The sequence below is a fragment of the Salmonella sp. 32120201201600049SM genome (genome assembly GCF_017572835.1).
Taxonomy (GTDB): Bacteria; Pseudomonadota; Gammaproteobacteria; order Enterobacterales; family Enterobacteriaceae; genus Salmonella; species Salmonella enterica.
Genome location: NZ_JAGESA010000001.1, coordinates 173,015 through 285,382, shown reverse-complemented (window position 1 = coordinate 285,382; position 112,368 = coordinate 173,015). Strand labels below are relative to the sequence as shown.

At 50.1% G+C, this 112,368-nt stretch carries 120 protein-coding genes, 2 tRNA genes, 1 pseudogene and 1 other annotated feature (2 of these 124 only partly in view); of the genes and pseudogenes, 51 read left to right on the top strand and 72 right to left on the bottom strand.

The window, feature by feature from the left end; genetic code table 11:
* The 16 genes from selO to J4650_RS01380 all read right to left on the bottom strand — a co-directional run.
* On the bottom strand, nt 1-316 hold the beginning of the coding sequence (gene selO / locus J4650_RS01455) for a protein adenylyltransferase SelO (RefSeq protein WP_000175682.1). It extends 1,127 nt beyond the left edge of the window; only the first 316 of its 1,443 coding nucleotides appear in the window; its start codon is at nt 314-316; its stop codon lies beyond the left edge, outside the window.
* A 61-nt stretch (nt 317-377) separates the two neighbouring features.
* Nucleotides 378-1,091 carry an anti-FlhDC factor YdiV gene (gene ydiV, locus J4650_RS01450; RefSeq protein ID WP_000562003.1) on the bottom strand — a complete coding sequence of 238 codons (714 nt, stop codon included), beginning with the start codon at nt 1,089-1,091 and terminating at the stop codon, nt 378-380.
* Nucleotides 1,092-1,404: 313 nt separating this feature from the next.
* Nucleotides 1,405-1,869 (bottom strand): NlpC/P60 family protein, encoded by a 465-nt coding sequence (locus J4650_RS01445; protein ID WP_001213256.1) that lies wholly within the window; start codon nt 1,867-1,869, stop codon nt 1,405-1,407.
* 76 nt (nt 1,870-1,945) lie between these two features.
* Nucleotides 1,946-2,695 (bottom strand): vitamin B12 ABC transporter ATP-binding protein BtuD, encoded by a 750-nt coding sequence (btuD, locus tag J4650_RS01440; RefSeq protein ID WP_023220522.1) that lies wholly within the window; start codon nt 2,693-2,695, stop codon nt 1,946-1,948.
* Nucleotides 2,695-3,246, bottom strand: a complete 552-nt coding sequence (locus J4650_RS01435) for a glutathione peroxidase (protein WP_001181565.1) — start codon at nt 3,244-3,246, stop codon at nt 2,695-2,697. The genes btuD and J4650_RS01435 overlap by 1 nt, the downstream gene beginning before the upstream one ends.
* Nucleotides 3,247-3,337: 91 nt before the next feature.
* Nucleotides 3,338-4,318, bottom strand: a complete 981-nt coding sequence (gene btuC / locus J4650_RS01430) for a vitamin B12 ABC transporter permease BtuC (protein WP_000954982.1) — start codon at nt 4,316-4,318, stop codon at nt 3,338-3,340.
* Between the two features lie 202 nt (nt 4,319-4,520).
* The gene (ihfA, locus tag J4650_RS01425; RefSeq protein WP_001229266.1) at nt 4,521-4,820 is read right to left on the bottom strand and encodes an integration host factor subunit alpha; all 300 of its coding nucleotides are present in this window, start codon (nt 4,818-4,820) and stop codon (nt 4,521-4,523) included.
* A gap of 4 nt (nt 4,821-4,824) precedes the next feature.
* Entirely contained in the window at nt 4,825-7,212 is a 2,388-nt protein-coding gene (gene pheT, locus J4650_RS01420; RefSeq protein WP_023993753.1) for a phenylalanine--tRNA ligase subunit beta, read from the bottom strand.
* Nucleotides 7,213-7,227: 15 nt separating this feature from the next.
* Entirely contained in the window at nt 7,228-8,211 is a 984-nt protein-coding gene (gene pheS, locus J4650_RS01415) for a phenylalanine--tRNA ligase subunit alpha (RefSeq protein WP_000018570.1), read from the bottom strand.
* Nucleotides 8,212-8,273: 62 nt separating this feature from the next.
* Nucleotides 8,274-8,397: a sequence feature (Phe leader region), on the bottom strand.
* Nucleotides 8,348-8,392, bottom strand: a complete 45-nt coding sequence (gene pheM / locus J4650_RS01410; RefSeq protein WP_001386830.1) for a pheST operon leader peptide PheM — start codon at nt 8,390-8,392, stop codon at nt 8,348-8,350. (Overlaps the previous feature by 45 nt.)
* A gap of 115 nt (nt 8,398-8,512) precedes the next feature.
* On the bottom strand, nt 8,513-8,869 hold the full coding sequence (rplT, locus tag J4650_RS01405; protein WP_000124850.1) for a 50S ribosomal protein L20: 357 nt from the start codon (nt 8,867-8,869) through the stop codon (nt 8,513-8,515).
* 50 nt (nt 8,870-8,919) lie between these two features.
* Nucleotides 8,920-9,117: a 50S ribosomal protein L35 gene (rpmI, locus tag J4650_RS01400; RefSeq protein ID WP_001124225.1), complete on the bottom strand. Its 198-nt coding sequence runs from the start codon at nt 9,115-9,117 to the stop codon at nt 8,920-8,922.
* A gap of 95 nt (nt 9,118-9,212) precedes the next feature.
* Nucleotides 9,213-9,755, bottom strand: a complete 543-nt coding sequence (infC, locus tag J4650_RS01395; RefSeq protein ID WP_001574431.1) for a translation initiation factor IF-3 — start codon at nt 9,753-9,755, stop codon at nt 9,213-9,215.
* Nucleotides 9,756-9,758: 3 nt separating this feature from the next.
* Nucleotides 9,759-11,687, bottom strand: a complete 1,929-nt coding sequence (gene thrS, locus J4650_RS01390) for a threonine--tRNA ligase (RefSeq protein ID WP_001144226.1) — start codon at nt 11,685-11,687, stop codon at nt 9,759-9,761.
* A gap of 259 nt (nt 11,688-11,946) precedes the next feature.
* The gene (locus tag J4650_RS01385; RefSeq protein ID WP_001044093.1) at nt 11,947-12,801 is read right to left on the bottom strand and encodes a DNA/RNA non-specific endonuclease; all 855 of its coding nucleotides are present in this window, start codon (nt 12,799-12,801) and stop codon (nt 11,947-11,949) included.
* Nucleotides 12,798-13,112: a hypothetical protein gene (locus J4650_RS01380; protein WP_000916617.1), complete on the bottom strand. Its 315-nt coding sequence runs from the start codon at nt 13,110-13,112 to the stop codon at nt 12,798-12,800. Before J4650_RS01380 ends, J4650_RS01385 begins: the two co-directional genes overlap by 4 nt.
* A 142-nt stretch (nt 13,113-13,254) precedes the next feature.
* On the opposite strand from J4650_RS01380, the gene J4650_RS01375 reads away from it, so the two are divergent.
* Entirely contained in the window at nt 13,255-14,214 is a 960-nt protein-coding gene (locus tag J4650_RS01375) for a lipid A deacylase LpxR family protein (protein WP_001046438.1), read from the top strand.
* A gap of 48 nt (nt 14,215-14,262) precedes the next feature.
* On the opposite strand, the gene J4650_RS01370 is transcribed toward J4650_RS01375, so the two are convergent.
* The gene (locus tag J4650_RS01370) at nt 14,263-15,021 is read right to left on the bottom strand and encodes a YdiY family protein (RefSeq protein WP_000770981.1); all 759 of its coding nucleotides are present in this window, start codon (nt 15,019-15,021) and stop codon (nt 14,263-14,265) included.
* Nucleotides 15,022-15,309: 288 nt separating this feature from the next.
* On the opposite strand from J4650_RS01370, the gene pfkB reads away from it, so the two are divergent.
* From pfkB to J4650_RS01355, 3 genes are all read left to right on the top strand, one after another.
* Nucleotides 15,310-16,242: a 6-phosphofructokinase II gene (gene pfkB / locus J4650_RS01365; protein ID WP_000251707.1), complete on the top strand. Its 933-nt coding sequence runs from the start codon at nt 15,310-15,312 to the stop codon at nt 16,240-16,242.
* A 96-nt stretch (nt 16,243-16,338) separates the two neighbouring features.
* The gene (gene ghoS / locus J4650_RS01360) at nt 16,339-16,629 is read left to right on the top strand and encodes a type V toxin-antitoxin system endoribonuclease antitoxin GhoS (RefSeq protein WP_000146133.1); all 291 of its coding nucleotides are present in this window, start codon (nt 16,339-16,341) and stop codon (nt 16,627-16,629) included.
* Between the two features lie 106 nt (nt 16,630-16,735).
* Nucleotides 16,736-17,596 carry a fructosamine kinase family protein gene (locus tag J4650_RS01355; RefSeq protein WP_000267686.1) on the top strand — a complete coding sequence of 287 codons (861 nt, stop codon included), beginning with the start codon at nt 16,736-16,738 and terminating at the stop codon, nt 17,594-17,596.
* Between the two features lie 42 nt (nt 17,597-17,638).
* Here J4650_RS01355 and J4650_RS01350 read toward each other — a convergent pair whose 3' ends face one another.
* Nucleotides 17,639-18,175, bottom strand: coding sequence for a YniB family protein (locus J4650_RS01350; RefSeq protein ID WP_023993752.1), 537 nt, complete (start codon nt 18,173-18,175; stop codon nt 17,639-17,641).
* A 148-nt stretch (nt 18,176-18,323) separates the two neighbouring features.
* On the opposite strand from J4650_RS01350, the gene hxpB reads away from it, so the two are divergent.
* The 3 genes from hxpB (at nt 18,324) to tcyP (ending at nt 21,257) form a co-directional block, all read left to right on the top strand.
* Entirely contained in the window at nt 18,324-18,992 is a 669-nt protein-coding gene (gene hxpB, locus J4650_RS01345; RefSeq protein WP_000106854.1) for a hexitol phosphatase HxpB, read from the top strand.
* A gap of 137 nt (nt 18,993-19,129) precedes the next feature.
* Nucleotides 19,130-19,729, top strand: coding sequence for a metal-dependent hydrolase (locus J4650_RS01340; protein ID WP_000505804.1), 600 nt, complete (start codon nt 19,130-19,132; stop codon nt 19,727-19,729).
* Between the two features lie 136 nt (nt 19,730-19,865).
* Entirely contained in the window at nt 19,866-21,257 is a 1,392-nt protein-coding gene (tcyP, locus tag J4650_RS01335) for a cystine/sulfocysteine:cation symporter (RefSeq protein ID WP_001010662.1), read from the top strand.
* Between the two features lie 102 nt (nt 21,258-21,359).
* On the opposite strand, the gene cedA is transcribed toward tcyP, so the two are convergent.
* The gene (gene cedA / locus J4650_RS01330) at nt 21,360-21,602 is read right to left on the bottom strand and encodes a cell division activator CedA (RefSeq protein ID WP_000977510.1); all 243 of its coding nucleotides are present in this window, start codon (nt 21,600-21,602) and stop codon (nt 21,360-21,362) included.
* 216 nt (nt 21,603-21,818) lie between these two features.
* Between cedA and katE the strand changes: the two genes are divergently transcribed.
* The gene (katE, locus tag J4650_RS01325) at nt 21,819-24,071 is read left to right on the top strand and encodes a catalase HPII (protein ID WP_000019105.1); all 2,253 of its coding nucleotides are present in this window, start codon (nt 21,819-21,821) and stop codon (nt 24,069-24,071) included.
* Nucleotides 24,072-24,114: 43 nt separating this feature from the next.
* Here the strand turns inward: katE and chbG are convergent, their stop codons facing one another.
* The 7 genes from chbG to osmE form a co-directional block, all read right to left on the bottom strand.
* Nucleotides 24,115-24,873 (bottom strand): chitin disaccharide deacetylase, encoded by a 759-nt coding sequence (gene chbG / locus J4650_RS01320; RefSeq protein ID WP_000442730.1) that lies wholly within the window; start codon nt 24,871-24,873, stop codon nt 24,115-24,117.
* 12 nt (nt 24,874-24,885) lie between these two features.
* Nucleotides 24,886-26,241: a 6-phospho-beta-glucosidase gene (locus J4650_RS01315; protein WP_208231558.1), complete on the bottom strand. Its 1,356-nt coding sequence runs from the start codon at nt 26,239-26,241 to the stop codon at nt 24,886-24,888.
* 124 nt (nt 26,242-26,365) lie between these two features.
* Entirely contained in the window at nt 26,366-27,208 is an 843-nt protein-coding gene (gene chbR / locus J4650_RS01310; RefSeq protein ID WP_000983393.1) for a transcriptional regulator ChbR, read from the bottom strand.
* 10 nt (nt 27,209-27,218) lie between these two features.
* The gene (chbA, locus tag J4650_RS01305) at nt 27,219-27,566 is read right to left on the bottom strand and encodes a PTS N,N'-diacetylchitobiose transporter subunit IIA (protein ID WP_001580338.1); all 348 of its coding nucleotides are present in this window, start codon (nt 27,564-27,566) and stop codon (nt 27,219-27,221) included.
* Between the two features lie 50 nt (nt 27,567-27,616).
* A complete protein-coding gene (chbC, locus tag J4650_RS01300; protein ID WP_000073063.1) occupies nt 27,617-28,975 on the bottom strand; it encodes a PTS N,N'-diacetylchitobiose transporter subunit IIC in 1,359 nt (452 codons plus the stop codon).
* Nucleotides 28,976-29,057: 82 nt separating this feature from the next.
* A complete protein-coding gene (gene chbB, locus J4650_RS01295) occupies nt 29,058-29,378 on the bottom strand; it encodes a PTS N,N'-diacetylchitobiose transporter subunit IIB (RefSeq protein ID WP_000412161.1) in 321 nt (106 codons plus the stop codon).
* Nucleotides 29,379-29,678: 300 nt separating this feature from the next.
* Nucleotides 29,679-30,020 (bottom strand): osmotically-inducible lipoprotein OsmE, encoded by a 342-nt coding sequence (gene osmE, locus J4650_RS01290; RefSeq protein ID WP_023993751.1) that lies wholly within the window; start codon nt 30,018-30,020, stop codon nt 29,679-29,681.
* Between the two features lie 218 nt (nt 30,021-30,238).
* Between osmE and nadE the strand changes: the two genes are divergently transcribed.
* Complete coding sequence (gene nadE / locus J4650_RS01285; protein WP_000174983.1) at nt 30,239-31,066, top strand: ammonia-dependent NAD(+) synthetase; 828 nt, start codon at nt 30,239-30,241, stop codon at nt 31,064-31,066.
* A gap of 120 nt (nt 31,067-31,186) precedes the next feature.
* Nucleotides 31,187-32,068, top strand: coding sequence for an excinuclease Cho (gene cho, locus J4650_RS01280; protein WP_001747715.1), 882 nt, complete (start codon nt 31,187-31,189; stop codon nt 32,066-32,068).
* A gap of 74 nt (nt 32,069-32,142) precedes the next feature.
* Here the strand turns inward: cho and spy are convergent, their stop codons facing one another.
* The 6 genes from spy to J4650_RS01250 all read right to left on the bottom strand — a co-directional run bounded on the left by spy (nt 32,143) and on the right by J4650_RS01250 (nt 38,991).
* Nucleotides 32,143-32,628 carry an ATP-independent periplasmic protein-refolding chaperone Spy gene (spy, locus tag J4650_RS01275; protein WP_001229001.1) on the bottom strand — a complete coding sequence of 162 codons (486 nt, stop codon included), beginning with the start codon at nt 32,626-32,628 and terminating at the stop codon, nt 32,143-32,145.
* 335 nt (nt 32,629-32,963) lie between these two features.
* On the bottom strand, nt 32,964-33,932 hold the full coding sequence (gene astE, locus J4650_RS01270; protein ID WP_023993750.1) for a succinylglutamate desuccinylase: 969 nt from the start codon (nt 33,930-33,932) through the stop codon (nt 32,964-32,966).
* Nucleotides 33,925-35,268 carry an N-succinylarginine dihydrolase gene (gene astB / locus J4650_RS01265; protein ID WP_208231557.1) on the bottom strand — a complete coding sequence of 448 codons (1,344 nt, stop codon included), beginning with the start codon at nt 35,266-35,268 and terminating at the stop codon, nt 33,925-33,927. The genes astE and astB overlap by 8 nt, the downstream gene beginning before the upstream one ends.
* On the bottom strand, nt 35,265-36,743 hold the full coding sequence (gene astD / locus J4650_RS01260) for a succinylglutamate-semialdehyde dehydrogenase (RefSeq protein ID WP_023993748.1): 1,479 nt from the start codon (nt 36,741-36,743) through the stop codon (nt 35,265-35,267). The genes astB and astD overlap by 4 nt, the downstream gene beginning before the upstream one ends.
* Nucleotides 36,740-37,774, bottom strand: a complete 1,035-nt coding sequence (astA, locus tag J4650_RS01255; protein ID WP_023993747.1) for an arginine N-succinyltransferase — start codon at nt 37,772-37,774, stop codon at nt 36,740-36,742. Before astA ends, astD begins: the two co-directional genes overlap by 4 nt.
* Nucleotides 37,765-38,991 carry an aspartate aminotransferase family protein gene (locus J4650_RS01250; protein WP_001534648.1) on the bottom strand — a complete coding sequence of 409 codons (1,227 nt, stop codon included), beginning with the start codon at nt 38,989-38,991 and terminating at the stop codon, nt 37,765-37,767. Before J4650_RS01250 ends, astA begins: the two co-directional genes overlap by 10 nt.
* Before the next feature lie 445 nt (nt 38,992-39,436).
* On the opposite strand from J4650_RS01250, the gene xthA reads away from it, so the two are divergent.
* Together xthA and J4650_RS01240 are read left to right on the top strand one after the other, a co-directional pair.
* Complete coding sequence (gene xthA, locus J4650_RS01245; RefSeq protein WP_000673951.1) at nt 39,437-40,243, top strand: exodeoxyribonuclease III; 807 nt, start codon at nt 39,437-39,439, stop codon at nt 40,241-40,243.
* Nucleotides 40,244-40,315: 72 nt separating this feature from the next.
* Nucleotides 40,316-40,732, top strand: coding sequence for a pyrimidine (deoxy)nucleoside triphosphate diphosphatase (locus J4650_RS01240; RefSeq protein WP_000592146.1), 417 nt, complete (start codon nt 40,316-40,318; stop codon nt 40,730-40,732).
* Here J4650_RS01240 and J4650_RS01235 read toward each other — a convergent pair.
* Entirely contained in the window at nt 40,692-40,967 is a 276-nt protein-coding gene (locus J4650_RS01235) for a YnjH family protein (protein ID WP_001254683.1), read from the bottom strand. The genes J4650_RS01240 and J4650_RS01235 overlap by 41 nt on opposite strands.
* Before the next feature lie 238 nt (nt 40,968-41,205).
* On the opposite strand from J4650_RS01235, the gene gdhA reads away from it, so the two are divergent.
* Complete coding sequence (gene gdhA / locus J4650_RS01230; protein ID WP_000372865.1) at nt 41,206-42,549, top strand: NADP-specific glutamate dehydrogenase; 1,344 nt, start codon at nt 41,206-41,208, stop codon at nt 42,547-42,549.
* Between the two features lie 29 nt (nt 42,550-42,578).
* On the opposite strand, the gene topB is transcribed toward gdhA, so the two are convergent.
* The 3 genes from topB to J4650_RS01215 form a co-directional block, all read right to left on the bottom strand.
* Nucleotides 42,579-44,528, bottom strand: a complete 1,950-nt coding sequence (gene topB, locus J4650_RS01225) for a DNA topoisomerase III (RefSeq protein ID WP_124234954.1) — start codon at nt 44,526-44,528, stop codon at nt 42,579-42,581.
* A gap of 4 nt (nt 44,529-44,532) precedes the next feature.
* Nucleotides 44,533-45,576, bottom strand: a complete 1,044-nt coding sequence (selD, locus tag J4650_RS01220) for a selenide, water dikinase SelD (RefSeq protein WP_001294900.1) — start codon at nt 45,574-45,576, stop codon at nt 44,533-44,535.
* Nucleotides 45,577-45,693: 117 nt separating this feature from the next.
* A complete protein-coding gene (locus J4650_RS01215) occupies nt 45,694-46,245 on the bottom strand; it encodes an NAD(P)H nitroreductase (protein WP_023202065.1) in 552 nt (183 codons plus the stop codon).
* A gap of 173 nt (nt 46,246-46,418) precedes the next feature.
* Between J4650_RS01215 and sppA the strand changes: the two genes are divergently transcribed.
* From sppA to pncA, 3 genes are all read left to right on the top strand, one after another.
* Nucleotides 46,419-48,275: a signal peptide peptidase SppA gene (sppA, locus tag J4650_RS01210; RefSeq protein WP_023993746.1), complete on the top strand. Its 1,857-nt coding sequence runs from the start codon at nt 46,419-46,421 to the stop codon at nt 48,273-48,275.
* 95 nt (nt 48,276-48,370) lie between these two features.
* Nucleotides 48,371-49,387, top strand: coding sequence for an asparaginase (ansA, locus tag J4650_RS01205; RefSeq protein ID WP_001170134.1), 1,017 nt, complete (start codon nt 48,371-48,373; stop codon nt 49,385-49,387).
* Between the two features lie 26 nt (nt 49,388-49,413).
* On the top strand, nt 49,414-50,070 hold the full coding sequence (pncA, locus tag J4650_RS01200) for a bifunctional nicotinamidase/pyrazinamidase (protein ID WP_023993745.1): 657 nt from the start codon (nt 49,414-49,416) through the stop codon (nt 50,068-50,070).
* Between the two features lie 351 nt (nt 50,071-50,421).
* Here the strand turns inward: pncA and J4650_RS01195 are convergent, their stop codons facing one another.
* Together J4650_RS01195 and msrB are read right to left on the bottom strand one after the other, a co-directional pair.
* Nucleotides 50,422-50,700, bottom strand: coding sequence for a YeaC family protein (locus J4650_RS01195; protein WP_001046864.1), 279 nt, complete (start codon nt 50,698-50,700; stop codon nt 50,422-50,424).
* Between the two features lie 41 nt (nt 50,701-50,741).
* Nucleotides 50,742-51,155: a peptide-methionine (R)-S-oxide reductase MsrB gene (gene msrB / locus J4650_RS01190; RefSeq protein WP_001519539.1), complete on the bottom strand. Its 414-nt coding sequence runs from the start codon at nt 51,153-51,155 to the stop codon at nt 50,742-50,744.
* A 341-nt stretch (nt 51,156-51,496) separates the two neighbouring features.
* On the opposite strand from msrB, the gene gapA reads away from it, so the two are divergent.
* Both gapA and J4650_RS01180 read left to right on the top strand, forming a co-directional pair.
* Nucleotides 51,497-52,492, top strand: coding sequence for a glyceraldehyde-3-phosphate dehydrogenase (gapA, locus tag J4650_RS01185; RefSeq protein WP_000153505.1), 996 nt, complete (start codon nt 51,497-51,499; stop codon nt 52,490-52,492).
* A 333-nt stretch (nt 52,493-52,825) separates the two neighbouring features.
* Nucleotides 52,826-53,710 (top strand): D-hexose-6-phosphate mutarotase, encoded by an 885-nt coding sequence (locus J4650_RS01180; RefSeq protein ID WP_000608660.1) that lies wholly within the window; start codon nt 52,826-52,828, stop codon nt 53,708-53,710.
* 98 nt (nt 53,711-53,808) lie between these two features.
* Here the strand turns inward: J4650_RS01180 and J4650_RS01175 are convergent, their stop codons facing one another.
* The 3 genes from J4650_RS01175 to J4650_RS01165 form a co-directional block, all read right to left on the bottom strand.
* A complete protein-coding gene (locus tag J4650_RS01175) occupies nt 53,809-54,666 on the bottom strand; it encodes an aldo/keto reductase (protein ID WP_000843751.1) in 858 nt (285 codons plus the stop codon).
* Nucleotides 54,667-54,762: 96 nt separating this feature from the next.
* Nucleotides 54,763-55,959 (bottom strand): anaerobic sulfatase maturase, encoded by a 1,197-nt coding sequence (locus tag J4650_RS01170; RefSeq protein ID WP_000029247.1) that lies wholly within the window; start codon nt 55,957-55,959, stop codon nt 54,763-54,765.
* 289 nt (nt 55,960-56,248) lie between these two features.
* Entirely contained in the window at nt 56,249-56,995 is a 747-nt protein-coding gene (locus J4650_RS01165; protein WP_000163762.1) for a MipA/OmpV family protein, read from the bottom strand.
* A 426-nt stretch (nt 56,996-57,421) separates the two neighbouring features.
* On the opposite strand from J4650_RS01165, the gene yeaG reads away from it, so the two are divergent.
* Together yeaG and J4650_RS01155 are read left to right on the top strand one after the other, a co-directional pair.
* Entirely contained in the window at nt 57,422-59,356 is a 1,935-nt protein-coding gene (gene yeaG / locus J4650_RS01160; protein ID WP_001518010.1) for a protein kinase YeaG, read from the top strand.
* A 122-nt stretch (nt 59,357-59,478) separates the two neighbouring features.
* On the top strand, nt 59,479-60,765 hold the full coding sequence (locus J4650_RS01155) for a YeaH/YhbH family protein (RefSeq protein ID WP_000219717.1): 1,287 nt from the start codon (nt 59,479-59,481) through the stop codon (nt 60,763-60,765).
* A 149-nt stretch (nt 60,766-60,914) separates the two neighbouring features.
* On the opposite strand, the gene J4650_RS01150 is transcribed toward J4650_RS01155, so the two are convergent.
* On the bottom strand, nt 60,915-61,112 hold the full coding sequence (locus tag J4650_RS01150; RefSeq protein WP_001805136.1) for a hypothetical protein: 198 nt from the start codon (nt 61,110-61,112) through the stop codon (nt 60,915-60,917).
* 293 nt (nt 61,113-61,405) lie between these two features.
* On the opposite strand from J4650_RS01150, the gene dgcJ reads away from it, so the two are divergent.
* Nucleotides 61,406-62,899: a diguanylate cyclase DgcJ gene (gene dgcJ, locus J4650_RS01145; RefSeq protein ID WP_001048658.1), complete on the top strand. Its 1,494-nt coding sequence runs from the start codon at nt 61,406-61,408 to the stop codon at nt 62,897-62,899.
* Nucleotides 62,900-62,948: 49 nt separating this feature from the next.
* The gene (locus J4650_RS01140) at nt 62,949-63,467 is read left to right on the top strand and encodes a YbaK/prolyl-tRNA synthetase associated domain-containing protein (RefSeq protein ID WP_010989016.1); all 519 of its coding nucleotides are present in this window, start codon (nt 62,949-62,951) and stop codon (nt 63,465-63,467) included.
* On the opposite strand, the gene yoaI is transcribed toward J4650_RS01140, so the two are convergent.
* Nucleotides 63,464-63,571 carry a small membrane protein YoaI gene (gene yoaI / locus J4650_RS01135; RefSeq protein WP_000272241.1) on the bottom strand — a complete coding sequence of 36 codons (108 nt, stop codon included), beginning with the start codon at nt 63,569-63,571 and terminating at the stop codon, nt 63,464-63,466. The two genes, J4650_RS01140 and yoaI, sit on opposite strands and share 4 nt — an antisense overlap.
* Before the next feature lie 205 nt (nt 63,572-63,776).
* Between yoaI and J4650_RS01130 the strand changes: the two genes are divergently transcribed.
* The gene (locus J4650_RS01130) at nt 63,777-64,223 is read left to right on the top strand and encodes a DUF441 domain-containing protein (RefSeq protein ID WP_000460698.1); all 447 of its coding nucleotides are present in this window, start codon (nt 63,777-63,779) and stop codon (nt 64,221-64,223) included.
* On the opposite strand, the gene J4650_RS01125 is transcribed toward J4650_RS01130, so the two are convergent.
* The gene (locus J4650_RS01125) at nt 64,203-64,997 is read right to left on the bottom strand and encodes a helix-turn-helix transcriptional regulator (RefSeq protein WP_000579793.1); all 795 of its coding nucleotides are present in this window, start codon (nt 64,995-64,997) and stop codon (nt 64,203-64,205) included. The genes J4650_RS01130 and J4650_RS01125 overlap by 21 nt on opposite strands.
* Nucleotides 64,998-65,097: 100 nt before the next feature.
* Here J4650_RS01125 and J4650_RS01120 point away from each other — a divergent pair, with 100 nt between their 5' ends.
* A complete protein-coding gene (locus J4650_RS01120) occupies nt 65,098-66,282 on the top strand; it encodes a CynX/NimT family MFS transporter (protein ID WP_000205341.1) in 1,185 nt (394 codons plus the stop codon).
* A gap of 118 nt (nt 66,283-66,400) precedes the next feature.
* The gene (locus J4650_RS01115) at nt 66,401-66,748 is read left to right on the top strand and encodes a DUF488 domain-containing protein (RefSeq protein WP_001222527.1); all 348 of its coding nucleotides are present in this window, start codon (nt 66,401-66,403) and stop codon (nt 66,746-66,748) included.
* Here the strand turns inward: J4650_RS01115 and J4650_RS01110 are convergent.
* Entirely contained in the window at nt 66,734-67,045 is a 312-nt protein-coding gene (locus J4650_RS01110) for a hypothetical protein (protein ID WP_000487126.1), read from the bottom strand. The genes J4650_RS01115 and J4650_RS01110 overlap by 15 nt on opposite strands.
* Before the next feature lie 68 nt (nt 67,046-67,113).
* Complete coding sequence (locus tag J4650_RS01105) at nt 67,114-67,365, bottom strand: DUF333 domain-containing protein (RefSeq protein WP_000673492.1); 252 nt, start codon at nt 67,363-67,365, stop codon at nt 67,114-67,116.
* Nucleotides 67,366-67,560: 195 nt separating this feature from the next.
* On the opposite strand from J4650_RS01105, the gene J4650_RS01100 reads away from it, so the two are divergent.
* On the top strand, nt 67,561-67,659 hold the full coding sequence (locus tag J4650_RS01100) for a YoaK family small membrane protein (protein ID WP_001589065.1): 99 nt from the start codon (nt 67,561-67,563) through the stop codon (nt 67,657-67,659).
* A gap of 138 nt (nt 67,660-67,797) precedes the next feature.
* Here the strand turns inward: J4650_RS01100 and J4650_RS01095 are convergent, their stop codons facing one another.
* The 6 genes from J4650_RS01095 to J4650_RS01070 form a co-directional block, all read right to left on the bottom strand.
* The gene (locus J4650_RS01095; protein WP_000512149.1) at nt 67,798-68,046 is read right to left on the bottom strand and encodes a GlsB/YeaQ/YmgE family stress response membrane protein; all 249 of its coding nucleotides are present in this window, start codon (nt 68,044-68,046) and stop codon (nt 67,798-67,800) included.
* A 313-nt stretch (nt 68,047-68,359) separates the two neighbouring features.
* On the bottom strand, nt 68,360-69,001 hold the full coding sequence (locus J4650_RS01090; RefSeq protein ID WP_001532438.1) for a hypothetical protein: 642 nt from the start codon (nt 68,999-69,001) through the stop codon (nt 68,360-68,362).
* A 229-nt stretch (nt 69,002-69,230) separates the two neighbouring features.
* Entirely contained in the window at nt 69,231-69,413 is a 183-nt protein-coding gene (locus tag J4650_RS01085) for a DUF1869 domain-containing protein (RefSeq protein WP_000513733.1), read from the bottom strand.
* 2 nt (nt 69,414-69,415) lie between these two features.
* A complete protein-coding gene (yeaR, locus tag J4650_RS01080; RefSeq protein ID WP_001248993.1) occupies nt 69,416-69,778 on the bottom strand; it encodes a DUF1971 domain-containing protein YeaR in 363 nt (120 codons plus the stop codon).
* Nucleotides 69,779-69,950: 172 nt separating this feature from the next.
* The gene (gene leuE, locus J4650_RS01075; RefSeq protein ID WP_000457190.1) at nt 69,951-70,589 is read right to left on the bottom strand and encodes a leucine efflux protein LeuE; all 639 of its coding nucleotides are present in this window, start codon (nt 70,587-70,589) and stop codon (nt 69,951-69,953) included.
* Between the two features lie 197 nt (nt 70,590-70,786).
* Entirely contained in the window at nt 70,787-71,332 is a 546-nt protein-coding gene (locus tag J4650_RS01070; RefSeq protein WP_000617985.1) for a chorismate mutase, read from the bottom strand.
* 82 nt (nt 71,333-71,414) lie between these two features.
* On the opposite strand from J4650_RS01070, the pseudogene J4650_RS22705 reads away from it, so the two are divergent.
* Nucleotides 71,415-71,569: pseudogene (locus J4650_RS22705) on the top strand (hypothetical protein).
* A gap of 78 nt (nt 71,570-71,647) precedes the next feature.
* Nucleotides 71,648-71,896 carry a biofilm/acid-resistance regulator YmgB/AriR gene (locus J4650_RS01065; protein WP_000208086.1) on the top strand — a complete coding sequence of 83 codons (249 nt, stop codon included), beginning with the start codon at nt 71,648-71,650 and terminating at the stop codon, nt 71,894-71,896.
* A 254-nt stretch (nt 71,897-72,150) separates the two neighbouring features.
* On the opposite strand, the gene J4650_RS01060 is transcribed toward J4650_RS01065, so the two are convergent.
* The 6 genes from J4650_RS01060 to J4650_RS01035 form a co-directional block, all read right to left on the bottom strand.
* Nucleotides 72,151-72,999, bottom strand: coding sequence for a MerR family transcriptional regulator (locus tag J4650_RS01060; RefSeq protein WP_000190263.1), 849 nt, complete (start codon nt 72,997-72,999; stop codon nt 72,151-72,153).
* A gap of 68 nt (nt 73,000-73,067) precedes the next feature.
* The gene (locus J4650_RS01055; RefSeq protein WP_001682351.1) at nt 73,068-73,661 is read right to left on the bottom strand and encodes a helix-turn-helix transcriptional regulator; all 594 of its coding nucleotides are present in this window, start codon (nt 73,659-73,661) and stop codon (nt 73,068-73,070) included.
* Nucleotides 73,662-73,805: 144 nt separating this feature from the next.
* Entirely contained in the window at nt 73,806-74,594 is a 789-nt protein-coding gene (gene aadA / locus J4650_RS01050) for a cryptic aminoglycoside nucleotidyltransferase ANT(3'')/ANT(9) (RefSeq protein ID WP_023993480.1), read from the bottom strand.
* Between the two features lie 107 nt (nt 74,595-74,701).
* On the bottom strand, nt 74,702-75,349 hold the full coding sequence (gene zinT, locus J4650_RS01045; protein WP_001537483.1) for a metal-binding protein ZinT: 648 nt from the start codon (nt 75,347-75,349) through the stop codon (nt 74,702-74,704).
* A gap of 111 nt (nt 75,350-75,460) precedes the next feature.
* Nucleotides 75,461-75,537: transfer RNA gene (locus J4650_RS01040), tRNA-Arg, on the bottom strand.
* An 8-nt stretch (nt 75,538-75,545) separates the two neighbouring features.
* Nucleotides 75,546-75,872, bottom strand: coding sequence for a four-helix bundle copper-binding protein (locus J4650_RS01035; RefSeq protein WP_001183699.1), 327 nt, complete (start codon nt 75,870-75,872; stop codon nt 75,546-75,548).
* Nucleotides 75,873-76,065: 193 nt separating this feature from the next.
* Here J4650_RS01035 and J4650_RS01030 point away from each other — a divergent pair, with 193 nt between their 5' ends.
* The gene (locus J4650_RS01030) at nt 76,066-77,199 is read left to right on the top strand and encodes a mechanosensitive ion channel family protein (RefSeq protein WP_000456073.1); all 1,134 of its coding nucleotides are present in this window, start codon (nt 76,066-76,068) and stop codon (nt 77,197-77,199) included.
* An 81-nt stretch (nt 77,200-77,280) separates the two neighbouring features.
* Here the strand turns inward: J4650_RS01030 and J4650_RS01025 are convergent, their stop codons facing one another.
* Genes J4650_RS01025 through J4650_RS01005 form a run of 5 tightly spaced genes read right to left on the bottom strand, consistent with a single transcriptional unit; the run spans nt 77,281 to nt 82,066 of the window.
* Complete coding sequence (locus J4650_RS01025; RefSeq protein WP_000947460.1) at nt 77,281-77,871, bottom strand: ATP-binding cassette domain-containing protein; 591 nt, start codon at nt 77,869-77,871, stop codon at nt 77,281-77,283.
* Nucleotides 77,865-78,662, bottom strand: a complete 798-nt coding sequence (locus J4650_RS01020; protein ID WP_000950207.1) for an ATP-binding cassette domain-containing protein — start codon at nt 78,660-78,662, stop codon at nt 77,865-77,867. Before J4650_RS01020 ends, J4650_RS01025 begins: the two co-directional genes overlap by 7 nt.
* Nucleotides 78,656-79,468, bottom strand: a complete 813-nt coding sequence (locus tag J4650_RS01015; RefSeq protein WP_017440981.1) for an ABC transporter permease — start codon at nt 79,466-79,468, stop codon at nt 78,656-78,658. The genes J4650_RS01020 and J4650_RS01015 overlap by 7 nt, the downstream gene beginning before the upstream one ends.
* On the bottom strand, nt 79,458-80,432 hold the full coding sequence (locus tag J4650_RS01010; protein WP_001726984.1) for an ABC transporter permease: 975 nt from the start codon (nt 80,430-80,432) through the stop codon (nt 79,458-79,460). The genes J4650_RS01015 and J4650_RS01010 overlap by 11 nt, the downstream gene beginning before the upstream one ends.
* Entirely contained in the window at nt 80,432-82,066 is a 1,635-nt protein-coding gene (locus tag J4650_RS01005; protein ID WP_000946098.1) for an ABC transporter substrate-binding protein, read from the bottom strand. Before J4650_RS01005 ends, J4650_RS01010 begins: the two co-directional genes overlap by 1 nt.
* Nucleotides 82,067-82,747: 681 nt before the next feature.
* Between J4650_RS01005 and J4650_RS01000 the strand changes: the two genes are divergently transcribed.
* Together J4650_RS01000 and J4650_RS00995 are read left to right on the top strand one after the other, a co-directional pair.
* Nucleotides 82,748-83,062, top strand: a complete 315-nt coding sequence (locus J4650_RS01000) for a TRL-like family protein (protein ID WP_000182479.1) — start codon at nt 82,748-82,750, stop codon at nt 83,060-83,062.
* Nucleotides 83,063-83,210: 148 nt separating this feature from the next.
* Nucleotides 83,211-83,741 carry a cytochrome b gene (locus J4650_RS00995; RefSeq protein ID WP_000929974.1) on the top strand — a complete coding sequence of 177 codons (531 nt, stop codon included), beginning with the start codon at nt 83,211-83,213 and terminating at the stop codon, nt 83,739-83,741.
* An 82-nt stretch (nt 83,742-83,823) separates the two neighbouring features.
* Here J4650_RS00995 and J4650_RS00990 read toward each other — a convergent pair whose 3' ends face one another.
* The 3 genes from J4650_RS00990 to J4650_RS00980 all read right to left on the bottom strand — a co-directional run bounded on the left by J4650_RS00990 (nt 83,824) and on the right by J4650_RS00980 (nt 86,098).
* Nucleotides 83,824-84,867, bottom strand: coding sequence for an exo-alpha-sialidase (locus tag J4650_RS00990; protein ID WP_023993481.1), 1,044 nt, complete (start codon nt 84,865-84,867; stop codon nt 83,824-83,826).
* 338 nt (nt 84,868-85,205) lie between these two features.
* On the bottom strand, nt 85,206-85,673 hold the full coding sequence (locus J4650_RS00985) for an Hsp20 family protein (protein WP_001218118.1): 468 nt from the start codon (nt 85,671-85,673) through the stop codon (nt 85,206-85,208).
* 200 nt (nt 85,674-85,873) lie between these two features.
* Nucleotides 85,874-86,098 (bottom strand): hypothetical protein, encoded by a 225-nt coding sequence (locus J4650_RS00980; protein WP_077677844.1) that lies wholly within the window; start codon nt 86,096-86,098, stop codon nt 85,874-85,876.
* A gap of 702 nt (nt 86,099-86,800) precedes the next feature.
* Here J4650_RS00980 and J4650_RS00975 point away from each other — a divergent pair.
* Nucleotides 86,801-87,145: a c-type lysozyme inhibitor gene (locus J4650_RS00975; protein WP_000977728.1), complete on the top strand. Its 345-nt coding sequence runs from the start codon at nt 86,801-86,803 to the stop codon at nt 87,143-87,145.
* 755 nt (nt 87,146-87,900) lie between these two features.
* Here the strand turns inward: J4650_RS00975 and J4650_RS00970 are convergent.
* Both J4650_RS00970 and pagC read right to left on the bottom strand, forming a co-directional pair.
* A tRNA-Arg gene (locus tag J4650_RS00970) sits at nt 87,901-87,977 on the bottom strand.
* Between the two features lie 390 nt (nt 87,978-88,367).
* A complete protein-coding gene (gene pagC, locus J4650_RS00965; protein ID WP_000789471.1) occupies nt 88,368-88,925 on the bottom strand; it encodes a virulence membrane protein PagC in 558 nt (185 codons plus the stop codon).
* An 810-nt stretch (nt 88,926-89,735) separates the two neighbouring features.
* On the opposite strand from pagC, the gene pagD reads away from it, so the two are divergent.
* The 6 genes from pagD (at nt 89,736) to J4650_RS22955 (ending at nt 93,515) form a co-directional block, all read left to right on the top strand.
* A complete protein-coding gene (gene pagD / locus J4650_RS00960; protein ID WP_012664625.1) occupies nt 89,736-89,999 on the top strand; it encodes a virulence protein PagD in 264 nt (87 codons plus the stop codon).
* Nucleotides 90,000-90,130: 131 nt separating this feature from the next.
* A complete protein-coding gene (gene cspF, locus J4650_RS00955) occupies nt 90,131-90,343 on the top strand; it encodes a cold shock-like protein CspF (protein WP_001537306.1) in 213 nt (70 codons plus the stop codon).
* A 414-nt stretch (nt 90,344-90,757) separates the two neighbouring features.
* Nucleotides 90,758-91,279, top strand: coding sequence for an RICIN domain-containing protein (locus J4650_RS00950; RefSeq protein WP_001532066.1), 522 nt, complete (start codon nt 90,758-90,760; stop codon nt 91,277-91,279).
* A 190-nt stretch (nt 91,280-91,469) separates the two neighbouring features.
* Entirely contained in the window at nt 91,470-91,709 is a 240-nt protein-coding gene (gene msgA / locus J4650_RS00945) for a virulence protein MsgA (RefSeq protein WP_000289207.1), read from the top strand.
* A 489-nt stretch (nt 91,710-92,198) separates the two neighbouring features.
* Nucleotides 92,199-92,987, top strand: a complete 789-nt coding sequence (locus J4650_RS00940; RefSeq protein ID WP_001033398.1) for a hypothetical protein — start codon at nt 92,199-92,201, stop codon at nt 92,985-92,987.
* A gap of 321 nt (nt 92,988-93,308) precedes the next feature.
* A complete protein-coding gene (locus tag J4650_RS22955) occupies nt 93,309-93,515 on the top strand; it encodes a hypothetical protein (protein WP_000787625.1) in 207 nt (68 codons plus the stop codon).
* A 456-nt stretch (nt 93,516-93,971) separates the two neighbouring features.
* Here the strand turns inward: J4650_RS22955 and sopF are convergent, their stop codons facing one another.
* Nucleotides 93,972-95,096 carry a type III secretion system effector SopF gene (gene sopF, locus J4650_RS00935; RefSeq protein ID WP_023261434.1) on the bottom strand — a complete coding sequence of 375 codons (1,125 nt, stop codon included), beginning with the start codon at nt 95,094-95,096 and terminating at the stop codon, nt 93,972-93,974.
* 447 nt (nt 95,097-95,543) lie between these two features.
* Nucleotides 95,544-96,794, bottom strand: a complete 1,251-nt coding sequence (gene icd, locus J4650_RS00930; protein ID WP_000444506.1) for an NADP-dependent isocitrate dehydrogenase — start codon at nt 96,792-96,794, stop codon at nt 95,544-95,546.
* 171 nt (nt 96,795-96,965) lie between these two features.
* Here icd and rluE point away from each other — a divergent pair, with 171 nt between their 5' ends.
* The 9 genes from rluE to J4650_RS00885 all read left to right on the top strand — a co-directional run bounded on the left by rluE (nt 96,966) and on the right by J4650_RS00885 (nt 105,155).
* Nucleotides 96,966-97,631: a 23S rRNA pseudouridine(2457) synthase RluE gene (gene rluE / locus J4650_RS00925; RefSeq protein ID WP_001249412.1), complete on the top strand. Its 666-nt coding sequence runs from the start codon at nt 96,966-96,968 to the stop codon at nt 97,629-97,631.
* Entirely contained in the window at nt 97,628-97,957 is a 330-nt protein-coding gene (locus tag J4650_RS00920) for a lysozyme inhibitor LprI family protein (RefSeq protein ID WP_001748347.1), read from the top strand. The genes rluE and J4650_RS00920 overlap by 4 nt, the downstream gene beginning before the upstream one ends.
* Before the next feature lie 11 nt (nt 97,958-97,968).
* Entirely contained in the window at nt 97,969-98,430 is a 462-nt protein-coding gene (locus tag J4650_RS00915; protein ID WP_000476069.1) for an NUDIX hydrolase, read from the top strand.
* Nucleotides 98,431-98,483: 53 nt separating this feature from the next.
* On the top strand, nt 98,484-99,590 hold the full coding sequence (gene mnmA / locus J4650_RS00910) for a tRNA 2-thiouridine(34) synthase MnmA (protein ID WP_000004540.1): 1,107 nt from the start codon (nt 98,484-98,486) through the stop codon (nt 99,588-99,590).
* A gap of 86 nt (nt 99,591-99,676) precedes the next feature.
* Nucleotides 99,677-100,318, top strand: coding sequence for a high frequency lysogenization protein HflD (gene hflD / locus J4650_RS00905; protein ID WP_001519653.1), 642 nt, complete (start codon nt 99,677-99,679; stop codon nt 100,316-100,318).
* A gap of 3 nt (nt 100,319-100,321) precedes the next feature.
* Entirely contained in the window at nt 100,322-101,692 is a 1,371-nt protein-coding gene (gene purB / locus J4650_RS00900; RefSeq protein ID WP_023993482.1) for an adenylosuccinate lyase, read from the top strand.
* A 126-nt stretch (nt 101,693-101,818) separates the two neighbouring features.
* Nucleotides 101,819-102,490 carry a two-component system response regulator PhoP gene (gene phoP / locus J4650_RS00895; protein WP_001537766.1) on the top strand — a complete coding sequence of 224 codons (672 nt, stop codon included), beginning with the start codon at nt 101,819-101,821 and terminating at the stop codon, nt 102,488-102,490.
* Nucleotides 102,490-103,953, top strand: a complete 1,464-nt coding sequence (gene phoQ, locus J4650_RS00890) for a two-component system sensor histidine kinase PhoQ (protein WP_001031687.1) — start codon at nt 102,490-102,492, stop codon at nt 103,951-103,953. The genes phoP and phoQ overlap by 1 nt, the downstream gene beginning before the upstream one ends.
* Before the next feature lie 80 nt (nt 103,954-104,033).
* Nucleotides 104,034-105,155 (top strand): cupin domain-containing protein, encoded by a 1,122-nt coding sequence (locus tag J4650_RS00885; RefSeq protein WP_000456509.1) that lies wholly within the window; start codon nt 104,034-104,036, stop codon nt 105,153-105,155.
* Nucleotides 105,156-105,194: 39 nt separating this feature from the next.
* Here J4650_RS00885 and J4650_RS00880 read toward each other — a convergent pair whose 3' ends face one another.
* Both J4650_RS00880 and pepT read right to left on the bottom strand, forming a co-directional pair.
* Nucleotides 105,195-106,529 (bottom strand): hypothetical protein, encoded by a 1,335-nt coding sequence (locus tag J4650_RS00880; RefSeq protein ID WP_023993483.1) that lies wholly within the window; start codon nt 106,527-106,529, stop codon nt 105,195-105,197.
* Between the two features lie 3 nt (nt 106,530-106,532).
* Entirely contained in the window at nt 106,533-107,762 is a 1,230-nt protein-coding gene (gene pepT / locus J4650_RS00875; RefSeq protein WP_000359412.1) for a peptidase T, read from the bottom strand.
* A 250-nt stretch (nt 107,763-108,012) separates the two neighbouring features.
* Here pepT and potA point away from each other — a divergent pair, with 250 nt between their 5' ends.
* The 4 genes from potA to potC all read left to right on the top strand — a co-directional run.
* Nucleotides 108,013-109,149 carry a spermidine/putrescine ABC transporter ATP-binding protein PotA gene (gene potA / locus J4650_RS00870; RefSeq protein WP_000531607.1) on the top strand — a complete coding sequence of 379 codons (1,137 nt, stop codon included), beginning with the start codon at nt 108,013-108,015 and terminating at the stop codon, nt 109,147-109,149.
* Complete coding sequence (potB, locus tag J4650_RS00865; protein WP_000799391.1) at nt 109,133-109,996, top strand: spermidine/putrescine ABC transporter permease PotB; 864 nt, start codon at nt 109,133-109,135, stop codon at nt 109,994-109,996. Before potA ends, potB begins: the two co-directional genes overlap by 17 nt.
* A gap of 328 nt (nt 109,997-110,324) precedes the next feature.
* A complete protein-coding gene (gene sifA, locus J4650_RS00860) occupies nt 110,325-111,335 on the top strand; it encodes an SPI-2 type III secretion system effector SifA (RefSeq protein WP_023993484.1) in 1,011 nt (336 codons plus the stop codon).
* A 315-nt stretch (nt 111,336-111,650) separates the two neighbouring features.
* Nucleotides 111,651-112,368, top strand: partial view of a spermidine/putrescine ABC transporter permease PotC gene (gene potC, locus J4650_RS00855; RefSeq protein ID WP_000580299.1) — the 5' portion only. The gene runs 62 nt beyond the window's last position; only the first 718 of its 780 coding nucleotides appear in the window; its start codon is at nt 111,651-111,653; its stop codon lies beyond the right edge, outside the window.

Genomic DNA, 112,368 nt, shown 5'->3' with positions numbered 1-112,368 from the left:
AGTCGAGGGTCGAGCCATCCGCCAGGAGCTGTTCGCCCAGCAAAATACCGCGTCCGTCGCCGAGTTGTCCCGCCCAGACGCCGAACTGATGCCCGCTATATACCTGCGCGACAGGCGACATACCGGGTAATAAGGTTTCGCCGCCCCAAACGCCAGCGCCATTGGTAGCGTCAAATAACGACGCGGGAATTGCTAACTGCTGCGCCAGTTTGTCGTTATACCAAATCAGTCGCGCATTTTTTAACGGTGTGGGTAAAAGCGCGGTATACGTTGCTGGCAGTTCATCGCGCCAACGGGCAGTAAAAGACAGGGTCATAGGGCCTCCTGTCTTCAGTGTAGACGGTTAATCACCGGTTAAACACCGGCAAACAGAAAGGTTATCGCTGAACGAGTTTAATGAGCTGGCTTACCGGCACCGGAGGCCATAGTCCGCCCTGGAATGCGCTAAATCCCAATGGCGCTGCGCGCGAAAACATCGCCTCATTATCAATACCGGCAATCATCAGCGACTCGCAGCTGGAGGAGATCTGGGCAACAATAGCGTGCATGAATGGTTCGAATGAGATCATTTCAGCTCGCTGCTGAATAAAATTTTTATCCAACATGACTCGTTTGAAAAGCCCATCGAAAATAGCTTTAGTCGACGCCTCGCCTGCCCCAAAATTTGCCAGCATTAATGGGAAATGCATTGCCAGATTAGCTAACGTTTCATTGTTTTTGCCCTGGTTTAACCCAGGATAATTCTCATTTATAGCTAATTCAAGAAACGGAAAGCGCGCTGCCCGGGAAAAAAGTTCGCTATCTAATAATAATAAGTCACTAATTGCAGGCGGTAAATTAAGCCATGCAATAAGTTTATGCTGAATAAAAAAGTGCTGACAGGTTTCTAACAACGCCAGTTTTTCAACAAACAGACAGTATTGTTCCTCCACCGAAAGACGAGGCGCTACCAACTCAGTCGGCATCCGCACGGCGCCGTCTTCAGCGGCAAACGTTGCAATAATCTCTAAACCAACAAGCCGAGCATTTTCATCCATGACGGGAAGGAAAAAGAGTTCGGAATGGTAAAGCTCATCAAGTGAAGCAATCATTACGCCAGTCCCATGGTTAGGGCGCTATTCGCCATCCAGTCACTACGGACGGAAACAGACGTAACTTCAGATACTAATTGAAGCGTCATCATTTTTCTTGTTTACCGGTGAACCGGTTCCTTTTTTTAACTTACTCTGATTATAAACCAATATCCAATGTTGTACTTTTCACAGGGCGTGAACACGCCCGTTTTTAATAAAAGTACGTTTGTAAATGCTACGGTTATATCATTATATATGATGACAACAGATGTCATAAGTTCAACCGGCGATATGTTAAAAATAGACTATAAAATTTATATCGTCTGCGAGGTTAAATTCGCCGTGCCTGCCAGAAGTTTTTTCGCCAGTACACATTATCCAGCGATGAACGCATCACGCCACGACTGGTAGAGGCATGAATAAACTCATTATTTGTATCGTAAATACCAACATGTAAACCACTTTCGCCCGAACCGGTTTTAAAGAAAACCAAATCTCCGGGCAGCAATTCATCTTTATCGATTCTGGTGCCGATTTTTGATTGTTCACGCGTATCACGAGGCAACTGCAAATCAAACTTGTCGCGCATAGTGACCACCACAAAGCCGGAACAGTCCACGCCTCTGCGACTCATGCCGCCGTAACGGTATGGCGTACCGCGCCAGGACTGCAACTGATCGTTCAGACCCGCAATGACGGTAATGGAGTCTGATAATCTGGCATTTGGCGCCGGTGCCCGATGAGTACTGCATCCTGCCAGGAACAATGCTGTGATAACAAGAAGCCAAAAACGCATGCCGCAACAATCCTCTGTTTTTATTTTGGTATTAATTTAGCGTCGAAATTACCTGCTTTTCAAGAAACGATTTTACTTAAGTGGCCGAAATGAGCATTGGATGCCCCTCAACGTCGAGTCGTCGAAAGCGCAGACCGTAGGCTTGCGCCAGATAAGAGGGGGTGAGCACCTCTTCCCGGCGGCCGCAGGCGATGAGTTTACCGCGCTTTAGTAACCAGGCTTTATGCGCATGCCGCAGCGTGTGGTTCAGATCGTGACTACTCATCACAATCGCAATTCCTGCCTGACACAAATGATGTAATACCCGATCCAGAGCGTTTTGTTGCGCAACATCGAGACTGTTCATCGGCTCATCAAGCAGCAATAATTGACCGACCGGATTAGCGTCGGGATGAATTTGTAGTACAACGGCAGCAAGGCGAACGCGCTGCCACTCGCCACCGGAAAGCTGATTCACGCTTCGCCCCAGTTTGTCGCCCAATCCAAGCATATCGGCCACCTCGTTAAGCTGCCCGGTTCGCGTTTTATCCGGTTGATGCAATGTCAGGTAATGCCAGACCGGCATGGCGAACGGCGGATTTTGCTGTTGCGCAAGATAAGCGCGGTGTTGGGCAAGCGTTGCCGTCGCCCATTCCTCCAGCGGCGCTCCGCCAAACCTGATGCTCCCCTCGCCTGAGGTTAACCCCGCCATACGCGCCAGCAGCGTGCTTTTTCCGGCGCCGTTCGGCCCGACAAGGTGAAGGATCTCTCCTGCGCTTACTTCGCCGGAAAGCGGCCCCAGGCGGGTGCTCTCGGCGACGTCCTTTAATTGCATCAATTGAGACATTATTTTGCCAACGCGATTTTTATGCTTTCCATCACAATAGGATCTTCAGGCGTCATATCCGGCGAAAAACGCTGTACCACCTGACCATCCCGGCCTACCAAAAATTTTTCAAAATTCCACAGAATATCATCCGGATAGAGTGGCGTACGCCCTTTGCTTACCATCCGTTCGTAAAAGCCGCTCTTCTCCGGCGCGACTGCCGTTGGCGCAGCGGCTATCAGTTTTTGATACAGCGGATGGCGCGCGTCGCCATTCACATCAATTTTACTGAACATCGGGAACGTGACGCCCCAGGTGCTGGCACAATAGGTTTTAATCTCCTCTTCGCTGCCTGGCTCCTGCCCCATAAACTGGTTGCAGGGAAAACCCAACACGACAAACCCCTGATCTGCCCACGCCTTCTGGATATTTTCCAACTGTTCATATTGCGGCGTCAGGCCACATCTGGAGGCGACGTTTACAATGAGCAGCACTTTTCCGGCGTATTTTTCAAGTGTAGTGACCTCTCCATCAATCGTCGTAACGTGAGTATTAAGAAGCGAGTTTTGCATGGTGTCTCCCTGATGTCGGTAGAATAGCGGGTTTCATCGTTAGCCTTTAATCATAGACTGCGAATGATGAAAGCAGTTGTTTACCGATGCGCTAACGCGCGGATTTGAGTAGCAGCCAGATAAACACTGGTGCCCCCAATGTGGCGGTGACCACCCCGATAGGCAGTTCAGCCGACGCCAGCGCCAGTCGGGCGACCACATCAGCCAATAGCAGGGCGATAGCCCCGGCCAGCGCGCAGCCGGGAAGTAAAACCCGGTGATCGGTTAAACCACATAAGCGCAGGATGTGCGGAATAACCAGACCGATAAAACCAATCGCCCCCGCCATCGCCACGCTGACGCCCACCATCCAGCCGGTGGCGATGACCAACAAATTGCGCCAGAACCACAGCGGCAGGCCAAGCTGCCGCGCCGAGGTTTCCCCTAGCGCCAGCATATTCAGCGGTTGCGACTGGCAACATATCCAGATCAGTACCGGGATGAGCGCAATCATTAGCCAGCTCTGCTGCCAGTCAACGCCGCCAAATCCTCCCATCATCCAGTACATTAATTGCCGCAGATCGAAAGAGGTGGAAAAATAGATAGCCCACGTCATCAGCGCGCTACAGATAATGCCCAGCGCGACGCCCGCCAACAACAAGCGGCTGGTAGAGAGATGGCGACGCGCAAAACGCAGCAGGATTAACGTAATAATGAGCGCGCCGGCTATAGCGCACAGCCCCAGCGCCCATCCTGGCAGTTGCCCCTGCCCCAGTAAGACGGCGGCAATAAGCCCAACACCGGCCCCATTCGAAACGCCGAGCAGACCCGGTTCAGCAAGTGGGTTTTCAAACAGCGCCTGCATCACAGCGCCCGACAGCGCCAGCGCAGCGCCAACCAGCAATACCGCAAGCGTGCGGGGAAGGCGAATTTGCCAGACAAACAGTTCCCCCCGGGCGCTTAACCAGTCACCGGGGGCAATCCACTGTTCGCCTGCGCATAAGCTCAGAAGTGTAGCCAGTAGCACCAGCAGTGACAGGCTCAGAAGCCAGCGAACGTTTCGTCGCTGTTGTTGGCGGGCAAAAGTCAGCATGTTATCCATTCAGCTGAAAAGAGGTAGCGTGATTTTACGGTGGGTATCCTTTACTTGAAAGAAAAAAGGCCGCAATGCGGCCTTTTTAGTTATACGGGTCATCTTTCAGGCTGACAAATACGCTGTCATCCCGCTGATCTACTTTCGGGATGGCAGCGTATCTGCCGCAATACACCCTGATGGATGTTATGCCTGGATCTGATTACTCTTCTTTGGGCGAAGCGTTTTCGACCCGGCTCTTTAACTTCTGCCCGGGTCTGAAGGTCACCACGCGCCGTGCTGTAATAGGAATATCTTCACCCGTTTTCGGGTTACGCCCCGGACGTTGATTTTTATCACGCAGATCGAAGTTACCAAAACCAGAGAGTTTCACCTGCTCACCGTTTTCCAGAGCACGACGGATCTCTTCGAAAAACAGTTCAACCAGTTCTTTGGCATCCCGCTTGCTAAGCCCAAGCTTATCAAACAGATATTCTGACATTTCAGCTTTTGTAAGCGCCATAGGTTCAATCCCTCAATGATGCCTGGAATCGCTCTTTTAATGCCTCTACACATTTGGCGACGGTAGCGGCAATCTCCTCTTCTTCGAGTGTACGGTTGGTATCCTGAAGGATCAGGCTGATAGCGAGGCTCTTATAACCCTCCGCAACACCCTTACCGCGGTACACGTCAAATAAGTTTACGCCAACTACCTGATTTACGCCAACTTTCTTACATTCGGATAAAATATCCGCTGCGGGAACGTTTTCTACAACAACAACCGCAATATCGCGACGGTTGGCCGGGAAGCGTGAAATCTCCCGCGCCTGCGGCACGATACGGTCTGCGAGCTTATTCCATTCCAGTTCAAACACCAGCGTACGACCATTCAGATCCAGTTTACGTTCCAGTTCAGGGTGAACAACCCCAATAAAACCAATACGTTCATCTTTCAGATAAATCGCCGCAGACTGTCCCGGATGCAGAGCCGGATTCATCTCCGCCTTAAACTGGATATCACCCAGTTTGCCGGTTAAATCCAATACTGCTTCCAGATCGCCTTTCAAATCATAGAAATCAACGGTCTCTTTTGCCAGGTTCCAGTGCTCATCATAGCGGTTGCCGCAAATCACGCCAGCCAGCATCAGATCCTGTCGAATACCCAGATTGGCTTGTGTATCCGGAACGAAACGTAAACCGGTTTCAAAAATACGCACGCGATTCTGCTGACGGTTTTGGTTATAGACCACCGTCGCCAACAATCCGCTCCACAGCGACAGACGCATCGCCGACATCTCAACGGAGATAGGGTTTGGCAGCAGCAGCGCTTCTGCGCCTGGATGGATGAGCTGTTGTACTTTAGGATCGACAAAGCTATAGGTAATCACTTCCTGATAGCCTTTGTCGTTCAGCATGGTTTTAACCCGCTTCAACGACAGATCGGCTTCACGGTGCGTCCCCATGATTAAACCGGCCTGGATTGGCTCGTCCGGAATATTGTTATAGCCGTAAACGCGGGCCACCTCTTCCACCAGATCTTCTTCAATCTCCATATCGAAACGCCAGGTCGGCGCCACGGCTTTCCACTCGTCCTGCCCTTCGGTCACTTCACAGCCCAGACGACGCAGAATATCACTGACCTGCTCATCCGCAATATGATGCCCGATCAGGCGATCCAGTTTACTGCGACGCAGAGTAATGGTGGCGCGTTTCGGCAACGTTGCTTCGTTGCTCACATCAATTATCGGACCCGCATCACCGCCACAGATATCAAGAAGCAGACGAGTAGCGCGCTCTATCGCTTTATATTGCAGCGCCGGGTCCACCCCGCGCTCGTAGCGGTGAGACGCATCGGTATGCAGACCGTGGCGGCGAGCGCGACCGGTGATAGACAGCGGATTAAAGTACGCACACTCCAGCAGCACATTTTGCGTTTCGCCGTTCACGCCGGAATGTTCGCCGCCAAAAATACCGGCTATCCCCAGCGCCTTATGGTGATCGGCGATCACCAGCGTGTCCGCATTTAACGTCGCTTCGCTACCGTCCAGCAGGACGACGGTTTCACCCTCTTTTGCCATCCGCACGACAATACCGCCATCAATGCGATCTTTATCGAAAGCATGCATTGGCTGACCCAGTTCGAGCAGCACATAGTTCGTGACGTCAACCACCGCATCGATGGAGCGAATACCGCAGCGACGCAGTTTCTCTTTCATCCACAGCGGCGTCGGCGCGTTAACATTGATGCCTTTTACCACCCGACCAAGATAGCGAGGACACGCATCAGCGGCCTCTACCGTAATCGGCAGCGTATCGCTGATGGTTGCCGTAACCGGCACCATTTCAGGCTCCTGGAGCGGCGCTTTGTTCAGTACCGCCACATCACGCGCAACGCCGATGATACCTAAGCAATCCGCACGGTTCGGCGTGACGCTAATTTCGATGGTATTGTCGTCAAGCTTCAGGTATTCACGGATATCGGTACCCAGCGGCGCATCCGCCGGCAGTTCGATAATGCCGCTGTGATCGTCGGAAATCCCCAGTTCGGAGAAGGAGCACAGCATCCCTTCAGACGGTTCGCCGCGCAGTTTCGCCGCTTTAATTTTGAAATCGCCCGGCAGGATGGCGCCAATGGTGGCCACCGCTACTTTCAGCCCCTGACGACAGTTTGGCGCGCCGCAGACGATATCCAACAGGCGTTCTCCGCCAACGTTGACTTTCGTTACACGCAATTTGTCAGCGTTCGGATGCTGGACGCACTCAACCACTTCCCCAACCACAACGCCATTGAAGCTTCCCGCGACCGGCTCAACGCCGTCTACTTCCAGGCCAGCCATCGTAATCTGGTTAGCCAACGCATCGCTATCAATTGCCGGGTTAACCCACTCGCGTAACCACAGTTCGCTGAATTTCATTGTTTTATCCTGCCTTTATTTAAACTGTTTAAGGAAACGCAGATCGTTTTCGAAGAATGAACGCAGGTCGGTGACGCCGTAACGCAACATGGTCAGACGTTCCATCCCCATACCAAAAGCGAAGCCAGAATAGATTTCCGGATCGATACCGACATTACGCAGCACATTCGGATGCACCATCCCGCAGCCCAGCACCTCCAGCCATTTACCGTTTTTACCCATCACATCCACTTCCGCAGAAGGTTCGGTAAACGGAAAATAAGAAGGACGGAAGCGAATCTGCAGATCCTCCTCAAAGAAATTACGCAGGAAGTCGTGCAGCGTACCTTTGAGGTTGGTGAAGCTGATGTTGGTATCAACAATCAGACCTTCCATCTGATGGAACATCGGAGTATGCGTCTGGTCGTAGTCATTACGGTATACACGGCCCGGCGCAATAATACGGATCGGCGGTTGCTGCGCTTTCATCGTCCGGATCTGGACGCCAGACGTCTGGGTCCGCAGCAGACGGGTCGCGTCAAACCAGAAGGTATCATGATCGGCGCGGGCCGGGTGATGACCCGGAATGTTTAACGCGTCGAAGTTATGGTAGTCATCTTCGATTTCCGGGCCAGTCGCCACGGTAAAACCAAGCTCACCGAAGAAACTTTCAATACGGTCAATGGTACGCGTGACCGGATGCAGACCGCCGTTCTCAATACGGCGCCCCGGCAGGGAGATATCGATGGTTTCAGCGGCCAGACGGGCGTTAAGCGCTGCGCTTTCCAGCTCGGCTTTACGCGCGTTAAGCGCCTGTTGTACCTGCTCTTTCGCGGCGTTAATGACTGCCCCGGCTGCCGGACGCTCTTCCGGCGGCAGATCGCGTAGGGTCGTCATCTGAAGGGTTAAATGCCCTTTCTTGCCCAAATATTCGACGCGTACATTGTCTAACGCGGCAACATCTGACGCCTGGTTAATGGCGGCCGCTGCATTGGCAACCAGCTCTGCGAGATGTGACATGGTTTTCCTCATTGTGTCGGTGAAGACACCGGTTCATTGGACGTAATCTCTCGATTTCAGATACAAAAAAAGCCTCCATCAGGAGGCTTTTTTGCGCTGTTTTTCGTTTCGTTTTTCACGCGCTAGCCTCCTGGGATCAGGTGCTAAAGTAAAAAAAGAAACGGAAAATAGCAGCGTTCATGCTTGCGTTACCTTATGTGGTAAAACCAAATATCCTTTATTGAAAAGGGTTACAGGTCAATTGTCAACTCACTGAACAGTAAATAAAAGAGAGGGAGCCAGGCTCCCTCTTTTCACTGGCTTATGCCAGAGCTGCTTTCGCTTTTTCAACCAGCGCGGTGAACGCGACTTTGTCGAATACGGCGATATCAGCCAGGATCTTACGGTCGATTTCAACAGAGGCTTTTTTCAGGCCGTTGATGAATTTGCTGTAAGAAATACCGTTCTGACGTGCTGCTGCGTTGATACGCGCAATCCACAGTTGACGGAACTGACGCTTACGTTGACGACGGTCACGGTAAGCATACTGACCAGCTTTGATAACTGCCTGGAAGGCAACGCGGTATACGCGAGAACGCGCACCGTAGTAGCCTTTGGCTTGTTTCAAAATTTTCTTGTGACGTGCGCGTGCAATTACACCACGTTTTACGCGAGCCATATGTGCTCTCCTGTATCTATTCTAATTAAAAAGTTAAAAACGTTAACGGCTTATGCGTACGGCAGGCACGCGATAACCAGGCCCAGATCGCCTTTAGAAACCATGGCTTTCGGACGCAGGTGACGTTTACGTTTAGTCGCTTTTTTGGTCAGAATGTGACGCAGGTTAGCGTGCTTGTGCTTAAAACCACCTTTACCGGTTTTTTTGAAGCGCTTAGCAGCACCGCGTACGGTCTTAATTTTTGGCATTTTAATAACTTCCACTTCGCATTGTTAATAAACGAAACATAGGCGAACAAAACCTGTGAAGCCCGAAGGCTTCACAGAATTGTTACTTGAAGGCCTTACTGTTTCTTCTTAGGAGCAAGCACCATGATCATCTGACGGCCTTCGATCTTCGTTGGGAAGGATTCGACCACTGCCAGTTCTTGCAAATCGTCTTTCACGCGATTAAGCACTTCCATACCGATTTGCTGGTGGGCCATTTCACGACCGCGGAAACGCAGCGTGATTTTGGCCTTATCGCCCTCTTCGAGAAAGCGAATCAGGCTGCGGAGTTTTACCTGATAGTCGCCTTCATCTGTCCCAGGACGGAATTTAATTTCCTTCACCTGGATAACTTTTTGCTTTTTCTTCTGTTCCTTAGAAGACTTACTCTTTTCATAGAGGAATTTGCCGTAATCCATTATACGACAAACCGGCGGCTCGGCGTTAGGGCTGATTTCGACTAAGTCTACTCCGGCTTCTTCAGCTTTTTCCAGAGCTTCTCTCAGACTCACAATACCAAGCTGCTCGCCTTCCAGACCTGTTAAGCGAACTTCTTGCGCGCGAATTTCGCTATTAATACGATTCGGACGCGCCGTTTGAACTCGTTTTCCGCCTTTAATACTTTATTCCTCCAGTTGTTGAAGACTGCGGCTGCGAATCTCTTGTTGCAGCTTCTCAATCACGTCATTTACGTCCAGGCTGCCCAGGTCTTTACCGCGGCGGGTGCGAACGGCAACTTTGCCTGCTTCCACCTCTTTATCACCACAGACCAACATATAAGGGACACGACGTAAAGTGTGCTCGCGGATTTTAAAGCCAATCTTCTCATTTCTCAAGTCTGCTTTTACACGAATGCCCGCATTTTGTAGTTTCTGCGTCAATTCGTTAACGTATTCAGACTGCGAATCGGTAATATTCATCACGACTACCTGAACAGGCGCGAGCCATGTCGGGAAGAAACCAGCGAACTCTTCGGTCAGGATACCGATGAAGCGCTCCATCGACCCAAGAATCGCACGGTGAATCATTACCGGCACCTTACGCTCGTTGTCTTCGCCTACATAGGAGGCGCTCAGACGAGACGGTAAGGAGAAGTCCAGCTGTACTGTACCGCACTGCCATGCACGATCGAGGCAGTCATATAAGGTAAATTCAATTTTCGGACCGTAGAATGCGCCTTCACCCAGTTGATACTCAAACGGGATATTATTTTCTTCCAGCGCAACCGCCAGATCCGCCTCAGCACGATCCCACATCTCATCGCTGCCGATACGCTTGTCAGGACGAGTGGAAAGCTTGACGACGATCTTCTCGAAGCCAAAGGTGCTGTACATATCGTAGACCATACGAATACAAGCGTTAACTTCATCGCGGATCTGCTCTTCGGTGCAGAAGATATGCGCATCATCCTGCGTAAAGCCGCGTACGCGCATCAGACCATGCAGCGCGCCTGATGGCTCGTTACGGTGGCAGCTACCGAATTCCGCCATACGCAGCGGCAAATCACGATAGGATTTCAGACCCTGGTTAAAGATCTGAACGTGGCCCGGGCAGTTCATCGGCTTGATGCAATATTCGCGGTTTTCTGAAGATGTGGTGAACATCGCATCTTTATAGTTGTCCCAGTGCCCGGTTTTTTCCCACAGCACACGGTCCATCATGAACGGGCCTTTAACTTCTTGATACTGGTACTCTTTGAGTTTAGAACGAACAAAGACCTCCAGCTCGCGGAAGATAGTCCAGCCGTCGTTATGCCAGAACACCATGCCCGGCGCTTCTTCCTGCATATGATACAGGTCGAGCTGCTTACCAATTTTACGGTGGTCGCGTTTTGCGGCCTCTTCCAGGCGCTGCAGATAAGCGTTCAGGGCTTTTTTATCTGCCCATGCCGTACCGTAAATACGCTGCAACATCTTATTATTGCTGTCACCGCGCCAGTATGCGCCGGCAGTTTTCATCAGTTTAAAGTGATGGCAGAAACGCATATTCGGCACGTGCGGACCACGACACATGTCGACATATTCTTCATGATGGTACAAGCCTGGCTTGTCATCATGAGCGATATTTTCATCAAGAATGGAAACTTTGTAGCTTTCACCACGCTTCACGAAGGTTTCACGCGCTTCGTGCCAGCTGACTTTCTTCTTGATAACGTCGTAATTTTTCTCGGCGAGCTCATGCATCCGCTTTTCGAGCGCTTCGACATCTTCCTGAGTTAGCGTGCGGTCAAGATCAACGTCATAGTAAAAACCGTTGTCGACAACCGGGCCGATCGCCATTTTCGTGTGCGGCCAAAGTTGCTTGATTGCGTGACCTAACAGATGCGCGCAAGAGTGACGAATGATCTCCAGACCCTCTTCATCTTTTGCGGTGATGATGGAAAGCGTCGCATCATTTTCAATCAGATCGGAAGCATCAACCAGCTCGCCATTCACACGGCCCGCAATGGTGGCTTTCGCCAGGCCAGGACCAATGTCCAGAGCAACATCCATCGGGCTTACAGGGTGGTCATAATGGCGTTGGCTGCCATCAGGAAGAGTAATAACAGGCATGTTATATCCTTATTTGCAGTGGTGACCCATACGCAAGATCACATACAAAGAGAAAATGAATTTATTGACAGTGAGTTGTGTATCCATCTAGCCAACCATTGCTAAATTGGCGCACAACCTTCGACACAGACGAAAATCGCTATTTTCGTCCGGCATGACGATGGTAACACTAAAAAAAGGGAGATTGCATCACTCTGTAGCAAATCAAGGCTCTTGACAGAGTTTCTCCGTTATCTTTCTACGCGCCGTATAGCGCTTCTCATCGACAACCTAACTTCTGCGCCAGACTCCCCTTTGTCGTTTTCACCTCGCTGGCTACCGCTTCAGGCAAGGCAGACCACAGCGTCAGCACTGGCTTCGTTTTATGTTCGATAGCCTCCACGGTAACCTGATAGTCGCAAAAATTCGCCGAACGGGGTGTATTCTGATCCATAATAAACGCAGCGTAATTTCCTTCACTTTTTGACGGCGCCGTTCCGGTGAATAAAACCTTCCAGTACCCGCTGGGAATTTCTACCGTCGCATCTTCTGGCAATGTGGCGATATGCCGCTCAAAAAGGGGGCCGGTCACTACGTGCACTACAGATACATCAGCCTGTTTGGCAAGTTCGCGCACCCGGTTTTCCAGTGCAGCCCATGCTCCCTGATTCAGGGCGGATTTCTGCGGAGTAATATTTGATAAATAATTTAACGACGGCCAGTCCGATACGCCGCCCAATCCTGCCAACGGGGCCTGGTGTCCCCTGTCGACTTTTAATAGCGTATGGGCATTTTTATAGGCCGAAGGGGCCAACGTATCCGAGGGCGGTAAATCGGGGTCCTGCGCCCAGTTCCGCGGGCGACCGCTTGCCTGGCTGGTCTTTGTCACGCTATAGGCAACCCAGTTGGCAAATTTCGTGGCGCTATTATTATTGAGCGTATAGACATGGCGATAGATTGTTTGTTGACTTCCTCCTTGAGGACAGCCAACGCTACAGTTATCAGGTTGCTGAACGAGTACGTTACGATGGGGTAACTCGGGTGCCGATGTTGTATCCTGGGGAGGATACGATGTAGTACATGCGCTTAATAATACTACGGGCAGTAATTTTAGCAGATTAATGGTTTTATTCATTTTTTCTTTCTTAATAATAACTGCCCTAATAATTCAGGTAGCAATAATTTGGTTATATTACCCTGCCAGCCGTTAGATGCGCTCATCATTAAAGACAACACTATCACGGTAAAAATTAATAACAGATAAACATCGAAGCCATCATAGAAAATGAGCTCAAAAGAATACAACGTGATATTCATATTGATACCAAAAAACATCGTATTATATGCATAATCGTGAAGCCAATAATTTCTCGCACTCAGATAGCGAATGAAAAATGGATATTCAATAATATCTGGCGCATGTTTTTTAACACCATTTTTCAACATTAAGGCAACGTATCCTCTCAATGACTCGCTGCTGGCAGGAGTTTAGTTATATTTAAAGGTTTAATAGGCACTGCGCATCATGCTGCTGTGCTTATTACTTTGTAAAAATAAGAGTATTCACTTTCATATTCAGGGGTAAAAAGTGAACAAATACAGCTATTGCGCAACGATGATTGCCGCCATACTCAGTACGACCACAATGGCCAATGCCAGTAGCCTTGCTATTTCAGTGGCGAATGATGATGCAGGTATATTTCAACCATCCTTAAATGCCCTTTATGGGCACCCGGCTGCAGACCGGGGTGATTATACTGCCGGGCTCTTTTTAGGCTACAGCCACGATCTCACTGACGCCAGTCAACTCTCTTTTCATATCGCGCAAGATATTTATTCTCCATCAGGTGCCAATAAGAGAAAGCCTGAAGCCGTCAAAGGCGACCGCGCGTTCAGCGCCTTTCTTCATACCGGACTGGAGTGGAATTCATTAGCCACCAATTGGTTACGTTATCGTTTAGGTACCGATATCGGCGTTATTGGTCCTGACGCAGGCGGTCAGGAGGTTCAGAATCGGGCGCATCGAATAATAGGCGCAGAAAAATACCCTGCCTGGCAGGATCAAATTGAAAACCGTTATGGTTATACGGCAAAAGGAATGGTCTCCCTTACGCCAGCTATTGATATTCTGGGTGTCAATGTGGGCTTCTATCCAGAAGTCTCTGCTGTCGGCGGCAATCTCTTCCAGTATTTAGGGTACGGCGCAACCGTTGCGCTGGGAAATGATAAGACCTTTAACTCTGATAATGGGTTTGGGTTACTGTCCCGCCGAGGATTAATACACACTCAAAAAGAGGGATTGATCTATAAGGTATTTGCTGGCGTTGAGCGCAGGGAAGTTGATAAAAACTACACGTTACAGGGGAAAACGCTGCAAACAAAAATGGAAACGGTGGATATTAATAAAACCGTGGATGAATATCGCGTCGGTGCTACCATCGGCTATTCTCCCGTCGCATTCTCTCTTTCTTTAAACAAAGTCACGTCGGAATTTCGCACCGGAGACGACTATTCTTATATCAACGGCGACATCACCTTCTTCTTCTGAGGCGTCACCACAGAATAACCGGGTTACGTAACGTAACCCGGCGCAATATTACATCTTATAGCCCAGCGTTACCGTAGTGCGACGATCGGTATGTTCCGGCGCTGATTCAGGCGGCTGCGAGTTCCACGTTAAATTATACCCCACCTTTAGACCAAAATGTTCGTTAATGGCGACATTGAGGGCTGTTTCCGAATTTAGTGTGGTGTCTTCTGCGCCAAATACTGACACCCCCTGTGTAAACTTAGCATTGTCAGTTAACTGCCAGGCATAGCTGCCGGAAGCATAACCCAACGGCTGCGTTTCAGTGGTATCGTCCGTATGTTCGTCATAGCGAACCCCTGGACCGAATTCAAAACGGAAGCTGTGCACTGGACCATTAAGGAACTGCCGCCCGTAACCGGCGGTCAGTACGTCGCGCTGACGATAACCGTTGAAACGGTCTGTCAGCCAACTGGCCTGGCCAAAGGTATAATCATAATCCGTCATATTAAAACGGTTACGCGCGCCTACCGCATATTTTTCTGAAGAGCGTTCATCATTAGAGGAGGTATTGCTGGCATTGCCCCATAATGACCAGGCGGTACGTTGTCCATACCAGGTCATCGCCGTGTCAGCCGTTAAGGAAGAACTTTTAGTATTGCCTGACTGAGCAAGGTAGCCCGCATTCAGATTACCTTCAAAAGGTTTTTTCGCGGTGGAGGGATCATCCATGACAGTAAAAACGGAATCATCGGCGGCGGCATACAGAGACGCGAACACGCCACCCGCCAGCATAACTACAGCGGGTACTGCCTTCAAAAGCTTCATTTATATAGAGTCCGTACAACTAAAAAAGAGACCACGACGGTCCCGGAAACTTTCATAGGGATCAATGACAAACGCCCCTGGAAAGGTAGCGAATTATAAGAAGCCCCGAATAACATAGCAATCAATTACTATTTCATTTTTTGAATAAGAACCCTCCCGAAGCATTCATTTATTTATATAACTTTACATCGCACTTCTTTAAATAAAGATCCGGAAAATCATATTGTTAATTCCTTCACTTTCCGGGGATTAAGTGCCAGACTGAAATCAGCCTAACAGGAGGTAACGATGGTACGTATCTATACGTTGACGCTTGCGCCCTCTCTCGATAGCGCAACAATCACGCCGCAAATTTATCCCGAAGGTAAACTGCGGTGCTCCGCGCCGGTATTCGAACCCGGCGGCGGGGGTATTAATGTCGCTCGCGCCATTGCGCATCTTGGCGGCACCGCGACCGCAATTTTCCCGGCTGGCGGCGCTACCGGCGAACATCTTGTCGCACTACTGGCTGACGAAAATGTCCCCGTGTCTACCGTCGATGCGAAGGACTGGACGCGTCAGAACCTGCACGTCCACGTCGAGTCCAGCGGCGAACAGTATCGTTTTGTTATGCCCGGCGCCACGCTGGACGATGACGAATTTCGCCAGCTTGAAGAACAGGTACTGGAAATTGAATCCGGGGCAATTCTGGTTATCAGCGGCAGCCTTCCGCCCGGCGTTAAGGTCGAGAAACTCACGCAACTGATTTCCGCCGCGCAGAAGCAAGGCATTCGCTGCATTATTGATAGCTCTGGCGACGCGCTCACCGCCGCGCTGGCGCTTGGCGATATCGAACTGGTGAAACCGAACCTGAAAGAATTGAGCGCGTTGGTTAATCGCGATCTGACGCAGCCTGATGATGTGCGTAAAGCGGCCCAGGAATTAGTGCAAAGCGGCAAGGCTCGCCGGGTAGTGGTCTCTCTGGGGCCGCAAGGGGCGCTGGGCATAGACAGTGAGAATTGCATCCAGGTTGTTCCTCCCCCGGTGAAAAGTCAAAGTACTGTCGGCGCAGGCGACAGTATGGTAGGCGCGATGACGTTAAAACTGGCGCAAGACGCGTCGCTGGAAGAGATGGTGCGCTTCGGTGTGGCGGCAGGCAGCGCTGCTACGCTCAATCAAGGTACGCGTCTGTGTTCTCGTGACGATACCCAAAAAATATACGCCTATCTTTCCGCGCAATAATCGTTTCCCCCTCGCCGAGGGGGATACCGGAAAATCGGTTAACGGGCGGCGCATCCGCCGCTGTTAAAAACACAGTTGCTCCCAACGAGGTGAACGATGGCCAGTGGCGATATTACCCGTTATGTTATTACCGTAACCTTCCATGAAGATTCCCTGACCGAGATTAACGAACTCAATAACCATCTGACGCGTAGCGGTTTTTTGCTGACATTAACGGACGATGAAGGGAATGTGCATGAGCTCGGCACCAATACGTTTGGCTTTGTTAGCGCTCAGAGCGCTGATGAAATCAAAGCGCTTGTCGCCGGACTTGCGAAAAGCGCGTTAGATAAGGATGTCGACATTACCGTGGCGACCTGGGAGGCGTGGAGTAAAAACGCACAATAAGTGCCATTCCCGCCGCGGCGCGTCCGCGATGTGCGTTAGTTCGTATTTTTTAACCGCATTTTTGCGCTAACCTTATGATCTGGCAGACAACGTGGGGAGAGACATTATGTGGCAAGCTATCAGTCGTCTTTTAAGCGAGCAAGTCGGTGAAGGCGAAATCGAACTGCGTAATGAACTGCCAGGCGGAGAAGTTCATGCCGCATGGCATTTACGTTATGCAGGCCATGATTTTTTCGTGAAGTGCGATGAACGAGAAATGCTCCGCGGTTTTACCGCAGAAGCCGATCAGCTGGAGCTGCTCTCCCGCAGTAAAACCGTTGTTGTGCCTAAGGTATGGGCGGTAGGTTCGGATCGGGATTACAGCTTTTTAGTCATGGACTACCTCTCGCCCCGCCCGCTGGATGCCCATAATGCGTTTATTCTTGGGCAACAGCTGGCGCGCCTGCACCAATGGAGCGACCAACCTCAATTCGGCCTCGATTTTGATAACGCGCTCTCTACCACGCCGCAGCCGAATACCTGGCAACGCCGTTGGTCGACTTTTTTCGCCGAACAGCGCATTGGCTGGCAGCTTGAACTCGCTGCGGAAAAAGGCATTACTTTTGGTAATATTGACGCCATTGTTGAACATGTTCAGCAACGTCTGGCGTCGCATCAACCGCAGCCTTCTCTTTTGCATGGCGATCTATGGTCGGCGAACTGCGCGCTTGGCCCTGACGGCCCCTATATCTTCGATCCAGCCTGCTATTGGGGCGACAGAGAATGCGATCTGGCGATGCTACCGCTGCATACCGATCAGCCACCGCAGATTTATGATGGCTATCAGTCCGTTTCGCCGCTACCGCTGGATTTTCTCGACAGGCAGCCGATTTACCAGCTCTACACCCTGCTTAATCGGGCAAGGCTGTTTGGCGGTCAGCACCTGGCCACTGCGCAAAAAGCGATGGATCGGCTGCTTGCGGTATAGGTACAGCCCATGCCGGATACGCGCTATCCGGCATTTTTCAGTTTACATGAAACCTAACAAGGAAAAGAAAAAGTAGCCGAGCACGATAATAATGACCGGCAAAATATAGAGCGGGAAAAACTGTAAAAAGATGGTATGGTGCGGCACCACGATACGTGACTCTATCTGCTCACGCGTTAGTCCTTCCGCGCCTTTTGCTTTTTCCAGGATCAACTGATCTTCCACGCCTTCACGCAAAAAACGTGACTGGCGGCTCATTCTGGCGCCGGAATCCTGCATCGCCAGCCCGACAAAAATCAGAATAAAAATGAGCCAGAAACCGATATTCAGGCTTCCCTGAAAATTCGGCGTCGGCGAGTTGAACCAAAAAACATTCAGAAACGGCGTATTCACGCGCATCATGTCTATCATTACGTGGGTAAAATCCAGCATTACCGCATTTATCCCCTCCTGCTTTTCACTGTGCGCATACATAAATTTAAGGACTGAGATGAGCGTGGAAAGCAGTGCCGGAATAAAAATAACCCACCCAACAACTCTTTTTAGGATTGCAATGCGTCCAGCTTGTTGATACGTCATGAGTTCCCCTTGATAAAGACGCGTCGTTTTGGCCTAAGTCTACCTGTTGATTCCCGTTTTCGCCTGATCTTTAAGGGCGATATACTAAGAACATGGTCATAATGAACGCTTAATTCGTTATTTTTTAATCTCAACAGGAGAGGTTGTGATGTCAACCCCACGTCAAATTCTTGCTGCAATTTTCGATATGGATGGACTACTGATCGATTCCGAACCGCTCTGGGATCGCGCTGAACTGGACGTGATGGCAAGTTTAGGCGTAGATATTACTCGGCGCCATGAGCTGCCAGACACGCTTGGGCTACGCATTGATATGGTTGTCGATCTCTGGTTTGCGCAGCAACCGTGGAGCGGCCCCGATCGCCAGGAAGTGACAAACCGTGTTATTGCCCGCGCGATTACGCTTATCGAAGAGACGCGCCCTCTTTTGCCGGGTGTGCGCGAAGCTGTGGCGCTGTGTAAAGCGCAGGGGCTATTAGTGGGGCTTGCCTCGGCATCGCCGCTGCATATGCTGGAAAAAGTGCTCACCATGTTCGAACTGCGCGACAGTTTTGACGCGCTGGCTTCTGCAGAAAAATTGCCCTACAGCAAACCGCACCCGCAGGTCTATCTGGATTGTGCGGCCAAATTAGGCGTTGATCCATTAACCTGCGTGGCGCTGGAAGATTCGGTGAATGGTTTAATCGCGGCAAAGGCGGCGCGAATGCGCGCCATTGTGGTGCCAGCAGAAGAAAACCAGCATGATCCGCGCTTTGCGCTGGCGAATGTCAAACTTAACTCACTGACAGAGCTGACGGCGGCGCATCTACTCGGTTAAGATGTTTCCGAAACAAAGTCAACGGGCAATTAGCCGCTGAGCCAGACGGCAAGCGGCTTTGACAGAGACAAAGAGTTACAACGTCACCACTTCCGCCTACTGTATAAAAACCCTATACTGTATGAATTGACAGTTTAATGGGTTTTATCATGACGGCGGAAGGACACCTTCTTTTTTCTATAGCCAGCGCGGTTTTCGCCAAGAATGCCGAGTTAACGCCCGTCCTTGCGCACGGCGACTGGTGGCATATTATTCCTTCGGCTATTTTGACCTGTCTGCTGCCGGATATCGACCACCCCAAATCTTTTCTTGGTCAGCGCCTGAAATGGGTATCAAAACCAATCGCCCGCGCGTTCGGTCACCGGGGGTTTACCCATAGTCTGCTGGCGGTCTTTGCCCTACTGGCGACCTTTTATCTCAAGGTACCGGATACGTGGATTATCCCGGCGGATGCGCTGCAAGGCATGGTACTTGGCTATTTAAGCCATATCGTCGCGGATATGCTCACCCCCGCAGGCGTTCCCTTACTGTGGCCGTGCCGCTGGCGTTTCCGCCTGCCTATTCTGGCGCCGCGCAAAGGCAATCAGCTGGAGCGATTTTTATGTATGGCGTTGTTTGCCTGGGCGGTGTGGATGCCGCAGTCCATGCCGGAAAACAACGTCATACGCTGGTCTTCGCAGATGATCACTATCCTGCAAATGCAGTTCAATCGTTTTATAAATCACCAGATTGATTAGTAAATCAACGCCAAAGTCATTTTTGGTATAAACCATTCCATTTGAATATAAGAGCCAGTTCACAGTTCTGCTAATCTTGCGCGAACAGAATCGCTAAAACACAGCGCTTCATAATAAAAAAATCAGGAGAACGGGGATGAATTTTCCATTAATTGCGAACATTGCGGTGTTCGTCATTCTGCTGTTTGTACTGGCGCAGGCCCGTCATAAACAGTGGAGTCTGGCTAAAAAAGTACTTGTCGGCCTTGTGATGGGCGTGGTCTTTGGTCTGGCCCTGCACACCATTTATGGCGCTGACAGTCAGGTGTTAAAAGACTCCATTCAGTGGTTCAATATTGTCGGCAACGGCTATGTGCAATTGCTACAAATGATTGTGATGCCGCTGGTATTCGCCTCTATTTTAAGCGCCGTGGCACGACTGCATAACGCCTCTCAATTGGGGAAAATCAGTTTTCTGACTATCGGCACGCTGCTGTTTACTACCCTTATCGCAGCGCTGGTGGGCGTGCTGGTCACCAATCTGTTCGGACTGACGGCGGAAGGTCTGGTTCAGGGCGGCGCGGAAACCGCGCGTCTGAATGCCATTGAGACGAGCTATGTCGGCAAAGTGGCCGATCTCAGCGTGCCGCAACTGGTGCTGTCTTTTGTACCGAAAAATCCGTTTGCGGATCTGACTGGCGCAAATCCTACGTCTATTATCAGCGTGGTGATTTTCGCCGCATTCCTGGGCGTGGCCGCGCTTAAACTGCTGAAAGATGATGCGCCAAAAGGCGAGCGTGTGCTTGTTGCTATCGATACCCTGCAAAGCTGGGTGATGAAGCTGGTGCGTCTGGTGATGCAACTTACGCCTTACGGCGTACTGGCGCTGATGACGAAAGTGGTTGCCGGCTCTAATCTGCAGGACATCATTAAGCTTGGAAGCTTCGTGGTAGCGTCATATCTTGGTCTGGCGATAATGTTTGTGGTTCACGGCATACTATTGGGCGTGAACGGGATTAGCCCGCTGAAATATTTCCGCAAGGTGTGGCCGGTGCTGACATTTGCCTTTACCAGCCGTTCCAGCGCCGCCTCCATTCCACTTAATGTCGAAGCGCAAACCCGCCGCCTGGGCGTGCCGGAGTCCATCGCCAGCTTTGCTGCCTCTTTTGGCGCGACCATCGGCCAAAACGGTTGTGCCGGTCTTTATCCTGCGATGTTGGCGGTAATGGTTGCGCCGACGGTCGGCATCAACCCCTTAGACCCCGTATGGATAGCCACGCTGGTGGGTATCGTTACCGTAAGTTCGGCGGGTGTTGCCGGCGTTGGCGGCGGCGCGACCTTCGCCGCGCTGATTGTGCTGCCTGCCATGGGCTTACCGGTCACGCTGGTCGCGCTGTTAATCTCCGTCGAACCGTTGATTGATATGGGCCGTACCGCACTGAACGTGAGCGGCTCAATGACCGCGGGTACGCTGACCAGCCAGTGGCTGAAGCAGACCGATAAAACCATTCTCGATAGCGAAGAAGACGCTGAACTGGCGCATCGATAATACATTATCGGGCGTTCACATCGTCAGAGACACGACGATCAGCAACTCAAAATGTCTGTCACTAAAAACGCCGGTCTCCAGTACCGGCGTTTTGTTTTTTTCTTAGTCAGCGATTTCGTTTTCCTGGCGAACCTGATTCGCCCAACGTTGCGCCGATTCTGGCACGCTAAAGGCGGGCGACCGTTGAAATGACTCCCCCGTCAGAACAAAGGCAACATATTTACCGCGCAGTATCCAGACGTCGCGAAACGTATCCATTTTTATCGCATGTTCCGGCGGCGCGGGTTCAACACGCGGAATATAGCTAATAATCTGGCGATTTTGCTGGCGAAGAGGTTTCATCATTAATGCTTCACTAAAAGAGGCTAAGGCTAAAAATCAGAAAAACACTATTTTAGCCGATCTTCGCCCCCGACGTCCTGTTCCGCGCGTGCGATTTCCCTGTTATACCCTGTCTGCTGTTCCGCTCTCCCCCGGCATAATTGCTGAAATGTTCTATAGTTAGAGTGATTTTGACTACTACCACGCCCATTTCAGTGATGAAAGCAGGAGACGAGTTCAATGTCGCATAATGAGAAATCCCCCCATCAGTCCCCCGTGCATGATACCCGTGAATCACAGCCCGGCCTGGACTCCCTGGCGCCGTCAGACGGTTCACATCGCCCCACGCCAGAACCGACGCCGCCGGGCGCGCAACCAACGGCCCCCGGCAGCTTAAAAGCGCCCGAGACCGCGAATGATAAGCTCACCGCCCTCGACGCCTTTCGTAAAGGCAGCGAAAATTATGCGCTGACCACCAATCAGGGCGTGCGCATCGCCGACGATCAAAATTCTCTTCGCGCCGGCAGCCGTGGCCCTACGCTGTTGGAAGATTTTATCCTGCGCGAAAAAATTACCCACTTTGACCATGAGCGTATCCCGGAGAGGATCGTTCACGCCCGCGGATCTGCAGCGCACGGCTATTTCCAGCCATATAAAGACCTGAGCGACATCACGAAAGCCGCGTTTCTGTGCGATCCACAGAAAATTACCCCGGTCTTTGTTCGCTTTTCGACAGTACAGGGCGGCGCGGGATCTGCTGATACCGTACGTGATATCCGCGGTTTTGCGACCAAATTTTATACCGAAGAGGGAATTTTCGATCTCGTCGGTAATAACACGCCGATCTTTTTTATCCAGGATGCGCATAAGTTTCCGGATTTTGTGCACGCCGTTAAGCCCGAACCTCATTGGGCTATTCCGCAAGGACAGAGCGCGCACGACACCTTCTGGGACTATGTTTCCTTACAGCCAGAGACGCTGCACAACGTCATGTGGGCAATGTCGGATCGCGGCATTCCACGCAGTTATCGGACGATGGAAGGGTTCGGCATTCACACCTTCCGTCTGATCAATGCACAAGGGAAAGCGACCTTTGTCCGTTTCCACTGGAAACCGTTGGCAGGTAAAGCCTCGCTGGTATGGGATGAGTCACAAAAACTGACCGGTCGCGATCCGGATTTTCACCGCCGGGATCTGTGGGAGGCCATCGAAGCGGGCGATTTCCCGGAATACGAGCTGGGCCTACAACTCATTGCCGAAGAGGATGAATTTAAATTCGATTTTGATCTGCTCGATCCGACCAAACTGATTCCGGAAGAGTTGGTGCCAGTACAACGCGTCGGCAAAATGGTGTTAAACCGTAATCCGGATAACTTTTTCGCTGAAAACGAACAGGCGGCATTTCATCCAGGACATATTGTTCCCGGCATTGATTTTACCAACGATCCGCTGTTACAGGGGCGTCTGTTCTCTTATACCGACACGCAAATCAGTCGTCTGGGCGGGCCAAACTTCCACGAAATTCCGATTAACCGCCCTACCTGCCCCTACCATAACTTCCAGCGTGACGGTATGCACCGGATGGATATCGACACCAATCCGGCGAACTATGAACCGAACTCCATTAATGACAACTGGCCGCGCGAAACGCCGCCAGCGCCAAAACGCGGCGGCTTCGAATCATACCAGGAACGGGTGGATGGCAATAAAATCCGCGAACGCAGCCCTTCTTTTGGTGAATATTACTCGCATCCTCGCCTGTTCTGGCTCAGTCAGACGCCGATAGAGCAGCAGCATATTATTGACGCGTTCAGCTTTGAGCTGGGTAAAGTCGCCCGCGCGTATATTCGGGAGCGGGTGGTCGATCAGTTAGCGCATATTGATGTCACGCTGGCTCAGGGCGTCGCGCATAATCTCGGTTTTGCACTCACCCATGAGCAAACGCAAATTGCCCCGCCTCCTGATGTCAACGGTCTGAAAAAAGATCCGGCGCTCAGCCTGTATGCGGTGCCGGACGGCGATGTTAAAGGCCGAGTGGTCGCTATTCTGCTGAACGACAAGGTTAACGCCGCCGAACTGTTGACCATTTTGCAGGCTTTAAAAGCCAAAGGCGTCCACGCAAAACTGCTCTATTCACGGATGGGTGAAGTAACGGCTGATGACGGTTCAACATTAACTATTGCGGCAACCTTTGCCGGCGCGCCGTCGCTAACGGTCGATGCGGTAATAGTACCGTGCGGCAATATTGCCGATATCGAGAGTTGCGGCGATGCCCGTTACTACCTTCTGGAAGCCTACAAACATCTGAAGCCCATCGCACTGGCAGGCGACGCCCGACGGTTTAAGGCGCTTTTAAACATTGATAGCCAGGGGGAAGAAGGACTTGTTGAGGCAGATAACGTTGACCACCACTTTATGGACACTCTGCTGACGCTGATGGCGGCACACCGTGTCTGGTCGCGTGCGGGGAAAATTAACGCGATTCCTGCATAAACGGCAAAAAATGCGGCGCATTCTTGCGCCGCAAACTCAGGAGCTAAATATCAAGAAAACTGCCAGGACGATATCCACGTTCCGCAATCGCTGCCTTGAGTGACGCAGACGTCAACACCTCCAGTTCAGTTAAGCGGGGGTAACAATAGGCGCTCTGGCGAATAATGTTATCCACAAACGCCGGATGACACATCACCTCCAGAGAGGCTTCTCCTCGATGCGCCGAGGCATCCAGAATGCGTAAAAAGCACGCTTCGGTGATCTCCTCGCCGTAAAATTCACTACTAAATCCTTGAGTGCTGCGCAAATCCGACGGCAGATCGTCTGCGTTCAACACCGTCTGGCGGTCAATACGTAACGCAATCCCGCGCTGCGCCGCAAAGCGGGCGACGATGGGGAAAATTTGCGGGAACATATGCACATGATGGTGACTGTCGAGATGCGTTGGCTCGCGGCCAAATACGTCGATGAAACGCTGATACTGACACGCCAGTTCATGCGCAATTTCATCCAGCGGAAGCGTATCCTCCTCCGCCATTTGCCAGATCCATTTCCCCAACAGGCCGTCTCGCGTCAGGCCCGGCATCTCTGACACCGGTTTGCCTAACGTCAAAACAAAATGCATTCCCACCCCAAGCGCAGGCAGCTCGCGGCTAAGCTGCGCCGCATGGTCAATAGCCTCGCCATTGACCAGCGCCGTCGTGGAGGTCACAACGCCGTTGCGATATGCTTCAACAATGCCGTAATTTTGCCCTTTACTCAGGCCAAAATCATCGGCATTCACAATCAACACGCGTTCCATAGCCTACCTCTGTCAGTGGTGCTTACCTTTCAGCGCTTCGATGCAAGCGGCAAAATTAGGCAGCCATTTTTCATGCGCCAGAATGAGCTCACGCGCCAGGACTTCTGCGTCGCGGTCGGAATGCACCAGCGGACTCAGGTTAAGCGCCAGCAGCACATCATTAAAGTTTCCGCTCAGCGCCGCATTGCTGGCCGCGACCTCAAATCCTTTAATAGTGTGGATAAGCCCCAGCACTTTTTCGTCAAAACGGGTGATACGCGGGTGCGGCGTCGCGCCATTGCGTCCCAGAATGCAGGTCATTTCCACCGCCCAGTCCGCCGGGATATTCTCGACATGCCCATGATGTGGAATATTAACGTAATGCTCAGTCTGCTTGTCATTATAAATAGCGTTAATGACTTCACAAGCGGCATCGGAATAATAAGCGCCGCCGCGTTGCTCAAGCTCTTTCGGCTTCACGTTTAGCTCAGGATTTTTGTACAAGTCGAAGAGTTGTTTCTCCACTTTTTGTACGACCTGAGCGCGCGCGCCGCCTTTGTAATATTCGCCCATTTCAATCGCCAGCATCTCTTTTTGCTTGAAGTAATACAACAAATAAGAGCACGGCAGCATGTTCAGCGAGCGAATCAATCCTTCACTAAACGGCAGATCAAAGATATTTTTTACGGTTGACGCTTTCAACTGACCGGACGCCACGCCATCCAGTAATTCTGCGAGCCGTGAGGTGCCATTCACCAGCACATCTTTAATAAAGACCATATGGTTTAGACCAAACAGGTCAATGGAAAGATCGTCAGTCTCATTCAGCGCCAGCACGTCATGAATAAACATTTTCATGCCGACAGGAATATTACATACGCCAATGAACTTTTTAAAGTTGGTATGACGATAAACCGCTTCCGTCACCATCCCTGCCGGATTAGTAAAGTTAATGACCCACGCATTCGGACATAATTCTTCAACATCTTTAATGATGTCAAAAATAACCGGAATGGTACGCAACCCTTTAAATAAACCGCCAGCGCCGTTGGTTTCTTGCCCCAGATAGCCGTGACTAAGCGGGATACGCTCGTCCAGTTCACGGGCTTTGAGTTGACCAACGCGTAGCTGGGTAGTAACAAAATTAGCGTCTTTCAGCGCTTCCCGGCGATCCAGCGTTTTATACAATTTTAGCGGAACGCCTGCTTTATCAATCATTCGCTGGCAGAGATCATAAATAATGCCCAGCTTCTCTTTCCCGTCTTCAACGTCAACCAGCCATAATTCGGTGACAGGTAATTCATGGTAGCGTTTAATAAAGCCTTCAAGTAATTCAGGGGTGTAGCTACTCCCGCCACCAATAGTGACGACTTTTAATTTCTGGCTCATAATATCTCCCTTCAGTGTATGGCACTGATATGTATTACGCTATGCCCGCTCGTAAGAAATAGCGTGACGTTCCCCGCGCTATTGGGGCAAGCGTGAAATGTAATTAATCGAGCAATGCAAACCGTTACTCATTAATTTCCGTCAATCGCTTCCGATAACTATTCGGCGTAAATGAGGTCATCTTCTTAAACGTTTTAATAAACAGACTTGGACTGCTATACCCGGCTTCATAAGCAATATCCGTAACCGAATAGTTGGTCATTTCCAACTGTTTCTTGGCAAAATTAATGCGAATCTCATTAATGATTTGCATCGGCGTTTTGCTGTAATAACGTCGGGTGGCGCGCGTCAGATACTCCTGGGATTTTGCCGACAGGCGCACCATATTTTCCAGCGCATGTTCGCCAAACTGCGTTTTATCATGCATTATCTCCACGGTTGCTTTCAGCCATTGTGGAATATCATCATAAACCTGCTCTTCGCGGTAATGGCGTAAGCGGTTTATAATATAAAATGTCACCACTTCGATAAATTCGTCGAGCCCATTGCCGCGAAAATTCAACGACGCAATCACCGTTTCAATATAGGTAAGGAAGGTGCTATTCGCCCTGTATACCTGCGATGCCACAAAACAAAACGGCAGTAACGGAAGATAATGCTGTTCAAAAAAACGTTTACTAATTCCTACGTTCAGAATACGCGTTGCGCCAAACTCATAGAAACTTTGGTGATTCGACCCCACCGGGATAAAAACAAAATCTCCACGTTCCAGCAGCACACGCTTCCCGTTAATCTCCTGGTAATAACGTCCGGTTAATACCAGGGTAAATTCATAGTAGTCGTGCTGATGCAGCCCGGTGACGCTTTCCGTCTTGTTATAGATAAACACATGGAAATTTTTGCCATTGAAGAGCTGCTGCTCATAAACCGTTTTGATTTCCGTTGCGTTAACCTGTAGCTGCATCATCCGCCCCCTGTTATTTCAGTTTCTCATGGAGCTCAATCAACTCGGCGATCAGTTCACGAGCCAGCATTGATGTCATCAAATGATCCTGAGCGTGAACCAGGACCAGACTGACTTTCATTTTGCCTTCGCCCTGATCGCCTTCGATGAGTTTTGTCTGCACAAGATGCGCTTCATTGAGCGCTATGCGCGACTGGTCCATCATCGCTTTCGCCGCCTCAAAATCACCTTCTTTCGCTTTTCTGAGCGCGCCATATGCCAGGCTGCGCGCCTGACCAGAATTGATGATAAGCCCCATAACGACTTCTTCGAGTTCCTCAGTCGCTGTCTGGTTATCTACAACATTTTCAAGATCAAACATAGTCTTTCCTCTGATTCAGCCCGGCATGGCATCCCATGCCGACGCGGAGTTTAGAATTTCAGTGCGTTAGCGATATCTTCTTCGCTTTCTTCCTGCTCGATGGCGTTCTGCGCTTTGTTAGCCACCACCACGAAGGGGAGATAAATCAGGGTAGCGACTGCCAGGTTAAATAGCGCAACCAGCAACGCGGCGACACTGCCGTTGGTGTTAAAGAACGCCCCCAGCCCGGTTGGCATGGTCCACGGCGCAATATTGGTAATCGGCGGAATAATACCCAAATAGTAAGCCACCAGCGTAATCGCCGCCAGAATCGGCTGAACCAGAATGAAGGGGATAAACATCACTGGGTTCATAATAATCGGCAGGCCAAACAGGATGGGTTCGTTAATCTGGAAGATACCTGACGGCAGCGCCAGTTTTGCCACCTGGCGATAGTCCGCGCGACGGGATGCCAGGAAGATAGCGATGATCAGACCCAGCGTTGCGCCGCTACCACCGAGGAAGATATAAGAATCCAGCATCGGTTTCGCCCAGATATGGAACGTTTTACCGGCTTCCAGCGCCGCATCGACGGAGCCATACTGCTGGTAAATAGAGATGTTTTCCAGCGCCCAGGGCGTCATGATGCCGCTATCCAGCGCGGTCAGCGCCAGCGAACCATGAATACCAAAGAACCACAGCAGCGGTACAAAAATGACATATGCCCACCCTACCACGCTACCCAGCGATGCCAGCGGCGTAGAGATAGTGTCCATAATAATCTGATGGAAGTTAGAACCGTAATTAGACAGCGCCCAAGCAATAATCCCCATAATAGAGAGAATAATAAAGCCGGGAATTAATGCTGAGAATGAACGAGACACCGAAGCCGGTACGCTGTCCGGTAGCTTAATCACCCAGTTGCGCCGGACAATAAATGTAAACATCTCCGCGACCACCAGGCCAATAATAATACCGGAGATAATATTTGCACCACCCAGCCAGTTAGCGCCTACGGCATAGGCCTCGCCGACACTATACGGCGTTACGGTCATAAATGCCGCCACGGAGAGCAGTCCGGCGGCCAGCGCATCAACCTTGCGCTCTTCCGCCAGCGCCATGCCGATAAAAAATGGCGCCATGAGCGACATAATGCCCAATGTGCCGTTATAGACGTTCCCGCCGATGCCTTTCAATCCATTAAGAGTTTCAATGGTTGAGGCATCAAGCCGAATGCCCATGGAATAAAAAAACGACCCCTCCCCAAAGCTCAGGAAAACGTTATTAATTAATACAAACATCGCCCCCGCAAGGGTTAATGGCATTAAACGAATAAAGCCGTTCTTGATTGCATTAACGTGTGGCTGCTTTCCTATTTTTACAGCAAAAGGAAGGAGTACCTTTTCAAGTGAAGCAATAACGTTACTCATAGAAAAATACCCTTAAATACCGCAATAAAATATTGCGGTTAGTGTATGAAATAACTCTTTGACGGGAAAAATTAAAAAATAATTAATTCGCGGCGGCTTTTTTAATTGCCGCTACCGCAGCTTTAAGCACGCCTAAGCCATCTACCTTGCCGTACAACATTGAATCAATGACTTCTACCGGTTTACCGGGTAATAAACGCTGAATTTCGGGGAGCATATAAGCAATTTGCGGGCCTAATAACACGACGTCCGCTGCCGGGCCTTTTTCACCGGCCAGGGTTTCAGGGAATGCTTCAATAATCACCGGCACTTCATATTTTTCAGCCTGAGCGCGCATTTTTGATACCAGTAACGATGTTGACATGCCCGCAGAACAAAACAGATAAATGTGTTTCTTTTCCATAAAAACCTTCCTCATGTGCGATTATCTGTCAACCAGATACGCCGCAAGCCTCAACCTGCATCCATACTCTGGGCGACTTGCGTAACCGGATTTACTTTTTTAGGTGGATGAAATGAGTATACGGGATCAGACCGCCGGATGGTATTTCCTTGACCCACTAAATTGTCTCTCATTGACCTAGCGTTATGACCCCCTTCACATTTCGGGCAAATAATTCGCGATAATAAATAAGGTTATGGCAGGCACAAAAAAACCGGCTCGCAGGCCGGTTTCCTTGAATGTTCAGGCAATGTACAGTTGTTACTGCTTCGGCGCCTGTGGGTCAGTGTCGTACTCCGCACAGGTCTGGTAGCCGGAGTTAATCACGTGCCCGGTATCATCCAGCGCAACAAAGTAGGTTTCCGCTTTACCATCACGTTGACCCAGGATGTAGGTCTGACAGGTACCGCGCGCATGAGTCATGCTCACTTCAGATGACGGTTTGCCCGCAATCTGCGCAACTTGCGCCCTGCTCATTCCTTTTTTAACATCTTTAACGACAGGCTCAACAAATTGGTCTTTTGTACGATCATACGCCGTACAGCCTGCCAGCATAGTCATTACCGCCGCTGCGCTTAAAATTCCTGCTACGTTCTTGTTCATTTTCCGTCCTCTTGTTTATCAGCGTGTTATGTAAGCCTGGAATACATCAGAATATTTTTCAAGCCGCGACCCGCCACAAAAAGTCTTTCGGAAAATTCTCTAACGCAGCGACATGTTGTTTTAAACACCGCTTAGCCCGCCAAACCTTGTTGTTTCAGCGGCGAAGGGTTAGCTTTAACAGGGTAAAGATTCATTTTTTTAATGTCGAAGGGGGTTAAATGACTCTGCAGCAAGAGATAATCCAGGCGCTTGGCGCGAAACCGCATATCAACCCTGAAGAAGAAATTCGCCGCAGCGTGGATTTTCTTAAAGCGTACCTGAAAACCTATCCCTTTTTGAAATCGCTGGTGTTAGGCATCAGCGGCGGGCAGGATTCGACGCTGGCCGGGAAACTCAGCCAGATGGCTATCGCCGAATTGCGAGAAGAGACCGGTGATAATGCGCTGCAGTTTATCGCCGTTCGTCTGCCTTATGGCGTACAGGCCGATGAACAGGATTGCCAGGACGCCATTGCTTTTATTCAGCCGGACAGAGTACTCACCGTCAATATTAAAGGCGCCGTCCTCGCCAGCGAACAGGCGCTGCGCGAAGCGGGAATTGAGCTGAGCGATTTTGTTCGCGGCAATGAAAAAGCGCGTGAGCGAATGAAAGCGCAATATAGCATCGCCGGTATGACTCACGGCGTCGTGGTGGGCACCGACCATGCGGCGGAAGCGATAACCGGGTTCTTCACCAAATATGGCGACGGCGGTACCGATATTAACCCGCTTCATCGCCTTAACAAACGCCAGGGCAAACAGCTTCTCGCAGCGCTGGGCTGTCCTGAGCATCTGTATAAAAAAGTCCCCACCGCCGATTTGGAAGACGACCGCCCTTCACTGCCTGATGAAGCCGCGCTGGGCGTAACATATGACAATATTGACGATTACCTGGAAGGCAAAACGCTGGACTCCGCCATCGCTAAAACTATCGAAGGCTGGTATGTAAAAACTGAACATAAGCGCCGTTTACCGATTACGGTATTCGACGACTTTTGGAAAAGGTAAGCGTACTTCTACTGTTGTGCCGGATATCGCTCGTCTATCCGGCCTCCTCTCTTCCCAGCCTCTTTTTTAATCACCCATCCGCTGTTATACTGGATGAATAACCAGTTAACGGAGATCACTGTGGTACGGCGTCAATCAGCCCCCCGCCTTGAGTTTGAAGCGGCGGCCATTTACGAATATCCAGAACATTTACGTCCTTTCCTCAGCGAATTGCCAGCCTTACCGGGCGTCTATGTATTTCATAGCGAAAGCGATACGCTGCCGCTTTATATCGGTAAAAGCGTGAATATTCGCAGCCGGGTGCTTTCACATCTGCGAACGCCTGACGAGGCCACTATGCTGCGACAGGCGCGGCGGATAAGCTGGATCTGCACCGCTGGGGAAATGGGCGCGTTGCTGCTGGAGGCACGGCTGATCAAAGAACAACAGCCGCTGTTTAACAAGCGGTTACGTCGTAATCGCCAGCTTTGCTCGCTACAGTTGAGCGAACAAAAGATTGAGGTCGTTTCCGCCCGCAGCGTCGATTTTTCCCATGAGCCAAACCTGTTTGGCCTCTTCGCCAACCGTCGGGCGGCGCTGCAAAGCTTACAGAACCTCGCCGATGAACAAAAATTGTGTTATGGCCTGCTGGGGCTTGAACCGGTAAGCCGTGGGCGCGCCTGTTTTCGTTTCGCGCTGAAGCGCTGCGCTGGCGCGTGTTGTGGGCAAGAAACCCCGCAGGCGCATTTTCTTCGTCTGCAGGCCTCGCTGGAACGGTTACGTGTGGTTTGCTGGCCCTGGAAAGGCGCTATCGCGTTAAAAGAGAGCCGCCCACAAATGACCCAGTTCCACATTATCAACAATTGGTTATGGCTGGGGGCGGTACCCTCGCTGGATGAGGCCGCCACCCTGGTGCGCACACCTGCGGGTTTTGATCAGGACGGCTATAAGATTCTCTGTAAACCGTTAATGTCAGGTCAATATGAGATCATTGAACTGCACACCGACTGTCGCCAGTCATAAAGAAAACCGCCGATCCTGTCCACCTCAACGATTGTGTTGTCGACAAGACCGGCGGTCTTAAATTATGCGGAAAGTTATTCTGCCGCAGCAGGCATTTTACCTTCTTGCGCCGGGCGTTCTGTCAGACGCTTCTCAAAATTAGCGTTATATTGCTTTTTCTGCTCCGGCGTCAGAACGTTATAAATTTTATTCTGGGTTTCCATATGCGCCAGCATATTGGCCTTGCGCTGCGCTTCCATTTTCGTAATTTGCGCTTCGGCTTTGGCTTTATCGAAGGTATCGCTGGCGATAATATCATGCATGGCGCGACGCTCTTCCAGCGGCGGACGTTTCATTTGCTCGCGCTGCGCTTTCATAATGTCGCGAATTTGTTGCTTCTGTGCGTCCGTCAGGTTCAGGTTTTTAAACATCATATCGTGATGTGGGCCAAATTTACCTTTATGCTGCATCATTGGCTTCGCATCCGCTGGCGCGGCGGTGGTAGTCTCAGCGGCATGAGCGAGATTCGCAGCACCCATCGCCAGGGTAGAGGCAACAAATAGAGCAGTCAGTTTACGCATATTTCCATCCTTCCTTTCAGTTATTTTTACGGCATATTTAAAACAGCGCCGTGTTGTCGTGATTAACTTTAACCGTCTTAGCGTCAATTAGTCATAACAACGGTAAAACAATGAAAGTATAAAAAACACTTTTTCGCCAATTGTGAAGAAAAAAAGAATAAATTGCGCAGAGTTGAAAGAGAAATATACAACAGCATGATATAGCAGAAATTATGCAGAACTATAACGCAGCAACGCTTATTAATAAAGCAATTCTCCAGGAATAATCCGTAATAGCATGAAACTGTGTCCCAAATCATCCCTGTAATCCTAACGTGAGCTTACAGGGACATTTATCAGGGCAGTCTTTCCAGCATTAATCCAGCCCGCAATCCGCAGGCGACAGAGGGATTAGGAAAGAGAACATATTCAACGTCATGCGTCACCGTCACGCGCTTATCCCCCTCCTCGGCCAGCAACGTTCCCTTCGCAAAGGCAGTAAAATTCAGCGTTTGCGCATCCATATAAAGCGCGAACTTGTCGCTGTGACGCGTGATTTGCGACACCACCCGATAGCGTAGCGGCGGCGAAAACGAGGTTGACGTTTCGACACCGCTCAGCAACGCCGACAACGCCTGCGAGGTTACGTTGAACTGCGTCAGATCGTTTTGCCCAAACGGCAACGCCTTTCCCAACTCCAGCGTACAGGAAAGCGCGCCGAAATGTTCAGAGCTAAAGTGCGTAAACGTACCGCCGGGCGCCTGATGAAATACCAACGCCTCCAGTCCTGCCGCGCCCAGCCACGCCAGAAAATCCGCCTCCCACGGGCGGTCGCGCTGCGGCAATACGCCAAAACGCAAATGATGCGAGCCACGAATGGCGGTATGCAGATCCAGATGCCAGCGTACCCGCGCATGGCCAGATGAAAAGAAGGTCTCCAGACTGAGCTCCAGCTCACGCGCCCGCCGCGTTTCATCGCTTTCGGCAAAGGACTGCCAACGCCCGCCAAACATACGGTTCATATCGCTGTGACAATAGCGTATTCCCGCCGCCAGCGCCTGCGGATTGCCGAGTACCACCAGCACTCGCCACGTTAACGTCAAGCTGCCTGAATACAGCGCCGACAGCAGCTTATCCAGCATCTCGACCGGCGCGGTTTCATTGCCGTGTATCCCCGCAGAAAGAATTAACGCGCGGTCGACCGGCGCATCGGGCGTGAGTTCAAGCAGACCATGGCTTAACCAGCGCCAGCGAAAACCCGCGCCCTTCCCCTGCGTCACCCGTGGTGTCGTGCCACTTAGCGTCAACGCCAGAAAGTTATCCATCAGCCGCCCCCGTTTGCTGGAAAGGATAAACCGACCCCAAATCCAGCAGACGCGTTAACACATCCAGCGCCTCCCGGCCTTCTCGCAATAATAACGGATCGGCCAGATCGGCGGCGGTCAGGCGATCGCGATAATAACGATCCGCCCACGCGTTAAGGGCCGTAAACAGAGCGTCATTCATCATTACCGCTGGATTCACCGCCCGTCGTTCTTCTTCTGTTAACACCACGCGTAATCGCAGACAGGCCGGGCCGCCGCCGTTGGCCATACTTTCTCGCAAATCAAACACCTGCATCGCGCTGATGGGGTTATCCTCCGCCACCAGCTTATTCAGATAGCGCCAGACGCCGGCATGGTCCTGACAGTCCCGCGGCAACACTAACAGCATTGAGCCGTCGTCACGGCTTAGCAACTGACTATTAAACAGGTAGGTCGCCACAGCATCTGATACAGAAACCTCTCCGGCGGGCACCTCTATCGCCATAAAACCGTCAACGCGCGTACGCAACTGATTAATGAGCACTTTCTGCCGGGCAAACGCCGCTTCGTGACAAAACAATACCTGTCGATTCGAAACGGCGATGACATCATTATGGAATACGCCTTGATCGATGACCTCCGGGTTCTGCTGAGCGAAGATAACCTGTTGCGGATTCACCTGATTAAGACGCGCCACGGCCTCGCTGGCTTCGCGGCTCTGGCGCGCCGGATAACGAGCGGGTCGTATTTCATTCTCCTCTTCGCGCCCATAGACAAAAAGCTGCACGCCTGCCGAACCATACTCGCCGCCAAGACGGTTATGATTCGCCGCGCCTTCATCTCCCAATAATGCGACCTGCGGTAACGCGCTATGCACTGAAAACTGACTTTCATCGCGAAATATGGCGCGTAGCAGCGCTTCGGTAACAGGCGCCTCAAGAGCGCGATGAAATTTATTGTTTAAATTCGCCACCGTCAGGTGAACTTTCCCGTCCAGCGAGTCTGCCGATGGGCAAACCGTCGCCGCATTCGCAACCCACATTGGCGACGCGGAACTCACGCTGGAAAGCCAGCGTGGCGCCTGACGCGCAACCTTATCCAGAATCTGCTCATCGCTACCCGTGAAGCCGAGCTGACGCAACGCCGGAATAAAAGGCCGCTCATGCGGCGGGATCACCGCCTGGGGAAAGCCGGCATCCGCCAGAGCTTTCATCTTTAGCAGCCCCTGTTTTACCGCCAGACGAGGATTCGACACCTGAAAACGGTGGCGGGTCGATGCCTCATTGCCGAAGGATAGCCCGGCATAATGGTGCGTAAGCCCCACCAGCCCGTCAAAATTAACTTCATGCGCCGTCATACCGCCTCCCTGCGAGAAAAGTCGAGGCCGGGGCTTAATGTCGCAGGCAACGTTAGTTCGGGAGATTCCAGACTGGCCATCGGCCAGGCGCAATAATCGGCGGCATACCAGGCGCTGGGCCGATGGTTGCCAGACGCGCCGACACCACCAAACGGCGCAGTACTCGCTGCCCCGGTGAGCGGTTTATTCCAGTTAACGATCCCTGCCCGCGCCTCCAACAAGAGCTGTTCGAACTGCGCGCGATCCGTCGACACCAGCCCACACGACAGACCAAAACGGGTATTATTCGCCAGACGAATCGCTTCATCGAAATGCGCATAACGCCAGACGTTCAGCAGCGGACCAAACACCTCTTCATCCGGCACATCCGCGACGCCCGTCAGCTCAATGATGCCAGGCGTCAGCAGAGAGGTTCCCTCTTTGACCTTCCGCAGCGCCAGTAGCGTGCGACCGCCTAATGCCTCTCGTTGACGCCAGGCCTCCATCACATGCTGTGCCGCCTGCGCTGAAATCAGTCCGCCGATAAACGGCTGCGGGTCGTCGTCCCATCTGCCGGGCTGCAGACGTCCGGCGACGTCAACCAGCCGCGCCAGAAATGCATCTCCCTGCGCACCCTGTTTTACCAGAAGGCGTCGCGCGCAGGTACAGCGCTGTCCGGCGGTAATAAACGCCGATTGCAGCGTCAGATGTACCGCCGCATCCATATTTGTCGCATCCTCAATAATGAGCGGATTGTTTCCGCCCATTTCAAGGGCCAGGATTTTTTCCGGCTGGCCGGATAGCTGACGATGAAGCTGATATCCGGTACTGGCGCTGCCGGTAAACAGCAGTCCGTCGAGATCGTCGAGCGAACTCAGCGCTTGTCCGGTCTCCCGGCCGCCCTGCACCAGATTAAGAACGCCTGCCGGTAACCCCGCCCGTTCCCAGAGTTTTATTACCGTTTCCCCGGTCCATGGCGTTAGCTCGCTAGGTTTGAAGATCAGCGTATTGCCTGCCAGCAACGCGGGCACAATATGGCCATTCGGTAAATGGCCGGGAAAGTTATAAGGGCCGAATACCGCCAGCACACCGTGAGGACGATGGCGCAGCGTCGCGGCACCATCGACAAGTTCGCTTTTTTGTTCGCCGGTTCTGGCATGGTAAGCCTTAATCGAGATGGCAATCTTATTGATCATCGCCGTCACTTCCGTCGCCGCCTCCCAGCGCGGTTTACCGGTTTCACGCGCGATGACCTCCGTGAGATCGGCTTTATGCGCCTCCAGCAGGACGGCAAATTTCTCTACGATAGCCTGCCGTGCCGCAAAAGGCTGTCTGGCCCAACGAGGAAATGCCGCGCGCGCCGCCTGACAGGCCTCGGCGACCTGTGCCGCATTAGCGTCATTCCCCTGCCAAAGTATCTCCCCGCTCACCGGATTCGTTTTGCGGCGGCGTTCGCCCTGACCGGTTATCCAGTCGCCGTTTATCCATAGCGTCATACGGTTTTCTCCTCAGCGCAAAGGCGTACCAGCCGAACGTGGTCGCCCGCGCGACATTTCAGCGCATCCAACTGCGCGGCGGTAAGTACAAGTCGTGAAGTCTGCGGATCGGCACGCACCAGCGCGGCCCGAAAGTGGTGATAGTTTTCATTGGCGACCAGACATGCCGGATAGTCGCCAGGCGCGGGTTGCCCTTCCGCGACTTCGACCAGTCGGCTTTTACGAATAGCCCGCACGCGGTCAATATCACACTCCAGCGTCGGCCCACCGTCGAAGATGTCGATATAGTGGCGATAGCGAAAGCCTTCCTTTTCCAGCACCGCGCGGGCTGGCGCAGTTTGCGGGTGGACTTCGCCAATCACGGCCTGTGCCTCTTCAGATAAGAAGTGGGTATAAATAGGATGTTTGGGCATCAGCTCGGCGATAAACGCTTTTTGCCCGGTACCGCATAAAAAATCCGCCCGGCTGAAATCCATAGAAAAAAAGCGTTTGCCGAGACTTTGCCAGAAGGGAGAATAACCGTACTCGTCAATGACGCCGCGCATTTCCGCCACCACTTTCTCATTGAATTTATCGCGAAACGCGGCCATAAACATAAAGCGCGATTTTGACAACAGGTAGCCGTTACCCTCTTTACGCCATTCGGGATCGAGAAACAGCGTGCAAAGCTCACTGCTGCCAGTGTGATCATTACTCAGGAATAATGTTGGCAACGCGTTATATACATTCAGCTCTTTGGAAGCATGAACCAGCGTACCGACACGATAGTTATACCAGGGGTCGTTAAGACCGACCGCGACCTCAATGGCGCAGATCCCGCCGACCTCACCCGTTTCACTGTCCTCGAGAACGAATACATACCCTTGTTCGCCTTTTGGCAGCTCGCCGGACCAGGTTTTTAGCGCGCGTTCAATGCGGGCCGCCAGCGTCGCTTCATTTGCCGGTAGCGAGGTTAAGCCGCCGCCCGTTTTGCCTGCAAGCTGCATCAGCGCGGCGATATCCGCATGTTCGACAGGACGAATCACCCGCATGATGCGCCTCCCGTCTGAAGGCGTTCGCACGCCAGGGCAAAACGATCAAGCCCGGTGGCTATCTCCTCGTCGCTCACATTTAACGCTGGCGCAAAACGCACCACGTCGCCACCGGCAATGAGCACCATCACGCCTGCTTTTGCCGCTTCCTGGGCGATGAGTTTGGCTTTTCCGGCAAACTCCGTCTGTAGCACACAGCCAAGCAGTAGCCCCAGACCGCGAATTTCACTGAACATGCCAAAACGTACATTAAGGGTATTTAGGCGCTCAATAAACGCATCGTGGCGCTGTCTGACGCCGTTTTGCATCTCCGGCGTATTGATGATATCCAGTACTTTTCCGGCAACTGCCGTCGCCAGCGGATTACCGCCGTAGGTGGTGCCATGCGTGCCTGGCGTCATGACGCTGGCATAGTCTTGCGTGGTCAGCATCGCGCCGATCGGGAAGCCGCCACCCAACGCTTTAGCAGTCGTCAGGATATCGGGCGTAACGCCATAATGCATATATGCATACAGTTCGCCGGTACGTCCGACGCCCGTCTGCACCTCATCAAAAATCAGTAACGCCTGATGCCGGTCGCACAATTCACGCAGCCCCTGCAAAAAAGCTTTCGTGGCGGGGATCACGCCGCCCTCGCCCTGCACCGGTTCTACGATCACGGCGCAGGTATTGTCATCAATGAGCGCGCTGGCGGAGTTTAGATCGTTATAGGCTGCATGACGAATATCCGGCGGCAGCGGCGCAAAGTCCTGTGAATAGGTGGGTTGACCGCCAGCGCTGACGGTAAAGAGCGTGCGGCCATGGAACGCGTTTTTAAAGGCCACAATGCCGCTTTTATGGTTGCCGACACGATCGTGGGCATATTTGCGCGCCAGTTTTAATGCAGCTTCATTTGCTTCAGCGCCTGAATTACAAAAGAAAACGCGTTCGGCGAAGGTCGCGTCGATCAGTTTTTTCGCCAGTCGCAGCGCCGGTTCATTGGTGTAACCGTTCCCGGTATGCCAGAAGCGATTCGCCTGTTCATTTAACGCCTCGCGCAGCGCCGGATGCGCATGTCCCAATGCGTTGACCGCGATCCCGCCAGCAAAATCAATGTACTCTTTCCCCTGCTGATCCCACAGGCGTGAGCCTTCTCCGCGTACAGGAATAAAAGGCGCGGGAACATATACCGGCACCATCCATTCATCAAAGTTTTCGCGCGTAACTGACAGAGACATAGCGACCTCTTTTGGTAAAAATAAAGTTATTTATATGTTAATTAATATGAGTGTTTGCGCTGTAAATGTAGATTGCAGCATTCGTGCCAGCCAGCGTTAACATTGCATAAACAGAAGTGATAAACGGTAAATCAATGGGTTACAGCGTAGCGATATTCACTTTTACTGCATGAAAAGTGAATATTTCCGCATAATCGGTGGCTAAAAAGAGGAAAAAGCGAGATATTATTCAGTTGCCAAATATAATTCTGGAATTGTGATCTTATACGAAATTTACTGGAAATTACCGCCCCGTTCTGGCGCATCTGCACGCAAACTGTGCCATTTTCGCGCTATAGAAAACACCATACGCTTCCATTGGCCGAATCTGACGATGAGTGGCAGTCACCCGGTAAAATTTCTGCTACCATCCCAACACGATTCACCTTGCAAAGTGGCAGTGACTATGAAATTTGTCTCTTTTAATATCAACGGCCTGCGCGCCCGTCCCCATCAGCTTGAAGCGATTGTCGAAAAACACCAGCCCGATGTGATCGGTCTACAGGAGACAAAAGTCCACGACGAAATGTTCCCGCTCGAAGAGGTCGCGAAGCTGGGCTATAACGTTTTCTATCATGGACAAAAAGGCCATTACGGCGTCGCGCTGCTAACAAAAGCCACGCCCATTTCCGTCAGACGCGGTTTCCCGGATGATGGCGAAGAGGCGCAACGCCGCATTATCATGGCGGAAATCCCCTCGCCGCTGGGTAATATTACCGTCATTAACGGCTATTTCCCGCAGGGGGAAAGCCGGGATCATCCGTTGAAGTTCCCCGCGAAAGCGCAGTTTTACCAGAACTTGCAAAACTATCTTGAAACGGAACTCAAGTGCGATAATCCGGTATTAATTATGGGCGACATGAATATCAGTCCGACCGATCTGGATATTGGCATCGGCGAAGAGAACCGCAAACGCTGGCTGCGTACCGGTAAATGCTCCTTCCTGCCGGAGGAGCGTGAATGGATGTCACGGTTACTGAAGTGGGGATTAGTGGACACGTTCCGTGAGGCGAATCCGCAAACGATGGATAAATTTTCGTGGTTTGATTACCGCTCAAAAGGTTTCGTGGATAATCGCGGACTGCGCATCGATCTCTTGCTGGCAAGCGCTCCGCTGGCGGAACGTTGCGCAGAAACCGGTATAGACTACGACATTCGCAGTATGGAAAAACCCTCCGACCATGCGCCGGTCTGGGCGACGTTTCGTGTTTGATTCCGCTTTCTGATTAACCGTAAGGCCGGGATAGCGCGACGCTTCCCGGCAGGAATAACGACCTTAACGACAATGATAAAAAAACTCGATGTTGTTGCCGCCATCATTGAACGCGACGGCAAAATACTGCTGGCCCAGCGCCCAGTTCATGCGGATCAAGCCGGTTTATGGGAGTTTGCCGGCGGTAAAGTCGAACCCGGCGAAACCCAACCGCAGGCGCTTATCCGCGAGCTACGCGAAGAGTTAGGGATTGACGCCACGCCCGGCGTCTATATCGCCAGCCATCAACGCGACGTGTCTGGCCGACGAATTCATTTGCACGCCTGGCATGTGCCTGCGTTTAACGGTCTGATACGTGCGCTGGAACATCAGGCCTTAGCCTGGTGTACGCCGGAAGAGGCGTTGGAATACCCCCTCGCCCCGGCGGATATTCCGCTATTGCAGGCGTTTATGGCTTTACGCGACGCCAGACTAACGGATTCGTGCTGATGGTTTTTTCGTCACGCTGGCACTGGAGCACGACGCCTTCCACTTTTATTACCGCGCCTTCGGAGTAATTCTGATCCTGGTAAACGCAGCACTGAATGCAGGGCTGGGATGACTGACCGCGCGTGCTGAAAACTTCCGGCGGGACATTCACCTGAATATCAGGACGACTGTTTTGGTTTGCCAGCCCGACCATTGGCATTATCGCCATCACGGCGACCACGAGGCTTCGGCGCATAGGATTTCCTTATTTTTCCAAGTATATTCTCAGTATAACGGTAAGCCGCCGTGAAAACTTTAATCCTCTTTTGTCATCGCTTTTAGTTATGACCCTCTCCCCGTTATGAATTTACTTAGCAGCGTCATTTTTTTCTTGCTTACCGTCACATTGCTGATGGTATAGTCGAAAACTGCAAATACATATTCTGATAAAACGCAAATACAACCACATTAATATATAAGAGGTTTTTATATCTATGGATCAGACATGTTCTCTGGAATCGTTCCTCAACCATGTACAAAAGCGCGACCCGCATCAAACCGAGTTCGCGCAAGCCGTCCGTGAAGTCATGACCACCCTGTGGCCGTTTCTTGAACAAAACCCCCGTTACCGCCACATGTCTTTACTGGAACGTTTGGTTGAACCAGAGCGCGTAATTCAGTTTCGCGTAGTGTGGCTGGACGACAAAAACCAGGTGCAGGTAAATCGCGCCTGGCGCGTGCAGTTCAACTCTGCTATCGGCCCCTATAAAGGCGGTATGCGCTTCCATCCTTCGGTAAACCTTTCCATCCTTAAGTTCCTCGGCTTTGAGCAAACCTTTAAAAATGCCCTCACCACGTTGCCGATGGGCGGCGGTAAAGGCGGCAGCGATTTCGATCCGAAAGGGAAAAGCGAAGGCGAAGTGATGCGTTTCTGCCAGGCGCTGATGACTGAACTATATCGCCATTTAGGGCCGGATACCGACGTGCCGGCCGGGGATATCGGCGTGGGCGGGCGCGAAGTGGGCTTTATGGCGGGAATGATGCGCAAGCTTTCCAATAACAGCGCCTGCGTCTTCACCGGCAAAGGGCTTTCCTTCGGCGGCAGCCTGATTCGCCCGGAGGCGACGGGCTATGGCCTGGTCTACTTCACCGAAGCGATGCTTAAACGTCATGGTCTCGGTTTTGAAGGGATGCGCGTCGCCGTGTCCGGCTCCGGCAACGTCGCGCAATACGCCATTGAGAAAGCGATGGCCTTTGGCGCGCGCGTGGTTACCGCGTCGGATTCGAGCGGGACGGTGGTCGATGAAAGTGGCTTCACGCCAGAGAAGCTGGCGCGGCTGTGTGAAATTAAAGCCAGCCGTGACGGTCGCGTCGCTGACTACGCCCGTGAGTTTGGCTTAACCTATCTGGAAGGCCAGCAGCCCTGGAGCGTACCGGTGGATATCGCCCTGCCATGCGCGACGCAGAACGAACTGGACGTTGACGCCGCGCGCGTACTGATTGCCAATGGCGTAAAAGCCGTGGCGGAAGGGGCAAATATGCCAACCACGATTGAAGCGACCGATCTCTTCCTTGAAGCGGGAGTACTGTTTGCGCCGGGTAAAGCCGCCAACGCGGGCGGCGTGGCGACATCGGGGCTGGAAATGGCGCAGAACGCCGCGCGGTTGAGCTGGAAAGCCGAGAAAGTGGACGCCCGTCTGCATCACATTATGCTGGATATCCACCACGCCTGTGTCGAGTACGGCGGCGATAATAAGCATACCAACTACGTTCAGGGCGCCAACATCGCCGGTTTCGTGAAAGTCGCCGACGCCATGCTGGCGCAGGGCGTCATTTAATCCCGTCGTCAGGCCAGATGGCTTTACGCTTATTCGGTCTGACGGCCTGTCTCCTCAGCAGGCGGGCTTTTTTTGCCCGCTCGCTTACGCGGCGCGCTTTTTTTCTTTTCTCCACCGCCTGGCGCGACTATCCCTCTGAAACGCTTCACCGGCGTGCGCTTAGCCTGATCGATCAGCTGATATAACGTGCCGACCAGCGGTTGCATAAAATCCTGGTAACGGCACTGCTTTTCGCTGATTTGCGTCAAAACAGATTCCCAGTGCGCGGTCATATCTGGACGGGCCGCCATTTCCGGCAGCGAATGTATTAACGCTTTGCCAGCATCGGTAGAATGAATGTAGCGCCCTTTTTTGGTCAGAAAGCTACGTTTGAACAGCAGCTCGATAATCCCGGCGCGCGTGGCTTCCGTCCCCAGCCCATCGGTCGCGCGCAGGATCTTTTTCAGATCTTTATCCTGCACGAAGCGGGCAATTCCGGTCATCGCGGAAAGCAATGTCGCATCAGTGAAATGACGCGGCGGCTGGGTTTGGCGTTCGACCACTTCCCCCTTTTCACACAGCAACTCATCACCTTTGGCGACAACCGGCAGCGGCGTACCGTCGTTTTCCTCGTCGCGCTCTTTACTGCCCAGTAACGTCCGCCAACCGGCTTCCGCCAGAAAACGCGCTTTGGCGACAAATTTCCCTTTGGCGATTTCCAGTTCAATAACGCATTTACGAAACACCGCGTCCGGGCAGAACTGCATCAGATACTGACGCGCAATCAGGGTGTACACTTTCGCTTCGTTTTCCGTCAGATGGACAGAAGAACTACGCGCCGTCGGGATAATCGCGTGGTGCGCATCCACTTTTTTATCATCCCAGCAGCGATTGCGCGTATCAGGATTAACCACAGACTGCGGCAGTAAATCCGGGGCGTGGACGCTAATCGCGTTCATGACCGCCTGCCGTCCGGCAAAGTGTTCTTCCGGCAGATAACGGCAGTCGGAACGCGGATAGGTAATCAGTTTGTGGGTTTCATATAGCTTCTGACAAATATCAAGCACGTTTTGCGCGCTCAGGCCAAAGCGTTTGGCGGCTTCAATCTGTAGCGTCGAGAGCGAAAACGGCAGCGGCGCGGATTCTGATTCCCGTTTATCATTATAACTGGTTACCAGCGCGGGCTGACCGTTGATTCGGTTCACTACATGCTCCGCCAGCGGACGATGAAGCAAGCGCCCCTCTTCATCCTGATAAGGTTCGCACGCCTCGCTCGGCTGCCAGATAGCGGTAAAACGCTCGTCGGCAGGCGTAACGATGTGCGCCTTCACTTCAAAGAAGTCTTTGGCGACGAAGTTCTCAATCTCTTCGTCTCGCCGCACCACCAGCCCCAGTACCGGCGTCTGCACGCGTCCCACGGATAACACGCCCTGATAGCCGGCATTCCGGCCCAGGATCGTGTAAGCGCGGGTCATATTAATGCCATACAGCCAGTCCGCTCGCGCTCGCGCCAGCGCGGAGACGCACAGCGGCACGAAGTCGCTGTTCGCCCGCATCCTGTCAATAGCACGCTCGACCGCCTGCGGGTTAAGGTCGTTTATCAGACAACGCCGCACCTGCTGGCGCTTTTCGGCAGGAAGCTGGAGATAATCCAGCACTTCATCAACCAGAAGCTGCCCTTCGCGATCCGGGTCGCCGGCGTGAATAATTTCACCGGCTTGATGCAAAAAGCGCTTAATCACATTGAGCTGTTTGGTGACGGAAGGACGAGGCTGAAGCTGCCATTTTTCCGGCACGATAGGCAGGTCAGCCAGATTCCAGCGCGCATAACGGCTGTCATACGCATCCGGCTGCGCCTGTTCCAGCAAATGACCAATACACCAGGTGACGACCTGCCCGTTTCCGCACTCAATAAAACCATCGCCTTTACGGTGCGGTTTTGGCAGCACATCCGCAATGGCGCGCCCCAGACTCGGTTTTTCGGCAATAAACAACCGCATCAGGTTAACGAATCTCAACCATAGCGCGACCGCCGCGGGCCTCGACCAGTTCGCCAATCGCGGTCAGATCGATACCAAATTCCGCCGCGGTGGCTTTAACATCGTCTTCGGCGTCCGGCGTTACCGCCAACAACAGACCGCCTGACGTTTGCGGATCGCACAGCAGGCTACGAACTTCACGCGACATGTCGCCCATCAAATGACCATAGCTGGCGAAGTTGCGCTCTGTGCCGCCCGGTACGGCGCCCAGAGCAATATACTCTTCCACGCCCGGCAGTTTAGGGATGTCCTGATAGCAAAGCAGCGCCTGCACGCCTGCGCCCTGGCACATCTCGCTCAGGTGCCCCAGCAGGCCAAAACCGGTAACGTCAGTCATAGCTTTTACGCCGTCTATATTGGCAAACGCCGCGCCAGCAACGTTCATCCGACACATGACTTCCGTCGCCAGCCCCTGATGTTCAGGTTTAAGCAGCGATTTTTTCTCGGCGGTGGTCAACACGCCAATCCCCAACGGTTTGGTCAGAAAGAGTTTGCATCCCGCCTGCGCGGTACTGTTTTTCTTCACCCGTTCGGTCGGCACTACGCCTGTGACCGCGAGACCAAAGATCGGCTCCGGGGCGTCAATAGAGTGTCCGCCCGCCAGCGCGATACCGGCCTGACGGCAGGCAAAACGCCCCCCCTCGGTCACTTCACGCGCAATATCGGGCGACAGGGTATTAATCGGCCAGCCAAGGATCGCGATCGCCATAATCGGTTTGCCGCCCATCGCAAAAATATCGCTGATGGCGTTTGTTGCCGCAATGCGGCCAAAATCAAACGGGTTGTCGACTATCGGCATAAAGAAGTCGGTGGTGCTGATAATACTGGTGCCATTACCCAGATCGTAAACCGCCGCATCATCGCGGGTTTCATTACCCACCAGCAGGTTCGGGTCGACGAACTTCGCCTGCTCGCTATGCAGGATAGTCTCCAGCACTTTAGGGGAAATTTTACAACCGCAACCAGCGCCGTGGCTGTATTGCGTTAAACGAATGGCTTGCTCGCTCATGGACATCTCCTGTCATTGCATTCGCGCTATGGTAGCGCTCATTCCCTGATGTGGTAAGTATCACTGTCTGAATTACCGCGCCTTTGCTCAGAATCCAGACAGTTTTATCCCTCAGCGTCAGAAATAACGCACAAACGGCGTGGGGTCGGGGGTACTGATCGTCGTTGACGCTTTGAGCTGCGGCGTGCCGAGATAGAGAAAACCAACAATTTTATCCTGCGGGCGGCACTCAAAGGCTTCCCGCACGATAGCGCTCTCCGTTAATGCGCCGCTACGCCAGATACCATTAAACCCTTGCGCAATCGCCGCCATTTGCATCGCCATCACCGCGCATCCGGCAGACATCTCCTGCTCCCACACTGGAACCTTATGGTTTTCTTCGCATTTCGCCACCACGGTAATGATCAGCGGCGCGCGAAACGGCGCATTACGCGCTTTTTCGATCGCTTTCTCATCGCCTCCGGCAGCGACAGCGCCTCGTTCAAGCACGGCGCTGAAGCGGTCGCGCCCCTCTCCTTCAATCACAAAAAAACGCCACGGCTGTAGAGATTTATGATCGGGAACACGCATTCCCGCCCGCAGAATGTTCTGTAATTGCTCTCCGACAGGCGCCGGTTCTGCGAGACGAGAGGCGCTACGACGGTTGACCAGCAGTTCTAGTGCATCCATTTGATTAACTCCAGCAATGATATTTATTCACAAAATTAACACGGGAGCGGATTTTGTTACAGCGCAGGCAGTGATTCCTGCTGACAACTGCCTGATGGGTCATTACGATAGCCACATCTTAATGCTTTATCCTCACCAAGGTATAAGCGTTGTTACTCAGATAGGGAGAATACATGCGAACCCTGTGGCGATTTATTGCCGGATTTTTTAAATGGACGTGGCGAGTGTTGAACTTCGTCCGTGAAATGGTACTCAACCTGTTCTTTATTTTTTTGGTTCTGGTGGGCGTTGGGATCTGGATGCAGATCGGTAACGGCAGCAACAGTGAGCAAACGGCGCGCGGCGCTCTGCTGCTGGATATTTCCGGCGTCATTGTGGATAAACCCTCCACCAATCACCGTCTGGGCGCGCTGGGACGCCAGTTATTTGGCGCCAGCTCCGACCGTCTGCAGGAAAACTCCCTGTTTGACATCGTCAACGCTATTCGTCAGGCGAAAGATGACCGTAACATCACGGGTATCGTTCTGGATCTGAAAAACTTCACCGGCGCCGATCAGCCGTCAATGCGCTATATCGGTAAAGCGCTGCGCGAATTCCGCGACAGCGGCAAACCGGTTTTTGCCGTGGGTGAAAACTACAGCCAGGGTCAGTATTACCTCGCCAGTTTCGCCAATAAAATTTGGCTTTCCCCACAGGGTCAGGTAGATCTTCACGGCTTCGCTACGAATGGCCTGTACTACAAAACGCTGCTGGATAAACTGAAAGTCTCTACCCACGTTTTCCGGGTCGGCACCTATAAATCCGCCGTCGAGCCGTTTATCCGCGACGATATGTCGCCCGCCGCCCGCGAGGCCGACAGCCGCTGGATAGGCGAACTGTGGCAGAACTACCTGAATACCGTTTCCGCCAATCGCCAGATTTCGCCGCAACAACTCTTCCCCGGCGCGCAGGCTATTATCGACGGGTTAACTAGCGTGGGCGGCGACACCGCCAAATATGCGCTCGACCATAAACTGGTGGACGCCCTCGCCTCCAGCGCAGATGTTGAAAAATCGCTGACGAAGCAGTTTGGCTGGAGCAAAACCGAAAATAACTATCGCGCGATCAGCTATTACGATTATTCGCTGAAAACGCCTGCGGATACCGGCGGTACTATTGCGGTTATTTTCGCCAATGGCGCGATTATGGATGGCGAAGAAACGCCAGGGAATGTCGGCGGCGACACTACGGCATCGCAGATCCGCGACACACGCCTTGATCCTAAAGTGAAAGCGATTGTGCTGCGCGTCAATAGCCCAGGCGGTAGCGTCAACGCCTCCGAAGTTATCCGCGCCGAACTGGCGGCAGCAAGAGCGGCTGGCAAACCGGTGGTGGTCTCAATGGGCGGCATGGCGGCCTCCGGCGGTTACTGGATCTCTACGCCGGCAAACTATATCGTGGCCAGCCCCAGCACGCTGACGGGTTCAATTGGCATCTTCGGCGTCATCAATACGGTGGAAAACAGCCTGTCGTCGATTGGCGTACACAGCGACGGCGTTTCCACCTCGCCGCTGGCGGATATTTCGATGACCAAAGCGCTGTCACCGGAAGTGCAGCAGATGATGCAACTCAGTATTGAGTACGGCTACAAACGCTTTATCACACTGGTGGCAGACGCGCGTAAGCGTACGCCGGAGCAGATTGATAAAATCGCACAAGGCCATGTCTGGACCGGAGAAGACGCGAAAGCCAATGGTCTGGTGGACAGTCTCGGCGACTTTGACGACGCCGTCGCCAAAGCGGCGGAGCTGGCGAAACTGAAACAGTGGCATCTTGATTACTATCAGGACGAACCGACGGTCCTTGATATGGTCATGGACAGTATGACCGGATCAGTACGCGCCATGCTGCCGGAGGCCATTCAGGCGATGCTCCCGGCGCCGCTCGTTTCCGCCGCCAACACGGTGAAGGCCGAGGGGGATAAACTGGCGGCATTTAACGATCCGCAAAACCGTTATGCGTTCTGTTTGACTTGCGCGAACGTTCGCTAATGCTTCATCAATAGCCATACCGGATGGCGGCGTCTGCTCATAGCCGCCATCCGATAATCATTAATACGTCCTTCGCGACACGACTGAACATTATCATGCAAAAGAAATCAATTTACGTTGCCTATACCGGCGGCACTATCGGTATGCAGCGCTCAGATAAAGGGTATATCCCGGTGTCCGGGCACCTTCAGCGTCAGCTGGCGCTGATGCCGGAATTCCACCGCCCGGAGATGCCGGATTTTACCATCCATGAATATGCCCCGCTGATGGATTCATCAGATATGACGCCGGAAGACTGGCAGCATATCGCTGCAGATATCAAAGCGCACTACGATGAGTATGACGGTTTTGTTATTCTGCACGGCACCGACACGATGGCGTTTACCGCATCGGCGCTCTCTTTCATGCTGGAAAATCTGGGCAAACCGGTCATTGTGACAGGGTCACAAATTCCGCTGGCTGAGCTGCGCTCCGACGGGCAAATTAATTTGCTGAATGCGCTTTATGTCGCCGCCAACTACCCTATTAATGAAGTAACGCTGTTTTTTAATAATCGTCTGTTCCGCGGCAATCGCACGACCAAAGCCCATGCGGATGGTTTTGACGCTTTTGCCTCTCCTAATCTGCCGCCCTTGCTGGAGGCAGGAATTCACATTCGCCGTTTAAATACGCCTCCCGCACCCTACGGTTCTGGTGAATTAATCGTTCACCCTATTACGCCGCAGCCGATAGGCGTAGTGACGATTTATCCGGGGATTTCCGCCGAGGTAGTACGTAACTTTCTGCGTCAGCCGGTAAAAGCGCTGATTCTGCGCTCTTATGGCGTAGGCAACGCGCCGCAAAATAAAGCGTTTTTACAGGAGCTGAAAGAGGCCAGTTCGCGCGGCATCGTGGTGGTTAACCTGACGCAATGCATGTCAGGGCGAGTCAATATGGGCGGGTACGCTACCGGTAATGCGCTGGCGCACGCTGGCGTGATTGGCGGTGCCGATATGACTGTCGAAGCCACCTTAACCAAACTGCATTATTTGTTAAGCCAGGGTCTGGACACTCAGGCGATTCGTAGCGCGATGGCGCAAAACTTGCGTGGTGAATTGACGCCGGATGATTAAAAAATCCCGACGACAAGGAGAAGATAATGACAAACCGGGCCTTATTACTGGTCGACTTGCAAAATGACTTTTGCGCCGGCGGCGCGCTGGCTGTAGCGGAAGGCGACAGCACCATCGACATCGCCAACGCTCTTATTGACTGGTGCCAGCCCCGGCAGATTCCGGTGCTGGCCAGCCAGGACTGGCATCCCGCGCAGCATGGCAGCTTCGCCAGCCAGCATCAGGCGGAACCCTATAGTCAGGGAAAGCTGGACGGGCTGCCGCAAACGCTCTGGCCGGATCACTGCGTTCAACATACCGACGGCGCGGCGTTACATCCCCTGCTTAACCAACATGCGATTGACGCCTGTATCTATAAGGGTGAAAACCCGCTGATTGATAGCTACAGCGCGTTTTTTGACAACGAACATCGGCAGAAAACTACCCTTGATACCTGGCTTCGCGAGCATGACGTTACCGAGCTTATCGTGATGGGGTTGGCGACCGATTACTGCGTAAAATTTACGGTGCTGGATGCGCTAGAGTTGGGCTATGCCGTTAACGTTATCACCGATGGCTGTCGCGGCGTGAATATTCACCCGCAGGATAGCGCACACGCGTTTATGGAGATGGCGGCGGCAGGCGCGACGCTGTATACGCTGGCAGACTGGGAAGAGACGCAGGGCCAGGCTATCGCCAGGTAGCGGAGCAGGTATCGTATCCGGTCAATACATCACGCAACGGTGAGACCATTGCATAGATCTTTGGGCCGGATACGTCACGTCAGCGTCGCTACCAGGCAAAGCTCAACGCAGGCTGGAGAGCGCTTCTAACAAAACAGATTAAAAAGCGCGGGCTGGCTGGCGCAATGTTCTGGGAATAAGGCACCGATGACAATAATCAGTTAGCGAAACAGTTGGCGGACTCGATGTACATTAAGCGTTAATGGGTAAAAATATGGCGGGCCTGTGCCTGGCAGCAATGAGCAGGCCCGGTAAGCACAACGCATTGGCAATGAAACCGCCGGATGGCGGCTACCTCTTATCCGGCTGCCGTTACTGCATTTTCAATGTCGCAATCGGCTTTGACGTAATACCGAAATCCGCTTTGAGCTGCTGCTTGCTTTTCATCACCATCTGACCGTGAGTATCGATCGTCATATGTTGTGCTTCGGTATTGTGCCGCGCCTGCCATAGCATCACCAGTTGCAGGCTGTTTTCTTTCTGTTCCGGCGTCAACGCCACGCCATCCGGCCATTTACCCAGCTCAACGGCGGTGGATAAACGTTGATACACTTCCGGCGTCATGCTGTTAATGATCTCATCAAGATTCATGATGTGTCCGCTCCTGTGGAATAATTTGCTGAATCGTTTTTTCAGCCTTTCAGTTGATCGCCGTTTTTCTCGTCAGAAAAGGCCAGCGAGGCCGAGTTAACGCAATAGCGCTCACCGGTTGGCTGCGGCCCGTCCGGGAAAACGTGTCCGAGATGCGCATCGCAGTTACCGCAACGAATTTCGACACGCTGCATGCCATGAGAAAAATCGTCTATGTAACGAATCGCCTCTTCGCTGACGGGCTGGTAAAAGCTAGGCCAGCCGCAGCCTGAATCGTATTTGGTGTGGGAGTGAAAAAGCGGCGTATCACAGACCAGGCAGTGATAAACCCCATCGCGTTTATTATGTAGCAGGCGTCCGGTAAATGGCGGTTCTGTGCCACGATCCTGCGTCACATAGAATTGCATTTCGGACAATTTTTTCTTGAGTTCTTCTGCTGAAGGTTGGTTAGCCATTTGCTCACATCTCACTTTAAACGTGCTCACATTGCCTGACCGATTCTAACAAAACATTAACACCTCAGTACCAACTTTTGTTCTAAACTTGATCATTGCGAAATGGCGGCTCACGAATCGTGACTGATGTCACATTATTATCTCGGTTGCCCTTTAAAATTCGGGGCGGCGCCCCCATGTGGTTTCAAGCCGAAAGGAAGAGTGAGGCGAATCAGCCGCGCAAAGGTTGTGCAGAGGATTGATTTGTCGCAATGATTGACACGATTCCGCTTGACGCTGCGTAAGGTTTTTGTAATTTTACAGGCAACCTTTTATTCACTAACAAATAGCTGGTGGAATATATGACTATCAAAGTAGGTATCAACGGTTTTGGCCGTATCGGTCGCATTGTTTTCCGTGCTGCTCAGAAACGTTCTGACATCGAGATCGTTGCAATCAACGACCTGTTAGACGCAGAGTACATGGCATACATGCTGAAATATGACTCCACTCACGGCCGTTTCGACGGTACTGTTGAAGTGAAAGACGGTCATCTGATCGTTAACGGTAAAAAAATCCGTGTTACCGCTGAACGCGATCCGGCTAACCTGAAATGGGACGAAGTTGGTGTTGACGTAGTGGCTGAAGCTACCGGTATCTTCCTGACTGACGAAACCGCGCGTAAACACATCACCGCTGGCGCGAAAAAAGTGGTTCTGACGGGTCCGTCTAAAGACAACACCCCAATGTTTGTTAAAGGCGCTAACTTTGACAAATACGAAGGCCAGGACATCGTTTCCAACGCTTCCTGCACCACCAACTGCCTGGCGCCGCTGGCTAAAGTTATCAACGACAACTTCGGCATCATCGAAGGTCTGATGACTACTGTTCACGCGACTACCGCAACCCAGAAAACCGTTGACGGCCCGTCTCACAAAGACTGGCGCGGCGGCCGCGGCGCATCTCAGAACATCATCCCGTCCTCTACTGGCGCTGCTAAAGCGGTAGGTAAAGTACTGCCGGAACTGAATGGCAAACTGACTGGTATGGCGTTCCGCGTTCCGACTCCGAACGTATCCGTTGTTGACCTGACCGTTCGTCTGGAAAAAGCGGCTACCTACGAGCAGATCAAAGCTGCTGTTAAAGCTGCTGCCGAAGGCGAAATGAAAGGCGTTCTGGGTTACACCGAAGACGACGTTGTATCTACCGATTTCAACGGCGAAGTATGCACTTCCGTGTTCGATGCTAAAGCAGGCATCGCGCTGAACGACAACTTCGTGAAACTGGTCTCCTGGTACGATAACGAAACCGGTTACTCCAACAAAGTACTGGACCTGATTGCTCACATCTCCAAATAAGTTGAGATGACACAGTCATTGGTAAGAGCGACTCAGGTCGCTCTTTTTTTTGCTTAAAGATATACCCGTCATACTTCAAGTTGCAGGTGTGTTGGCTATGCTTTCTCACCCGAATCACTGACGGAAGTCGAACTTATCGGGATGAATCAGGGATGTCCATGTCCCTGGCCGGAGATGACCTACGGTTGTTCAAATTCGTTCCCGATGAATTTGTCGTTCACTTGCCGCGTTACTCGGCCTGCGGCCTGGCCTCTACGGGCCAGCGCAAGCACTGGTCAAGGCACAAGCGCCTTGTCATGCAACTCGAATTATTTAGGGTTAGAGGATTGCGTAATGATTAATAAAATTTTTGCCCTCCCGGTTATCGAACAGCTTACCCCTGTCCTTTCCCGTCGTCAGCTTGATGACCTGGATCTGATCGTCGTTGACCATCCGCAGGTTAAAGCCTCTTTTGCATTACAGGGCGCGCACCTTCTCTCCTGGAAACCCGTTGGCGAGGAAGAGGTATTGTGGCTCAGTAATAATACGCCTTTCAAAACCGGCGTGGCGCTACGCGGCGGTGTACCGATCTGCTGGCCCTGGTTTGGACCTGCGGCTCAACAGGGTCTACCGTCACACGGCTTTGCGCGTAATCTACCGTGGGCGCTAAAAGCGCATAATGAAGATGATAATGGCGTAATGCTGACATTTGAGCTGCAAAGCAGTGAGGCCACCCGGAAATACTGGCCGCACGATTTCACGCTGCTGGCACGTTTTAAAGTGGGCAAAACCTGTGAAATTGAACTGGAAGCGCATGGCGAGTTTGCAACCACATCCGCGCTCCACAGCTATTTTAACGTTGGCGACATCGCCAACGTTAAGGTCAGCGGACTCGGCGATCGGTTTATTGATAAAGTTAACGACGCTAAAGAAGGTGTCCTGGCCGGCGGTATACAAACCTTTCCGGACCGTACCGATCGCGTTTACCTCAATCCTGAAGCATGTAGCGTGATCCACGATGCGACATTAAACCGCACGATTGATGTGGTCCACCACCATCACCTTAACGTCGTAGGCTGGAACCCTGGCCCGGCGTTGTCCGTCAGCATGGGCGACATGCCGGATGACGGCTATAAAACGTTTGTCTGCGTTGAAACGGTTTACGCTACTGCGCCGCAACAAGCCACAGAAGAAAAACCCTCTCGTCTGGCGCAGACTATCTGCGTCGCTAAACGCTAAAAGTGAATGGATAACGGCGTTGCTATAGGATCTGAAAGGCGTCAGCCGCCATCAGGCATGACCTGCCGGATGGCGGCGCTTACACATTTTATCCGGCGTCACACCATATCCAACGCGGTTTTCCCTTTTGGCGCAGGCCAGGCGTTGTCCAGTAAGGCAAGTTCGTTTGCTGACAAGGCGATCTCAAGCGCCGCCGCATTTTGCTTCACGTGTTCTGTACTTCCGGCTTTCGGGATCGCCATCACGCCCGGATGCGCAATCACCCACGTCAGTAAGATTTGCGCCGCCGTAGCGTTATGCGCTTGCGCAATTTCATTCACCACCGGATGATTCAGTAAACCGCTACGTAACCGGCCAGCCTGCGCCAGCGGGCTATAGGCCATCACTGGCATTCGCTGTTGTTGACACCACGGCAATAAATCATACTCAATACCACGTGACGCCAGATGATAGAGCACCTGATTTGTCGCGCATTGCTGTCCCCCAGGGATGCGCCACAGCGCCTGCATATCGTCATAATCAAGATTAGAGACTCCCCAACGGCGAATTTTCCCCTGCGCGATTAGCCGCTCCATACCTTCAACGGTCTCTTCGAATGAAAAGCTTCCGGCCCAGTGCAATAGATAGAGATCGAGATAATCTGTTTTCAGACGACGCAGGCTTTCTTCACAGGCGGCAACTATCTTCTGGCCGCCAGCGTTCCACGGGTACACTTTTGACACCAGAAATGCCTCATCGCGTCGCCCTGCTAACGCCTCGCCCACGACCTTTTCCGCCCCGCCGTCGGCATACATTTCCGCTGTATCAATAAGGCGTAACCCCAAATCCAGCCCCGCGCGCAACGCCGAAACCTCGCGCTGACGTTGATCCGCGCGCTCGCCCATATACCATGTTCCCTGTCCGATGGCAGGAAGCGTCACCTGCCCGCAAAACGTTACGTTTTTCACTGATTTCATTTCCTTTTCAATGTCACTCGACGGTAAAACAATACAGGACTCTTAGACCCTACGGTAATGTCCGGCATCATACCGCGCAAGGGGGCGATTTTCTTGTCACTGACGAACGTCATCCGCAATCATGTCGACGATGCGAGTAATATGCGCGGCGGGTCGCTGATTCAGTAATAATTGACGCATCACATTCATATAGGGCGTCACATGTTGAAAGAACTCCAGATATCCTTTACAGAGATAATTTTGCCGTTCGCCGCCGTCCATACAAATTCGATGTTTCGGACAACCGCCGTGACAGGCAAAGCGCCACGTACAGTTCTGGCAGCGTGAAGAAAGGTTTGCTTTAGCCGCGCCAAACTGCTGCTGAAAAGGAGAGGCCGCCATTTCTTCTAAAGAGTGTTGCTGCAGATTGCCCAGTTTATAGGCGGGAAAAACAAAATGGTCGCAGCTAAACACGTCGCCATTCTGCTCCACCAGCAAACTTTGCCCGCAGGTCGACTGCATCGTACAAAGCGTGGCGGGCTCCCCCATCCAGACGCCAAGTAAGTTGTCAAAAAGCTGTACGAATATGCGTCCGACATCGTGACGTATCCATTGATCAAAAACATCGCACATAAAGGCGCCCCACCCTTCAGGCGTGACGGAAAAGGGCATCAGCGAAGGCGAATCTTCATTGTCAGATAACGTCAAAGAACGCTGCGCTTTTTGCGCGAGCGGCTCAACAATGGGAATAAATTGCAGGTGTTTACTTTCCAGTTCCTGCGTCAAAAAATGATAAATAGCGTTGCCATGACGGCATGATGCATCATTCACGACAGTGAGCGTATTGAACTCGACATCATTTGCCTGCAGAAGGCGGATAGCATTCACGACCCGGGAAAAAGACGCCCGCCCTGACGGTGTTTTCCGGTAATTATCATGAACGACTTGCGGCCCATCAATCGATATACCAATCAGGAACTGATGCTGCGCAAAGAATGCCGCCCACTCTTCATTGATTAATACGCCATTGGTTTGCAGACTGTTGTAGATAGTTTTGCCGTTGGCATAGCGTTGCTGCAAGCGCACCACTTTTTGGTAAAAAGAAAGACCGCATAGCGTCGGCTCTCCCCCCTGCCAGCAAAACGAGACCTCTGAGGATGGCGTATCATCAATTACCCGGCGGATATACGTCTCCAGCACATCGTCAGACATGACGCGCTGCCCCCGGGGTTTATCAAGATAGAAACAGTACTTGCAGGATAAGTTACACAGACTGCCGCTGGGCTTGGCTACGGTATTGAATACTATGCTCATTCGTCTTACTCGCTGTGAAGAATGGGTATAGCATAAGCGGGACGTGACAGGGCGATATCAGCCAGCATTGCAACAATTATTACGCTAATTGTTAGCGCAGTTGTAATCACCTGGATTTTTCATATAAAAGGCTAGTTTTTTAAATTGATGTAACAAAGTATAAATCACATAAGGCTGCGCCATACCCGGTCAACAGCGCATTTATGCAAGCCGTCATGTTCGCGTTTCAGACAGCACAAAGCCCGCATAACGCAGGCTTTGTCGTGGTTTTTCCGGCAAATTCAATCAATCAGAATCTATAGGTCACGCCAGTAGAAAGGATACCGGTCCAGGATTTATCCACCATCGGGCTGTCGGTAATTTCATCCGACAGGCGGGTGTAGCGCGCAGTACCATATACGCTCCAGTTACCGGCGAAATTATAGTTAGCGCTAAGTTCAAGATACGGGTTCCAGCTATCGTTCGGGTTATAGCCGCGCAGGCCGCTACGCGAAGATTCTTTACGTGATACGCCGTAATAGTAATCGTTCTGGTTCTCGCTATTCCATTCAACCCCGATACCAGGCGTTAAGGTCAGCCCGCCATTGGTATACCGATACAGCCAGGCCAGATCCCAGACAATACCGTTACTGTTATCCAACGTATCCCCTGCCAGTGAGGTACGCAGGAATCCATACTGGGTGTGATGCGCGTAAGAAACGCCCGCCATCATAGTACTTTTACGCCTGTCCAGACGACGCAACTGATGGTCATCGCTGTCGCCCGGTTTGAAGTACATCGGGGACCAGTATGCCATGATTGACAACTTATCGGCATTGTCATTCCACAAGTAGTACCCGCCGCCCAGACCACGGAACCAGAAGTTTTCGCTTTCATAAGCGATGACCGGTATCGGATAAACATCGCTATCGTAATCTTTATAAGGGTGTTCAACCACACCAACGCCTGCGCCCAACGTCAGGTTGCTTTCAGCGTGCGCGACGCTGGCGGATGTTGCAATAAACACGCCAAGAGCCAGAAGTTTAAGTTTGGTCACAATCCATAATTCCTTATTCAAATGTTCTGCGGCAAAAGTGTAACCGCCAATACCTGTAAGCCCAACTATTTTACACAATGTAACCGTTTAATATCACCACCACCGATTATTTTCAGATGATCGGCTGATGATCGTTATGTGACCGGGAACGCTTTTTCTGATATCCACCAGCCTTTTCTACCTGATGAGTTATTGATATGTCATCGAAATCCACTGACGCGTACAGGCAAGTTTTGCAAATGCCATCTACGCTTAATGTTAAGAAGGTGTATCACCGGACACGTTGATCTTCTGACCAATAAAATGGCATGAGAGTTGCTTTTTTTCCCTTAGCAGAGACGGCGTTCAGTCTACCTCTTCCGGGAGCCTCTACTATTCATATGAACGGCTCTTAACATGTGCGAAAAAACGAAAGGATGGCATATCATGAATATATTCGATCACTATCGCCAGCGTTACGAAGCTGCCAAGGACGAAGAGTTCACACTGCAGGATTTTCTTACCATTTGTCGGCAAGATCGCAGTGCTTATGCCAACGCGGCAGAGCGGCTATTAATGGCTATCGGCGAGCCTAATATGGTCGACACTGCCCAGGAACCCCGACTTTCCCGACTCTTCTCCAACCGGGTTATTGCTCGCTATCCTGCGTTTGAAGAGTTTTACGGCATGGAAGACGCGATTGAACAGATTGTCTCTTATCTGAAACATGCGGCGCAAGGGCTGGAAGAGAAGAAGCAAATTCTCTATTTGCTGGGACCTGTGGGGGGTGGCAAATCATCGCTCGCTGAACGGCTGAAATCGCTAATGCAGCGCGTGCCAATTTATGTTTTAAGCGCCAACGGCGAGCGTAGTCCGGTCAACGATCATCCGTTATGCCTGTTTAATCCGCAGGAAGACGCGCAGATTCTGGAAAAAGAGTACGGTATTCCGCGCCGCTATCTCGGTACGATTATGTCCCCGTGGGCGGCCAAACGCCTGCATGAGTTTGGCGGCGATATTACTAAATTCCGCGTGGTGAAAGTCTGGCCCTCCATTCTGGAGCAGATTGCCATCGCCAAAACGGAACCCGGCGATGAAAACAACCAGGATATTTCGGCGCTGGTCGGCAAGGTGGATATTCGTAAACTCGAACATCACGCTCAGAACGATCCGGATGCGTATGGTTACTCTGGCGCGCTGTGCCGCGCTAACCAGGGGATCATGGAGTTCGTCGAGATGTTTAAAGCGCCTATTAAGGTGCTGCACCCCTTGCTGACCGCAACTCAGGAAGGTAACTACAATGGCACGGAAGGTATTTCCGCCCTGCCCTTTAATGGCATCATACTTGCCCACTCAAACGAATCTGAGTGGGTGACTTTCCGTAACAATAAAAATAACGAAGCGTTCCTCGACCGTGTCTATATTGTGAAGGTGCCTTATTGCCTGCGAATCTCCGAAGAGATCAAAATCTACGAGAAACTACTTAATCATAGCGAGCTGGCTCATGCGCCCTGCGCGCCGGGCACGTTGGAAACGCTTTCGCGCTTCTCGATTCTTTCCCGCCTGAAAGAGCCGGAAAATTCCAGTATTTACTCGAAAATGCGCGTTTATGACGGTGAAAGCCTGAAAGATACCGACCCCAAAGCTAAATCGTACCAGGAGTATCGCGACTATGCGGGTGTGGACGAAGGGATGAACGGTCTCTCCACCCGATTCGCCTTTAAGATCCTCTCCCGCGTATTCAACTTCGACCATGCGGAAGTGGCGGCAAACCCGGTACATCTGTTCTACGTTCTGGAACAACAAATCGAGCGCGAGCAGTTCCCGCAGGAGCAAGCTGAGCGTTATCTGGAGTTCCTGAAAGGCTACCTGATCCCGAAATACGCCGAATTTATCGGCAAGGAGATCCAGACGGCCTATCTCGAATCTTATTCTGAGTACGGGCAGAACATTTTTGATCGTTACGTGACTTATGCGGATTTCTGGATTCAGGATCAGGAGTATCGCGACCCGGATACCGGTCAACTGTTCGATCGCGAGTCGCTGAACGCCGAACTGGAAAAAATTGAAAAACCAGCGGGTATCAGTAACCCGAAAGATTTCCGTAATGAGATAGTAAACTTTGTCCTGCGCGCCAGAGCCAACAATAGCGGCCGTAATCCAAACTGGACCAGTTACGAGAAGCTGCGCACGGTGATTGAGAAAAAAATGTTCTCTAATACTGAAGAGCTGTTGCCGGTCATTTCTTTTAACGCCAAAACGTCGACTGACGAGCAGAAAAAGCATGACGACTTTGTCGATCGGATGATGGAAAAAGGGTATACCCGTAAGCAGGTTCGTTTGCTGTGCGAGTGGTACCTGCGCGTGCGTAAATCGTCGTGATGTTAATGCCCGGTGGCGCTTGCGCTTACCGGGCCTACAAAGTAATGTTCTGTAGACTGGCTAAGCATTAGCGCTATCCGGCACTGACAGAACAGGCGCTCAGTTGGCAGTACGGGGGGCATATGACCTGGTTCATAGACCGACGTCTTAACGGCAAAAATAAAAGCACGGTGAATCGCCAGCGCTTTTTGCGCCGTTATAAAGCACAAATTAAGCAGTCGATTTCCGAAGCGATTAATAAACGCTCTGTGACCGATGTCGACAGCGGAGAGTCCGTCTCTATTCCAACCGATGATATTAGCGAACCGATGTTTCATCAGGGGCGCGGCGGTCTGCGCCATCGCGTCCATCCGGGTAACGATCACTTTATCCAGAATGATCGCATTGAGCGTCCGCAAGGCGGTGGCGGCGGCGGTTCCGGTAGCGGTCAAGGTCAGGCCAGCCAGGACGGCGAAGGCCAGGATGAGTTTGTTTTTCAGATTTCAAAAGATGAGTATCTGGATCTGCTCTTTGAAGATTTAGCGCTGCCTAATCTGAAAAAAAACCAGCATCGCCAGCTTAACGAGTATAAAACTCACCGCGCCGGTTTCACCTCAAACGGCGTGCCGGCCAATATCAGCGTGGTACGTTCGCTACAAAACTCTCTGGCGCGCCGTACAGCAATGACGGCAGGAAAACGCCGCGAACTGCACGCGCTGGAAACGGAACTGGAGACCATCAGCAAAAGCGAACCAGCGCAACTGCTTGAAGAGGAGCGGTTACGTCGGGAGATTGCCGAACTACGGGCTAAAATCGAGCGGGTGCCGTTTATCGACACTTTTGATTTACGCTATAAAAATTATGAAAAACGGCCTGAGCCCTCCAGCCAGGCGGTGATGTTCTGTCTGATGGACGTCTCGGGTTCGATGGACCAGGCAACCAAAGATATGGCCAAGCGTTTTTACATTCTGCTCTATCTGTTTTTAAGCCGAACGTATAAGAACGTCGAAGTGGTTTATATCCGCCACCATACCCAGGCGAAGGAAGTGGACGAACATGAGTTCTTTTATTCACAAGAGACCGGCGGAACGATTGTCTCCAGCGCGCTTAAACTCATGGACGAAGTAGTTAAAGAGCGCTACGACCCCGGTCAGTGGAACATCTATGCGGCGCAAGCGTCAGACGGTGATAACTGGGCCGACGACTCACCGCTGTGTCATGAGATTCTGGCGAAAAAGCTGCTGCCGGTAGTGCGCTATTACAGCTATATCGAGATTACCCGCCGCGCCCACCAGACCTTATGGCGTGAGTATGAACATCTGCAGGCGACGTTCGATAACTTCGCCATGCAGCATATTCGCGATCAGGAGGATATTTATCCGGTATTCCGCGAATTGTTTCAGAAACAGAGCGCCAATCAAAGTGCATAACCATAAATCAGCCCGTAATGAGTCACGGGCTGATTTATCACTAACAAGGCAATTATACATACTACCACTACAATAGCCGTAAACCTGTATATCTCCTGACTGGATTAACCTTACATGCGCCGACTTATCACTGAAATACTATGGATTTATTAATGCCAGCAATACTCACCAAAAGGTGGCGGTAATTGCAGAGAATCAGGTTTTTGCAGCTTACAAAAAAGCCATGGACCCGAAAAATCAAAATCCCACGGGCTATCACTACCCGACGCTGCCATAGCAGACGACGTGAACCCCGCTGCCAGCAATGCAAAAAGAAAAATTGTTGCCATTTCTTTAAATCGTTTCATAGTGCCTCCGAACGGAAGTACATTATTATCCTTACCACTTCACACTCCTTTCACGTAATAATAAAGGCTATTTTATTTTCGTTAGTGTTAAATCGATGCCGTTAATTAACAATTTACTTTTTGCGACAATAGTCACGACTGAAAATATCAACACCATATATTATTGAATTTATTAAATCGAGAATGATTTTTATTCCATAACATCAACACGTTTTATTTTTAAACAGTCTATTAGAGGAATTCTCATCGCTATGGTAAACTAACGCATCCGACTTTCAGGGCTGTAGTTCATCATGAATTTGCATCATAAAGCGCTCAGGCACTTTATCTCGGCAAGCGTCATCGTTTTGACATCGTCCTTCCTGATTTACGAACTTATTGCCAGCGACAGGGCAATGAATGCCTATATGCGTTATATCATGGAGAGAGCCGATTCGTCGTTTTTGTACGATAAGTACCAGAATCAAAGCATCGCCGCACATTTGATGCGAACTTTTGAAGCGCCGGGAGACCCCGTCACCGCAGAAAAACGCCGCGCTTTTTGCGACGCCTTTGAGGCTATTAACGGTACGCACGGTGTCAACCTGACCCGGCATAATTACCCGGCGCTACATGGCACTCTGCAAACTGCCGCTACACAATGTACCGATAATCTTGATGACGCCCTTTTACTGCCTGCATTTGATCAGGCGGTAAGCATCAACCGTTCGCAGGACGACCACAGTCACGGGCTGGGCACACTGGAGCTTAAATTCCGTTATTACGTTGATTTAAATAAACATTATGTCTATTTCTATGATTTAATCAACTCACGGCGCTTCGCCATGCATCGTTGGACTTTTTTACAAAAAGGCACAATGGGTATTAACAGAAAAGATATAGATAAACTTTTTACCGGCCGTACGGTTATTTCCAGTATTTACATGGATGATATTACCCAGGAAAACGTCATGAGCTTTTTAACGCCAGTCTATCTGGCGGGAACGTTAAAAGGTATCGTGATGGTGGATGTTAACCAGGATAATTTAAAAAATATTTTTTATACCCAGGACCGTCCGCTGGTTTGGCGTTATCTTAACGTAACACTAAAGGACATGGACTCCGGAAAAGAAATTATTATTAATCAAAGCAAAAATAATCTGTTTCAATATGTGAATTATAGCCATGATATCCCTGGTGGACTGCGCGTTTCGTTGTCCCTTGATTTAACCTATTTCCTTGTCTCGTCCTGGAAAGCGCTGGCCTTTTACTTACTGGCAACGGCGCTCCTGCTTAATATGGTACGGATGCACTTTCGGCTTTATCGCAACGTCACACGCGAAAATATTAGCGATGCCATGACCGGGCTTTACAACCGTAAAATATTAACACCGGTGCTGGAACAGCGACTGCAACGCCTGGTCAATACCGGGACGCCGGTGACATTTGTCGCTATTGATTGCGATAGGTTAAAACTGATCAACGATACCCAGGGGCACCAGGAAGGCGACCGAATTATAACCCTGTTGGCGAAAGCGATTAAAACATCGATTCGTAAAAGCGATTACGCCATTCGCCTCGGCGGCGATGAGTTCTGTATTATTCTTGTTGATTACGCGGCGGATTTGGCTATCCATCTGCCGGAGCGTATTATTCGTAACCTGCAAATTATCGCACCGGATAAGACAGTCCATTTTTCTGCCGGGATTTATAATATGCAGCCCAATGATACGATTAATGATGCCTACCAGGCTTCCGATGCGCAGCTCTATCTGAACAAACAACAAAAACAACATCGTTCATCATAGTGCTTCGCAGTAAATGTTCATATTGCACCAGGAGTGAGAAATGGCCGAAATGACTGAAGTCGCGAAGGGTGTCGCTACACACCAACGTTTAGTGGCTTTATTAACCCAGGAGAACGCGCGCTATCGTGTGGTGAACCATGAAGCGGTAGGGAAATGCGAAGCGGTATCTGAAATACGTGGTACTGCGCTGGGCCAGGGCGCAAAAGCGCTGGTCTGTAAAGTCAAAGGCAACGGCGTCAACCAGCACGTTCTTGCTATTCTGGCGGCCGATCAGCAAGCCGACCTCTCTCAGCTTGCTTCACATCTGGGCGGCTTACGCGCTTCCCTTGCCAGCCCGGCGGAAGTCGATATGCTGACCGGCTGCGTTTTTGGCGCGATCCCGCCTTTCAGTTTTCACCCCAATCTGAAACTGGTCGCCGATCCGCTCCTGTTTGAGCGTTTCGATGAAATTGCCTTTAATGCCGGCCTGCTGGAAAAATCAGTCATTATGAATACACAGGACTATCTGCGCATCGCCCGACCAGAACTGGCAGTCTTCCGCCGCTTTCAGTCATCGCCAACGGCTTAGTCCCCTCCCCCTTCAAGGAGCAATACCGACACAACGATAATGATAAAAATGGCGAAAAACGACGCCGTAATCATCAGCGCTTCAAGAAACGGTGGATCGTACATAATTGTATCCTCAGGAAGACAACAATGACGGTTCACCTGTTAGCAATACGCGGCGTTGATGGCAATTTAATGACAACGCCGTTTTTCACGTAGAGATTGTCTTTCAGGCAGTTGCCTGAAATCCGCATCAATCGTTAAAAAGGCCTGTGCGCTTTCCCGTTTGGGCGTAAAGTAGTCAGGCTTACTTTTTGGCAAGGAAACCATAATGTTTGATGTCACTCTGCTGATCCTGCTCGGACTGGCAGCTCTGGGATTTATCAGCCACAACACCACTGTCGCCGTCTCAATTCTGGTGCTGATTATTGTCCGCGTAACCCCGTTGAATACCTTTTTTCCCTGGATTGAAAAACAGGGACTCACCGTCGGGATTATCATTCTGACCATCGGCGTAATGGCTCCCATCGCCAGCGGAACCCTACCGCCCTCCACATTGATCCACTCTTTTGTGAACTGGAAATCGCTGGTCGCGATTGCCGTCGGCGTTTTCGTCTCCTGGCTGGGCGGTCGCGGCATTACGCTGATGGGAAACCAACCGCAACTCGTCGCCGGGCTGCTGGTCGGTACGGTACTTGGCGTCGCGCTGTTTCGCGGCGTGCCGGTCGGCCCACTGATTGCGGCGGGGCTGGTCTCCTTAATTGTGGGGAAGCAGTAACTCGCCCGTCAGATACTGGCCTGGCGTCTGCCCCAGGCCTTTTTTAAACATGGTAATGAATGCCGTGGTGGAATCATAACCCAGCATTTGCGCCGTCTGCTGTACATTACGTCCCGCGATCAGCGCTTGTAGCGCCAGAATTAATTGCAACTGATGACGCCAGCGACGAAAGCTTAGTCCCGTCTCTTTGACGACCAGCCGGGCAAGGTTACGCTCGCTCATCGCGAATACGCTGGCCCACTGCCCTAACGTATTCCATCGCGCGGGCTCCTGCGCCATTGTCTCAACCATTTGGCGAATTTTCGGATGCCCCGATACCGGTAATTGCAATTGTTCCTGCGGCTGCTGCGGCAGTTCATCAAACAACACCTGAATAAGGCGCTGCGTTGGCATTTGCGCTCTTTCGGGATCGGTTCTGCGCGCCAGCGACAAAATCAACTCCCGGCATAACGGCGAAATTTTCAGCGTGCAGCAACGCTCCGGCATGACGACCGCCGCAGGTTCAATAAATAAAAAGCACAGCTCCGCCCCTGCGGTCACATGGTTACTGTGCGGCAGCGAGCCGGGGAGCCAGACGGCATACTGGGGCGGAACCATCCACATCGCATTTTCCACCTCACAGGTGATCGCGCCGTGCAGAGCGAGGATCAACTGTCCCTTGCGATGCTGATGGCGAGGGCTAAACAGTTCATCATCCCTGGCGCGAATACAAAAGGCCACAGCGGCATCGTGGTGAAGGTCGGGATCGTAACCGTCCAGTCTCAGGCCAATCATTATATTGTCCGATTTTAGCGATAAATTGTCATTTTAGCTTGATTCATCCAAACAGTAAAAACTGTTAAGGTATCGCCTCGCCTGACGAGATGAGAAAACGATGACGACAGCCCTTTCACCACGCGGCAAACAAGGCGCTTTACTGATTGCCGGTATTTTGATGATAGCCACTACGCTGCGCGTAACATTTACCGGCGCTGCGCCGTTGCTGGAGACAATCCGTTCGGATTACGGTCTTTCCACCGCCCAGACGGGCCTGCTAACAACCTTGCCGCTTCTGGCGTTTGCACTGGTTTCACCACTGGCGGCCGGTATTGCGCGCCGGTTCGGGATGGAACGTAGTCTGTTCGCCGCAATGCTGCTGATTTGCGCGGGTATTGCCCTCCGCTCCCTGCCCTCCGCTGCATTGTTATTTGCCGGAACTGCCATTATTGGGTGCGGGATCGCGCTGGGTAATGTGCTGCTACCAGGATTGATTAAGCGCGATTTTTCACAACATGTCGCCAGGCTGACGGGCGCGTACTCATTGACGATGGGCGCCGCCGCCGCGTTGGGGTCCGCGCTGGTGGTTCCGCTGGCATTGCACGGTTTTGGCTGGCGCGGCGCGCTGTTAATGCTAATGCTGTTTCCGCTGTTGGCGTTTCTTATCTGGTTGCCGCAGTGGCGCACTACCCGCTCAGCTAACCTGAGTAGCTCCCGGGCATTACATGAACGCGGTATCTGGCGTTCGCCTTTAGCCTGGCAAGTTACGTTGTTTCTGGGACTTAACTCACTGATTTATTATGTGATTATCGGCTGGTTACCAACAATACTCATCAGCCACGGTTACAGCGAAGCACAGGCAGGATCGCTACATGGCCTGCTGCAACTGGCGACCGCGGCGCCTGGGTTAGCCATTCCGCTTATTTTGCATCGCTTTAACGATCAACGCTGGATTGCCGCGCTGGTCTCACTCTTGTGCGCGGTGGGCGCGGCGGGGCTTTGGTTTGTGCCGGGCCAGGCGATCATCTGGACGCTACTGTTCGGCTTCGGTTCAGGCGCGACGATGATCCTCGGCCTGACGTTTATCGGCCTGCGCGCCAGTTCGGCGCATCAGGCGGCGGCGCTTTCCGGCATGGCGCAGTCGGTCGGGTATTTACTGGCGGCATGTGGGCCGCCCGTCATGGGAAAACTTCATGATGCCAGCGGTAGCTGGTATCTACCGCTGTCAGGCGTAACGGTTCTGGCTATCATCATGGCGATTTTCGGCCTCTACGCCGGACGCGATCGAGAGATAGCGTCATAAATAAACCTGATACCCACTTGAATGCCTGATGACGCTTCGTTTATCAGGCCTGATCCATTAAAATCATTACCGCTATCCGACAAAAGTACCGTAAGCGACACCAACACAGGAGGGAAAAATGCGAATCCAGTGTAAGCGCGTCTATTTCCCGGCGGAAAAAGACGATGGTTATCGGGTATTGGTTGACAGGCTATGGCCGCGCGGCATTAAAAAAGCAGCGCTGGTCTATGATGAATGGAATAAGGCCATTACGCCCTCCACCGAATTGCGCAAAGCCTTTCATAGCGAACTGATTGATTTTAACCACTTCGCGCAGCAATACCGGGCAGAACTTGCGCAACAGCATCAAGAAGGCAAACGTCTGGCGGATATTGCCCGACACCAGCCGCTAACGTTGCTATACGCCGCTAAAGATACTCGCCAGAACCATGCCATTGTGCTGGCAGAGTGGCTACGAGAGCTGTGATTGTCGTGCCGCCGCCTGGCCTGGTTGTCTGTCCGGGGACAACGGCATCAAATGTTCTGCCCGCACCCAGGCAAAACCGTGCTGGCCATCGGCGGAGGCTACATCGCCCGTGACCAGCCACAGCGCCCGAGGCGCTTCTTTCGGCAGTAAGGTGACGTGTCCATTTACCGGGTTAATGAATTCATCTCCGGGTTGACACAGGCAAAATAGCTCAACCGATTTACCAATATTCTGCCGTCCGGCGGGTGTTTTAGCGCCAATAACTATTGCCAACGCGCCCGGCTTTAACTGAAACATATTTTCTTGCGCCGCATGAAACTCATTATCAGATTGTTCTTAATCATATCCCGTCGGACCGCAGGTTGTCACTTTTTCGTATCAGGGTGCTCTCTGCGCCATAACGTCCACTCATCAATGATTTCGCCATTGGGCAATTTGCAATCGGAACGCACGCCTTGTGGGGTCTGCACCGGCATCAGCGTACCGCCCTGTTGCTCACAGTAGACGGCTGCCGGATTAGGCATCCCAATGCGCGGCGGCCGGGGGGCGTTGGGTTGCGACGATGAACAAGCGCTCAGCAGCAATACGCCTGGCAACGCAATCCACGTAAATTTCATAACGACTCCTTAAAGCGATATTTTGTCCAGGATAACCTGGCGGGTACGCTATTTCCATACTTTCTGTCAGCGCTTTAGTGGGTGTTTATCCCGGGTTAAGTCAGTAATAGCCACGCCCTGTCACAAAGCAACCGACCTTTTGTCGCTGAGAAAACCCTGCTATTCTGGCGCCCCCTGAACAGTGAAGGTAATAGCATGAGAGTGGGTATCCTCTTCCCTGTCGTCATTTTCATTACGGCAATATTATTTTTGGCATGGTTTTTTATTGGCGGTTACGCCGCGCCGGGAGCATAACCATGAGGAAAACAACGATGGTGTTGATGGGCATCGCGCTAATTGCGGCGGCGGGTACCGAACTGGGCTGGTGGTAAATTCATTTTGAATAATAAAGGCTACCTGTCGTAGCCTTTATTATCTCTGAAAGTTCTGCGTTTAGCTTTTGATTTTTCTGTAGATTAACAGCACGACAATCGCACCGATCACCGCGACTGCAAAGCTGCCGAAGTTGAAACCATCCACTTTGCCAAAGCCAAAGAACGTACTGATCCATCCTCCGACTACCGCACCAACGATCCCCAGAATGATCGTCATAAAGAATCCGCCGCCATCTTTACCTGGCATGATCCACTTAGCCAAAATACCCGCAATAAGTCCAAAAATAATCCATGAAAGAATGCCCATTTTTTCCTCACTTATGTCTTAACGTTAGCGGTTTATTTGCCGTTAAAAAGAATAGCACATCGTCAGGAAAGTGAAGTTTGTGATATCCATCACCTTTTAGCGTCGTGGATAAAAGCGCATAAATATCAGGGTTGCAATCATTAATGATAACGATTATCTTTATCAATACCGAGTGGTTGAGTTTATAACCCACCTGTTCGGTACGACATTGCTCACATTGCTTCCAGTATTATTTGCCCGCCTCACCGAGTGCGGGCTTTTTTTGCTAACCGCTATCTATCCCATGCCGAATTCATGGTCTTTTTCAGCCGCGCTATTTTGCGTGATACGGGGTCATCTCCAGCGCAGTACATTCATCCTGCTTGTCCTGCTGCATAAACACCACGGTCACCATAAACAAACCGATCATAAATGGCACTTCATAAAGCTCTTCAATCAAATCTGTGTAACGAGCGTTATGCAGGAATATCGGCGACAACCACCGATGATGCTCGACAGTGTCGGAAATCAGATATGAACATGCCGTCACGGTAAACAGCCACAATGGCAGAGGAGCGTCCCGTAGGCGACGAACAATCTCCTTACGTAGCCCGGCAGAAAACAGGACTGGCAAGACTAACGCAGCAATTAATATCACTGAAATCGTTCTGAACAGCATACGCGGCTCGTCAGGGAAATAGTCACGCCCCCAACTGGTGCTTCTACCCAATAGCACCACCCACCAGACAACAGCCCATAGCCAAAACTGCTTTGCCCCTTCGGGACGGGAAAGTGGCCGTATATACCAGGCGGTAAATAGCGCCCCAAACAGTAACCATAACGCTTGTCCGTTTTCAATCCATCGGACCACCACGCCGTTAAGCAAAGGCAATTGCCAGTCCGCCGTAAACGGGATGACCACAGCGGCAAGCGCAAGAGTAAGTGCTGACGAAGTTAATCGGGTATCGAGTTTCATGATTATAAGACTCTTCTGGTTTTTAATACCCAATCATAAGTTTTATGAATACGCTCTCATTAGCAAACAATGCGATATTCTTAATGTTTTCTTAATGTTTCTTTTCAACCCATGTCTGATGTAAATAAACAGCGCTTTTCAATACGCAAAAACCGCATCACGCTGGCGACGCGCGATGCGGCTTCTGATTTAAAAAATCACTTTATATCAAATAGATACTACAAGATCCTTACCAACCGCAAACGTCGTGTTCGTTTTCGGTATCGTAGGAACGCACGGTATTGACCAAATCCTTCACAACTTCTGCTGCAACTTCAGGTACCAGCAACGTCATCGGTGCTTCCGTTTCATAGTCCACAGAGACGCCGTTGCTATTATTCGTGACCGTGACGGTATAAGTAGCTTTTCCCATTATTATTCTCTCCCGGCATGAATGACTTTTCGTGAGGTCGCCCCTTCCATCAGTACTTCCGGCGCGACAAAAAAGTCGATGTTAAAATAGGTATCATCCGTCATGACCTCAATATTGTGCCACTTTTCCGGAGGAAACACGCCAAACTCGCCGGCATTGATCACCATGATCTCTTCCGGCTCAGAGCAATGTTCATCAGCGTATCCGAGATATTTGACCGCCCCCTGCATCACCGAGAGACGAGGATAAACGCCGGGTCGCGTTCCCTTATCAAGGTGGCGTTCGAAAATTCCGGCAGGCGCCGTCTCTTTGTTCCAGAAGGGCGTGGAACGTGTATGGATATGATTTTGTGGAATTTGCCGCATTTGCTTCCCTCTTCCCGCAGGTTACTCAGCGATAATCTCATCGCTGTCGTAAAAAGGTTACGCTCCAAAAACAGCATTTTAAATACCATTTATTGGTTACTATTTTGCTGTTTTCCACGCAATAAAACCGAAAGGAGAGCAATGACCCGCCGTTGACGACGGGTCCAGGTGGTTAAGACTGGAGCGTTGCCAGCCGGGCGGCAAATCCGACGAAAAGAAGGCCAATCAAAGAATTGCCCACTTTTGCCAGTTTCTTTTTGGTACCAATATAGTGGGTTACAAAAGCGCCAGAAAGAATTAAAAAGCTCAGATAGCAAAAACTGACGATTTCAAGGGTGGTGGCCAAAATAAAAAATGACACCCCAGTATGCGGCGCAGTAACGTCAATAAATTGCACAAAAAAGGAAACATAAAAAAGTATGGCTTTAGGATTCGTCAGGCTAAGAATTAAAGCACGCTTAAAAATAGCGCCAAAAGGAACTACCGTTTCCGTCGCCGCACGCCCTTTTGAGGTCAGCGTGGCGTAAAGGATTTTTGCGCCAAGGTAGAGCAGATAAAACGCGCCGAGATAGCGAACAATGTTAAACAGAACCGGCGTTGTTTTGATCAGCGTCGCCACGCCCGCATACGCCAGAAACATTAATATCGCATCGCCGATAAACACGCCGCATGCGGCAAGATATCCTCCTTTAACCCCGCGTCCCACGCTGTTTTTAAGCACAAAAAGCGTATTCGGCCCCGGTACCAGAACGATAAAAATCGCCCCAACCAGGTACGTCCAATAATTCAGAACACCATACTCCGCGAACACATTAACCTCTTCCTGAAAACATTTACGCTTAGCTGCGAAACAGTATGCTAACGAATGCACCGGAAGATGGGAAGCGAAACCACGTCTCTCCAGGCCGCTATTCCGCCACGCTTATATCCACATCACCCAAAAACGTTCTTGTATCGCGCCCCCCGCAGGCAATCACCAGGTATTGGCCCACGTTTCCTCATGGGGAATTAACGCGCGCGTCGTACCAAAGATAGGGCTGCCAACACATTACTGATATCGCTCTCATTCAGATTCGGCGCATTAAACTGCGCTCTCAGCCACACCATATCGTCGTGGCTGAAAGCGCCGACCATCAAGCGCTGGCTGATAATGATCAACATTTGATTATCAAGTTGTCGAATACGTTGCCGGGTGACCGACAAGGTTTGTATCGGAAAGGAGGGTTCTGAGCCGGTTCGCCACTGCGCTAAATAGCGGTACTGTATCGCTTTACTGGCATCCATTAGCGAACGAATAAAAGGGGTTATCGAATGCGGGTCCAGACCGTTATTTTTCGCTTCTTCTTCAGCCTCGGCAAAAACATTTTGTTCACGCGTGAAATCCTCTATCGGCAGATGGTGCTTCATTTTATAAGCAGCCACATCTTTCATTAATAACATGCGTTCATTGAGCGCGGTTAAGAGCGCGCCAAGCGATACCGACGTTACCGAATCGGCAAAAGTGGTGCTGCACATCAATAAAGAACAAAGAAAAATGGCGATATGACGAATCATTAATCAACCTCCTTTTACGGAGGCCTGACAGTAATTTACCTTTATTAAGATAACATTAAGTAATTATTACAGATTGGTATTAATGCTTATTCGTTTAAACTGGAGTGATAAAAAGAACAGGCCGTTGATTCTGCGGAATCTTCACCTTCATTTAAAGTGTATAAAATATACAACAAATCACACAAATGTGATGCACATCACGTTTTTATGATTTTTTATTACAGTTTTATGATATAGGTCTAACTTTAATAAGTCACTAATTTCTCTCCCCCGCTCAGGGAGATCGGCTTCAATTTACATCGAATATGGTGAAATATGACTACCATTACACTAGTCAACGAACAAAATAGTACTGGCAATCCTTTTTCTGCACATATGTTATGTGAACAGCGAGCTATTCAGGAAATTACTTACGAACTATTGCAATCGCAGCAGCATGTCTCAAATAAGGATATCATCGCCAAACTTATTGAAAAACTGGAAACAGAAAAAGACGTAGTGCAGCTTGATATTTACCGTAATGCCTTAGAAGCCGTTTTGTTTCAGACACCTGACGACATCTAATATATACCCAAAATAATTCGAGTTGCTTAAAGGCGGCAAGGGAGTGAGTCCCCAGGAGCATAGATAACGATGTGACTGGGGTGAACGACAAATCTGCCGGGAGCAGATTTGAACGTCGCGTGCGACGGCCCGTCAGGGCGAGGCCCATGGATGGGCCGAGTAATCCGTAGCCAACATATAAGCAACTTGAAGTATGAAGGGTATACACAAGGGAGGGGGTTACTCCTCCCCTGTTCGTTAATAATGCAGATGCCTCAACGTGCGGTGCCTGATTTTTCGTAGCCGTTTGCATGGATTTGCGGTGCAACATGCTGCATGCTTTCTGGCATCTCATGCTGCCGGTATACGGCTGGCAGTAATGTTAAACCTGAACCATTTTTCACATGAAGACTAAATTTACCCGATTCTTTTAAAGCCTGAATAAGATTTTCCTGCGCGGGAGTTAATGTCTCATCATGCCACAGAACAATATGCTCGAAAGACGTTGATAAAAGATCGGGCATCGGCGCCTGCCAGGGGATGACTTCAACTCGCATACCTTCACTACAATATTTAATCGTTTCCAGCCATAGCTCAATGGGGTCGTTCAGCGAAAACGCAGCAATAAGCATTGTGCCTGCTGGCGCCTTTCGTACGCTACTTAGCTGGAACGTGGCGTATTCAATAATCGCAGTATCCAGTAATGCCTTTTCAAATCGGCGTGCATCATCATCGCCTGCGGACAACCACAGCCGTAAAGGACGCAGTATTGACTCAATTACGATACACGGCGGAATTTCCCGACCATAACGCCAGAGTAATTTTCGCAATTTGGCGGGTTCGAATTTTCTACACTGCGCTAAAATCTCTTCCTGGTAGAATAACCATCCCGAGCGGCAATGCGTTTCTTCACCATAGAGGGCAGGTTTAATCTCTTTTAATGAGAAGCCTTTGCTTAACGCGTCGATAATATGCTGTATTCTGATAGCATCTTCTATGCAATAAAAACGATTGCCAGCTTCATCTTTGGTAGGTTGAAGCAGGCCATAGCGTTCCCAGGACCTGATATTTGCTGTTGTGACACCACACTGCGCCGCCATTGCGCTAATACTAAAAGTAGCCATGCCTGTCTGGCCTCATGATGATGTAAGAAAGCATAGTGAACCTAAACGCCATCAGAAGCAAATCATTATTAAGCAATGACCTTACTATTTACACGGGAAATTACATTATCAACATTATTTATTGTAAGCCAGTGCGTAAAGGCTTTAGAAACGGACAGTATTTGATAATCCAGAACTGTTCTACAACCTAATTTAGTCAGAACATGGTAGCGTACTGAGTAAATAGTTTTTAAATGTACATTCAGCTCACAGCTTATTTGTCGGATATCCATTCCTTTAACAAGCATCGCCAAAACATTTCTTTCATTCGCCGTTAATCTGACTTTCTCTGACCTGGGAAAAAATTGACCAGCAGCGGCCAAAATCAGTAATTCACGCCACTCAGCAATAGAGGCATCGACCTTTATTCGATATATGGCATGATGTTCATCAATAAAGTTATATTCATTATGGGTAACAATTCCAATGAGTACCGTTTTAAATGCGGAAGTAATATACTGCTGTACGGTGTAGTAATCGTCAATATCAAAAATAATATAATTTACGTTACCAGCTATTATTGCGACGTCCTTAAATAAGGACTCCAGACCATAATTAAGAAACAGGTTTTCGCTCAATAGTCTTGTATCTGTCTTTAAAACAGATGATGCGGAACCAGTCATATCCACCTCAACAAAACGAGAGCCATGTGGGAATATCCATTCGATGGCCCGCATAAGATCATCTGCTTACTTCAGCGATGAGAACCTATTAAGTAGTAGTTGAGGAACGCCGTTTGCGCAACCTGACAGACGTCCTGGGGCATCTTATGTGAACTGCGTGGGGATGTGCGCTTTGGCAAAATCCACAAAGCGTACGACCGCAGGCAGCAAAATATGCCAGTCCTGTTGCTCCAGACCTAAATATTCACGCTGCGCTGCACGCAACGTAGCAGCATAATCTTCTGGCAACTGAGGTAACAGCCAGTCAGCCGCCGCATCCTTAGAGGTAAATCTCCCGGTAGAAAGGGTGTACCAGATACGCGCCAGGGTTAAAACGATATGATACTCATCTCCCTGCACATCTGCCGTGGATTGCCAAAGGTCGAGGGGATAACGCAAGGCCTTCAGCAACTGCGCCGCAGGGGCTGGCGTGAACAGCCGTTCCGCGCGTTCTCCCTTTAGCGGTATACTGGTTTCCAGAATCTGGGTTATCAATAACACAATGTCCCAGTCCTGTTGCGCTGGTTCATAAATCCCCTGATAAATGTCCTCTCTTAGCCACTCGCCAAATTGCATTTCCCGGGAAGGTGGAAAACACCAGGGAACCAGCTGCGAATAAAGCACGACAGTGACCTCCAGAGCGCGTTTTTCTGCTGACGCCCCCGGCGGCGATGAAAGCGCCAGCAATTCCTGCATCAGCGTTGCGCGTTGGGTCTCCGTCAGCGGCTGGCATATTGTCACCAGCAGATCAATGTCGCTGTTTGGCTTCAGACCGCCCGCGACAGCGGAACCATATAAATGAATAGCACGCAACGTATCGCCTGTGACACGAGTAATCAGGCGACACGCCGCTTCCGTTTGGCATTGAATCGAGGGCGGTATGGGCAGCGTCATCATCGCTCCGGGGGCGCAGGTATTTTTTATATTGATTGCCAGAAATATGGCATAACGGCAGAAAAAAAGCTCGCTATTCATAGCGAGCTTTTAACATTGCATCAGACTTAATGATGTAGCATTTCGTCAACGACCTCATTCGCCTTTAACTGATAAGGATAATAGGTAGGCCAGTTTTCCATCTCTTGCAACAATGCCTGCTGCGAGGTATTTCCCATAAAGATATGGAAATGCGCCGATTTGCGCGGGGCAATGATATGATCGCTAAACTGAACATATTTAGGCGCTTTGCTATTCGCATCTTTACATTCGAACAGATAGCGCACCCCTTTTTTACCCGATGCGTAAGTCAGAATTTTATAGCCGGCATAATTGTATTTACAGGATGCAACGTTATTGTCGCGATGGAATTCTATAACGCCATTTTCAATGCCGATAGTCTCAACATTCGTCGCGTATCCTTTGCGATAATACGCCTTAATATCCTCAAACGTTTTCTCCGGGTCTTTCTTCGCCTTTTGTCTGAATACAGGGTCCAGCTCGCCGCTGACCAGATAAGGATAGACGGATTGCCACATACCATCCCAGTCGGTGAGCGCGCGATCGCGTACATTAGCGTCATCAAATACGCCCGCTGCCGCTTTTTGCTCAACCTCCGTCATCGGCGCGCCATGAGCATGATGACCATGCGCGAAGGCAGGACTATTTACCAACAGCATTCCCAGAAGCATTGTCAGTTTTTTTAAATGAATCACCAAAACGTTACCCTCATCTTTCTTAGAAAGATGATTGTTATATTATAACATTGCATTTATTTCAACAGAAACTCAGCGGCCACCGCGCAGGTGGCCTTTTTTGATATCAACTGGTCCGCCATCGAGGAATTGAACCCCGAACCTTAGAGGTAGAAGCTCTATGCTCTATCCGGTTGAGCTAATGGCGGAAGAAAAATTACGCGGCCATTTTAAGGCAGGCGTCTGCGCATTGGCTGCATGCCCGCGCGCAATTCTGGCAATGATCGTGATCGTGCCTTGCACACTCTTCGGCGCAGGCTTTGCAGATATCCGCGCACAGGCGGCATAATTTTTGTGAGTACTCGCTTTCCAACGCCATAAATTGTGCCGCCAGGCGACAAATGGCCGCACATTGCATATCTAACTGGATGCAGTGCTTCATCATTTCGACGTTATCTTCACGCAGACAAGAAGAGGCGCAGATATCACACGCCGCCGCGCATTCATAACACTGCTCAATACACTCACGATGTTCTTGTTGCATAAATGACTCCTTATTTTATTAAGAGGAGTAGATAAGTCTGCACAGAAACGCCGGGATAGCCAAACGGCCACCCCTCTTTTTCATACTTTTTGAACAAAAGTGCTGAATAAAACAGCAATAGTAAAGCCGGAAATCGGCCTCCGTGATGTGACGTCTATACTGTAATGTTCATCTGCTTTTCATCGGAGGTAAAATGGAGTATTTAGCACGACTAAATATCGTTGCGATGCTGATGTCAACGACGTTCTGGATCAATCTGGCGGTCGTTTTTTTCGTCACCCTCATTACTTACTGGCTCATCAACTGGCTACTTAATGTGGTCTATAAAGCGCTACAACGCCCGGATAAAAAGAATGATGCTCATGGGCGGCTGCGGCCTATTGTTTTCGAGATGCTGAAAAAGACCAGTAAGATGCTCATCTTTTTTGCCGCATTTCTCTTTAGCCTGCGCTTTGTCGCCCTGCCCGACCGGTTATTCTCTACCCTCTCTCACGCCTGGTTTTTAGTGGTTGCGATTCAAATGGCGATTTGGCTTGATCAGGGCGTACAGTCATGGATGCGTCATTTACTGTATGCCCCAGGCTCCAATAAAAACCCGGTGACGTTAGTCATTCTTGGTATGATTTTGCGCGTGCTCGTCTGGTCTATGATGTTGCTCTCCATCCTGGCGAACGTCGGCGTGGATATTACCGCACTGGTAGCCAGCCTCGGCGTGGGCGGTATTGCTATTGCCCTGGCGGTACAAACCGTTCTGAGCGATGTCTTCGCTTCGCTGTCGATTGGTTTCGATAAGCCCTTCGAGATCGGCGATTTCGTCGTCTTTAATGATGTAGCCGGTACGATTGAACATATCGGTTTGAAAACCACTCGCATCCGTAGCCTCAGCGGCGAACAGATCGTTTGTGCGAACGCGCAGTTGTTGCAGCAAACCATACACAACTATAAGCGGATGCAAACGCGTCGTATCGTGTTTACTTTTGGCGTCGCCACTGCGACACCGCCGGAAAAGTTACGCCTCATCGGCGATATGGTGAAAAAGATTATTACCGATGTCGGCGAAACACAATTCGACCGCGCCCATCTACTGGCCTTTGGTCAGGATCGGCTGACCTATGAGGTGGTGCATATCGTCAATACCGCGGATTACAATAAATACATGGATATTCAGCAAGAGATAAATATCCGTATTATTGAAAAACTCATTGAGAATGATATCGAACTGGCGCTGCCTAGTCTGGTTGTCAGAGCCCCTGTACAGGTTGAAGAGACCAGGGACTACAGTAATACCGCTGATGCAAAAAACGCAGATAAACGCGTCATGCAGTAAAATCTCTGCCGACAATACCGGGAACCCATGGGTTCCCGGTGCGTTAACGGCGACACGGCAATGCGGAGAAACGACTTGCGGCTATTCCACCTGTAAATGGCGGGTACAGACTTGATCAAGTAGCGCAGACTGATGACTAATCACCAACATCCCTAATGAACGGCTGCGGCACACCTCAAGCACGTATACCCATATCGCTTTTTGAATAGACGGATCGAGTTGCGCCGTCATTTCGTCGGCAATCAGAAAACGCGTTCGCGGGTCAAGCGCGCGCAGTATCGCAATACGCGCCAACTCCCCGCCTGAGAGCTGCATTGGCCGACGCGTCAGCCACTCAGGCTGCACATGCAAACGCCTCATCGTTTCCGGATCAGGCTGCCAGGCATCACGCACAGCGTCTCCGGCGCTTCGCCAGGGATTAAACGTCAGTTCAGGATGCTGGGGAACAAGCTGTACCGGACAATACTGATGCAGGGGTAACGGGCTGCCGTCCAGCAGAACGTCGCCCGCCGTCGGCTTTTGCCATCCGGCCAGGACGCGCCCCAACGTTGTTTTCCCCGTTCCGCTTGGCGCATGAATTCCTACCCGTTCACCGGCAGAAATCGTAAACGTCAGGTTCTGCCATAAGACTTTCCCGCCCTGACGAATAACGAGGTCGCGGCAGCTTAGCATTCTATTCCCTCTCCGGTCGGCATAAATAACGGGTTTAGTTCAGGCAATGCTTGCCATTGCCGTTTTAACGGTTCACTCATCTCTTCCGGCTGTAACTGCTCGCAGCGGATATTGTCCGTGATATAACCCTGATGCAGCGCCACAATGCGATCGGCATACCGCGCCGCCAGCAGCAGGTCATGAGTCACCCACAGCACGCCGCATCCCCGCTCGCAGAGACCTCGCAAGTGCTCAAGCAACTGGTTTGCCAGTGCCGTATCAAGCCAGGCGGTGATCTCATCCGCGAGAATATAACGTGCCTGGCTGAGCGAGGCGTGGCACGCCAGAATTCGTTTAGCCATCCCGCCGGAGAGCTGGCGGGGAAAGCGTTCCAGGACTGTCGGTTCGAGATCGCTTTGCTGTAATAGCTGTACCATCTGCGTCTCATCCCAGGCGCGTCCGGTCAGATGACATGCTCTGTTCAAATGTTTTCTGATATTCAGCATGGGATTAAGCGCCTGTACCCCCTGCGGCACGTAGCTAAACGTATTGCCCCTAAGCTGCCTGATGGTATGTCTGTCCAGCCGGTTGCCATCAAGCGTAATCTCCCCCCGAAAGCGTAAATTTTCCGGCAGCAGATCGAGCAGGCATTGCAGCAGCAGACTTTTGCCCTCCCCGCTGCCGCCAACCAATGCCACCATTTCGCCGGGCGCGATATCAAAAGAGACATTCTGTAATAACGGCGACCAGCGTCTCGCGCCATACCAGCGATAACGCGCGCTTTCCAGCGTAACCTGTTGTAAACTCAACATACGTCACTCCTTAGCCACAGCCGCTGAGTGGCGCGCGCAAACTGATCGAAGAGCATCACCAGCGTGAATAACATTAGGCCGGGAAACAGCACCAGCCACCAGTTACCATGGCTAATAAACCGTAACGCATCCGCCAGCAACAGCCCCAGCGAAGGCTCATGCGGCGCCAGCCCAAACCCCAGAAAACTTAACGCCGCGCTGTGCAATACCGCATGAGGAAACATCAATAACGTTCCCGTCAACCATTGCGGCAATAGCGCCGGAAAATAGTGATATCGCCAGCAATAAAGGTGTCCATGCCCCAGACGATAGGTCAATGTCAGGTAGTCACTCTGCGCTACCCGCTCCGCGTCGGCGCGCAGAATCAGCGCCAGACGGGGCCAGTGCGTTAACGCCACGGCCGCAATGACGCCGCTTTTACCGCCGCCGAGCGTAAAACAGATAAGGATCAGCAAAAGTAAATGCGGCATGGCGAGCATAGCATCGGTTATCAGCCGCATCAGGAGGTCCAGCCGGGGATGAATGCGCGCCGCTGCCGCCATCACTAGCGCGATAACGCCGCTGCACAGCGCAGCGCCAACGCCAATTTGTAAACTGGTGAAGGCCCCCTGAAAGCAACGAAGCCATACATCACGCCCCAGATTATCGGTGCCAAACCAGTGCTGGATATCAGGCGACAGATGCCGGGCAAGCAGATTAACCTCTGGCGGCTGGCTCAACGTGGCATAACCGTATCCGGCAATAAACAGCAGACAGGTAACGGAGAGGATCAGACGAAACAACGTCGGGGCAGGATTATAGAGCATCGGGACGCTCCAGCGATCGATTAAGCCCCACCACAAGCCAGGCTGAAATCGTATTTCCGGCAAACACTAATAGCGTACAGAATAAAACGATCCCCATGAGTAGCGGGACATCGCCACGCAGGCCGGCATCGATAGTGGCCTGTCCCAACCCCGGATACGCAAAGACTTTTTCTGCCAGTAACGCCCCCCCCATCAGTTCGCCCAGAGAAGCAAATTGTAAGCAGAGCGCTGGGGTAATCGCATGACGTAACACCTGGTGACGTAACAGCGACCATCCTTTATCCCCCTGAGCGCGCGCAAAACGAATAAATTCGCTCTTCATTACGCTGGCTATTTTTTCTCGCGTATGCAGCGCAATTTGCCCCATGCCCAATAGACTTAACGCACATACCGGCAACACAAGATGGCGTAAACGTTCCGATAAAAGAGCTGTTCCTGCATTATTTCCGGGGTCCCAGGCGCAACAAACAGGTAATACCGGCCAGCGGACGGCAAATAGCGCCAGCAACAGCATTGCTATCCAGAAAGTGGGCAACGATGACAATAAGTAGCTGATACGGCAAATCATCTTATCCGGCCAACGGTGGAGAAAACGTCCGGCCAGAAAACCCAATGTCACGCCCAGCACACCAGACAATAGCCAGGCGCCCGCCAGCAGCGCGAATGACGTCGCAAAACGTTCCCGGATCACGCTGGCGACAGGCATGTTGAACAGCATGGAATACCCCATGTCACCCTGGAGCAGACGCCAAAACCAGTGACCGAAACGCTCCCACAGCGGCTGGTCGAGCCCCCAGCGCGCCGCAATCCGCGCATATTGTTCTGGCGGAACATGGAGCAGATCGTTGCCAATATAAGCACGGATAGGATCAACGGGCGAAAAGCTAAGCAAAATGAAGGTGCCGGCAGCCACCAGCACCAACAGAATAATCAGCCGCAAAAAATGACTGAAGAACAATTTCATCACCGACAGGTCCAGGTCCAGTCATCAAGATTGTTTAACACCGACCAGCTACCGTGGATTTCTGGCGCGCCTTTTCCCAGATCAATACAGGGGTTGGCCAGATAGGTATGCTGAATATTAAGCAGCCATGCCCATGCCGCATCGCCCTGGACGCCCGCGCCCTGCTTCCCATCCCACTCAACCTGCTGCCAGAAAGGAATCGCCTTTTGCCAGTCAGGCGCATCTATAGCCTGTTTCAGATGTGCTTCTACCGCAGGGTTGCTGTAATAGCCCGGGTTATAATATTCCACACCAGCGGCTTTCCCACTGTAGTGATGGAAGAGTTCCATCGGGTCCAGACTTCCCCAGCCAAACAGCGTAGGGTTAGCGTGCATATGGCGCTCTACAGTTTCCCAGCTTCCCGATTGCAACGAGACGACAATGCCTAAAGGCTGCAACATGGCGCGCACCGCCTCGGCCAGATCCCGTCGGGTGCTGTCGCCACTGGCATACCATAAGGTCAGACGCGCTTCTTTACCTGCTTTTTCACGCACGCCCGCACGGTTTATCTTCCAGCCAGCCTCTTCCAGGATGGCGCGCGCTTTTGCAATATCGCCATCGCTGAATATCACTGAAGGATTTTGCCACGGCAATCCCTGCACCGCGCTATAGGCGGGTATCGCATGGCCTTCCATCACCTGTTCCGCCAGTTGTTTACGATTAATGGCATAGTTAATTGCGCGTCTGATAGCGACATCAGCGGTCACATCGTTGCCGACAGGATAACCGTTAGCATCCTTTTTACCGGCAGGCACCATCGGGAAGACAATGCCCCGGTTTTCAACGCTATCGCGTACCCAGAGTTTAAGATTATCCTGCTGCGGGGCCACCGCCATAGAAGGGGCAATGCGCACCAGTCCCAACTGTCCGCTGCGCGCGGCGGCATAAGCATTATCTTCATCCAGAAAGACAAAAACCAGCCGGTTAAAGTCATTCTTTTTACCCGCATACCAGGGATTAGCTTCAACGATCAGTTGCTGACCCGGCTGAAAGCTGACCAGTCGGTACGGACCGGCGCCTATCGGTTCGCGGGCGAACGTTTTTTCATCATAACGGCTGGCCGGAACAATCCCTAACGACCCGAGTACATTCACAAAGGTGCTCTGCGGATGGCTCAGCGTCATCTCAATTCGGCGCGCATCCAGCGCTCGCGCATGGCTAAAATTGCCCATGTCAATTTTACCACCGCTCTTCGCCGCTTTGTTGTATGTAAATACGACATCTTCGGCAGTTAATGGCGAGCCATCGGAGAATTTCAGATCGGGTTTTAAGGTCAGTATCCAGGTTTTACCATCGGGGCTGGTGTCCACTTTTTCCGTCAGTAAATTACCCCAACTCATATCGGCGTTTTGCTTGAGCAACGGCGCATGAAGCAATAAGTAACTGCCGTGGCTCCAGCCCAGCATAGGATCAAATCCTTCCGTTGGCTCAGGGCCAATGGCCAGCTTTAAGGTATGGCCATCTGCCGTGTCCGACGCGGCGAAAAGCGGCGAGGTGAATGCCAGAGCCATCGCGCACGTTATGAGCGCCAGTTTGCCTTTAATCATCAGTTTACCCCAGATTATACGTTGTTTTTGTTTCTCCCGGCGCAGCATAAACGTCGGGAGACCTCCTGAGGACGGCATTATGGCGAGCATTTGTAATGAAAAAATTGACGCAGAACAGAAAGTATGACGATCTTTTAAAAACATCATACGCACAAACGTCGGGAGCGCCAACGTGGGCTAAAGGCCGCTTTTGACGGGGATAAAACGCAAGGGAAATGACGCCAGGAATACCGGGTTAATTAACGCCATCTTATTCTCTTATTTCCTTTCTATTCTGTATTACGTCTTCCCATCCGACGCTGTTCATTTTCTCAACGTTATTAGTCAGTACTGAAACGTAAGAAGGTATCGTAATTAGCGCTTCCTGGCTTTAAACCTAAACCAATATTAAACGAACCGGGCGTTAATGAAACTTACCAGCAGAACGCCAGTCATATGGCAACCCGATGAAATGACATGCTATGGAGTCCAACCGAAAAATGTTAACGCCGCCAGGGCTCGTGATGATTTTTTTAGCCGTACTGTTCTCATTGCTGACAGGATGCGCAAGTTATAAAAACACGGCATGGGGAATATATCCGGCTTCAACGGATATTTGTCCATCAGGTACGACATCAACAGGAGGGTGCAAAGAGTAATATCGCATATTTAATATACACCACTTTTTAAATGACTGTCCGGACATTTTCGGACGGTAAGTTTTCTATTAATTTATAATGGACTAATCCCATGACAAATAAAAAACACATTTTTTCAATTATCTTTATTGGTTCTCTTTTAACGGGGTGTGCTACAGGACCATCACCGACAGGGATTGGCTTATATACGGATGTTAAAGGGCCAATTACTGCCACGAGTCTCCCGGCAACCAAAACCGGTAAAGCGTGTGCGCAAACGGTATTGGGTATTGTAAATACCGGCGACGCATCTATTGATTCAGCGAAAAAAGCGGGCGATATTTCTTTAGTGTCGAGTGTTGATTATGAAACTACAGGCTCATATCCGTTTTATGGTAAAACCTGTGTTGTCGTAAGAGGACAATAACAACAGTAAGCCGGCGATGCCGCCGGCTTTTTATCCCATTTTACGTGCCGCTATCTCTGTCTGTTCCTTGCGACTCAGCCCCCGCTTTAAGGTTCTGTTAAGATTTTACGCATACCCTACAAGCAGTTGTTAATAAAGGATAATAATAATGGCACATTTCTCAAGACTGCAAATAACGCTTCACTGGTTAACACTGCTCCTGACAGGCATCGCATATGCGGCTATTGAGTTACGGGGGTGGGCGCCAAAAGGCTCCAGCGTTTACCTGTTTATGAAAGACATGCACTATGATATGGGCGTTCTGGTCTGGGCGCTGATGTTTTTACGGTTATATCTTAAACACAAATACCCGGATCCGGTCATTACGCCTCCCCCTCCTCACTGGCAGCACGTAGCCGCTAAATTAATGCATATCGCGCTTTATCTCACTTTTCTCGCCTTACCGCTGCTGGGCGTCGCGATGATGGCGTCAGGCGGGAAAAGCTGGAGCTTTTTTGGTTTTACTGTACCGGTATTTTTGACGCCAGATAGCACCCTAAAATCGGATATAAAGCGTATTCATGAAATGCTGGCCAATATCGGCTATTTCCTGATTGCCATGCATGCAGCAGCGGCGTTGTTTCACCATTACATACAAAAAGACGATACATTTTCAAGGATGTTACCCGGTAAATCATGACTATTTCGGCCATCCCGGCGTGAGAGAGCACGCCGGGCAAGGCATTATTATTCCAGCGCTATCGGTTTCGACTGATAGCGCCTTATACCGTTTGTAATCGACAATATACGATATTTTTCCGGTTCCACGTGTAAGTGATATGTACGACGCTCCCCTCGCTAATAATAGCGGGATAAGAATACTCACCGCGGTCACTTTCCAGGTCCAGTAGCGGTAGCCATGATTCGCCATTATCCTGGGAAGCAATCAGTGAAAGCGGATAGCGCTTTCCCCAGTTGCCGTTGACCGGATTTAACGCAAGAATCAGCGTACCGTCCTGCATACTAACCAGATCGATACCACTATTATTATTCGGTAAAGATGTCGCGCGGGCAACAGACCAGGTAGCGCCATAGTCGATTGAATCACTGCGAAAAATTGCCCCGCGTGTGCTTCGTAACAACATATGGATATGCCCCGGAGAAGACTCCCACAGCGTAGGCTGAATAACGCCATCCCAGCGCAGGAGGTTTTCCAGACAACATTCCCACAACATCCCCTTTTTTACACCATCCCACAACGCTACGTTTGTCCCGGAAATAGCGTTATCAGGCTCCAGCGGAACAAAAGAGATATTCCAGTGTTTTCCTTCGTCAGAGGATCGATCCACAAATGCCCTCCACCGTTCAGGACTTTCAATCGACCCTGGCGCAATCCAGGCGCCATTTGATGCCAGCAGGAGTTTATTTTTTACGGGACCGCGCGGCAAAATATCATCGTTAACCAACGGAGCTGGCGTACTCCAGGTAAATCCTCGATCGCTGGAGGTGATAAACCAGGTTTTCCACACGTGTACGTCGCTGCCTACTTTATAAAATAACCACAATTTATCCGACGGGTAAAATAACACCGGATTCCAGTGCGCTTCCCCCTCGCGTGCCGCCACTCGCTGCGGTGTTGTCCAGATATTATGTTCATAGCGAGATAGCCAGATGGCTGTATCTTCGCTTCCTTCGCGCAACCCCGCGAACCATGCGGCCACGAGCGTACCGCACGGTAAGCAAACAAGCGTAGAGGCATGGCACTGGAAGGACTCGGTTCCGCTTTCCGGTAAAATGACCTGCCGATTGACGAGCACTAATTTCATACCTGCCTCTATTAAATAAGGTAAAAAGCATCAGCTTTTTTACGTATGAAAGTAGTGTTAGCAGAAATGGCATCAACGCGGTGAAAACGATGAACCGCTATACGAATTTATATTCAGGTATCGCGCCCATAACAGGCAGAATGTCGAGAGTGGACAAAAATTGGACTGACCTCGCGGATAATTCCAACTTACCGCCGTCCAATGGCGACGAGGTCAGTGGCACGGGATAATATAGAGGTCAGGGCTATAATATTTAGCGATCTGTGCCTACAAGCATGACGGGATACTTTTCGCTACAGGCAATGAAGGCCCGTCTAAACGGGCCTCTATTAACGCGATTATGATTTGTGTTCAATCGCCTTTGGTTTGCTTTCTATGGCAATTTTTTTCGGTTTCTCGCTTTCAGGGATCTCCTGGTAAATCTCGACCAACAAGAGGCCCTGTTCCAGTTTCGCATTATTCACCTTAGCATGTTCAGGCAAAGAAAAACTCAACTGGAAATCCGCCTTACGAATACCACGATAAATCCAGTGCGTCTGATCCTCTACCGTCTCTTCAGTGTGTTTACCCGTAATATTCAGGTTGCCGCCAACCGTTTCAATTTCAAGCTCTTCCTCTTTCCAGCCAGGAACGCTCACGGTAAGCAGATAGTTATTCGCATCGCGCTTTTGCAGATCGTAAGCTGGCGTCGCAGCGACTGGCGTATCTCCTGTTAATTGACTGAAAAGTCTATCAATACGGTTGAAACGGTCAGAGAAAAGAGAATCAGCAAACACGGGAAGTGCTGACAAGGTTCTGAGTGCCATCATTAACCTCCTGAATCACTATTCAAAAGTTCAACATCAAGGCAAGCATTGCTTGTCCACTGACTACATAGGGACGGAAAAAACATTTTCAAGTCTATAAAAGCCTTTTTTTAGTCACGAATTTAAGTAGTTAACGAAAAGTCTCATCCCGTTCATTGCCATTTCCGCTGTCCCTTCATCTTTACAATTTTTCTTCACCATCACAATTGATAATGATTATCAATTGCATTAGTGTATACAGGTTGGTTATGGCAGTGACCAACGCCCTTCTCCATTATCAAACCCAGCGCCGCCTTCGGGCGGCCTTTTGGGAGGAAATATGGTCGCCAAAAATAAAATTCACGGTCGTCGTATTCGTCAGTCTCTGCAACAGTTACATCATCGTTGTCTTTTTCAGCAACTGGCGGTAAGCCCACCAGGAGCAAAATATGTTTCAGTCACCGCTGAAACAAAAAACTGGCTTATTCATCTTGTGACTTCAGAGGGTCGCTAGCACGCGGTAGTGACTGTCCATGTTGTCGCTAAAATTTTAATGAAATGAGATTTATACACCTACAATTTGCGCCCGGCTACTCCGGGCGCCATACCTGAAGATATGACCCCCGTTGCCAACTGACTGGAATTTTAGCTATCGTCTCCGACGTAGAAAAATTCGATATCTTTATTAAACCATTTATCAATGTTGTGCCACATCAGACAACCGGTCAGAAAACTTGCGATCAATATCCCTCCTATAAGCCACTTTTTCACATATACTCCTGAATAACCCCTGTTGATGCCATTATCTGATCGATAATAAAAAGACCATCATTTGAAGAAATAGTTTCACTGACAGATACCGTATGAAACGAGACAGTGAACAGTACCGTTTTCTTCGATTTTTATGCCATAGTATTGAGCAGTGGTGACAATCATTTTCTATCGCACCATAATGATTTGCAGCCTATAGTTTATGATTTTAAGATTTGTCTACTCATCACATATGTCAGTGATGGATAAATTATAATACGCTTTTCTGGCGCACTTTTCGTCAGTAAACAGGAATACTACAGCATTCATCGTATTGATGCCGCCTTATCTCCCGTTCTTCAGGGAATTAACGACAATTTTATGCACAAAGGATACTAATGATGAAACGTAAATTGATCCCATTTACCCTCTTTCTCGCGACACTTAGCGCCAGTTCCACATCTATAGCAGCTTCGCAGGAGATTTCTAAATCTATATACACCTGTAATGATAACCAGGTTATGGAGGTGATTTACGTCAACACCGAGGCTGGAAACGCCTATGCGATTATAAGTCAGGTAAACGAGATGATCCCGATGCGGTTAATGAAAATGGCCTCCGGAGCAAATTACGAAGCCATAGACAAAAATTATACTTATAAACTTTATACCAAAGGCAAAACGGCTGAACTGGTGGAAGGTGATGATAAACCTGTTCTCAGTAACTGTTCCTTAGCTAACTAACCTTAAGAAATGCCTGAAGGCTCATCAGGCATTTCCACTTCAACCTTCCTGTAACGTAACGTTAAAGAATATGTGAATCACCTACCATAGTATAATGGCTAATTAGTAACCACTTTTGAACATGGTTAATCCTATTTTTAAAGAAAAGTTCGAACTGTCTGAATTGTCGTTGTTGAGCGTTTAAATGTTTTGCTTTATTAAGTGACCCAGGTAGAATTCGCAGCGGCTGGTAACCATTCATATTCGCACTATTGAACGATCACCGGCCAACCGCGCCAGGGTCTTGCATACGCTCTGGCGCGGTTAAATCCCCAGGCCATAAACGAAATCACTGGTCTCTGCTATTTCTCGTATCTTTCACGTTAACCTGCATTATGCTTGCCCACCTGATGTAAAAAGACACCGCTCTGACTCATAGGGTGTGAATTTCATTTTATAAAAAATTGCGGTGCCGGGTGCCTCCCGGTGAACCATACCACAGTCAATATGGTTCGCGAGGAACATTAACTATTTGACTGGACGCCCCGCCGCAAAGGGGGATTCACCGCATAAGAAAAATCTACAACTCACAAGTAATAAAAGACAATAACATTTTTGTGCATTTTTTATAAATGACTATCTTGTCACGTAATAAATGAAATTATTCTGTAACAGGGTTGCGAGACAATACTTATTCAAAACTGAAGTGGTTAGTGGGAGTCGAACCCACATCATCAGCCTGACACTGAGGTAATAACATTATACGATAACCACATTGGACCGCCACCGAGGCCTCGAACCTCGCACCATCAACTTAGGAGGTTGATGCTCTATCCAGCTGAGCTAGTGGCGGCTGGGGACTTCTGCCAGGCGCAAAAAAGGTGCTCTCCTGGATAAAATACATACCTTGCTACTTTTCAGTAGTCGTTCAGCGGCAGGTACAATATGCGAAGGCGGTCACAAAATCTTGATGACATTGTGATTAATTCCAGGAAAATTTTTCAGAGTGAATCTTGTGAGATCTGGCGTTATTTACACCAGATTTTCCTTCCTGCTTATCACCTACCTGAGCAACCTTGATTGCTTACCACAACCCCTTATCTGTGCTTATGCTGGTGAGATGTTATGTACAGCGTCACTATGACGAAGAGAGAAAAGACAGGCAGGTACGTGTTACTGGTAAAGAAGCCCTGTTTTGTGACTGGCGGTGCGGAAGGCGAACCTTCCGCATAGCTTATGCTTTTCAGAAACGGTATCCAACCCCGACGTTGAAGCCGTTTATTTTTGTAGAGGAGATGTTGCTTCCTTCATACCCAACATCGACGACGATATTCTCCAGCGGATTCATCTGTACACCCGCGCCCCAGGCAAATCCCGTTTTCCTTGAGGAAATTTTGTTAGAAAAAGAATCGCCATCCTGAGTGGAATGTTCTTTAAATGTCGCCTTTACCGTGCCGACACCCGCCAGCGCGTATAACGAAAAATTGTCAGACAATCGATAGGCTGGCCCAACCATTAAAGAACCGTACTTCACCTCAAACTTGTCATGGTAATGAATACCTTCAGGCTCAACAGACCCGGAAGCCTGTCTGTCTCCATATAAGTAACTTAGCGAGGAAATAAAACTTACCGGAGAGTCATCCTCATAACGGTATTTCACATTTACCCCTCGGATATTTTTGAAATCCTGAACTTTACTTTGTGCATACCCCACGGAAAAGGCGTTAGTATCGGCCTGTGCAACATTTACAACCAAAACGCTTGTAGTAATAACTAAAGTGGATAAAATAATATTTTTCATAACAACTCCTTAATACTACTTATTATTTACGGTGTGTTTAAACACCTGCAGTACCGATCCGGCATTCAGTTATCGCCACTATGCCGAATCGACAAAACCACGAATAATTCACCGCTATCGCTCCTGATGCGTTTACTTCCTGAAAGATATTTTTACTACCGAAGCACTCTATCGCTCATTTAGGTAATCGGTTCTACAATGTCATCTAACTTTTATAGATTTGAATGCTAATTTTTCTCACGCATATATATTTAACAGAAACCATAAAGTGTTTAGCCACTATAGAACAACAAGCTCGCCATACAACAATTTGATATTTAAAGAAAAAACATCAAAACCACATTAAGAAACCTGACGCCGATCGGCTAAAACATGTCATTAAGCAAACTCGCCATATAACCAGAACATATCGCATTGTGCTTCACAGTCCTCACGTGACGCTCCAGCCGCAATACGGTTATATGCCATCGCAGGCGCTGTAATCATATTCACGATGATGCTTAGCACGCTTTATTCCCGCTCCGATTTAATCTTTTAATATATCTATCAGTTACAACATTTCTTGTTATATTATAAGAATAGAATCAACACCACAATTCCAACATAAATATCACCTGTGTTTAGAGAGAATTTACATTCCAAAAAAATAATAACTAACGCAAATATTGAATACGCGATAAAAAAGTCTATTTCGCTATAAAACCCATTATTATTAAGAGTGGTTAACTCTTCGTTGAATAAAAAATATCAATGACGTTCCATAATTCAGGAGATGAACTTCACAAGTCATTATATATAACAGGAGGTGCTATGAAACATCATGCTTTTATGCTTTGGTCATTACTTATTTTTTCATTCCATGTTTTGGCCAGTTCAGGCCATTGTTCTGGTTTACAACAGGCATCATGGGATATTTTTATCTACGATTTTGGTAGTAAAACCCCGCAACCACCTACAAATACTGATAAAAAGCAAGCCAGGCAGATTAGTTCACCGTCCTGCCCGACGACAAAACCCATGATGTCCGCCCCAGTCAATGACGCCAGGAAAGGGAATACTCTCTCCAGAACATAATGTTATTTATCTACAATGATGCCGAACGACTACTTTTAGCCACCCGGAAATCTTGATTGTCATCAAATATAGCTGGCATTATTTTTCCTGACGTGTATAGTGCGCCTCGTTATCCCCATTAAGGAATTTGTTTGTCTCGTAAAATGACAGGAATTGTCAAAACCTTTGATTGTAAGAGCGGTAAAGGTCTCATCACCCCCTCCGATGGACGCAAAGATGTTCAGGTCCACATTTCAGCATGTCGCCAACACGAAACAGAAGCGCTTATCCCCGGTATACGCGTTGAGTTTTGTCGTATTAATGGCCTCCGCGGACCTACCGCCGCCAACGTTTATCTTTCATAATTCGTCACCCGGCATTTTTTCAGAAAAATTTAGCGAGTACGTCTACCTCCGCAGCCTGCTATGAGGCTTTGCCTGAAAGGCTGCAGAATGTTTTCAGTGGCGAAAATCTAAAAGATTTATTTTGCTAATGACTCCTGTGACCTCTTTTATCATATATCGGGTGCCCCCCCTTCTCACTTTGTTTAACGTGAAGAAATGTACAGCCGTTTTTCACTGTGATAGCATGTAATATTGCAAAAGTATTTAACGCTATATACCCATCGTCACAGGAGTGGCTGGCTGCGCGCATTTAACCGAAGTATTTATGTGATTCTATCGGAATTATCTCTATTGCCGCTCAATGCTACGTCATATTCAGTGGGTATAAATTGCCAATATAGTTGTAACGCTATTTATTTTTAGGGTAATAATTGAATGACTTTGCTTTCAGGAAAAACCACACTGGTTCTCTGCCTCTCCTCTATTTTATGTGGATGTACGACGAACGGCTTACCCACACCTTATAGTATTAATTTGTCGTTCCCGGTCATTACACAAAACCAGATTAATTCCGGTGGTTATTACATAAATGACGCGGAACAAATTCGGACAACTGATGGTCTGTGCCTTGATACAGGCCCAGATCAACAGAATCGTTTGACGCTGCGGGAGTGTAAGCATGTGCAATCTCAGCTTTTCTCATTTCACCGAGACAGAATCACGCAGGGTGAGAAATGTCTGGATGCCGCAGGACAAGGTACAAAAGAAGGCACACCAATCATTCTTTATTCATGCACGGGTAATGATAACCAGCGCTGGCTCACTGATGATAACAAAATTAAGGGGAAACAGAGCCGAAAATGCCTGGGCACAAATAGCATTATTGTCAGAAAAGGCGACCCTGTTGTGTTGGCCGATTGCGATTTTAGTCGCGCCCTGGAATTTACCATCAGGTAGCAGGACACCGCTGTGAAGAGAGTGCCGCTAACCTCTTGACACGACAACAGGTTAGCGACCTTTACTTCCACGTGCGATCAATTTACTTTACGTCCGCAACGTCAGGATGACAAAACGGCGGCTAAACCTTGACACCAGTTATATACCCAGCTTAAATACTGGTCATCCAACCAGTAAAAAGGAAATGGCGATGTACGTCGAACTCGTTTATGACAAGCGAAATGTTGAAGGTTTGCCAGGCGCACGCGAAATCATCCTCAATGAACTCACAAAACGCGTACATCAACTTTTTCCCGATGCGCAAGTGAAAGTTAAGCCAATGCAGGCGAACGCATTAAACAGTGACTGTACAAAAACCGAGAAAGAACGGCTGCACCGTATGCTGGAAGAGATGTTTGAAGAGGCTGATATGTGGCTGGTCGCCGAATAACGTCCCCTCCTGCGAAAGCGACATGTCCGATCGAAAACAGCGCCCTGAGGCGCTGTCTGTGACGATATAACGCAAACGCTACCACTCAGAACATGTTGTTGTTGATACCTCAGACCGGTATGTGGAACCGACATTCATCGCTTCACTGGCCTGTCGGTATGAGTAGCCCTTATCAACAATCAGCTGTGCGCATTCCAGCCTGAAATCTGAAAGTACGTTTGGTTTTGTTGTTTATTAAGAGCCTATCCCATTAGACTCTTTTATTCGCCAAACTGGCTTTAACGATTACGCCTACTGGGATAGGTTCTAAACTTATCATCAATACGTAAAATACCTATTTACGAACAAAAAGTAACAGGTAAAAATCCGAAATAAAACCAGCATAACTAAAACTTACTGCAGATATGCACACGCATTATTACTATGTTTCCAGGATAGTCTCGACCAGTCAAGACTATCTATTTTATATAAAAAAGGGAAATACTTCACATGAATAAAATACATGTTACATATAAAAATCTCTTACTTCCGATTACCTTCATCGCGGCAACTCTAATTAGCGCCTGTGATAACGATAAAGATGCCATGGCGGAAGCTGAAAAAAATCAAGAGAAATACATGCAAAAAATCCAGCAAAAAGAGCACCAGCAATCAATGTTCTTTTACGACAAAGCCGAAATGCAAAAAGCTATTGCCAATATCAACGCAAAAGGTGGAGCCAATCTTGCGATTATTGAAGTCCGTTTCTTCAAGGGCGGGTATTCATTCATTCGACAAAGCGTTAACACCCCTGCTAAAGTAGAGATGTTTAAATTTAACAACGGCTACTGGGGGGGACCTTCGCCTGTCAACTTAACCATCTTTGGCACTATAACAGAGGAGCAAAAACAAGAAGCACTAAAAGAGGCTTTATTCAAATTCGACTCGATCAATTTCAGCATTATACCAGAGCGTATTCAGGAAACAATTAAACGTGCTAACGCCAGTGGCATCATTTCCGTTACGGAAGATAGCGATATCGTTGTACGAGCAGAGATAGCTCATAATGGCGAATTCGTCTATGACATTACCATCACTGCTAAAAATACAGCACGTGCGGTAATGACCTTAAATAAGGATGGTTCTATTGCCGGATATGAGATCAAAGAACCTTTCGACCCAAAAAAAGAAGCCGAAAAAGCACAGCAACTTGTTGAACAATCGAGAAAAGACATTGAAAGTCAGCGTAAAAAAGCAGCTGAAAAGATGAACGAAATACAGCAGACATTTAAAAAATAGCAGACGATACAAACATTGATAAAAATTATAGCGCGAAAGAGCGCGTGCCAGGTACTAAGGCACTGCTTGAAGACAGCGAATCGCTATTTCATTCTCTGACACTGTAATTTTTCGTACTCAAGATGTTTATTTATTGAGTCTTTTGTGGATAACCAGGTGAAGTTATGTGACGCCAGGAATCTATTCCAGCGGGCGTACTTGTTGGAGCCAGTGTGAAGCCGGGCAGCGCGCAGAAACCGGAGCGTATACGTTGTACGTGAGAATTTCGAGCACTGCCCGACCTAAAAATGATGAATAAAATAGATATTTTAAAGAGGTAATATGAAGAATTTTTTCAAAATAATTACTGATTTCATCGCGGATATTTCCCTTGATCTATTTGCTATATTTTTATGCATGTTATTCGTATACAAAACAGGACCATCAATTGGTGTGATATCATTTTTTATTGCATTAATTATTTATATCATTCTTCATTTTGTTTTTTACTCATTTCGTGAAAAAATCATAAAAAAAATATTCAAATAAGTATTTAAAATTATTGTTTTGAGGTACAAATTCAGCGCAATAAAACAGAGCAACTAAAAAAAATTAGGCGTAGCGAAGTGGAAAAGGACTGTCATGTACTGGACCGTGAGCTGGTCGGGAGAGCAATGTACGGGAAAGAGCGAAATACTGTCATTGATATGAGCAGGAATATCGATAGCCAGTAAATCACTCCTGTGGTAATACAGGCCACTTGATGACTGTGAAGGTCGCTTCATCTGAAGCACCGGTGAAGTCCAGCATTTTAAGTGAAAAGCAGCCAGCAGGCGCTTCTGCTGGTCCATATTCCTCTATTTTGCCAGACCACACTAAAGTGCCACACAGGTATCTGCCAGAACGGTCCTGAGATAATAAATATAAAAGCAGTTACTGCCTACCTCAAGAAGTATGCGCTCATGATCATTTAAAGCTCTTTTAAAGAGACTGATAATAAGCTTGTCAATATAATATTATGCAGTCTCTATTAAGCGCCTGGTTTATTTGTTTTGCATAATCATATAGTTGACTTTTCGAGTAAGAGTTTTCTTGCAAAGACAAATAAACGTGTTTTATATCTCTGAATAAACATACATCACCATGAATATGAGCCTCTATATAATTCCCTTCATAGCCTTTACCATAATTAGAATGAGCTAAAAATTTTTCGTCCTTAGCCATTTTAACCAAACTCTTAAAGCAATTATAACCAAAAAAATCATTTTGACAGGATGCAATCAGGTTCTCCATATGCCAAAATGTAGATAATTTACTCGTATCCAGGCCAAATCTGTGGCCGTAGATATCAAAAGGTGAGAATGTACAGTTTGTTTTTACATTATCATTTAATTCAAAAAATGATTTTCCATAGGCGCTGGCACCTCCATTTTCACCGTTCAGAAAGTCCAGTGCAGCATAAATTGGTCTGCTTGTAGGGCTAAAAGTTCTACTGTTGGGAGTATATGCTACGGAAAAACCGCCTGTCTGACCATATGGGGCATAAGGTGAATCTGCAAGCCTCTCCAGTTCAAATGCTTTAGTTTCAACTGAATCACGTCCGACATTATAAGCAGGTAAATCTCCTGGTCTGCAACCTAATGCATAAGAGTTCAGATATTCTTTATTTTTTAAGAGAGAGACAAAGTCAATTTTTGCCGCATTAAAATTTATTGTCAGCCGGGCATTTTGTAAAATATCCACCATCTTATTTAGCAAGAGAGTGCAATCTATTTCGGTACCACACTCACGGCTTATCCGCCTGAGCGCTTTTTCTCTTATTATGTCAGCGTCGCGCTGACACCTGGAATGAATATGCGCAAGTACTTGTTTTCCAAAAAGGCGACCATACACCTTTTTACGCTCTTCATTGCTGAGACCGCAAAACACTTCGTCAAAAGAAAGCCTGTACGCTGCGCTTACAGAACCTCTCGCCGTTCTGCTTTCTGGAAATGGCGGAACATCTTCAACAACATTTCTAACTTGCTGAATGTCTGAAGACAGTGGAGTACGTCCGGCATTTTTTTCCTTATCTGTTTCCAGATATTCCGGAACCTTTATACTTCCACTATGGCAGATAGGTTTGAGCATATGTCTCCTGAATTTTTATGACTAATATAGTATTCACTTTCGCTGACGTATTCTTTATCAGGCTGAAATTTCAACACTTCTTAGCAGCCTTGTAGAAGAGCAAATAAAGCATGCTAATAATTTTATAAAATACTTAACCTACCCACTATTGTAGTCAATAAACCATCACTTTTTATTAAAAAATTATCCTGATAATAACAATAAATCTGGTAAGGCACTTTCAAAAAATAGCCAAATCACACATTATTAAGAAAACCACTACAATCAAAATCGGTAACTATCAGCTTTCAGGGGGGTCTCAGGTTATCATGACGATCGGGGTAAAGGATGAACTACTATTGCGGTCTGAATTGAGGGAGTTTTGATAAAGTTTTGATAACCGTTCGAATACTAATAATAAAAACGGGGACGTTAAGTCCCCGTTTTTGTTTTTAACAATTATCGTTATTACATATTCGCGATAATCGCGTCACCAAACTCACTACATTTCAGCAGCTTAGCGCCGTCCATCAGACGTTCGAAGTCATAGGTCACGGTCTTCGCGGCAATCGCGCCTTCCATACCTTTAACAATCAGGTCTGCGGCTTCGAACCACTGCATGTGGCGCAGCATCATCTCCGCAGACAGAATAATGGAGCCTGGGTTGACTTTATCCTGGCCCGCATATTTCGGCGCAGTCCCGTGAGTCGCTTCAAACAACGCGCATTCGTCGCCGATATTCGCACCCGGTGCAATACCGATACCGCCAACCTGAGCCGCCAGGGCATCGGAAATATAGTCACCGTTCAGGTTCATACAGGCGATAACGTCGTATTCCGCCGGACGCAACAGGATTTGTTGCAGGAACGCATCGGCGATAACGTCTTTAACCACGATCTCTTTACCCGTGTTCGGGTTCTTAATTTTCAGCCACGGACCGCCGTCAATAAGCTCACCGCCGAACTCGTCGCGCGCCAACTGGTAGCCCCAGTCTTTAAACGCGCCTTCGGTGAACTTCATGATATTGCCTTTATGTACCAGCGTAACGGAATCGCGATCGTTGGTAATAGCGTATTCAATCGCCGCGCGAACCAGACGTTTAGTGCCTTCTTCAGAACACGGTTTGATACCGATACCGCAGTGCTCCGGGAAGCGAATTTTCTTCACGCCCATCTCTTCGCGCAGGAACTTGATCACTTTCTCAGCGTCTGCAGAGTCAGCTTTCCATTCAATTCCGGCGTAGATGTCTTCAGAGTTTTCACGGAAGATGACCATATCGGTCAGCTCCGGATGTTTCACCGGACTTGGCGTGCCCTGATAGTAACGAACGGGACGCAGACAAACGTACAGGTCAAGCTCCTGACGCAGGGCAACGTTCAGAGAGCGAATACCGCCGCCAACCGGCGTGGTCAACGGACCTTTAATCGCTACGCGGTAATCACGAATCAAATCAAGGGTTTCAGCGGGGAGCCAGACATCCTGGCCGTAAACCTGTGTGGATTTTTCTCCGGTGTAAATTTCCATCCAGGAAATTTTACGCTCGCCTTTATAGGCTTTCTCGACGGCGGCATCGACCACTTTAAGCATGGCTGGAGTGACATCAACACCGATACCATCGCCTTCAATAAACGGGATAATCGGATTCTCAGGAACGTTGAGTTTGCCGTTTTGCAGGGTGATCTTCTTACCTTCCACCGGAACAACTACTTTGCTTTCCATTCACCTCTCCTTCGAGCGCTTCTGGTTTGCTCGTCTGTCATCGCGCTGCATGTGCAATGGCGTCCTGCTGCACGACTGCGTTAGAGCAATTTTTTGTTAATGTTTTGTAATGAGCATGTCAATACTACCCTATTGTTTGCCGCCATGAAAGACACTCATTATTGCGCTATAATGCGGCAATTAATAAGTTCTGAAAACACCATGCAAAAAACTTCTTTTAGAAATCACTACGTTAAGCGATTCAGCTCACGACAAGCATCTAAATCACGGAAAGAAAACCAGCCAAAACGCGTGGTTTTGTTCAATAAACCTTACGATGTGTTGCCGCAGTTCACGGATGAAGCAGGTCGCCGCACGTTAAAAGATTTTATTCCTGTGCAAGGCGTTTATGCCGCAGGCCGCCTGGACCGCGACAGCGAAGGGCTTTTGGTGCTGACTAATGACGGCGCGCTGCAGGCGCGCCTCACGCAACCGGGCAAACGTACCGGCAAGATTTACTATGTTCAGGTAGAAGGCATCCCGGATAATGCAGCGCTGCAGGCGCTTCGTACTGGCGTCACGCTCAACGATGGCCCTACCCTGCCCGCCGGTATTGAGATTGTCGCGGAGCCTGACTGGCTGTGGCCGCGCACCCCGCCGATTCGCGAACGGAAGAATATTCCCACCAGTTGGCTAAAAGTCACCTTATATGAAGGCCGCAACCGCCAGGTAAGACGCATGACAGCGCATGTCGGTCATCCCACTCTACGATTAATTCGTTACAGCATGGGCGACTACACGCTCAACGGCCTCGATAATGGACAGTGGCGCGAGATCGCACAGGAGAAAGACAGATGAAACGGCTTCTCATAGCTTTTGCTTTATTAACACCGTTATCCGTTAATGCGGCCAGCTTCGACTGCCAGAAAGCGCAGGCTGCGGATGAAAAGGCTATCTGCGCGCACCTGATGCTGAATGATAAAGACGTGGAAATGCACACCAAATATCAGTTTCTGAAAGGGTTGTTCGCGATGGGCAGTCGCGGCGCGCTGCAGGACGCCCAGCAGAGCTGGCTTAAACAGCGTCAGCAGTGCAAGGCCGACGTCACCTGCCTGACAAAAGCTTATAACGAGCGTCTGAAACAGCTTGACGCGATCTATGACCACATTGATAAACCGCTTTAATAAGGATGCCTATGTTCAAGCCGCACGTGACCGTTGCCTGCATCGTACATGCCGAAGATAAATTTCTGGTGGTGGAAGAGACCATCAACGGTAAATCGTTATGGAATCAACCTGCCGGACACCTGGAGGCAGATGAAACGCTGGCGCAGGCCGCCGCGCGTGAACTGTGGGAAGAGACTGGCATCACGGCGCAACCACAGTATTTTATCCGTATGCATCAGTGGATTGCGCCGGATAAGACCCCGTTCCTGCGCTTTTTATTCGCTATCAAGCTTGATCATATTTGCGCGACCGAACCCCATGACAATGACATCGATTGCTGCCGTTGGGTGAGCGCCGACGAGATTCTAAACGCGCCGAATTTACGTTCTCCGCTGGTGGCTGAAAGCATTCGCAGTTATCAAACGGGACAATGTTACCCCTTATCTATAGTGGGCGAATTTAACTGGCCGTTTACAGAGGGTGTCAAGTAAAGGGCTGCGTGGTAGAATACGCCGCCTTGAAGTTCAATGTCGCGAGTATTCCAATGTCAGAAAGCCCAAAAAAAGTGATCGTCGGCATGTCCGGCGGTGTCGACTCCTCCGTTTCCGCCTGGCTGTTGCAACAACAGGGTTATCAGGTAGAAGGCCTGTTCATGAAGAACTGGGAAGAGGACGATGGTGAGGAATACTGTACCGCGGCAGCCGATCTGGCTGACGCGCAGGCCGTGTGCGACAAGCTTGGCATTGAACTGCATACCGTTAATTTTGCCGCAGAATATTGGGATAACGTCTTTGAACTGTTCCTTGAAGAGTACAAAGCGGGCCGTACGCCGAACCCGGATATTCTGTGCAATAAAGAGATCAAATTTAAAGCCTTCCTTGAATTTGCCGCAGAAGATTTAGGCGCCGACTATATCGCCACCGGTCACTACGTTCGCCGCGCGGATGTAAACGGCAAAAGCCGGTTGTTGCGCGGGCTCGACGGTAACAAAGATCAGAGCTACTTCCTCTATACGCTTGGCCATGAGCAGATTGCGCAAAGTCTGTTCCCGGTTGGCGAGCTGGAAAAACCGCAGGTGCGTAAAATCGCCGAAGATCTGGGGCTGGTAACCGCAAAGAAAAAAGATTCTACCGGTATCTGCTTTATCGGCGAGCGCAAATTCCGCGACTTTTTAGGGCGCTATCTGCCTGCGCAGCCGGGGAAAATCATTACCGTTGACGGCGATGAAATCGGCGAGCATCAGGGTCTGATGTATCATACGCTCGGTCAGCGTAAAGGGCTGGGAATCGGCGGCACCAAAGACGGTAGCGAAGACCCCTGGTATGTGGTGGATAAAGACGTTGAAAACAATGTGTTAATTGTCGCCCAGGGGCATGAGCACCCACGCCTGATGTCGGTAGGCCTCATCGCCCAGCAGCTACATTGGGTCGATCGCGAACCGTTCACCGGCACCCTGCGCTGTACGGTAAAAACCCGCTACCGCCAGACCGATATTCCGTGCACGATTAACGCGCTGGATGACGATCGTATCGAGGTCATTTTTGACGAGCCGGTTGCCGCCGTTACGCCGGGCCAGTCCGCTGTCTTTTACAGCGGCGAAGTCTGCCTGGGCGGCGGCATTATCGAGCAGCGACTGCCGCTGACGGTCTGATTATTCAATACACAACATCATTCAAGTCGCCTCAAAGCGGCTTAAAAGATGAAGTGTATTTTATTTGATACAAGGAAGCAGTGATTGTGGCAAAGAATTATTATGACATCACCCTCGCGCTGTCTGGCATTTGCCAGTCGGCACGCCTGGTGCAACAACTGGCGCACCAGGGGCACTGTGATGCCGACGCGTTGCACGTTTCACTCAACAGTGTCATTGATATGAATCCCAGTTCTACTCTGGGCGTGTTCGGCGGCAGCGAAGCCAACCTGCGTCTTGGTCTGGAAACACTGCTCGGCGTGCTGAATGCCAGCAGCCGACAAGGACTTAACGCCGAACTGACGCGTTATACGCTTAGCCTGATGGTGCTGGAGCGCAAGCTGTCATCCGCCAAAGGCGCATTGAATACGTTAGGCGATCGCATTAACGGCCTGCAGCGCCAGCTTGATCATTTTGATTTACAGTCAGACACGTTAATGAGCGCCATGGCGGGCATCTACGTGGATGTGATTAGCCCATTGGGCCCGCGCATTCAGGTGACGGGCTCCCCGGCCGTTCTGCAAAGTCCGCAGGTGCAGGCCAAAGTCCGCGCCTCGCTACTGGCAGGCATCCGTGCAGCCGTGCTCTGGCATCAGGTAGGCGGTGGTCGCCTACAACTTATGTTTTCTCGTCATCGCCTGACGACTCAGGCAAAACAAATTCTTGCTCATTTAACCCCGGAGTTATGATCTATGGAATTATCCTCACTGACCGCCGTTTCCCCTGTCGATGGACGCTACGGCGATAAAGTCAGCGCGCTGCGCGGAATTTTTAGCGAATACGGTTTGCTGAAATTTCGTGTACAAGTCGAAGTACGTTGGCTGCAGAAATTAGCCGCGCACGCAGCGATCAAGGAAGTTCCTGCTTTTGCTGCCGACGCAAACGGTTACCTGGATACGCTTGTGGCAAACTTCAATGAAGAAGATGCCGCGTGCATTAAAACCATTGAGCGCACCACGAATCACGATGTGAAAGCAGTTGAGTATTTTCTGAAAGAAAAAGTCGCCGCGATCCCGGCGCTACATGACGTTTCCGAATTTATCCACTTTGCCTGCACTTCTGAGGACATTAACAACCTGTCGCACGCGTTAATGCTCAAAACCGCGCGCGATGAAGTGATCCTGCCTTACTGGCGTCAGGTGATTAACGCGGTTAAAGATCTCGCCACGCAGTATCGCGACATTCCTCTGCTCTCCCGCACCCACGGCCAGCCGGCAACGCCTTCCACTCTGGGTAAAGAGATGGCGAACGTGGCGTATCGTATGGAGCGTCAGTTCCGCCAGCTCAACCAGGTGGAGATCCTCGGTAAAATCAACGGCGCCGTAGGCAACTATAACGCGCATATCGCCGCCTATCCGGAAGTTGACTGGCATCAGTTCAGCGAAGAGTTCGTCACCTCGCTGGGCATCCAGTGGAACCCTTACACCACCCAGATTGAACCGCATGATTATATTGCGGAACTGTTTGACTGTATCGCGCGCTTTAACACCATCCTGATCGATTTCGATCGCGATGTCTGGGGCTATATTGCGTTGAACCATTTCAAACAGAAAACCATCGCCGGGGAGATCGGTTCTTCTACCATGCCGCATAAAGTTAACCCCATTGACTTTGAAAACTCAGAAGGCAACCTCGGTCTGTCTAATGCAGTGTTGCACCATCTGGCAAACAAACTGCCGGTTTCCCGCTGGCAGCGCGATCTGACCGACTCAACCGTCCTGCGTAACCTGGGTGTCGGCATTGGCTATGCGCTTATCGCTTATCAGTCCACCCTGAAGGGCGTCAGCAAGCTGGAAGTAAACCGCGATCATCTGCTTGACGAACTGGATCACAACTGGGAAGTATTAGCCGAACCGATCCAGACCGTCATGCGCCGCTATGGTATTGAAAAACCATATGAAAAACTGAAAGAGTTGACCCGTGGCAAGCGTGTTGATGCCGAAGGAATGAAACAGTTTATTGATAGTCTGGCCCTGCCGGAAGCAGAAAAAACGCGCCTTAAAGCCATGACGCCGGCAAATTATATCGGTCGCGCTGTGACTCTGGTCGACGAACTTAAATAATGTCTGCCTCACCCTCTTTTCTTCAGAAAGAGGGTGACTATTTGTCTGGTTTATTAACTGTTTATCCCCAAAGCACCATAATCAACGCTAGACTGTTCTTATTGTTAACACAAGGGAGAAGAGATGATGCGCGTACTGGTTGTAGAGGATAATGCATTATTACGCCACCACCTGAAGGTTCAGCTCCAGGATTCAGGTCACCAGGTCGATGCCGCAGAAGATGCCAGGGAAGCTGATTACTACCTTAATGAACACCTTCCGGATATCGCTATTGTCGATTTAGGTCTGCCGGATGAAGACGGCCTTTCCTTGATACGCCGCTGGCGCAGCAGTGATGTTTCACTGCCGGTTCTGGTGTTAACCGCGCGCGAAGGCTGGCAGGATAAAGTCGAGGTTCTCAGCTCAGGCGCCGATGACTACGTGACGAAGCCATTCCACATCGAAGAGGTAATGGCGCGTATGCAGGCGTTAATGCGCCGTAATAGCGGTCTGGCCTCCCAGGTGATCAACATCCCGCCGTTCCAGGTGGATCTCTCACGCCGGGAATTATCCGTCAATGAAGAGGTCATCAAACTCACGGCGTTCGAATACACCATTATGGAAACGCTTATCCGTAACAACGGTAAAGTGGTCAGCAAAGATTCGCTGATGCTTCAGCTGTATCCGGATGCGGAACTGCGGGAAAGCCATACCATTGATGTTCTCATGGGGCGTCTGCGGAAAAAAATACAGGCCCAGTATCCGCACGATGTCATTACCACCGTACGCGGACAAGGATATCTTTTTGAATTGCGCTAATGAATAAATTTGCTCGCCATTTTCTGCCGCTGTCGCTGCGGGTTCGTTTTTTGCTGGCGACAGCCGGCGTCGTGCTGGTGCTTTCTCTGGCATATGGCATAGTGGCGCTGGTCGGCTATAGCGTAAGTTTTGATAAAACCACCTTTCGTCTGCTGCGCGGCGAAAGCAACCTGTTTTATACCCTCGCCAAATGGGAAAATAATAAAATCAGCGTTGAGCTGCCTGAAAATCTGGACATGCAAAGCCCGACCATGACGCTGATTTACGATGAAACGGGCAAATTATTATGGACGCAGCGCAACATTCCCTGGCTGATTAAAAGCATTCAACCGGAATGGTTAAAAACGAACGGCTTCCATGAAATTGAAACCAACGTAGACGCTACCAGCACGCTGTTGAGCGAGGACCATTCCGCGCAGGAAAAACTCAAAGAAGTACGTGAAGATGACGATGATGCGGAGATGACCCACTCGGTAGCGGTAAATATTTATCCTGCCACGGCGCGGATGCCGCAGTTAACCATCGTGGTGGTCGATACCATTCCGATAGAACTAAAACGCTCATATATGGTGTGGAGCTGGTTCGTATACGTGCTGGCCGCCAATTTACTGTTAGTCATTCCTTTACTGTGGATCGCCGCCTGGTGGAGCTTACGCCCTATCGAGGCGCTGGCGCGGGAAGTCCGCGAGCTTGAAGATCATCACCGCGAAATGCTCAATCCGGAGACGACGCGTGAGCTGACCAGCCTTGTGCGCAACCTTAATCAACTGCTCAAAAGCGAGCGTGAACGTTATAACAAATACCGCACGACCCTGACCGACCTGACGCACAGTTTAAAAACGCCGCTCGCGGTTTTGCAGAGTACGTTACGCTCTTTACGCAACGAAAAGATGAGCGTCAGCAAAGCTGAACCGGTGATGCTGGAACAGATCAGCCGGATTTCCCAGCAGATCGGCTATTATCTGCATCGCGCCAGTATGCGCGGTAGCGGCGTATTGTTAAGCCGCGAACTGCATCCCGTCGCGCCGTTGTTAGATAACCTGATCTCCGCGCTCAATAAAGTTTATCAGCGTAAAGGGGTGAATATCAGTATGGATATTTCACCAGAGATCAGTTTTGTTGGCGAGCAAAACGACTTTGTCGAAGTAATGGGCAACGTACTGGACAACGCTTGTAAATATTGCCTGGAGTTTGTCGAGATTTCGGCTCGCCAGACCGACGATCATTTGCATATTTTCGTCGAAGATGACGGCCCAGGCATTCCCCACAGCAAACGTTCCCTGGTGTTTGATCGCGGTCAGCGCGCCGATACCCTACGACCAGGACAAGGCGTGGGGCTGGCTGTCGCGCGCGAGATTACGGAACAATACGCCGGGCAGATCATTGCCAGCGACAGTCTGCTCGGCGGTGCCCGTATGGAGGTCGTTTTTGGCCGACAGCATCCCACACAGAAAGAGGAATAAACATTTCTGTGCGTTCTTCCACGCATCTCGTTAAGCATCCGTTATAATCGGTGTCAGATACCAGCCTGCGGATACTTAACATGGAATACCAATTAACTCTTAACTGGCCCGACTTTCTTGAACGCCACTGGCAAAAACGCCCGGTGGTCTTAAAACGTGGGTTTAGCAACTTTATCGATCCGCTCTCGCCGGATGAGCTGGCGGGGCTGGCGATGGAAAGCGAAATCGACAGCCGTCTCGTTAGCCATCAGGATGGCAAATGGCAGGTCAGCCATGGCCCTTTCGAAAGCTACGATCATCTGGGTGAGAGCAACTGGTCGCTGCTGGTACAGGCGGTAAACCACTGGCACGAACCCACCGCCGCCTTGATGCGCCCGTTCCGCGCTCTGCCGGACTGGCGTATCGACGATCTGATGATCTCCTTTTCCGTTCCCGGCGGCGGCGTTGGCCCGCATCTGGATCAGTATGATGTGTTTATTATCCAGGGAACCGGTCGCCGTCGCTGGCGCGTGGGCGAAAAGCTGCAAATGCGTCAGCACTGCCCGCATCCCGACCTGTTACAAGTCGATCCGTTCGAGGCCATTATCGATGAAGAGCTGGAGCCGGGCGACATTCTGTATATTCCGCCAGGATTCCCGCATGAAGGCTATGCGCTGGAAAACGCCATGAACTATTCGGTCGGTTTTCGCGCGCCCAATAGCCGTGAGCTGATCAGCGGTTTTGCCGATTACGTCCTGCAACGGGAGTTGGGCAACACATACTACAGCGATCCGGATATACCGTCCCGCAAGCATGCGGCGGATATCCTGCCGCAGGAGATGGATAAACTGCGTAATATGATGCTCGATTTGATCAATCAACCCGCGCATTTCCAACAGTGGCTTGGCGAGTTTCTCTCTCAGTCACGCCACGAACTGGATATTGCGCCGCCGGAGCCGCCGTATCAGCCTGATGAAATTTACGATGCCTTAAAGCAAGGCGAGGTATTAGTACGTCTCGGCGGGCTTCGCGTATTGCGTATCGGCGATGAGGTCTATGCGAATGGCGAAAAAATAGACTCTCCGCATCGCCCCGCTCTGGAGGCGCTCGCCAGTCATATTGCACTGACCGCTGAAAACTTCGGCGATGCGCTGGAAGACCCTTCTTTCCTCGCGATGCTGGCGGCGCTGGTGAATAGCGGGTACTGGTTCTTCGAAGGATAAGAACATCGCAATGCCCGGCGACCGCCGGGCTGACGCAAACTATCCACAACGATCGCCGCCAGGGTTGGCGACATCGTTATATTGCGGATCGCCCGGATAAAGCGAGTGGGCCATTCGATGGCGAAATGACATTTGCCGATAGCGCCGCGCCTGCGCGTTATCTCCAAGACCTTCGGCAATATTAGCCAGTTGCTGTAATCGTTCATACTGCATCTTTGCTGGATAAGCTACGGCATCAAGCGTAAAGGCGCGTTCCGCAAAGTCTTTTGCTTGTTCAAGTTCTTGATTACTCTGATAAATCAGCGAAATACCATACAACACCATTGATACGTCAGACTGCCGACGTTTATATTCTGCCAGCAATGGGAGATAGAGGGAGGTACTGTCCAGGTCGATGTTTTCGGGCAAATAAAAGCGTAATCGTGATATTACCGTCGCCATTGGCGTTAAACGGCTCTGGTAATACGCGATAAGTTTAAGGTAGAGATCTTTCGCTTCCTTATAATGATGGCCCTGTACATAAAAGCCAGCAAGATTATTGCTGTCAACCGTCATTTCGCCGAATTCGGCGCCATAAAGCGTTTGCTCAATTTTTAGCGCCTGACTTAGCGCATTAATCGCCTCGCTAATATGCCCTGCATTATAAGCAATATCCGCTTTCTGCTGCAAAAAAGAGGCGACGCGCTCACGATTATCCCAGGTTTTATCCCGTAAAATAACGCCCAGCCACTGCTGCTCCGTTGCGTCTATCTTCGCCAAATAATAGGCTTTACGCGCACTATCACATTCGACATCCCGCTCCTCCAGCGCATCAGAATAAGCGTCGCGCATCCTGTTTAAGGTATAAACCAATGCTTCCGTCGATGCCTTTTTGTCTTTAAGACGCCACGTTAATGCCTGCTCTTGCCAGGCTATCCGCTGACGGTAATCAACCTTGATCTCGTATCGCCACTGCTCTGTCGGTGAATACTCTATATGGCGATCGTCACCGTAAACATAAAAGGCCGCCAGGTGTTCAAACATATCGGCCCGATCGCCCGGATAAGTGCCCGCCGGAAATGTTTTCATGATTGCCCACGCTCGCAGCAGCATTTGCGGCGTTAACTCCGGTTTACCCAGCCATTGATAAATATCGCTTTGTAATAGCAGGCTACGAACAAGCTGTATTGAGCGTTTGCCATATTGCTGCGAGGCCAGCCTCACCGCATCATCAATAAACGTCATGCAGGTTTCATCGCCAGTCATAAAACATGCTGCAGATTGTTGCTGGCGCTGGGACCAGGAAGGCGTATATTCGGCGCTCCAGGCAGAAAAATTTATGGCGGAAAATATCCCGCCATAAATAATAAAACGCTTCACCACAATGCGTAACATTCGCTACTGCCCGCGCTTAGCCGTCAGCTCCGCGATACGCACAATCACCTGTACCGCTTTTTCCATCCCCTCCAGCGTCACAAACTCATGTTTACCATGATAGTTATATCCGCCGGTAAAGAGATTAGGACATGGCAGACCCATAAACGACAGTTGCGCCCCGTCTGTACCGCCGCGAATCGGTTTCATCTCCGGCGTAATATGACAGTCGCGCATGGCCTGCTGGGCGATATCGAGAATATGCGGATGTTCAACTACTTTTTCGCGCATATTGTAATAACTGTCTTCAATCACCAGTTCGATATAGCAGTCCGGATGCAGCCCCTTACCGACTTTTTTGGCAATCTCCATCATTTTGCGTTTACGCGCTTCAAACTGCTTACGGTCGAAATCGCGAATGATGTAGTGCATTTCGGCCCGGTCAACGGTGCCTTTCATGCTGGCCAGATGATAAAACCCTTCGTAACCTTCAGTGGTTTCAGGCGCTTCATCCGCCGGCACTTCCGCGTGAATCCTCGCCGCCAACGACAGCGCATTGACCATCACGCCTTTCGCCGTACCAGGATGCACGTTATTGCCGACGATTTTGATATTCACCGAGGCGGCATTGAAGTTTTCAAACTCCAGTTCGCCCACGCCGCCGCCGTCGACCGTATAGGCCCACTGCGCACCAAACTCCTCAACATCGAAGTGCTTCGCGCCTTTCCCTACCTCTTCGTCAGGCGTAAACGCCACTTTAATGTCGCCGTGGGGAATAGGATTACCTTTCAGCACCGCCAGCGCGGTCATGATCTCCGCAACACCGGCTTTATCGTCCGCGCCCAGCAATGTCTTACCATCGGTAGTAATCAGCGTCTGTCCCAGTAATTGATGCAGTACCGGGAACATCACGGGTGACAACACCTCATCGCCAATCCCTAATGCTATATCGCCGCCGCGATAATTCTCGACAATCTGCGGATTAACGTTTTTACCGCTGAAATCCGGAGAGGTATCCACATGGGAGATAAAACCAATGGCGGGAATATCCCCCTCAACATTGGCCGGGAGCGTCGCCATCAACGTCCCTTTTTCACTTAATGTAATGTTAACCAGCCCCATCTCTTCGAGCTGCTGTTTGAGCAAACGTAGTAACTTCCACTGCCCCTCAGTGCTGGGAACCTGCCGAACACCCGACTTTGATTGGGTATCCAGCGATACGTAGTGTAAAAAACGCTCAAGTAGTTTATCCATGCAGTCACCCTCACTTTTCGTGACAACATTATTAATAAGCAAGAAAAGACAAATATTGCGTCAGGTCACTTTTATCCCTGCAAACAAGAATATTTCACTTTGACACGCTTTCTGACTATAAAGCTAAGTCAGTAATTCGCAACAAGGATTGGCGATCACAGTGGTTTGCCGTAGAATGACCGCCCTCATTAAGAGTGATTAAGGTGGTTAACCACAAACCCCGCAGCGGTCAGCCATCCGTTGCGTTTACATGGGACAGAGTAAGAAATTGAATAATCAACCGCGTTCGCTTTCACCGCTGGTGCTTTTGTCTGGAATTAGCAAAAGTTTCGATGGCAAAGAGGTCATTTCGCAACTGGATTTGACCATTAACAATGGCGAATTCCTCACGCTGCTTGGCCCTTCCGGCTGTGGTAAAACAACCGTTCTTCGCCTGATTGCCGGCCTGGAAACCGTTGATGCCGGGCATATCATGTTGGATAACCAGGATATCACCCACGTTCCCGCCGAAAATCGTTATGTAAATACCGTATTTCAAAGCTACGCTTTATTTCCGCATATGACGGTGTTTGAAAATGTCGCGTTTGGCTTACGGATGCAAAAAACGCCAGCCGCCGAGATAGCGCCTCGCGTGACCGATGCGCTGCGTATGGTGCAGCTTGAAGAGTTTGCACAACGTAAACCGCACCAGCTTTCCGGCGGACAGCAGCAGCGTGTGGCTATCGCTCGCGCGGTGGTGAATAAACCTCGCCTGTTATTACTGGATGAATCGCTCTCCGCGCTGGACTATAAATTGCGCAAACAAATGCAGAACGAGCTTAAAGCATTACAGCGTAAACTCGGTATCACGTTTGTTTTTGTCACTCACGATCAGGAAGAAGCGCTCACCATGTCCGATCGTATCGTGGTAATGCGTAATGGCGTGATTGAGCAAGACGGCACGCCGCGTGAAATCTATGAAGAGCCAAAAAACCTGTTTGTCGCCGGTTTTATCGGCGAAATTAACCGCTTTGACGCAACCGTCATTGAACGGCTTGATGAACAGCGCGTCCGCGCCAGCGTAGAAGGTCGGGAGTGCAATATATACGTCAATTTCGCTGTCGAACCGGGCCAAAAACTGAACGTCCTGCTGCGACCGGAAGATCTACGCGTCGAAGAGATCAACGATGATAACCACATCGAAGGGCTTATCGGCTACGTGCGCGAGCGCAATTATAAAGGTATGACGCTGGAGTCGGTGGTTGAACTGGAAAATGGCAAAATGGTGATGGTCAGCGAATTCTTCAACGAAGACGATCCTGACTTCGACCATTCACTTGACCAAAAAATGGCCATTAGTTGGGTAGAAAGCTGGGAGGTCGTACTGGCTGATGAAGAACACAAGTAAATTCCAGAATGTAGTGATTGTCACTATCGTCGGTTGGCTTGTGTTGTTTGTTTTTCTGCCCAACCTGATGATCATTGGCACCAGCTTTCTGACCCGTGACGACGCCAGTTTCGTCAAGATGGTCTTTACGCTGGATAACTACGCACGCCTGCTCGATCCGCTCTATTTTGAAGTGCTCCTGCACTCTCTGAATATGGCGCTGATCGCCACCCTCTCCTGCCTGGTGCTGGGCTATCCTTTTGCCTGGTTCCTGGCGAAGTTACCGGAAAAGATACGTCCGTTATTGCTGTTTTTGCTGATCGTTCCTTTCTGGACCAACTCACTGATCCGCATCTATGGGCTAAAAATATTCCTGAGCACTAAAGGTTATCTCAATGAATTCCTGCTGTGGCTGGGCGTGATTGATACGCCGATTCGCATCATGTTCACCCCGAGCGCCGTTATTATCGGCCTGGTTTACATTTTGCTGCCGTTTATGGTCATGCCGCTCTACTCCAGCATTGAGAAGCTCGACAAACCGCTACTGGAGGCCGCACGCGATCTCGGCGCCAGTAAAATGCAAACGTTCATCCGCATCATTATTCCATTAACCATGCCGGGCATTGTCGCCGGTTGCCTGCTCGTGATGCTACCGGCAATGGGCCTGTTCTACGTCTCCGATTTAATGGGTGGCGCGAAAAACCTGCTGATTGGTAACGTCATCAAGGTACAGTTCCTGAATATTCGCGACTGGCCGTTTGGCGCGGCGACCAGCATTACGCTGACCATTGTGATGGGACTCATGCTGTTGATTTACTGGCGGGCTTCCCGCTTATTGAATAAGAAGGTGAGTGATATAAGCGATTAATTGCGCAACGCTAACAAATCCACACGCATCCAGGCATGAAGTTTATTCAAGGGTAAACTTCATGCCTCCGGCATAAAAAACGCATGAAAGCAGTTGCCGCCAGCATTACTGGTCTACAACATTATCCGCGGCAGGTCTTCTTTTATTTTTACCTGTAGCGACGCTATCACGGACAGTAATGCGTTTATACGCGAAGCTCTCAGGTTTTATACTGATTGCCAGTCTCTTTTAAAAATTATATTACATCCGATGCGCCCGCAGTTGAGATAAAAAGGGTCGATTTAATCAATTATGTAGTCATTTTTACTCCAGTATAAGTGAGATTAATATGCCGATTACTATAGGGAATGGTTTTTTAAAAAGTGAAATCCTTACCAACTCCCCAAGGAATACGAAAGAAGCATGGTGGAAAGTTTTATGGGAAAAAATTAAAGACTTCTTTTTTTCTACTGGCAAAGCAAAAGCGGACCGTTGTCTACATGAGATGTTGTTTGCCGATCGCACCCCCACACGAGAGCGGCTTACAGAGATTTTTTTTGAGTTAAAAGAGTTAGCCTGCGCATCACAAAGAGATAGATTTCAGGTTTATAATCCTAATGAAAATGATGACACTATTATTCTTCGCATCATGGATCAAAACGAAGAGAACGAATTGTTACGTATCACTCAAAATACCGATGCCTTTACCTGTGAAGTCATGGGGAATGCTTATTTTTTAATAAAAGATCGCCCGGACATTTTAAAATCGCATCCACAAATGACGGCCATGATTAATACAAGATATAGCGAAATCGTAGATTACCCCCTCCCTTCGACATTATGTCTCAATCCTGCTGACGCGCCGACATTATCGGTTCCATTAGACAACATAGAGGGGTATGTATATTCTGAATGGAGAAAAGGAAATTTAGATGAGTGGAAAACGCAAGAAAAGGTAACCTACCTGGCAGCGAAAATTCAGTCTGGGATTGAAAAGACAACGCGCATTTTACAGCATGCGAATATATCCGAAAGTACTCAGCAAAACGCATTTTTAGAAACAATGACGATGTGTGGCTTAAAACAGCTTGAAATACCACCACCACATACCCACATACCTATTGAAAAAATGGTAGAAGAGGTTTTACTGGCGGATAAGACGTTTCAGGCGTTCCTCGTAACGGATCCCAGCGCCAGCCTAAGCATGTTAGGTGAGATAATCGAAGCCATCTCTGATCAGGTTTTTCACGCCATTTTTAGAATAGACCCCCAGGCTATACAAAAAATGGCGGAAGAACAGTTAACCACGCTACACGTTCGCTCAGAACAACAAAGCGGCTGTTTATGTTGTTTTTTATAAAATCAGACGACGCTTTCTCAAACGTCACGTTCAGGGTTTACTCACGTACTCCATGTTTGCCTACAGAGTAACCTCTTGCCTGGTGCAATAATGCCGCATATGACCGGATCGGATGAGAATAGTCATTTAAATGGCCTTTTTTTCCCGCTCGTCTGGCAATTTGTTGTAAAATTCGCGGCTTCAAGCGGCAGCTTGCTTCTTCCTGGCTGCTGATAACCGCGAGACGTTTTGGAGAGATTTTGGAGAAGAGAAAAAATTGATCATTTTCAATACTCTAAAAGCACCCCATCCTCTGAATAAGAAGGTGGAACTTGAATGATCGGTCGGCTGCTCCGTGGCGGTTTCATGACTGCCATCTATGCGTATCTGTATATTCCCATCATTATTCTGATCGTGAACTCCTTCAACAGTTCGCGGTTCGGCATTAACTGGCAGGGCTTTACCACTAAATGGTACGAACTCCTGGTCAATAACGACAGTCTGTTGCAGGCCGCTCAACATTCACTGACGATGGCGATTTTTTCAGCGACCTTCGCCACGTTGATTGGCTCGTTAACCGCGGTGGCGCTTTATCGCTACCGCTTTCGCGGGAAGCCATTCGTCAGCGGGATGCTGTTTGTAGTAATGATGTCGCCGGATATCGTGATGGCGATCTCCCTGCTGGTGCTGTTTATGTTACTCGGCATTCAACTGGGGTTTTGGTCGTTGCTGTTCTCGCACATCACCTTTAGCCTGCCGTTTGTGGTCGTCACGGTCTATTCGCGCCTGAAAGGCTTTGATGTCAGAATGCTGGAAGCCGCAAAAGACCTGGGGGCCAGTGAGGTAACGATTTTACGCAAAATCATTCTGCCGCTGGCGATGCCGGCGGTGGCGGCGGGCTGGTTGCTGAGCTTTACGTTGTCGATGGACGATGTAGTGGTCTCGTCGTTTGTCACCGGGCCGGGCTATGAAATTTTACCCTTAAAGATTTATTCCATGGTAAAAGTTGGCGTTTCACCAGAAGTGAACGCGCTGGCGACCGTTTTATTGGTGC

Excerpts from the sequence above, each read along its gene's own strand:
- ydiV (WP_000562003.1), bottom strand. The coding sequence starts at position 1,091 with ATGATTGCTTCACTTGATGAGCTTTACCATTCCGAACTCTTTTTCCTT.
- J4650_RS01445 (WP_001213256.1), bottom strand. The coding sequence starts at position 1,869 with ATGCGTTTTTGGCTTCTTGTTATCACAGCATTGTTCCTGGCAGGATGC.
- btuD (WP_023220522.1), bottom strand. The coding sequence starts at position 2,695 with ATGTCTCAATTGATGCAATTAAAGGACGTCGCCGAGAGCACCCGCCTG.
- J4650_RS01435 (WP_001181565.1), bottom strand. The coding sequence starts at position 3,246 with ATGCAAAACTCGCTTCTTAATACTCACGTTACGACGATTGATGGAGAG.
- btuC (WP_000954982.1), bottom strand. The coding sequence starts at position 4,318 with ATGCTGACTTTTGCCCGCCAACAACAGCGACGAAACGTTCGCTGGCTT.
- ihfA (WP_001229266.1), bottom strand. The coding sequence starts at position 4,820 with ATGGCGCTTACAAAAGCTGAAATGTCAGAATATCTGTTTGATAAGCTT.
- pheT (WP_023993753.1), bottom strand. The coding sequence starts at position 7,212 with ATGAAATTCAGCGAACTGTGGTTACGCGAGTGGGTTAACCCGGCAATT.
- pheS (WP_000018570.1), bottom strand. The coding sequence starts at position 8,211 with ATGTCACATCTCGCAGAGCTGGTTGCCAATGCAGCGGCCGCCATTAAC.
- rplT (WP_000124850.1), bottom strand. The coding sequence starts at position 8,869 with ATGGCTCGCGTAAAACGTGGTGTAATTGCACGCGCACGTCACAAGAAA.
- rpmI (WP_001124225.1), bottom strand. The coding sequence starts at position 9,117 with ATGCCAAAAATTAAGACCGTACGCGGTGCTGCTAAGCGCTTCAAAAAA.
- thrS (WP_001144226.1), bottom strand. The coding sequence starts at position 11,687 with ATGCCTGTTATTACTCTTCCTGATGGCAGCCAACGCCATTATGACCAC.
- J4650_RS01385 (WP_001044093.1), bottom strand. The coding sequence starts at position 12,801 with ATGAATAAAACCATTAATCTGCTAAAATTACTGCCCGTAGTATTATTA.
- J4650_RS01380 (WP_000916617.1), bottom strand. The coding sequence starts at position 13,112 with ATGTTGAAAAATGGTGTTAAAAAACATGCGCCAGATATTATTGAATAT.
- J4650_RS01370 (WP_000770981.1), bottom strand. The coding sequence starts at position 15,021 with ATGAAGCTTTTGAAGGCAGTACCCGCTGTAGTTATGCTGGCGGGTGGC.
- pfkB (WP_000251707.1), top strand. The coding sequence starts at position 15,310 with ATGGTACGTATCTATACGTTGACGCTTGCGCCCTCTCTCGATAGCGCA.
- ghoS (WP_000146133.1), top strand. The coding sequence starts at position 16,339 with ATGGCCAGTGGCGATATTACCCGTTATGTTATTACCGTAACCTTCCAT.
- J4650_RS01355 (WP_000267686.1), top strand. The coding sequence starts at position 16,736 with ATGTGGCAAGCTATCAGTCGTCTTTTAAGCGAGCAAGTCGGTGAAGGC.
- J4650_RS01350 (WP_023993752.1), bottom strand. The coding sequence starts at position 18,175 with ATGACGTATCAACAAGCTGGACGCATTGCAATCCTAAAAAGAGTTGTT.
- hxpB (WP_000106854.1), top strand. The coding sequence starts at position 18,324 with ATGTCAACCCCACGTCAAATTCTTGCTGCAATTTTCGATATGGATGGA.
- J4650_RS01340 (WP_000505804.1), top strand. The coding sequence starts at position 19,130 with ATGGGTTTTATCATGACGGCGGAAGGACACCTTCTTTTTTCTATAGCC.
- tcyP (WP_001010662.1), top strand. The coding sequence starts at position 19,866 with ATGAATTTTCCATTAATTGCGAACATTGCGGTGTTCGTCATTCTGCTG.
- cedA (WP_000977510.1), bottom strand. The coding sequence starts at position 21,602 with ATGATGAAACCTCTTCGCCAGCAAAATCGCCAGATTATTAGCTATATT.
- katE (WP_000019105.1), top strand. The coding sequence starts at position 21,819 with ATGTCGCATAATGAGAAATCCCCCCATCAGTCCCCCGTGCATGATACC.
- chbG (WP_000442730.1), bottom strand. The coding sequence starts at position 24,873 with ATGGAACGCGTGTTGATTGTGAATGCCGATGATTTTGGCCTGAGTAAA.
- J4650_RS01315 (WP_208231558.1), bottom strand. The coding sequence starts at position 26,241 with ATGAGCCAGAAATTAAAAGTCGTCACTATTGGTGGCGGGAGTAGCTAC.
- chbR (WP_000983393.1), bottom strand. The coding sequence starts at position 27,208 with ATGATGCAGCTACAGGTTAACGCAACGGAAATCAAAACGGTTTATGAG.
- chbA (WP_001580338.1), bottom strand. The coding sequence starts at position 27,566 with ATGTTTGATCTTGAAAATGTTGTAGATAACCAGACAGCGACTGAGGAA.
- chbC (WP_000073063.1), bottom strand. The coding sequence starts at position 28,975 with ATGAGTAACGTTATTGCTTCACTTGAAAAGGTACTCCTTCCTTTTGCT.
- chbB (WP_000412161.1), bottom strand. The coding sequence starts at position 29,378 with ATGGAAAAGAAACACATTTATCTGTTTTGTTCTGCGGGCATGTCAACA.
- osmE (WP_023993751.1), bottom strand. The coding sequence starts at position 30,020 with ATGAACAAGAACGTAGCAGGAATTTTAAGCGCAGCGGCGGTAATGACT.
- nadE (WP_000174983.1), top strand. The coding sequence starts at position 30,239 with ATGACTCTGCAGCAAGAGATAATCCAGGCGCTTGGCGCGAAACCGCAT.
- spy (WP_001229001.1), bottom strand. The coding sequence starts at position 32,628 with ATGCGTAAACTGACTGCTCTATTTGTTGCCTCTACCCTGGCGATGGGT.
- astE (WP_023993750.1), bottom strand. The coding sequence starts at position 33,932 with ATGGATAACTTTCTGGCGTTGACGCTAAGTGGCACGACACCACGGGTG.
- astB (WP_208231557.1), bottom strand. The coding sequence starts at position 35,268 with ATGACGGCGCATGAAGTTAATTTTGACGGGCTGGTGGGGCTTACGCAC.
- astD (WP_023993748.1), bottom strand. The coding sequence starts at position 36,743 with ATGACGCTATGGATAAACGGCGACTGGATAACCGGTCAGGGCGAACGC.
- astA (WP_023993747.1), bottom strand. The coding sequence starts at position 37,774 with ATGCGGGTGATTCGTCCTGTCGAACATGCGGATATCGCCGCGCTGATG.
- J4650_RS01250 (WP_001534648.1), bottom strand. The coding sequence starts at position 38,991 with ATGTCTCTGTCAGTTACGCGCGAAAACTTTGATGAATGGATGGTGCCG.
- xthA (WP_000673951.1), top strand. The coding sequence starts at position 39,437 with ATGAAATTTGTCTCTTTTAATATCAACGGCCTGCGCGCCCGTCCCCAT.
- J4650_RS01240 (WP_000592146.1), top strand. The coding sequence starts at position 40,316 with ATGATAAAAAAACTCGATGTTGTTGCCGCCATCATTGAACGCGACGGC.
- J4650_RS01235 (WP_001254683.1), bottom strand. The coding sequence starts at position 40,967 with ATGCGCCGAAGCCTCGTGGTCGCCGTGATGGCGATAATGCCAATGGTC.
- gdhA (WP_000372865.1), top strand. The coding sequence starts at position 41,206 with ATGGATCAGACATGTTCTCTGGAATCGTTCCTCAACCATGTACAAAAG.
- topB (WP_124234954.1), bottom strand. The coding sequence starts at position 44,528 with ATGCGGTTGTTTATTGCCGAAAAACCGAGTCTGGGGCGCGCCATTGCG.
- selD (WP_001294900.1), bottom strand. The coding sequence starts at position 45,576 with ATGAGCGAGCAAGCCATTCGTTTAACGCAATACAGCCACGGCGCTGGT.
- J4650_RS01215 (WP_023202065.1), bottom strand. The coding sequence starts at position 46,245 with ATGGATGCACTAGAACTGCTGGTCAACCGTCGTAGCGCCTCTCGTCTC.
- sppA (WP_023993746.1), top strand. The coding sequence starts at position 46,419 with ATGCGAACCCTGTGGCGATTTATTGCCGGATTTTTTAAATGGACGTGG.
- ansA (WP_001170134.1), top strand. The coding sequence starts at position 48,371 with ATGCAAAAGAAATCAATTTACGTTGCCTATACCGGCGGCACTATCGGT.
- pncA (WP_023993745.1), top strand. The coding sequence starts at position 49,414 with ATGACAAACCGGGCCTTATTACTGGTCGACTTGCAAAATGACTTTTGC.
- J4650_RS01195 (WP_001046864.1), bottom strand. The coding sequence starts at position 50,700 with ATGAATCTTGATGAGATCATTAACAGCATGACGCCGGAAGTGTATCAA.
- msrB (WP_001519539.1), bottom strand. The coding sequence starts at position 51,155 with ATGGCTAACCAACCTTCAGCAGAAGAACTCAAGAAAAAATTGTCCGAA.
- gapA (WP_000153505.1), top strand. The coding sequence starts at position 51,497 with ATGACTATCAAAGTAGGTATCAACGGTTTTGGCCGTATCGGTCGCATT.
- J4650_RS01180 (WP_000608660.1), top strand. The coding sequence starts at position 52,826 with ATGATTAATAAAATTTTTGCCCTCCCGGTTATCGAACAGCTTACCCCT.
- J4650_RS01175 (WP_000843751.1), bottom strand. The coding sequence starts at position 54,666 with ATGAAATCAGTGAAAAACGTAACGTTTTGCGGGCAGGTGACGCTTCCT.
- J4650_RS01170 (WP_000029247.1), bottom strand. The coding sequence starts at position 55,959 with ATGAGCATAGTATTCAATACCGTAGCCAAGCCCAGCGGCAGTCTGTGT.
- yeaG (WP_001518010.1), top strand. The coding sequence starts at position 57,422 with ATGAATATATTCGATCACTATCGCCAGCGTTACGAAGCTGCCAAGGAC.
- J4650_RS01155 (WP_000219717.1), top strand. The coding sequence starts at position 59,479 with ATGACCTGGTTCATAGACCGACGTCTTAACGGCAAAAATAAAAGCACG.
- J4650_RS01150 (WP_001805136.1), bottom strand. The coding sequence starts at position 61,112 with ATGAAACGATTTAAAGAAATGGCAACAATTTTTCTTTTTGCATTGCTG.
- dgcJ (WP_001048658.1), top strand. The coding sequence starts at position 61,406 with ATGAATTTGCATCATAAAGCGCTCAGGCACTTTATCTCGGCAAGCGTC.
- J4650_RS01140 (WP_010989016.1), top strand. The coding sequence starts at position 62,949 with ATGACTGAAGTCGCGAAGGGTGTCGCTACACACCAACGTTTAGTGGCT.
- yoaI (WP_000272241.1), bottom strand. The coding sequence starts at position 63,571 with ATGTACGATCCACCGTTTCTTGAAGCGCTGATGATTACGGCGTCGTTT.
- J4650_RS01130 (WP_000460698.1), top strand. The coding sequence starts at position 63,777 with ATGTTTGATGTCACTCTGCTGATCCTGCTCGGACTGGCAGCTCTGGGA.
- J4650_RS01125 (WP_000579793.1), bottom strand. The coding sequence starts at position 64,997 with ATGATTGGCCTGAGACTGGACGGTTACGATCCCGACCTTCACCACGAT.
- J4650_RS01120 (WP_000205341.1), top strand. The coding sequence starts at position 65,098 with ATGACGACAGCCCTTTCACCACGCGGCAAACAAGGCGCTTTACTGATT.
- J4650_RS01115 (WP_001222527.1), top strand. The coding sequence starts at position 66,401 with ATGCGAATCCAGTGTAAGCGCGTCTATTTCCCGGCGGAAAAAGACGAT.
- J4650_RS01110 (WP_000487126.1), bottom strand. The coding sequence starts at position 67,045 with ATGTTTCAGTTAAAGCCGGGCGCGTTGGCAATAGTTATTGGCGCTAAA.
- J4650_RS01105 (WP_000673492.1), bottom strand. The coding sequence starts at position 67,365 with ATGAAATTTACGTGGATTGCGTTGCCAGGCGTATTGCTGCTGAGCGCT.
- J4650_RS01100 (WP_001589065.1), top strand. The coding sequence starts at position 67,561 with ATGAGAGTGGGTATCCTCTTCCCTGTCGTCATTTTCATTACGGCAATA.
- J4650_RS01095 (WP_000512149.1), bottom strand. The coding sequence starts at position 68,046 with ATGGGCATTCTTTCATGGATTATTTTTGGACTTATTGCGGGTATTTTG.
- J4650_RS01090 (WP_001532438.1), bottom strand. The coding sequence starts at position 69,001 with ATGAAACTCGATACCCGATTAACTTCGTCAGCACTTACTCTTGCGCTT.
- J4650_RS01085 (WP_000513733.1), bottom strand. The coding sequence starts at position 69,413 with ATGGGAAAAGCTACTTATACCGTCACGGTCACGAATAATAGCAACGGC.
- yeaR (WP_001248993.1), bottom strand. The coding sequence starts at position 69,778 with ATGCGGCAAATTCCACAAAATCATATCCATACACGTTCCACGCCCTTC.
- J4650_RS01070 (WP_000617985.1), bottom strand. The coding sequence starts at position 71,332 with ATGATTCGTCATATCGCCATTTTTCTTTGTTCTTTATTGATGTGCAGC.
- J4650_RS01065 (WP_000208086.1), top strand. The coding sequence starts at position 71,648 with ATGACTACCATTACACTAGTCAACGAACAAAATAGTACTGGCAATCCT.
- J4650_RS01060 (WP_000190263.1), bottom strand. The coding sequence starts at position 72,999 with ATGGCTACTTTTAGTATTAGCGCAATGGCGGCGCAGTGTGGTGTCACA.
- J4650_RS01055 (WP_001682351.1), bottom strand. The coding sequence starts at position 73,661 with ATGACTGGTTCCGCATCATCTGTTTTAAAGACAGATACAAGACTATTG.
- aadA (WP_023993480.1), bottom strand. The coding sequence starts at position 74,594 with ATGACGCTGCCCATACCGCCCTCGATTCAATGCCAAACGGAAGCGGCG.
- J4650_RS01035 (WP_001183699.1), bottom strand. The coding sequence starts at position 75,872 with ATGCAACAAGAACATCGTGAGTGTATTGAGCAGTGTTATGAATGCGCG.
- J4650_RS01030 (WP_000456073.1), top strand. The coding sequence starts at position 76,066 with ATGGAGTATTTAGCACGACTAAATATCGTTGCGATGCTGATGTCAACG.
- J4650_RS01025 (WP_000947460.1), bottom strand. The coding sequence starts at position 77,871 with ATGCTAAGCTGCCGCGACCTCGTTATTCGTCAGGGCGGGAAAGTCTTA.
- J4650_RS01020 (WP_000950207.1), bottom strand. The coding sequence starts at position 78,662 with ATGTTGAGTTTACAACAGGTTACGCTGGAAAGCGCGCGTTATCGCTGG.
- J4650_RS01015 (WP_017440981.1), bottom strand. The coding sequence starts at position 79,468 with ATGCTCTATAATCCTGCCCCGACGTTGTTTCGTCTGATCCTCTCCGTT.
- J4650_RS01010 (WP_001726984.1), bottom strand. The coding sequence starts at position 80,432 with ATGAAATTGTTCTTCAGTCATTTTTTGCGGCTGATTATTCTGTTGGTG.
- J4650_RS01005 (WP_000946098.1), bottom strand. The coding sequence starts at position 82,066 with ATGCTGCGCCGGGAGAAACAAAAACAACGTATAATCTGGGGTAAACTG.
- J4650_RS01000 (WP_000182479.1), top strand. The coding sequence starts at position 82,748 with ATGACAAATAAAAAACACATTTTTTCAATTATCTTTATTGGTTCTCTT.
- J4650_RS00995 (WP_000929974.1), top strand. The coding sequence starts at position 83,211 with ATGGCACATTTCTCAAGACTGCAAATAACGCTTCACTGGTTAACACTG.
- J4650_RS00990 (WP_023993481.1), bottom strand. The coding sequence starts at position 84,867 with ATGAAATTAGTGCTCGTCAATCGGCAGGTCATTTTACCGGAAAGCGGA.
- J4650_RS00985 (WP_001218118.1), bottom strand. The coding sequence starts at position 85,673 with ATGGCACTCAGAACCTTGTCAGCACTTCCCGTGTTTGCTGATTCTCTT.
- J4650_RS00975 (WP_000977728.1), top strand. The coding sequence starts at position 86,801 with ATGATGAAACGTAAATTGATCCCATTTACCCTCTTTCTCGCGACACTT.
- pagC (WP_000789471.1), bottom strand. The coding sequence starts at position 88,925 with ATGAAAAATATTATTTTATCCACTTTAGTTATTACTACAAGCGTTTTG.
- pagD (WP_012664625.1), top strand. The coding sequence starts at position 89,736 with ATGAAACATCATGCTTTTATGCTTTGGTCATTACTTATTTTTTCATTC.
- J4650_RS00950 (WP_001532066.1), top strand. The coding sequence starts at position 90,758 with ATGACTTTGCTTTCAGGAAAAACCACACTGGTTCTCTGCCTCTCCTCT.
- msgA (WP_000289207.1), top strand. The coding sequence starts at position 91,470 with ATGTACGTCGAACTCGTTTATGACAAGCGAAATGTTGAAGGTTTGCCA.
- J4650_RS00940 (WP_001033398.1), top strand. The coding sequence starts at position 92,199 with ATGAATAAAATACATGTTACATATAAAAATCTCTTACTTCCGATTACC.
- J4650_RS22955 (WP_000787625.1), top strand. The coding sequence starts at position 93,309 with ATGAAGAATTTTTTCAAAATAATTACTGATTTCATCGCGGATATTTCC.
- sopF (WP_023261434.1), bottom strand. The coding sequence starts at position 95,096 with ATGCTCAAACCTATCTGCCATAGTGGAAGTATAAAGGTTCCGGAATAT.
- icd (WP_000444506.1), bottom strand. The coding sequence starts at position 96,794 with ATGGAAAGCAAAGTAGTTGTTCCGGTGGAAGGTAAGAAGATCACCCTG.
- rluE (WP_001249412.1), top strand. The coding sequence starts at position 96,966 with ATGCGGCAATTAATAAGTTCTGAAAACACCATGCAAAAAACTTCTTTT.
- J4650_RS00920 (WP_001748347.1), top strand. The coding sequence starts at position 97,628 with ATGAAACGGCTTCTCATAGCTTTTGCTTTATTAACACCGTTATCCGTT.
- J4650_RS00915 (WP_000476069.1), top strand. The coding sequence starts at position 97,969 with ATGTTCAAGCCGCACGTGACCGTTGCCTGCATCGTACATGCCGAAGAT.
- mnmA (WP_000004540.1), top strand. The coding sequence starts at position 98,484 with ATGTCAGAAAGCCCAAAAAAAGTGATCGTCGGCATGTCCGGCGGTGTC.
- purB (WP_023993482.1), top strand. The coding sequence starts at position 100,322 with ATGGAATTATCCTCACTGACCGCCGTTTCCCCTGTCGATGGACGCTAC.
- phoP (WP_001537766.1), top strand. The coding sequence starts at position 101,819 with ATGCGCGTACTGGTTGTAGAGGATAATGCATTATTACGCCACCACCTG.
- phoQ (WP_001031687.1), top strand. The coding sequence starts at position 102,490 with ATGAATAAATTTGCTCGCCATTTTCTGCCGCTGTCGCTGCGGGTTCGT.
- J4650_RS00885 (WP_000456509.1), top strand. The coding sequence starts at position 104,034 with ATGGAATACCAATTAACTCTTAACTGGCCCGACTTTCTTGAACGCCAC.
- J4650_RS00880 (WP_023993483.1), bottom strand. The coding sequence starts at position 106,529 with ATGTTACGCATTGTGGTGAAGCGTTTTATTATTTATGGCGGGATATTT.
- pepT (WP_000359412.1), bottom strand. The coding sequence starts at position 107,762 with ATGGATAAACTACTTGAGCGTTTTTTACACTACGTATCGCTGGATACC.
- potA (WP_000531607.1), top strand. The coding sequence starts at position 108,013 with ATGGGACAGAGTAAGAAATTGAATAATCAACCGCGTTCGCTTTCACCG.
- potB (WP_000799391.1), top strand. The coding sequence starts at position 109,133 with ATGAAGAACACAAGTAAATTCCAGAATGTAGTGATTGTCACTATCGTC.
- sifA (WP_023993484.1), top strand. The coding sequence starts at position 110,325 with ATGCCGATTACTATAGGGAATGGTTTTTTAAAAAGTGAAATCCTTACC.